Origin of the sequence: Mycolicibacter sp. MU0102 (assembly GCF_963378105.1) — a bacterium.
GTDB lineage: Bacteria > Actinomycetota > Actinomycetes > Mycobacteriales > Mycobacteriaceae > Mycobacterium > Mycobacterium holstebronense.
The window spans coordinates 342,992-456,319 of sequence record NZ_OY726398.1; the positions used below are offsets into that span (position 1 = coordinate 342,992).

General features: G+C 67.6%; 111 protein-coding genes, 1 tRNA gene and 1 riboswitch (2 of these 113 only partly in view). Of the genes, 65 read left to right on the top strand and 47 right to left on the bottom strand.

The window, feature by feature from the left end; translation table 11 throughout:
• Positions 1-413: the end of a PE-PPE domain-containing protein gene (locus RCP37_RS01610; protein ID WP_308485314.1), read on the top strand. The gene continues 1,132 nt to the left of window position 1, outside the view; 413 of the gene's 1,545 nt are visible here — the last part of the coding sequence; its start codon lies off the left edge, out of view; its stop codon occupies positions 411-413.
• Between the two features lie 121 nt (positions 414-534).
• Positions 535-1,002 carry an MTB12 C-terminal domain-containing protein gene (locus tag RCP37_RS01615; RefSeq protein ID WP_308485315.1) on the top strand — a complete coding sequence of 156 codons (468 nt, stop codon included), beginning with the start codon at positions 535-537 and terminating at the stop codon, positions 1,000-1,002.
• A 34-nt stretch (positions 1,003-1,036) separates the two neighbouring features.
• Here RCP37_RS01615 and RCP37_RS01620 read toward each other — a convergent pair.
• Positions 1,037-1,110: transfer RNA gene (locus tag RCP37_RS01620), tRNA-Gly, on the bottom strand.
• A 160-nt stretch (positions 1,111-1,270) separates the two neighbouring features.
• On the opposite strand from RCP37_RS01620, the gene dcd reads away from it, so the two are divergent.
• From dcd to rfbA, 6 genes are all read left to right on the top strand, one after another.
• On the top strand, positions 1,271-1,843 hold the full coding sequence (gene dcd / locus RCP37_RS01625) for a dCTP deaminase (RefSeq protein ID WP_308485316.1): 573 nt from the start codon (positions 1,271-1,273) through the stop codon (positions 1,841-1,843).
• 109 nt (positions 1,844-1,952) lie between these two features.
• Positions 1,953-3,401, top strand: a complete 1,449-nt coding sequence (locus RCP37_RS01630) for a DUF7159 family protein (protein ID WP_308485317.1) — start codon at positions 1,953-1,955, stop codon at positions 3,399-3,401.
• Positions 3,402-3,468: 67 nt separating this feature from the next.
• A complete protein-coding gene (locus tag RCP37_RS01635; RefSeq protein ID WP_308485318.1) occupies positions 3,469-5,226 on the top strand; it encodes a DUF7159 family protein in 1,758 nt (585 codons plus the stop codon).
• Positions 5,227-5,255: 29 nt separating this feature from the next.
• The gene (locus RCP37_RS01640) at positions 5,256-6,017 is read left to right on the top strand and encodes a maleylpyruvate isomerase family mycothiol-dependent enzyme (RefSeq protein ID WP_308485319.1); all 762 of its coding nucleotides are present in this window, start codon (positions 5,256-5,258) and stop codon (positions 6,015-6,017) included.
• Between the two features lie 22 nt (positions 6,018-6,039).
• Positions 6,040-6,402, top strand: a complete 363-nt coding sequence (locus RCP37_RS01645; protein WP_308485320.1) for a nuclear transport factor 2 family protein — start codon at positions 6,040-6,042, stop codon at positions 6,400-6,402.
• Between the two features lie 73 nt (positions 6,403-6,475).
• On the top strand, positions 6,476-7,342 hold the full coding sequence (gene rfbA / locus RCP37_RS01650; protein WP_308485321.1) for a glucose-1-phosphate thymidylyltransferase RfbA: 867 nt from the start codon (positions 6,476-6,478) through the stop codon (positions 7,340-7,342).
• Between the two features lie 8 nt (positions 7,343-7,350).
• Here rfbA and RCP37_RS01655 read toward each other — a convergent pair whose 3' ends face one another.
• Positions 7,351-7,977, bottom strand: coding sequence for a TetR/AcrR family transcriptional regulator (locus RCP37_RS01655; protein WP_373693091.1), 627 nt, complete (start codon positions 7,975-7,977; stop codon positions 7,351-7,353).
• Between the two features lie 66 nt (positions 7,978-8,043).
• On the opposite strand from RCP37_RS01655, the gene RCP37_RS01660 reads away from it, so the two are divergent.
• The gene (locus tag RCP37_RS01660; protein WP_308485323.1) at positions 8,044-9,489 is read left to right on the top strand and encodes a carotenoid oxygenase family protein; all 1,446 of its coding nucleotides are present in this window, start codon (positions 8,044-8,046) and stop codon (positions 9,487-9,489) included.
• A 9-nt stretch (positions 9,490-9,498) separates the two neighbouring features.
• On the top strand, positions 9,499-9,948 hold the full coding sequence (locus tag RCP37_RS01665) for a DUF1707 domain-containing protein (RefSeq protein WP_308485324.1): 450 nt from the start codon (positions 9,499-9,501) through the stop codon (positions 9,946-9,948).
• On the opposite strand, the gene RCP37_RS01670 is transcribed toward RCP37_RS01665, so the two are convergent.
• From RCP37_RS01670 to RCP37_RS01705, 8 genes are all read right to left on the bottom strand, one after another.
• On the bottom strand, positions 9,932-11,182 hold the full coding sequence (locus RCP37_RS01670) for a pyridoxal phosphate-dependent aminotransferase (RefSeq protein WP_373693213.1): 1,251 nt from the start codon (positions 11,180-11,182) through the stop codon (positions 9,932-9,934). The genes RCP37_RS01665 and RCP37_RS01670 overlap by 17 nt on opposite strands.
• 118 nt (positions 11,183-11,300) lie before the next feature.
• Positions 11,301-14,144: a (Fe-S)-binding protein gene (locus RCP37_RS01675; protein ID WP_308485325.1), complete on the bottom strand. Its 2,844-nt coding sequence runs from the start codon at positions 14,142-14,144 to the stop codon at positions 11,301-11,303.
• Between the two features lie 233 nt (positions 14,145-14,377).
• On the bottom strand, positions 14,378-14,944 hold the full coding sequence (locus RCP37_RS01680) for a hypothetical protein (RefSeq protein WP_308485326.1): 567 nt from the start codon (positions 14,942-14,944) through the stop codon (positions 14,378-14,380).
• 60 nt (positions 14,945-15,004) lie between these two features.
• Entirely contained in the window at positions 15,005-15,376 is a 372-nt protein-coding gene (locus tag RCP37_RS01685) for a DUF3054 domain-containing protein (protein WP_308485327.1), read from the bottom strand.
• Between the two features lie 24 nt (positions 15,377-15,400).
• Positions 15,401-15,955 (bottom strand): hypothetical protein, encoded by a 555-nt coding sequence (locus RCP37_RS01690; RefSeq protein WP_308485328.1) that lies wholly within the window; start codon positions 15,953-15,955, stop codon positions 15,401-15,403.
• A gap of 107 nt (positions 15,956-16,062) precedes the next feature.
• Positions 16,063-16,623, bottom strand: coding sequence for a hypothetical protein (locus RCP37_RS01695; protein ID WP_373693092.1), 561 nt, complete (start codon positions 16,621-16,623; stop codon positions 16,063-16,065).
• A 115-nt stretch (positions 16,624-16,738) separates the two neighbouring features.
• Positions 16,739-16,921: a hypothetical protein gene (locus tag RCP37_RS01700; RefSeq protein ID WP_308485329.1), complete on the bottom strand. Its 183-nt coding sequence runs from the start codon at positions 16,919-16,921 to the stop codon at positions 16,739-16,741.
• Positions 16,922-16,936: 15 nt separating this feature from the next.
• Entirely contained in the window at positions 16,937-18,418 is a 1,482-nt protein-coding gene (locus RCP37_RS01705; RefSeq protein ID WP_308485330.1) for an amino acid permease, read from the bottom strand.
• Between the two features lie 592 nt (positions 18,419-19,010).
• Here RCP37_RS01705 and RCP37_RS01710 point away from each other — a divergent pair.
• The 3 genes from RCP37_RS01710 to RCP37_RS01720 are packed head-to-tail and all read left to right on the top strand — an operon-like array spanning position 19,011 to position 21,870.
• Entirely contained in the window at positions 19,011-19,439 is a 429-nt protein-coding gene (locus tag RCP37_RS01710) for an MmcQ/YjbR family DNA-binding protein (RefSeq protein WP_308485331.1), read from the top strand.
• Positions 19,436-20,599 carry an FAD-dependent oxidoreductase gene (locus RCP37_RS01715; protein ID WP_308485332.1) on the top strand — a complete coding sequence of 388 codons (1,164 nt, stop codon included), beginning with the start codon at positions 19,436-19,438 and terminating at the stop codon, positions 20,597-20,599. Before RCP37_RS01710 ends, RCP37_RS01715 begins: the two co-directional genes overlap by 4 nt.
• Entirely contained in the window at positions 20,596-21,870 is a 1,275-nt protein-coding gene (locus RCP37_RS01720) for a cytochrome P450 (protein ID WP_308485333.1), read from the top strand. Before RCP37_RS01715 ends, RCP37_RS01720 begins: the two co-directional genes overlap by 4 nt.
• Positions 21,871-21,887: 17 nt before the next feature.
• Here RCP37_RS01720 and RCP37_RS01725 read toward each other — a convergent pair whose 3' ends face one another.
• On the bottom strand, positions 21,888-22,376 hold the full coding sequence (locus RCP37_RS01725; RefSeq protein WP_308485334.1) for a winged helix-turn-helix transcriptional regulator: 489 nt from the start codon (positions 22,374-22,376) through the stop codon (positions 21,888-21,890).
• 92 nt (positions 22,377-22,468) lie between these two features.
• On the opposite strand from RCP37_RS01725, the gene RCP37_RS01730 reads away from it, so the two are divergent.
• From RCP37_RS01730 to RCP37_RS01765, 8 genes are all read left to right on the top strand, one after another.
• The gene (locus RCP37_RS01730; RefSeq protein ID WP_308485335.1) at positions 22,469-23,659 is read left to right on the top strand and encodes a thiolase family protein; all 1,191 of its coding nucleotides are present in this window, start codon (positions 22,469-22,471) and stop codon (positions 23,657-23,659) included.
• A 5-nt stretch (positions 23,660-23,664) separates the two neighbouring features.
• Positions 23,665-24,642, top strand: coding sequence for a nitrilase-related carbon-nitrogen hydrolase (locus RCP37_RS01735; protein ID WP_308485336.1), 978 nt, complete (start codon positions 23,665-23,667; stop codon positions 24,640-24,642).
• Complete coding sequence (locus RCP37_RS01740; RefSeq protein ID WP_308485337.1) at positions 24,629-25,132, top strand: DUF302 domain-containing protein; 504 nt, start codon at positions 24,629-24,631, stop codon at positions 25,130-25,132. Before RCP37_RS01735 ends, RCP37_RS01740 begins: the two co-directional genes overlap by 14 nt.
• A 2-nt stretch (positions 25,133-25,134) precedes the next feature.
• Positions 25,135-25,719: an NAD-dependent epimerase/dehydratase family protein gene (locus RCP37_RS01745; RefSeq protein WP_308487234.1), complete on the top strand. Its 585-nt coding sequence runs from the start codon at positions 25,135-25,137 to the stop codon at positions 25,717-25,719.
• A 207-nt stretch (positions 25,720-25,926) separates the two neighbouring features.
• Positions 25,927-27,777, top strand: coding sequence for a molecular chaperone DnaK (gene dnaK / locus RCP37_RS01750; protein ID WP_308485338.1), 1,851 nt, complete (start codon positions 25,927-25,929; stop codon positions 27,775-27,777).
• Positions 27,774-28,412, top strand: a complete 639-nt coding sequence (grpE, locus tag RCP37_RS01755; protein ID WP_308485339.1) for a nucleotide exchange factor GrpE — start codon at positions 27,774-27,776, stop codon at positions 28,410-28,412. Before dnaK ends, grpE begins: the two co-directional genes overlap by 4 nt.
• 21 nt (positions 28,413-28,433) lie before the next feature.
• Positions 28,434-29,630 (top strand): molecular chaperone DnaJ, encoded by a 1,197-nt coding sequence (gene dnaJ / locus RCP37_RS01760; protein ID WP_046284504.1) that lies wholly within the window; start codon positions 28,434-28,436, stop codon positions 29,628-29,630.
• The gene (locus RCP37_RS01765; RefSeq protein WP_308485340.1) at positions 29,627-30,001 is read left to right on the top strand and encodes a heat shock protein transcriptional repressor HspR; all 375 of its coding nucleotides are present in this window, start codon (positions 29,627-29,629) and stop codon (positions 29,999-30,001) included. Before dnaJ ends, RCP37_RS01765 begins: the two co-directional genes overlap by 4 nt.
• 7 nt (positions 30,002-30,008) lie before the next feature.
• On the opposite strand, the gene RCP37_RS01770 is transcribed toward RCP37_RS01765, so the two are convergent.
• The 3 genes from RCP37_RS01770 to RCP37_RS01780 are packed head-to-tail and all read right to left on the bottom strand — an operon-like array spanning position 30,009 to position 32,789.
• The gene (locus RCP37_RS01770; protein ID WP_308485341.1) at positions 30,009-30,911 is read right to left on the bottom strand and encodes an aldose 1-epimerase; all 903 of its coding nucleotides are present in this window, start codon (positions 30,909-30,911) and stop codon (positions 30,009-30,011) included.
• A gap of 3 nt (positions 30,912-30,914) precedes the next feature.
• On the bottom strand, positions 30,915-32,081 hold the full coding sequence (locus RCP37_RS01775) for an FAD-binding oxidoreductase (protein ID WP_308485342.1): 1,167 nt from the start codon (positions 32,079-32,081) through the stop codon (positions 30,915-30,917).
• 36 nt (positions 32,082-32,117) lie between these two features.
• A complete protein-coding gene (locus tag RCP37_RS01780; protein WP_308485343.1) occupies positions 32,118-32,789 on the bottom strand; it encodes a GAP family protein in 672 nt (223 codons plus the stop codon).
• Between the two features lie 102 nt (positions 32,790-32,891).
• Between RCP37_RS01780 and RCP37_RS01785 the strand changes: the two genes are divergently transcribed.
• On the top strand, positions 32,892-33,368 hold the full coding sequence (locus RCP37_RS01785; protein ID WP_308485344.1) for a hypothetical protein: 477 nt from the start codon (positions 32,892-32,894) through the stop codon (positions 33,366-33,368).
• Here RCP37_RS01785 and RCP37_RS01790 read toward each other — a convergent pair.
• Positions 33,357-33,977 (bottom strand): TetR/AcrR family transcriptional regulator, encoded by a 621-nt coding sequence (locus RCP37_RS01790; RefSeq protein WP_308485345.1) that lies wholly within the window; start codon positions 33,975-33,977, stop codon positions 33,357-33,359. The two genes, RCP37_RS01785 and RCP37_RS01790, sit on opposite strands and share 12 nt — an antisense overlap.
• A gap of 95 nt (positions 33,978-34,072) precedes the next feature.
• Between RCP37_RS01790 and RCP37_RS01795 the strand changes: the two genes are divergently transcribed.
• The 11 genes from RCP37_RS01795 (at position 34,073) to RCP37_RS01845 (ending at position 46,341) form a co-directional block, all read left to right on the top strand.
• Positions 34,073-34,696: a nuclear transport factor 2 family protein gene (locus RCP37_RS01795; protein WP_308485346.1), complete on the top strand. Its 624-nt coding sequence runs from the start codon at positions 34,073-34,075 to the stop codon at positions 34,694-34,696.
• Between the two features lie 127 nt (positions 34,697-34,823).
• Positions 34,824-37,370 carry an ATP-dependent chaperone ClpB gene (gene clpB, locus RCP37_RS01800; RefSeq protein ID WP_308485347.1) on the top strand — a complete coding sequence of 849 codons (2,547 nt, stop codon included), beginning with the start codon at positions 34,824-34,826 and terminating at the stop codon, positions 37,368-37,370.
• A 159-nt stretch (positions 37,371-37,529) separates the two neighbouring features.
• Positions 37,530-38,750 carry a PecA family PE domain-processing aspartic protease gene (locus tag RCP37_RS01805; protein ID WP_308485348.1) on the top strand — a complete coding sequence of 407 codons (1,221 nt, stop codon included), beginning with the start codon at positions 37,530-37,532 and terminating at the stop codon, positions 38,748-38,750.
• Positions 38,751-38,912: 162 nt separating this feature from the next.
• The gene (locus RCP37_RS01810; RefSeq protein WP_308485349.1) at positions 38,913-40,124 is read left to right on the top strand and encodes a PecA family PE domain-processing aspartic protease; all 1,212 of its coding nucleotides are present in this window, start codon (positions 38,913-38,915) and stop codon (positions 40,122-40,124) included.
• Between the two features lie 72 nt (positions 40,125-40,196).
• Positions 40,197-41,081 carry a trehalose monomycolate transport factor TtfA gene (gene ttfA / locus RCP37_RS01815; RefSeq protein WP_308485350.1) on the top strand — a complete coding sequence of 295 codons (885 nt, stop codon included), beginning with the start codon at positions 40,197-40,199 and terminating at the stop codon, positions 41,079-41,081.
• 45 nt (positions 41,082-41,126) lie between these two features.
• A complete protein-coding gene (locus tag RCP37_RS01820; protein WP_308485352.1) occupies positions 41,127-41,903 on the top strand; it encodes an SDR family NAD(P)-dependent oxidoreductase in 777 nt (258 codons plus the stop codon).
• A complete protein-coding gene (gene pyrE, locus RCP37_RS01825) occupies positions 41,890-42,438 on the top strand; it encodes an orotate phosphoribosyltransferase (RefSeq protein WP_046284515.1) in 549 nt (182 codons plus the stop codon). The genes RCP37_RS01820 and pyrE overlap by 14 nt, the downstream gene beginning before the upstream one ends.
• Before the next feature lie 17 nt (positions 42,439-42,455).
• A complete protein-coding gene (locus RCP37_RS01830) occupies positions 42,456-43,349 on the top strand; it encodes a hypothetical protein (RefSeq protein ID WP_308485353.1) in 894 nt (297 codons plus the stop codon).
• Positions 43,346-44,002 (top strand): TrmH family RNA methyltransferase, encoded by a 657-nt coding sequence (locus tag RCP37_RS01835; protein ID WP_308485354.1) that lies wholly within the window; start codon positions 43,346-43,348, stop codon positions 44,000-44,002. Before RCP37_RS01830 ends, RCP37_RS01835 begins: the two co-directional genes overlap by 4 nt.
• Positions 44,003-44,278: 276 nt before the next feature.
• Entirely contained in the window at positions 44,279-45,124 is an 846-nt protein-coding gene (locus tag RCP37_RS01840) for a hypothetical protein (protein ID WP_308485355.1), read from the top strand.
• 98 nt (positions 45,125-45,222) lie between these two features.
• On the top strand, positions 45,223-46,341 hold the full coding sequence (locus RCP37_RS01845) for a glycoside hydrolase family 76 protein (RefSeq protein WP_308485356.1): 1,119 nt from the start codon (positions 45,223-45,225) through the stop codon (positions 46,339-46,341).
• A 20-nt stretch (positions 46,342-46,361) separates the two neighbouring features.
• Here RCP37_RS01845 and RCP37_RS01850 read toward each other — a convergent pair whose 3' ends face one another.
• The gene (locus tag RCP37_RS01850; protein WP_308485357.1) at positions 46,362-47,060 is read right to left on the bottom strand and encodes a DedA family protein; all 699 of its coding nucleotides are present in this window, start codon (positions 47,058-47,060) and stop codon (positions 46,362-46,364) included.
• 87 nt (positions 47,061-47,147) lie between these two features.
• Here RCP37_RS01850 and fbaA point away from each other — a divergent pair, with 87 nt between their 5' ends.
• Complete coding sequence (gene fbaA, locus RCP37_RS01855; RefSeq protein WP_308485358.1) at positions 47,148-48,179, top strand: class II fructose-bisphosphate aldolase; 1,032 nt, start codon at positions 47,148-47,150, stop codon at positions 48,177-48,179.
• A gap of 128 nt (positions 48,180-48,307) precedes the next feature.
• On the opposite strand, the gene RCP37_RS01860 is transcribed toward fbaA, so the two are convergent.
• Entirely contained in the window at positions 48,308-49,141 is an 834-nt protein-coding gene (locus RCP37_RS01860; RefSeq protein WP_308485359.1) for an Rv0361 family membrane protein, read from the bottom strand.
• 117 nt (positions 49,142-49,258) lie between these two features.
• Between RCP37_RS01860 and RCP37_RS01865 the strand changes: the two genes are divergently transcribed.
• Positions 49,259-49,675, top strand: coding sequence for a DUF3151 domain-containing protein (locus RCP37_RS01865; protein WP_308485360.1), 417 nt, complete (start codon positions 49,259-49,261; stop codon positions 49,673-49,675).
• A gap of 12 nt (positions 49,676-49,687) precedes the next feature.
• Here the strand turns inward: RCP37_RS01865 and RCP37_RS01870 are convergent, their stop codons facing one another.
• The 3 genes from RCP37_RS01870 to RCP37_RS01880 all read right to left on the bottom strand — a co-directional run bounded on the left by RCP37_RS01870 (position 49,688) and on the right by RCP37_RS01880 (position 52,104).
• Positions 49,688-50,575, bottom strand: a complete 888-nt coding sequence (locus RCP37_RS01870) for a cation diffusion facilitator family transporter (RefSeq protein ID WP_308485361.1) — start codon at positions 50,573-50,575, stop codon at positions 49,688-49,690.
• 67 nt (positions 50,576-50,642) lie between these two features.
• A complete protein-coding gene (locus tag RCP37_RS01875; protein WP_308485362.1) occupies positions 50,643-51,428 on the bottom strand; it encodes a site-2 protease family protein in 786 nt (261 codons plus the stop codon).
• Between the two features lie 10 nt (positions 51,429-51,438).
• Positions 51,439-52,104 carry a peptidase M50 gene (locus RCP37_RS01880; protein WP_308485363.1) on the bottom strand — a complete coding sequence of 222 codons (666 nt, stop codon included), beginning with the start codon at positions 52,102-52,104 and terminating at the stop codon, positions 51,439-51,441.
• Between the two features lie 112 nt (positions 52,105-52,216).
• Between RCP37_RS01880 and RCP37_RS01885 the strand changes: the two genes are divergently transcribed.
• Entirely contained in the window at positions 52,217-53,518 is a 1,302-nt protein-coding gene (locus tag RCP37_RS01885; protein ID WP_308485364.1) for an adenylosuccinate synthase, read from the top strand.
• Positions 53,515-54,171 (top strand): PaaI family thioesterase, encoded by a 657-nt coding sequence (locus tag RCP37_RS01890; protein ID WP_308485365.1) that lies wholly within the window; start codon positions 53,515-53,517, stop codon positions 54,169-54,171. Before RCP37_RS01885 ends, RCP37_RS01890 begins: the two co-directional genes overlap by 4 nt.
• On the opposite strand, the gene RCP37_RS01895 is transcribed toward RCP37_RS01890, so the two are convergent.
• Both RCP37_RS01895 and RCP37_RS01900 read right to left on the bottom strand, forming a co-directional pair.
• A complete protein-coding gene (locus RCP37_RS01895; RefSeq protein ID WP_308485366.1) occupies positions 54,168-54,521 on the bottom strand; it encodes a DoxX family protein in 354 nt (117 codons plus the stop codon). The two genes, RCP37_RS01890 and RCP37_RS01895, sit on opposite strands and share 4 nt — an antisense overlap.
• A gap of 104 nt (positions 54,522-54,625) precedes the next feature.
• A complete protein-coding gene (locus RCP37_RS01900; RefSeq protein WP_308485367.1) occupies positions 54,626-56,224 on the bottom strand; it encodes a Na+/H+ antiporter in 1,599 nt (532 codons plus the stop codon).
• Positions 56,225-56,302: 78 nt separating this feature from the next.
• Here RCP37_RS01900 and purT point away from each other — a divergent pair, with 78 nt between their 5' ends.
• The 3 genes from purT to RCP37_RS01915 are packed head-to-tail and all read left to right on the top strand — an operon-like array spanning position 56,303 to position 59,230.
• A complete protein-coding gene (gene purT / locus RCP37_RS01905) occupies positions 56,303-57,556 on the top strand; it encodes a formate-dependent phosphoribosylglycinamide formyltransferase (protein WP_308485368.1) in 1,254 nt (417 codons plus the stop codon).
• Positions 57,557-57,599: 43 nt separating this feature from the next.
• Positions 57,600-58,004 (top strand): rhodanese-like domain-containing protein, encoded by a 405-nt coding sequence (locus tag RCP37_RS01910; protein ID WP_308485369.1) that lies wholly within the window; start codon positions 57,600-57,602, stop codon positions 58,002-58,004.
• Complete coding sequence (locus RCP37_RS01915) at positions 58,001-59,230, top strand: O-succinylhomoserine sulfhydrylase (RefSeq protein ID WP_308485370.1); 1,230 nt, start codon at positions 58,001-58,003, stop codon at positions 59,228-59,230. The genes RCP37_RS01910 and RCP37_RS01915 overlap by 4 nt, the downstream gene beginning before the upstream one ends.
• A 40-nt stretch (positions 59,231-59,270) precedes the next feature.
• Here the strand turns inward: RCP37_RS01915 and RCP37_RS01920 are convergent, their stop codons facing one another.
• On the bottom strand, positions 59,271-60,125 hold the full coding sequence (locus tag RCP37_RS01920) for an SDR family oxidoreductase (protein ID WP_308485371.1): 855 nt from the start codon (positions 60,123-60,125) through the stop codon (positions 59,271-59,273).
• A 55-nt stretch (positions 60,126-60,180) separates the two neighbouring features.
• Positions 60,181-60,942: an isocitrate lyase/PEP mutase family protein gene (locus tag RCP37_RS01925; protein WP_308485372.1), complete on the bottom strand. Its 762-nt coding sequence runs from the start codon at positions 60,940-60,942 to the stop codon at positions 60,181-60,183.
• A gap of 358 nt (positions 60,943-61,300) precedes the next feature.
• Here RCP37_RS01925 and RCP37_RS01930 point away from each other — a divergent pair, with 358 nt between their 5' ends.
• A complete protein-coding gene (locus tag RCP37_RS01930; protein ID WP_308485373.1) occupies positions 61,301-62,752 on the top strand; it encodes a PGRS repeat-containing protein in 1,452 nt (483 codons plus the stop codon).
• On the opposite strand, the gene RCP37_RS01935 is transcribed toward RCP37_RS01930, so the two are convergent.
• The 3 genes from RCP37_RS01935 to RCP37_RS01945 all read right to left on the bottom strand — a co-directional run bounded on the left by RCP37_RS01935 (position 62,749) and on the right by RCP37_RS01945 (position 68,631).
• Positions 62,749-63,933 (bottom strand): acyl-CoA dehydrogenase family protein, encoded by a 1,185-nt coding sequence (locus RCP37_RS01935; RefSeq protein WP_308485374.1) that lies wholly within the window; start codon positions 63,931-63,933, stop codon positions 62,749-62,751. The two genes, RCP37_RS01930 and RCP37_RS01935, sit on opposite strands and share 4 nt — an antisense overlap.
• A 38-nt stretch (positions 63,934-63,971) precedes the next feature.
• Entirely contained in the window at positions 63,972-66,950 is a 2,979-nt protein-coding gene (locus RCP37_RS01940; protein ID WP_308485375.1) for a PGRS repeat-containing protein, read from the bottom strand.
• Between the two features lie 139 nt (positions 66,951-67,089).
• Positions 67,090-68,631 (bottom strand): acyl-CoA synthetase, encoded by a 1,542-nt coding sequence (locus RCP37_RS01945; RefSeq protein ID WP_308485376.1) that lies wholly within the window; start codon positions 68,629-68,631, stop codon positions 67,090-67,092.
• 458 nt (positions 68,632-69,089) lie between these two features.
• Between RCP37_RS01945 and RCP37_RS01950 the strand changes: the two genes are divergently transcribed.
• Positions 69,090-69,638, top strand: a complete 549-nt coding sequence (locus RCP37_RS01950) for a hypothetical protein (protein WP_308485377.1) — start codon at positions 69,090-69,092, stop codon at positions 69,636-69,638.
• Positions 69,639-69,682: 44 nt separating this feature from the next.
• Positions 69,683-70,798, top strand: a complete 1,116-nt coding sequence (locus RCP37_RS01955; protein ID WP_308485378.1) for an alkaline phosphatase family protein — start codon at positions 69,683-69,685, stop codon at positions 70,796-70,798.
• Between the two features lie 65 nt (positions 70,799-70,863).
• Here RCP37_RS01955 and RCP37_RS01960 read toward each other — a convergent pair whose 3' ends face one another.
• Positions 70,864-72,360: a potassium/proton antiporter gene (locus RCP37_RS01960; protein WP_308485379.1), complete on the bottom strand. Its 1,497-nt coding sequence runs from the start codon at positions 72,358-72,360 to the stop codon at positions 70,864-70,866.
• A 145-nt stretch (positions 72,361-72,505) separates the two neighbouring features.
• On the opposite strand from RCP37_RS01960, the gene RCP37_RS01965 reads away from it, so the two are divergent.
• Positions 72,506-73,186 carry a potassium channel family protein gene (locus tag RCP37_RS01965; protein ID WP_308485380.1) on the top strand — a complete coding sequence of 227 codons (681 nt, stop codon included), beginning with the start codon at positions 72,506-72,508 and terminating at the stop codon, positions 73,184-73,186.
• Between the two features lie 25 nt (positions 73,187-73,211).
• Positions 73,212-74,126 (top strand): SAM-dependent methyltransferase, encoded by a 915-nt coding sequence (locus RCP37_RS01970; protein WP_308485381.1) that lies wholly within the window; start codon positions 73,212-73,214, stop codon positions 74,124-74,126.
• Positions 74,127-74,136: 10 nt separating this feature from the next.
• Here the strand turns inward: RCP37_RS01970 and RCP37_RS01975 are convergent, their stop codons facing one another.
• Positions 74,137-74,532, bottom strand: a complete 396-nt coding sequence (locus RCP37_RS01975) for a heme-binding protein (protein WP_308485382.1) — start codon at positions 74,530-74,532, stop codon at positions 74,137-74,139.
• A 218-nt stretch (positions 74,533-74,750) separates the two neighbouring features.
• Positions 74,751-75,506, bottom strand: a complete 756-nt coding sequence (locus tag RCP37_RS01980) for an MBL fold metallo-hydrolase (RefSeq protein ID WP_308485383.1) — start codon at positions 75,504-75,506, stop codon at positions 74,751-74,753.
• 43 nt (positions 75,507-75,549) lie between these two features.
• On the opposite strand from RCP37_RS01980, the gene fgd reads away from it, so the two are divergent.
• The gene (gene fgd / locus RCP37_RS01985) at positions 75,550-76,560 is read left to right on the top strand and encodes a glucose-6-phosphate dehydrogenase (coenzyme-F420) (RefSeq protein ID WP_308485384.1); all 1,011 of its coding nucleotides are present in this window, start codon (positions 75,550-75,552) and stop codon (positions 76,558-76,560) included.
• A 16-nt stretch (positions 76,561-76,576) separates the two neighbouring features.
• Here fgd and RCP37_RS01990 read toward each other — a convergent pair whose 3' ends face one another.
• From RCP37_RS01990 to glnX, 4 genes are read right to left on the bottom strand one after another with little or no spacing between them, the layout of a single operon-like run.
• A complete protein-coding gene (locus RCP37_RS01990; RefSeq protein ID WP_308485385.1) occupies positions 76,577-76,975 on the bottom strand; it encodes a cupin domain-containing protein in 399 nt (132 codons plus the stop codon).
• Between the two features lie 47 nt (positions 76,976-77,022).
• On the bottom strand, positions 77,023-79,359 hold the full coding sequence (locus tag RCP37_RS01995; protein WP_465270683.1) for a serine/threonine-protein kinase PknG: 2,337 nt from the start codon (positions 79,357-79,359) through the stop codon (positions 77,023-77,025).
• Positions 79,302-80,288, bottom strand: a complete 987-nt coding sequence (locus RCP37_RS02000; protein WP_373693093.1) for a glutamate ABC transporter substrate-binding protein — start codon at positions 80,286-80,288, stop codon at positions 79,302-79,304. The genes RCP37_RS01995 and RCP37_RS02000 overlap by 58 nt, the downstream gene beginning before the upstream one ends.
• Positions 80,285-81,604: a protein kinase G-activating protein GlnX gene (gene glnX / locus RCP37_RS02005; RefSeq protein ID WP_308485386.1), complete on the bottom strand. Its 1,320-nt coding sequence runs from the start codon at positions 81,602-81,604 to the stop codon at positions 80,285-80,287. Before glnX ends, RCP37_RS02000 begins: the two co-directional genes overlap by 4 nt.
• Before the next feature lie 164 nt (positions 81,605-81,768).
• Here glnX and RCP37_RS02010 point away from each other — a divergent pair, with 164 nt between their 5' ends.
• A complete protein-coding gene (locus tag RCP37_RS02010) occupies positions 81,769-82,230 on the top strand; it encodes an NUDIX hydrolase (protein ID WP_308485387.1) in 462 nt (153 codons plus the stop codon).
• A gap of 48 nt (positions 82,231-82,278) precedes the next feature.
• On the opposite strand, the gene thiE is transcribed toward RCP37_RS02010, so the two are convergent.
• Positions 82,279-82,947, bottom strand: coding sequence for a thiamine phosphate synthase (gene thiE / locus RCP37_RS02015; protein WP_308485388.1), 669 nt, complete (start codon positions 82,945-82,947; stop codon positions 82,279-82,281).
• Between the two features lie 61 nt (positions 82,948-83,008).
• Between thiE and thiO the strand changes: the two genes are divergently transcribed.
• From thiO to RCP37_RS02050, 7 genes are all read left to right on the top strand, one after another.
• The gene (gene thiO / locus RCP37_RS02020) at positions 83,009-84,025 is read left to right on the top strand and encodes a glycine oxidase ThiO (protein WP_308485389.1); all 1,017 of its coding nucleotides are present in this window, start codon (positions 83,009-83,011) and stop codon (positions 84,023-84,025) included.
• A complete protein-coding gene (thiS, locus tag RCP37_RS02025) occupies positions 84,022-84,219 on the top strand; it encodes a sulfur carrier protein ThiS (protein WP_046286680.1) in 198 nt (65 codons plus the stop codon). Before thiO ends, thiS begins: the two co-directional genes overlap by 4 nt.
• On the top strand, positions 84,212-84,973 hold the full coding sequence (thiG, locus tag RCP37_RS02030; protein ID WP_308485390.1) for a thiazole synthase: 762 nt from the start codon (positions 84,212-84,214) through the stop codon (positions 84,971-84,973). The genes thiS and thiG overlap by 8 nt, the downstream gene beginning before the upstream one ends.
• Before the next feature lie 79 nt (positions 84,974-85,052).
• Complete coding sequence (locus RCP37_RS02035) at positions 85,053-85,811, top strand: SGNH/GDSL hydrolase family protein (RefSeq protein WP_308485391.1); 759 nt, start codon at positions 85,053-85,055, stop codon at positions 85,809-85,811.
• 36 nt (positions 85,812-85,847) lie between these two features.
• Positions 85,848-87,347 (top strand): M28 family metallopeptidase, encoded by a 1,500-nt coding sequence (locus RCP37_RS02040; RefSeq protein WP_308485392.1) that lies wholly within the window; start codon positions 85,848-85,850, stop codon positions 87,345-87,347.
• The gene (locus RCP37_RS02045) at positions 87,344-88,801 is read left to right on the top strand and encodes a M28 family peptidase (RefSeq protein ID WP_308485393.1); all 1,458 of its coding nucleotides are present in this window, start codon (positions 87,344-87,346) and stop codon (positions 88,799-88,801) included. Before RCP37_RS02040 ends, RCP37_RS02045 begins: the two co-directional genes overlap by 4 nt.
• 127 nt (positions 88,802-88,928) lie before the next feature.
• Positions 88,929-90,215: a TetR/AcrR family transcriptional regulator gene (locus RCP37_RS02050; protein ID WP_308485394.1), complete on the top strand. Its 1,287-nt coding sequence runs from the start codon at positions 88,929-88,931 to the stop codon at positions 90,213-90,215.
• A gap of 70 nt (positions 90,216-90,285) precedes the next feature.
• Here RCP37_RS02050 and RCP37_RS02055 read toward each other — a convergent pair whose 3' ends face one another.
• Positions 90,286-91,770: a flavin-containing monooxygenase gene (locus RCP37_RS02055; protein WP_308485395.1), complete on the bottom strand. Its 1,485-nt coding sequence runs from the start codon at positions 91,768-91,770 to the stop codon at positions 90,286-90,288.
• Positions 91,771-91,876: 106 nt separating this feature from the next.
• Between RCP37_RS02055 and RCP37_RS02060 the strand changes: the two genes are divergently transcribed.
• Entirely contained in the window at positions 91,877-92,056 is a 180-nt protein-coding gene (locus tag RCP37_RS02060) for a hypothetical protein (protein ID WP_308485396.1), read from the top strand.
• A gap of 94 nt (positions 92,057-92,150) precedes the next feature.
• On the top strand, positions 92,151-93,152 hold the full coding sequence (locus RCP37_RS02065; protein ID WP_308485397.1) for a beta-ketoacyl-ACP synthase III: 1,002 nt from the start codon (positions 92,151-92,153) through the stop codon (positions 93,150-93,152).
• Positions 93,153-93,154: 2 nt separating this feature from the next.
• Here RCP37_RS02065 and RCP37_RS02070 read toward each other — a convergent pair whose 3' ends face one another.
• The 3 genes from RCP37_RS02070 to thiC are packed head-to-tail and all read right to left on the bottom strand — an operon-like array spanning position 93,155 to position 96,317.
• Entirely contained in the window at positions 93,155-93,766 is a 612-nt protein-coding gene (locus RCP37_RS02070) for an alpha/beta hydrolase family protein (protein ID WP_373693214.1), read from the bottom strand.
• Positions 93,767-93,777: 11 nt separating this feature from the next.
• Complete coding sequence (gene thiD, locus RCP37_RS02075) at positions 93,778-94,617, bottom strand: bifunctional hydroxymethylpyrimidine kinase/phosphomethylpyrimidine kinase (protein WP_308487237.1); 840 nt, start codon at positions 94,615-94,617, stop codon at positions 93,778-93,780.
• A gap of 56 nt (positions 94,618-94,673) precedes the next feature.
• Positions 94,674-96,317: a phosphomethylpyrimidine synthase ThiC gene (thiC, locus tag RCP37_RS02080; protein WP_308485399.1), complete on the bottom strand. Its 1,644-nt coding sequence runs from the start codon at positions 96,315-96,317 to the stop codon at positions 94,674-94,676.
• A gap of 246 nt (positions 96,318-96,563) precedes the next feature.
• On the opposite strand from thiC, the gene RCP37_RS02085 reads away from it, so the two are divergent.
• The 3 genes from RCP37_RS02085 (at position 96,564) to RCP37_RS02095 (ending at position 99,793) form a co-directional block, all read left to right on the top strand.
• The gene (locus RCP37_RS02085) at positions 96,564-98,321 is read left to right on the top strand and encodes an MFS transporter (RefSeq protein WP_308485400.1); all 1,758 of its coding nucleotides are present in this window, start codon (positions 96,564-96,566) and stop codon (positions 98,319-98,321) included.
• A gap of 248 nt (positions 98,322-98,569) precedes the next feature.
• Positions 98,570-98,995, top strand: a complete 426-nt coding sequence (locus tag RCP37_RS02090) for a DoxX family protein (RefSeq protein ID WP_308485401.1) — start codon at positions 98,570-98,572, stop codon at positions 98,993-98,995.
• A gap of 205 nt (positions 98,996-99,200) precedes the next feature.
• Positions 99,201-99,369: riboswitch (M-box (ykoK) riboswitch) on the top strand.
• A 229-nt stretch (positions 99,370-99,598) separates the two neighbouring features.
• Positions 99,599-99,793: an Rv1535 family protein gene (locus tag RCP37_RS02095; protein ID WP_308485402.1), complete on the top strand. Its 195-nt coding sequence runs from the start codon at positions 99,599-99,601 to the stop codon at positions 99,791-99,793.
• 35 nt (positions 99,794-99,828) lie between these two features.
• Here the strand turns inward: RCP37_RS02095 and RCP37_RS02100 are convergent, their stop codons facing one another.
• The 6 genes from RCP37_RS02100 to RCP37_RS02125 all read right to left on the bottom strand — a co-directional run bounded on the left by RCP37_RS02100 (position 99,829) and on the right by RCP37_RS02125 (position 107,574).
• Positions 99,829-100,104 (bottom strand): hypothetical protein, encoded by a 276-nt coding sequence (locus RCP37_RS02100; RefSeq protein WP_024440124.1) that lies wholly within the window; start codon positions 100,102-100,104, stop codon positions 99,829-99,831.
• Positions 100,101-104,606 (bottom strand): cation-translocating P-type ATPase, encoded by a 4,506-nt coding sequence (locus RCP37_RS02105; protein WP_308485403.1) that lies wholly within the window; start codon positions 104,604-104,606, stop codon positions 100,101-100,103. Before RCP37_RS02105 ends, RCP37_RS02100 begins: the two co-directional genes overlap by 4 nt.
• 10 nt (positions 104,607-104,616) lie before the next feature.
• Positions 104,617-105,105 (bottom strand): hypothetical protein, encoded by a 489-nt coding sequence (locus RCP37_RS02110; RefSeq protein WP_308485404.1) that lies wholly within the window; start codon positions 105,103-105,105, stop codon positions 104,617-104,619.
• A 107-nt stretch (positions 105,106-105,212) separates the two neighbouring features.
• Positions 105,213-106,016 carry an exodeoxyribonuclease III gene (locus RCP37_RS02115; protein WP_308486900.1) on the bottom strand — a complete coding sequence of 268 codons (804 nt, stop codon included), beginning with the start codon at positions 106,014-106,016 and terminating at the stop codon, positions 105,213-105,215.
• Between the two features lie 31 nt (positions 106,017-106,047).
• Complete coding sequence (locus tag RCP37_RS02120; RefSeq protein ID WP_308485405.1) at positions 106,048-106,971, bottom strand: N-acetylglutamate synthase, CG3035 family; 924 nt, start codon at positions 106,969-106,971, stop codon at positions 106,048-106,050.
• A 9-nt stretch (positions 106,972-106,980) separates the two neighbouring features.
• Positions 106,981-107,574: a peptide deformylase gene (locus tag RCP37_RS02125; RefSeq protein ID WP_308485406.1), complete on the bottom strand. Its 594-nt coding sequence runs from the start codon at positions 107,572-107,574 to the stop codon at positions 106,981-106,983.
• Between the two features lie 175 nt (positions 107,575-107,749).
• Here RCP37_RS02125 and RCP37_RS02130 point away from each other — a divergent pair, with 175 nt between their 5' ends.
• From RCP37_RS02130 to RCP37_RS02150, 5 genes are all read left to right on the top strand, one after another.
• Positions 107,750-108,058 (top strand): nucleoid-associated protein NapA, encoded by a 309-nt coding sequence (locus RCP37_RS02130; RefSeq protein ID WP_065041516.1) that lies wholly within the window; start codon positions 107,750-107,752, stop codon positions 108,056-108,058.
• Positions 108,059-108,123: 65 nt separating this feature from the next.
• Positions 108,124-108,594 carry a LytR C-terminal domain-containing protein gene (locus tag RCP37_RS02135; RefSeq protein WP_308485407.1) on the top strand — a complete coding sequence of 157 codons (471 nt, stop codon included), beginning with the start codon at positions 108,124-108,126 and terminating at the stop codon, positions 108,592-108,594.
• Positions 108,595-108,603: 9 nt separating this feature from the next.
• A complete protein-coding gene (sodC, locus tag RCP37_RS02140) occupies positions 108,604-109,311 on the top strand; it encodes a superoxide dismutase[Cu-Zn] (protein WP_373693094.1) in 708 nt (235 codons plus the stop codon).
• Positions 109,268-110,455, top strand: coding sequence for a glutamate--cysteine ligase (locus RCP37_RS02145; protein ID WP_308485408.1), 1,188 nt, complete (start codon positions 109,268-109,270; stop codon positions 110,453-110,455). The genes sodC and RCP37_RS02145 overlap by 44 nt, the downstream gene beginning before the upstream one ends.
• A complete protein-coding gene (locus RCP37_RS02150) occupies positions 110,455-111,093 on the top strand; it encodes an LON peptidase substrate-binding domain-containing protein (protein ID WP_308485409.1) in 639 nt (212 codons plus the stop codon). Before RCP37_RS02145 ends, RCP37_RS02150 begins: the two co-directional genes overlap by 1 nt.
• 64 nt (positions 111,094-111,157) lie before the next feature.
• On the opposite strand, the gene RCP37_RS02155 is transcribed toward RCP37_RS02150, so the two are convergent.
• Positions 111,158-111,997, bottom strand: coding sequence for a mycofactocin-coupled SDR family oxidoreductase (locus RCP37_RS02155; protein ID WP_308485410.1), 840 nt, complete (start codon positions 111,995-111,997; stop codon positions 111,158-111,160).
• Between the two features lie 96 nt (positions 111,998-112,093).
• Positions 112,094-112,687, bottom strand: coding sequence for a TetR/AcrR family transcriptional regulator (locus RCP37_RS02160; RefSeq protein WP_308485411.1), 594 nt, complete (start codon positions 112,685-112,687; stop codon positions 112,094-112,096).
• A gap of 129 nt (positions 112,688-112,816) precedes the next feature.
• On the opposite strand from RCP37_RS02160, the gene RCP37_RS02165 reads away from it, so the two are divergent.
• On the top strand, positions 112,817-113,328 hold the beginning of the coding sequence (locus RCP37_RS02165; protein WP_308486902.1) for a cytochrome P450. It continues 769 nt past the right edge of the window; only the first 512 of its 1,281 coding nucleotides appear in the window; the start codon lies at positions 112,817-112,819; its stop codon lies beyond the right edge, outside the window.

Consider the following 113,328-nt stretch of genomic DNA (forward strand, 5'->3'; position numbering starts at 1 on the left):
TCCTCGACGCACTGTGGTCCGGCGCAAAGCAGGGCTTCAACGCGTTCGTGGACGACCTGTTGCACCCTGCGGCTGCCGCCGGCGGGCTGTCGGGGCTGTTGGATGCCGCGGACGCCTCCAGCGGGCCGCACTCGCTCATCGACATCGCCAGCACACTTAGCAGCCTGTGGTCGACTGTGTCGTCGCTGGGGATGCCGGCGTCGGACATCATCAACGCGCTGACTGTCGAGCTGCCGGCTCACGCCCTGACCGTGTTGACGAACTCCTTGCAAGACGGGCAGAGCCTAGGGGACGCGCTGTCGCTGACGTCGGCGTTCGCCACCGGGCTGGAATCACTGGCCGGGGGTTTCGCGGTGATCGTTGGGCTACAGGCCGTCCAGCAGATTCAGGCTGACTTGGCCCAGCTTTTCTAGAGCGCAGCGGCGGCCCTGGCCTTCGGCAGCGTGCCGAGGGCCGGGGCGCGGGTCCATGAGATTTCCTTGGCTGTTGCAGAGGCAAAACATCGTTGACACATAGCGAAGTTAGCTTTGCGCCATGAGAATCGTCGCCTCCGTTGTGCTTGCTGCTGCGCTCGCGGGCGCGGCTGTCCCCTACACGGCCGCTGCTGCCGATCCTGTCCCGACACCCGACGAGGTGCTCGCCGCGATGGCCGAGCTGACCAACCCGGACATCCCTGCGGTGAACAAGGGCAACGTCGTCACCCCCGGCTTCAGTCCCGAGGAAGCCCAGCTGATCGATCAGCGTCTGCGGGAAACCCAAGAGGCCGGACTGCTGCCCTACAACTTCGTGGTGAGCGACATTGCGCCCGCGCCGGACAACTCCGCCGGAGCAACCGTCACCTCGGTGGGGGGCTTTCATGAGGAGAGCGCGCCCGAGCCCATCGTGCTGTCCGAGCAGGGTGGGCGCTGGCTGATCACGCACGACACCGCCTTGACTGCCCTGGATCACTTCTGGCACAACGCCAACCGGCCGTTTGTGCCCATCGTGCCGTGGGTGAAGTAAGCGGGTCTCCCCAGAGGATTGGGATGCTCAAACGTGGAGCCGATGACGGGAATCGAACCCGCGTATTCAGCTTGGGAAGCTGATGTTCTGCCATTGAACTACATCGGCACTGGTGCGCTAGCAGGCTAGCATCCGGGAGCCCAGCCGCTCCGCGAGTGTGCGGAATCGTTGGCCGATCGGCCGAAAACCGAATCAAACCGCACACTCGATGGCCACCACGGGCTTGGTCATCCGGCCCAGCCTGCGGGCCGAGCGATACGCTCGTGCCGTGCTGCTCTCCGATCGCGATCTGCGGGCCGAAATCGCTGCTGGCCGGCTGGGCATCGACCCGTATGACGACGCGCTGGTCCAGCCGTCCAGCGTGGACGTCCGCCTCGACAGCCTGTTCCGGGTGTTCAACAACACCCGCTACACCCACATCGACCCGGCTCAACAGCAAGACGAGCTGACCACGCTGGTCGAACCCAAAGCCGGCGAGCCGTTTGTGCTGCACCCCGGTGAGTTCGTGCTGGGCTCCACGCTGGAGTGCTGCACCCTGCCGGAGGATCTAGCCGGCCGACTGGAGGGCAAGTCGAGCCTGGGCCGACTGGGCCTGCTGACCCACTCCACCGCGGGCTTCATCGATCCCGGCTTCTCCGGGCACATCACGTTGGAGCTGTCCAACGTGGCGAATCTGCCGATCACGTTGTGGCCGGGGATGAAGATTGGCCAGCTGTGTCTGCTGCGATTGACCAGTCCGGCGGAACACCCTTACGGCAGTACGCGCGTAGGGTCGAAATATCAGGGCCAGCGCGGGCCGACGCCGTCCCGCTCGTACCAGAACTTCATCAAGTCCGGTTAGCCCTCGGACCTGACGGTCGCCCCGCGGCTGCGATGAAGCCGGTATCGGCCAGCCCTGGTGGGGGTTCGGCCCACATGCCTGGCCGATAAGCAGTAACAGGGGAGGTTTCGTGGAGATCGTTCTCGGGGTGTCGGTGGCACCCTCGGCGGTCCGCATGGTGTTGGTGGAAGGTGAAAACGCCGACGGGGTCACCGTGGAACACGACGACTTCGACGTCGTAGACGGTGCCCAAACCGCGCCAGAGCGGGTGGTATCGGCCATCCTGGGGACCCGCGAGGGCGCCCGGGAAGGCGGTTATGAGCTCAGCTCCACCGGCGTGACCTGGAGTAGCCCGGCCGAGGCGAACGCGCTGCGTGAGGCGCTGGCCGGGCGCAAGGTCGAGAACGTGATGCTGGTGTCGGCGTTTTTGGCCGCCGCGGCGCTGGCCCAGTCGGTGGGTAGTGCGACGCGTTACGCCCGGACTGCCCTGCTGTTCGTCGAGCCGGAAGCCGCCACGTTGGCCGTCGTGAACTCTGATGACGGCTCGATCACCGAGATTCACCGCCAGCCACTGTCGAACGATGACGAGAGCGCGGTCGGTGAGATCACCGAACTGGCGGCCGGCGCGCAACGGCTGGAGTCGAACCCCGACGGTCTGTTTGTGGTGGGCTCCGGGGTCAACGTCGCGATGATCAAACCGGAGTTGGACAAGGCCACCCCGCTGCCGGTCAGCGTGCCGGAGGAACCGGACATGGCGTTGGCCCGCGGCGCGGCGCTGGCCAGCGCGCATGCCCCGCTGTTTTCGTCCTCCACCCGGGCGGTGGCCTGGGCGCAGGACCCGGGCACCGGTGAGCTGGACCCGGCACTGGCCAGTGCCGGATACGCCTACATCGCGCCCGACGGCGTCAACTACGACGACGAGGTGGACTACAACGCCACCAGCGACAACGAGCCACTGGCCTACAGCGCGCTTCCGGACAGCGGCGTGGTTCTCGGTGGCGCGTTGCCGGATCTCGTCGATGATCCCGAGCTCGTCGACTCCCGGATGCTGGACTTCAGCACCGGGATCCAGCCGCGGGAACGCAAGCCGATGCTGGTCACCGGCGGGGTCGCGGCGCTGTTCGTGATCGGGGTGCTGGGGTTGGCGGTCGCGTTGGCCGTCGGAATGCGGGCGGCCAATCAGCACCGTCCCGACGTGCGGGCCAATGTCGTCAGCCATCCGCCGGCGGCCGTCGTCACCCCGGCGCCCGCGCCGCCGGCGGCCCCGCCCGCCCCGGCCGGCGAGCCGGCTCCGCGGGCTCCCGCTCCGGTCCCGGAGGCACCAGCCCCGCGGGCACCGGCACCGGCACCGGCACCCCTGCCGGTGGCACCGCCTCCACCGCCGCCGGCGCTACCGCCGCCCCCGCTGCCCAACCTGGGGATTCCGGGTCTGCCCGGAGGTCCGCCGCTGTTCGGCCCGCCTCGCGGCGGCGACGACTGGGGGCCCGGCGGTGGACATGGTCGAGGGGGTGGTCACGGTGGCGGTCACGGCCGCGGTGGTGGCGGGTTCCCGTTCAAGATCCCCGGCCTTCATTTCTGAGTGGGCACGCGCATCCAACAGTCGTAAGATGGGCTAATAATTCGCCGGCCCTAGTGGAGGAGGTGCGGTGGACATCGTTCTGGGGGTCTCGATGGCACCGCCATCGGTACGCATGGTGCTCGTCGAGGGAGAGCGCGCCGGTGGCGTGACCGTCGATGAAGACGGATTCGAGGTGGACGCCGACGAGATGGCGTTCCCCGACCAGGTCGTGTCGGCCATCCTGGGCACCCAGGAAAGTGCACGCGAGAGTGGCTACCGACTGGCCTCGACCGGGGTGACTGTCGCCAACCAGCTGCAAGCGGGCCAGCTGCGCGACGCGCTGGCCGGTCACCGGGTCGAGAACGTGATGCTGGTGTCGGCGTTCTTGGCCGCAGCCGCACTGGCACAGACGGTGGGCGGATCGGTCGGCTACGAGCGGACCGCGCTGATGTTCGTCGAGCCGGACGGGGCGACCCTGGCCGTCGTCGACTCGTCGGATGGCTCGATCGCTGAGGTGCAACGGGTGGCCCTGCCTTCCGACGACGCCGGCGCGGTGGGCGCGCTGACCCGGCTGGCCGCCCAGGCCGGCCGCCTGTCGTCGCGACCCGACGGTTTGTTCGTGGTCGGTTCCGGAGTCAACGTCGGCATGGTCAAGCCCGAGCTGGACGCGGTCAGTGCCATCCCGGTCAGCGTGCCCGAGGAGCCCGAGACCGCGCTGGCGCGAGGCGCGGCGCTCGCCAGTGCGCACGCGCCGCTGTTCGACTCCTCAACGTCGGCGTTGGCGTGGGCCCGCGACCCGGGCACCGGCGTGATCGACCCGGACCTGGTCGCGCTCGGCTATGCCTCTCCGGCCTATCGAACCGACTATGACGCCACCGGGGACGAGTACGCGCTGGCCTACAGCGCCGTTCCCGACGACGTCGCCGACAGCGGCTACCTGAACCGGATCGACGCCGACGGCTTTGACGGCACCGTCATCGAGGACGACGACGATCACCCGCCGAGTTCCGGGGTGGATCAGTTCGACGACAGCAAGCACCAGCAGCGCCGCAGGCCCTTCCTGCTGGCCGGCAGCGGGCTGGCGGCGTTCTTCGTCGTCGGGGTCTCCAGTCTGGTGGTGGCGCTGGCGGTCAGCATCCGGCCTACCGCCGCAGATCACCCGCCACCCACCGGGCACATAGTGGTCCCCACCCAGCAGGCGCCGGCCCCGGCGCCCGCCCCCGAAGCGGCGCCGCCAACTGCGCCCGCGCCGCCACCGGCGGCTCCGCCCGTCACTGAGGTCCCGGTCGCGCGGCCAGCGCCGGCGGCGCCTGCCCCTGCCCCGGCGGCTCCGGCTCCCGCCCCGGCGGCTCCGGCTCCTGCTCCCGCGGCTCCGGCCCCCGCGCCAGTGGCTCCGGTGCCGATTCCGATCCCGGTGCCCATCCATGTGCCCGCGCCGGTCGAGGCCCCGGCCCCGGCTGCACCGATCCCCGCGCCATCTCCGATCCAGCAACCCGAGCTGCCGCCGATCTTCCGGCCGCCGTCCAACAACGGCGGAAACCCGTCCTGGCTGCCGGGTAACAACAACGGTGGTGGCAACAAGGGGGGCAACCCGTCCTGGCTGCCCGACAACGATGGCGGCGGCAAGAAGGGCGGCAACCCCTCACCATGGCTGCCCGGCATCGGCGGCAACGGCGGCGGCGGGAACCCATGGTTTCCGGGCCTCGGCGGCGGTGGCGGGGGCAACGGTGGCGGCCGCGGTGGCGGCGGTGGCGGCGGTGGCGGCGGCTCCTGGTTCCCGGGCTTCGGCGGTGGCGGAGGCGGCGGCCATGGCGGTGGTGGCGGTAAAGGTGGTTGGCCCTTCTGAGCCCGTCCAGAATCCACTAGCCTGACGGCGTGGACTACGCCGCAGCATTACTCGATGAGACGCGCGCGTTCGGGGAGCTGATCCGCACCGGTGATCCGCAGCTGGCGATCCCCACCTGCCCGGAGTGGAATCTCACCCAACTGTTCCGGCACTTCGGGCGCGGAAACCGTTGGGCCGCACAAATCATCGCCGACCGCATGGACGGTCCCCTGGACCCGCGTGACGTCGTCGACGGCAAGCCGCCCGCCGACCCGGACGCAGCGATCGACTGGCTGCACGCCGGCGCGCAGCGGGTGTTGGACGCCGTCGCCCACAGTGGACCGGACACGCCGGCGTGGACGTTCATGGGACCCCGCCCGGCCTCCTGGTGGGTACGCCGCCGGCTGCACGAGGCGACCGTGCACCGCGCCGATGCCGCGCTGGCACTCGGGAGTGACTTCGCCCTGTCTCCGGAGTTGGCCGCCGACGGGATCGGTGAATTGCTGGACCTGATCCCCGCACTCATCGCGCGCAACGGACAAGCGTTGCCGTTGGCCGACGGCCACAGCGTGCACCTGCACGCCACCGATGACGGCCTCGGGTCGGCGGGGGAGTGGACCATCAGCCGGCCGACCGGGACCGACACGGTGAGCTGGTCGCATGAGCACGGCAAAGGCTCGGTGGCACTACGGGGCTCGGCCCGCGACCTGTTTTTAGCGGTGATGCGCCGGGTACCGGTGGCCGATACCGACATCGCGATCTTCGGCGACGCCACGGTGTGGCAGAACTGGGTCGACCACACCGCCTTCTGATCGGGCGGTAGTTTTGGCGAGCATGAGCACATCGGAGATCGCAACGGTCCTCGCCTGGCACGACGCCTTGGCCGCCGGTGACCTGGACACCCTGGAAAAGCTGTCCAGTGACGACATCGAAGTGGCCGACGCCGACGGCGCCGGACAGGGCCATCAGGCATTGCGCGGGTGGGCCGCTTCGGCACAGGTGAGCGCCGGAATCGGCCGGATGTATGTGCACCACGGTGTGGTGGTGGCCGAACTGATCCCCGCAGGAGGAGCAGACGCAGCCCAGGCGGTCGCCTTCCGGGTGGTACACGACCGCGTCACCGCGGTGTTCCGCCACCAGGACCTGGACAGCGCCCTGGCCGCCACGGACCTCAACGAAGCCGATCGGGTCGACTAGCCCGCTGTGTTGATGACGTCGACCCGCTGCGCCCGGCTCCGCCGCGCTTGCGATCGCCGTTAGGCTAAGCGGCATGCGCGGGATCATCCTGGCCGGTGGCTCCGGCACCCGCCTGCATCCGATCACCATGGGCGTGAGCAAGCAGCTGCTGCCGGTGTACGACAAGCCGCTGGTCTACTACCCCCTGTGCACGCTGATGCTGGCGGGCATTCGGGACATTCAGTTGATCACCACCGGTCATGACGCGCCTGCCTTCCAGCGACTGCTGGGTGATGGCAGCGCATTCGGAGTCGACATCAGCTACGCCATCCAGGAGCAGCCCGATGGTTTGGCGCGCGCTTTCATGATCGGCGCTGACCACATCGGCACCGACTCCGTCGCGCTGGTGTTGGGGGACAACATCTTCTACGGCGCCGGTCTGGGGACCAGCTTGCGCCGTCATCAATCCCTTTCCGGTGCGGTTATTTTCGCGTACTGGATGGCCGACCCCTCGGCCTACGGTGTGGTCGAGTTCGACGCGAACGGGTCGGCAGTGTCGGTCGTGGAGAAGCCGAGCGCACCCAGCTCGCACTATGCGATACCGGGGCTGTATTTCTATGACAACGACGTCGTCGAGATCGCCAGGGGCCTCAAGCCTTCCGCGCGCGGCGAGTACGAGATCACTGACATCAACCAGACCTACCTCGATCAGGGCCGGCTCACGGTCGAGACACTGGCTCGGGGCACCGCATGGCTGGACACCGGGACCTTTGACTCGCTGCTTGATGCCGGTGATTACGTCCGCACCGTCGAGCGCCGCCAGGGCCTCAAGATCGGCGTTCCCGAAGAGGTGGCCTGGCGGATGGGTTTCATCGACGACGCTGCGCTCGCCGACCGTGCTGCGGGGCTGTGCAAGTCCGGCTACGGCGACTACCTGATGGGGTTGTTGGATCGTCGGTGACGGGTGGCTCACTGACGAATCGCGTCGGCCGCCCGCCGCAGCGACAACTCGGCGCTTTCCCGACTGTCGCCCATCCCGACGAACATGTCGATGGTCATCGGGCTGAGGATGTGGGTCAGAGCCCGGCCATCCTGCTCGAACGTGCCGACAAGTTCCAGCAGCACCACACCGTGGATCATGCTCCAGATCCGCCCGGCCAGTTCGACGGTGTCATCCGCGCGGATCCGGCCGGTGGCGATGATCCGCTCAACCGCGGTGACGAGTTGGTCGAAGGTCGCCGTCGCCACCGGCATCTCGGGGGCGTGAAACTTCTGCGGTGCGGCGAGCCCGAACATCAGCCGATACCGCTGCGGACTGGCTAGCGCGAACTGCCGATAGGCGTGGCCCATGACGAAGAAGTCGGCCATCGGATCGTCGGTCTTGGGGGCGGACGCCAGGGCGGCACCGAAACGCTCGAACGCGGCGGAGACGATCGCCTCCAGCAGGCCGTTCATCCCGCCGAAGTGGGTGTAGACCGCCATCGTGGAGGCCCCGATCTCGGCGGCGACCTTCCGGGCCTGCAATGACTCGGGGCCGGCACTGTCCAGCAGGCGAGTACCGGCCTCGATCAGACGGTCTCGCGGGCTCAGATCCACCCTTGCCATGATGCCATAACAGTGTTATACATAGTCCATAACATCGTTATGGACCGGAGGTGTCCGATGACTAATCCCTACCTGCAGGGCGGGTTCGCGCCGATCGCACAGGAGTACACCCTCACCGAGCTGGCGGTCACCGGGACCATCCCGGATTACCTGGATGGGCGCTACCTGCGTAACGGGCCCAACCCGGTCGGCGAAATCGATCCGGCCTTCTATCACTGGTTCATCGGTGACGGCATGGTCCACGGCGTGCGCCTTCGCGACGGCAAGGCCGAGTGGTACCGCAACCGCTACGTGCGGGGCCCGCAGACCGCGGCCGCGCTCGGCGAACCGCCGCGCCCCGGCCGGCACGGCGGGGCCTCCGGGATCGGCGCCAACACCAACGTGATCGGCCATGCCGGGCGAACTCTCGCGCTGATCGAGGGTGGCATCTCCTGCTACGAACTGACTGACGAGCTGGACACCGTCGGCACCTGCGACTTCGACGGCACCCTGTCGGGCGGGTACACTGCGCATCCCAAGCGCGACCCCAATACCGGCGAGCTGCATGCTGTTTCGTACGCGTTCAACCGCGGAAACAGCGTCCAGTACTCAGTGATCGGCACCGACGGTCGAGCGCGGCGCACCGTGGATGTTGAGGTCACCGGATCGCCGATGATGCACGACTTCTCGCTGACCGAGAACCACGTCGTCTTCTATGACCTGCCGGTCACCTTCGACACCCGCCAGGTCGCCCAGGGTGCGGCGCCGCCGGGTCTGCGGTTACCGGTGCGGCTGATCATGTCGGCTCTGATCGGGCGGGTGCGCATCCCGGACCCGATCATGGCCCGGCTGCCGATGCCCAAGGGCAGCGTGCGCACCATGCCGTATCGGTGGAACCCGAAATACCCTGCGCGGGTGGGGGTAATGCCGCGTGAGGGGGGCAATGCAGATGTTCGATGGTTCGAGGTAGAGCCCTGCTATGTGTTCCATCCGATGAATGCCTACGACGATGGTGACACCGTCGTACTCGACGTAGTCCGGCATCCGAAGATGTTCGACACCGAGATGCGTGGCCCCGCCGAGGGGCTACCCACGCTGGAGCGGTGGACCGTCGACCTGGCCGACGGCAAGGTTCGCGAATCCCGGGTGGACGACCGTGGTCAGGAGTTCCCGCGCGTTGACGAACGACTGGTCGGCAAGCGGCACCGGTTCGGCTACGCGGTCAGTATCGGCAACGGCGTGGTGCCCGACGCGACGCTGCTCAAGCATGACCTGGTCGGCGGGTCGACGGCGACACGGTCATTCGGCGAGGGAAAACAGTTAGGCGAGTTCGTCTTTCATCCGAAGACAACGGGAGCGGCCGAAGATGACGGCGTCCTGATGGGCTTCGTCTATGACAGCGGGACCGACACCACCGAACTGGCGATCCTGGACGCGGCCACGTTGCAGGACGTCGCGAGCATCCACCTGCCGCACCGTGTTCCCGCCGGATTCCATGGCAACTGGGTGCCTACCGGTCAATAGGGGGCCGACATGACCACGAGATTCGTTACACCATCGGATTCTGCGGTACGAGTAGGTGACGCGGAACGGGGACATGCCGCCGATCATCTCGGTCAGGCATTCACTCAGGGATATCTGTCGATGGAGGAATACGAGACGCGACTGGCCCGGGCTTTTGAGGCTCAAACCGCCGGCGCGCTCAGGGATCTGCTCACCGATCTGCCTGTCGCGCAGATCATCAGGCGTGACCCGCGCCGTCGTGCGCAACGTCGTGCCGCCGCGCGACGGGGCGTGCGGATGCACTTGGGCGCTTACCTGGCGGTGTCGGTGTTGATGATCGCCATCTGGTTGGTGACTGCGGTGTTCGCCGGCGCGTGGTACTTCTGGCCGGTCTGGCCGATCCTCGGGTGGGGCATCGGCATCGTTTCGCACGCGATTCCCGTCGGGGCGTGTGCGCGAAGAACTACGGCCGGTAGCTGACCAGGAAGTTGCCCAGGCGCTCGATCGCGCTGGACAGGTCGCGGGCCCACGGCAGGGTCACGATGCGCAGGTGGTCGGGCGCCGGCCAGTTGAACCCGGTGCCCTGGGTGACCAGGATCTTCTCCTGCAACAACAGGTCCAGTACCAACTGCTCGTCGTTGTCGATCGGGTAGACCTCGGGGTCCAGGCGCGGGAACGCGTAGAGCGCGCCGCGGGGCTTGACGCAGGAGACGCCGGGGATCTCGTTGAGCTTGCTCCAGGCGACGTCACGCTGTTCGAGCAGCCGGCCGCCCGGCAGCACCAGATCATCAATGCTCTGGTGGCCGCCCAGCGCCACCTGAATGGCGTGCTGGGCCGGCACATTCGGGCACAGTCGCATGTTGGCCAGCAGATTGATGCCCTCCAGGAAGCTGGTCGCATGCTCCTTGGGGCCGGTGATCGCCAGCCAGCCGGAGCGGTAGCCGGCTACCCGGTAGGCCTTCGACAGGCCATTGAAGGTCAGACACAACAGATCTGGCGCCAGGGTGGCCAGGCTGGTGTGCTCGGCGTCGTCGTAGAGGATCTTGTCGTAGATCTCGTCGGCCAGCAGCAACAGCTGGTGCTTGCGGGCCAACTCGGCGATCTGGCTGAGCACCTCGCGGCTGTAGACCGCACCGGTCGGGTTGTTGGGGTTGATCACCACCAACGCCTTGGTGCGTTCGGTGATCTTCGATTCCATGTCGGCGATGTCGGGCTGCCAACCCTGGGTCTCGTCGCACAGATAGTGCACCGGCGTACCACCGGCCAGCGAGGTCGATGCCGTCCACAACGGGTAATCCGGTGCGGGGATCAGCACCTGGTCGCCGTTGTCCAACAGCGCCTGCAGTACCAGCGAAATCAGCTCGGATACGCCGTTCCCGAGGTAGACATCGTCGACGTCGAAGCGGGGGAATCCCTCAACCAGCTCGTAGCGGGTGACCACCGCGCGCCGGGCCGGCAGGATGCCCTGGGAGTCCGAGTAACCCTGCGCATACGGCAGCGCCTGGATCATGTCCCGCATGATCACGTCGGGCGCGTCGAACCCGAACGGTGCCGGGTTGCCGATGTTGAGCTTGAGGATGCGGTGCCCTTCGGCCTCCATCCGGGCGGCCTGGGCATGGATCGGACCGCGGATCTCGTAGAGGACATCCTGCAGTTTGGTCGACTGCGCGAACGTACGCTGCCGTGGCTGGCTGCCGGTGGCAGGCCAGGGCATCTGGTGCGGTAACGAATGAGCGGTCACGTTGGCAATAATCCCATAGCTGTCCAATTAAAATTTGCTCGAGAAACAAGTTGGGGCCGTATGTGCACCCATACGGCCCCAACCTGTTATCTCAGCGTTTGCCCGGCGGGCGTGCCCCGCGCTGGATGCCCAGCCCCTTCACCGGCGGCTGTTCCTTGGGCGCCTCCGCTGCCGGAGCGGCCTCGGGAGCGGCCTCGGGAGCGGCCGCGGGCTCGGTGGCGGTCGAGGTGGGCTCGGCGGCGGCCGATACCGGTTCAGCGGCCGCAGCTGCCGGTTCCGCGGCGGCCGGAGCCGCCTTCTTAGCGCCCGGCTTGCGGGCGCCCGCGGCCATGCCCAGGCCCTTGACCGGAGCAGCCGGAGCCGCCGCGGGTGCGGCCGGCTCGGCCGGTGCCGCGGGTGCGGCAGCGCTGGCCTCGGCGGCGGGGGCAGCGGCCGGGGCCGCCTTCTTGGCGCCCGGGCGCTTGGCGCCACCGGCCATGCCCAGCCCCTTCACCGGGGCTGCCGGTGCCGCGGGGGCGGCAGCGCTGGCCTCGGCGGCGGGGGCAGCGGCCGGGGCCGCCTTCTTGGCGCCCGGGCGCTTGGCGCCACCGGCCATCCCCAGGCCCGTCACCGGGGCCGCGGCCTTGGCCTCGGCAGCCGGCTTCTCCGCCGTCGCGGTGGCCACCGCGGCCGGTGCCGGTGCCTTTTCCTCGACCTTCTTCGGCCCGGCCTTAGCGGCGGCCTCGGCGGCAGTGCCCTTGGCCGGCAACGTCACCGCGTCCATGTCGAGGGACTCCAGCAGCAGCTGGGCGATGTCACGCACGTCCACATCGGAACGCCCGGAGGCTTCGATGCGGTCGTCGATGCCGTCACTGACCATCACCCGGCAGAACGGGCAGCCGGTGGCGATGGTGGTGGCACCGGTGGCCAGCGCCTCATCCACGCGGTCGTGGTTCACCCGCTTGCCGATGTGCTCTTCCATCCACATCCGGGCACCGCCGGCGCCGCAGCAGAACGAGCGGTCGCGGTTACGCGGCATCTCGACCAGGTTGGCACCTGAGGCCTCGACCAGCTCACGCGGCGGCTCGTAGACCTTGTTGTGGCGGCCCAGGAAGCACGGGTCGTGGTAGGTGACCTCCCGCGACACCGGAGCGACCGGAATCAGTCGCTTGTCGCGGACCAGCCGGTTGAGCACCTGGGTGTGGTGCAGCACCGTGTATTCGCTGCCCAGCTGCGGGTATTCGCGGGAGATCGTGTTGAAGCAGTGCGGGCAGCTGGCGATGATCTTGCGGTCGGGCTTGTCCAGGCCGTCGAACACCTCGTTGAGCATCTCGACGTTCTGCGAGGCCAACTGCTGGAACAGGAACTCGTTGCCGGCACGCCGGGCGGGGTCACCGGTACAGGTCTCCCCGGTGCCCAGCACCAGGAATTTCACGCCGGCAGCGGCCAGCAGTTCCGCGGTCGCCTTGGTGGTCTTCTTGGCGCGGTCCTCATAGGCGCCCGCGCAGCCCACCCAGAACAGGTACTCGAACCCGTCGAAGCTGTCGACGTCCTGGCCGTAGACCGGAATGTCGAAGTTGAGCTCGTCGATCCAGGAGGTGCGCTCCTTGGCGTTCTGCCCCCACGGGTTGCCCTTGTTCTCCAGGTTCTTGAACAGCACACCCAACTCGGAGGGGAACTCCGACTCCACCAGCACCTGGTAGCGGCGCATGTCGACAATGTGGTCGATGTGCTCGATGTCCACCGGGCACTGCTCGACGCAGGCGCCACAGTTGGTGCACGACCACAGCACGTCGGGGTCGATGACGCCGCCTTCTTCGGCGGTGCCCACCAGCGGGCGGACGGCCTGCTCCGGGCCGGAGCCGCCGATGCGCTCGAAGCCCTTCTCCGGCACGTGGTGGCCGGGCAGCGGCTTAGCGTCGGCCAGGTCGACCTCACCGGTCGGCATCGGCTTGTCGCCGAGCAGGTAGGGAGCCTTGGCCATCCAGTGGTCACGCAGGTCCATGATGAGCAGCTTGGGGCTCAGCGGCTTGCCGGTGTTCCAGGCGGGACACTGCGACTGGCAGCGGCCACACTCGGTACAGGTGGCGAAGTCGAGCATGCCCTTCCAGGTGAAGTCGTCGATCTTGCCTCGGCCGAACACCGCGTCTTCCGGCGGGTTGTCGAAGTCCAGGGGCTCGCCCTGGTACTCGATCGGCAGCAGCGGGCCCAGGGCGTTCGGCAGTCGCTTGAAGGTGACGTTGATCGGGGCCAAGAAGATGTGCAGGTGCTTGGAGTTCAGCACGATCAGCAGGAAGCCCAGCGCCACGGCAACGTGCAGCAGCAGTGCGGCGGTCTCGATGTTCTCGTTGGCAGCGAGCCCCAGCGGCGCCATGACCTTGCCCATGAGGTGCGACAGGTAGGCGCCCTTGCCGTAGGGCAGGGTGCCGGTGTTGGCCGCGGCCCCGCGCAGCAGCAGGAACGTCCAGACCACGTTGAGGATCATCACGAGGATCAGCCATGCACCGCCGTTGTGCGAGCCGTAGAACCGGGACGACCGGCCGTGCTCGGTCGGGTTGCGCAGGACCCGGATGACCATGAACACGAAGATCGACAAGGTGACCGCGGTGATGAAGAAGTCCTGCATGAAGCCCAGGAAGTCCCAGTGCCCGACGAGCGGGATGGCGAAGTGTGGGTTGAACATCTGGCCGTAGGCCTCGATGTAGACCGTGATCAGGACGAAGAACGCCCACATGGTGAAGAAGTGGGCGATCCCGGGGATATTCCACTTCAGCAGTTTGGCCTGGCCGGCGACCTCGCGGAGCTGGGTCTCGATCCGGGACTTGATGTCGTTCGTCCGCTCGGCGCCGACCTTCTGACCGGACATGACCAGTCGGAAGAGCCAGAACACCCGGCGCGCGGCCAGTAGGCCAACGAGTCCCGTCATGGACAGGCCGACCACCAGCCTGATCAGCATCTGGGTATTTTCGGTCACGGAGAGCCTCTCCCATCCACAAGTTACCGGACAGTAACTTAGCTATGGTTACTGACGGGTAACTTACCGCCAATCTTGCGCAGCACCAGTTCAAGCCCTGATCGGTGCTCGCTCATAGTGCCACTCCAAGGTCGTCCAGCGCGACAAAGGCTGGCCTAACTGTATCGGCGGGCGACCGTTCGGACGGGCTTTCGCGCGCCGTGAGTAACCGGAATTCAGAGCCCGGGCAGTGGGATGACGATCGCCGGTGGCTGTCGCGTCAGCGTAGGCGTGGCGGGGGCTGCCGTGGTGCTCGGTGCTGTCGTAGTCGGGGCCTCGGTCGTGGTCGGCGGCGCCGTGGTGGTGGGTGGCTCGGTGGTCGTGGTGGTGCTCGGTGCCTCGGTAGTGGAAGTGGGCGGCTCGGATTCCGTCGCCGGCGGCGGGTTTTCGTCGGTGGCGGCGTGGGACGGGGCCGGGGCGATGGGCTCTTCGACGGGTGCGGTGGACGTCACCGAACTGGTCGCCGGTGCGGTGGGGATCGGTTCCTTGTTCACCAGCCGGACCATGCCCCACACCAACAGGGCGATCAGGATTGCGGTGAGCACTCCCAGGCCGACCAGCGCGACCGGTCGCAGATACCAGGGGGTTGGTGGTGGCGGCGGTTCGGTCCACTCGGGCTGGCGGCCGGTGGGCTCGCAATGCTCGCTGTAGTAAGCGGGTTCGCCGTAGTTACCGTTGCCGCCGTAGTCGTAGCCGGCCATCTGGGTCGGCTCGTTGTTGGGGTCGTCCGCCGAACGGTTCACACGCACCGAGGGTACGTATCGCGCCTGACGAAACCCCGCGATGACGCTGGCTGAAACCCGTCAGCTGTCCAAACGCCGGCGGGCGACAAGCTCGACGACCGCTCGCCAGCCCAGCAGAAACGCGGCGGTGACCGTCGAGGCGACCAGGATGAAGCTCGTCGCCACGCCGGCGGAGGTCGCCTCGCGCAAAAGCATGCCGACCAGCACTGTCGAGATCCAGACCGTCACCCCGGTGGGCCAAAGGGCGGTGGGCCTGCGCCAGCCGCGCGACAACAGCCAGCCCAGCACCGTGCCGCTCAGAAACGGCCAGGCCGTGGTGGCCAAGCCGCTGAGAGTGAGGCCCTCATCGTGGCTGCGCCGGCCGAGAGCGCAGAAGATCAACACGGCCACCACGTCAATGCCGAGCCAACCCGGCTTGCGCGGTGATTGCATGCGGCGAGAGTACCGGGCCGGGATCTACCGCCTGGGCGGCAGTGTGATCACCGTCGGCAGCTCGGGAACCTTGGGGATCGGCGGGATGGTGATCACCGACGGCAGATGCGGTAGGTGGCGATGCGGCGGCTCGCTCGCGGGCGGTGCCTGCTGTGCCGGCGGCTGTTGCGGCGGAGCCTGCCGGGGCGGGGCCGCCGTCGGTGCGGTGGTGCTGGGCGCACTCGAGGAGCTGGTCGTGCTGCTGCTGGTGCTGCTGCTTGACGAGCTGGTTGCCGGTGTGGTGCCGCCGCCGGGTCCGCGGCTGGTCAGCTGGATGATCCCCCAGACCACCACCGCGAGCATCACCGCGATAAGCCCGAACCACGCGATCAGCACCGATCGGCGGCGAAACCACGGAGTGGACGACAACGCAGCGAAATCGGTGCCCTGCGGGTCGGTCGGCTCGTCGAAAGTGTTGTACGGGGCGTATTGGGTCGGGGCGTTGCCGGCTTCGTAGCCGGGATTGCGCCCCGGATTGGCGGGGCCGAACGGAGCCGGAGGCGGCCCGGGCGGCTGTGGGCCGCGCTGGGCGGAGGGCATGGACCGAGTGTGGTCCTCGCTGGGTTTGCCGGAACCGTCCGAAGATCCGAAGCGCGCCATTTCACCGATCGTATCGGAAAGTACTGGCCGGCGACTGGGGCGAAAAATCAGAAGGTATCGACGTTGTCGACGCTGACCAGCATGCCGTGACCGGAGCGGTCGTTGGTGAACCGTGTGCCGTTGATATCGGCGTTGATCGTCCAGCCTTGCGCCTGGTAGGTGAGGTAGTCGATGGTGACGACCGGGATATCGCCCAGGTTGCCCAACACCCATTGCACGGTGCCCTCGGCGCTGACACTGACGCCGTTGGCGTGCTGTCCGTCCTTGAGAGGCGTGTTAGTGAACTGCGCTTCACAGTCGACCTGTGATGACGAGATCTGGCAGCGGGTCCGGCCGGATTTCGTCTCGATGAAGACGTAGCCGTTGTCGTCGGGCGGCAGGGGGATGGCGTCGGCCGGCCGGTTCGGGGTGGCCGACTTGGTAGGGCTCGGCGGGCTCGGCGGTGCGGTGCTGGTGCGCGGCGGCCGGAACGACGGCTCCGGTGGCCCCCCGCCCGGTGCTGCGGTCGGGTGGCCGTCGACGGTGGTGCTGCAACCCGTCAGCAGCAGCCCGGCCGCCAGCGTCAGCTTTCCGGCCGTCCTGCGCTTCGACTGGTCTGGTACCCGCACTGATTCCCCCGCTGACATATGTTGCGGCCCAGCGTACGCATTCAGTGACATCAGTGGCTGCAGTGACGCGCGGTACTACCGGTGCGACGCCCGCGGGCCGGGGAGGGGCCTGCGGTCAGGACAGATCACGGAAGGCCAGCGCCGTACCGGCGACCGCCGTCACCGCGGCGAGTGCATAACCCACCAGCGACCACCAGCCGGCGTGCAGGTAGGCGGTGACGGCCACGATCGCGATGGCGCAGAAGACCAGCACCATTCCATACAGCGGGGGTCTGGCTGCGTAACGGTTGCGGGCCATATGTTTTCGGGCCTTCTACTCGTCCGGATCCGGCTGCGCGGCCACAGCCGATGTCTGTTCGGGAGTCGTCTCGGCGAGGGCGGCCGCGGCCTGCACCCGTCCGCGCACCAGATACCAGCCGATGATCAGTGCCGGTGTACCGATGAGCAGCACTCCCCGCACGAACGGGCCGCTGCGGTGATCGAACAGCATCAGGACCAGCACGCAGGCCAGGAACGCCAAGGTCACGTACCCGCTGTAGGGCGCCAGCGGCATCCGGAACGACGGCCGTTTCAGCACCCCGGCATTGGCCAGCCGGAGCAACCGCAGCTGGCAGGCCACGATGGTCGCCCATGCCGCCATGACTCCGACCGCGGCGATGTTGAGCACGATCTCGAAGGCCTGGCCGGGGCGCAGCGCGTTGAGGACGACGCCCAGCAGGCCGACGCCACTGGTCAGCAGGATGCCGCCGTAGGGCACCCCGTTCTTCGAGATCTTGGCGGTGAACGCCGGGCCGCTGCCGTTGACCGCCATCGAGCGCAGGATCCGCCCGGTGGAGTACAGCCCCGCGTTGAGGCTGGAGAACGCGGCGGTCAGCACCACCAGGTTCATCAGGCTGCCTGCGCCGGTGAAACCGACTTTGGAGAAGAACGTGACGAAGGGGCTCTGGTGCTCCTTGAAAGCGGTGTACGGCAGCAGCAGCGCCAGCAGGACTACCGAGCCAACGTAGAAGATCGCGATGCGGGCCACTACCGAGTTGATCGCCCGCGGCATGACCTTCTCGGGGTTCGGGGTTTCGCCGGCGGCGGTGCCGACCAGTTCGACCCCGGCATAGGAGAACACCACTCCGGAGGTCACCAATACCAGCGGGAGCAGGCCGGTCGGCAGGAGTCCACCGTTCTGGGTCAAGAGGTGCAGGCCGGTCTCCTGGCCGTCGACCTGGTATCGGCCGCCCAAGAAGATGGTGCCGACCACCAGGAACGTCAGCAGCGCGAGAACCTTGATCAGCGCGGCCCAGAACTCCAGCTCGCCGAAGAGCTTCACCGAGATCAGGTTCATCGACAGCACCGCCAACAGGGCGATCAGGGCCAGCGTCCACTGTGGGATCACCTCGAACAGGTGCCAGTAGTGGAAGTAGCTGGCGATCGCGGTGGTGTCGACGATGCCGGTCATCGACCAGTTCAGGAAGTACAGCCACCCCGCGACGTAGGCGGTTTTCTCGCCGAAGAATTCACGCGCGTACGAGACGAACGATCCCGGCGACGGTCGGTGCAGCACCAGCTCGCCGAGTGCGCGCAGGATGAGGAAGGCAAAGGCGCCGCAGATCGCGTAGACGATGAACAGGGCCGGCCCGGCCGAGGCGAGCCGGCCGCCGGCGCCGAGGAACAGTCCCGTCCCGATGGCTCCGCCCAGGGCAATCATCTGCAGCTGCCGCGGGGCTAGGTCCTTGTGGTAGCCCTCATTCTCACGGGTTAGTGCAGCGGAGGGAGCAAGGTGGGAGTTGGGGGCGTGTGCCATCGCGCTATTTACCGTGCCTGTCGTCGTGAGGTTCGTGCCATGGTGTCAGAGGCTGGCACGCGTAGGCCAGCTTTGATGCTCGCGTCGCTCAGACGTCTCACAGCTTATTTCCTAAAGTGGCGCGCTGTCCCCGAGTGGCGATATTGGCGAAATGTCCGGTCTAATTCCGGATAGCACGGGCAATTTCCGCGATGATCCGCCAACTGCCGAGGCGTTATGCCGTTGTTCCGCAACGCTAGTCGCCGCGGGGCCAAATTTCCGTGCAAGCAACCATCGCTTCAAGTATGGCGACCACGTATGCCCTTTTGAGCAGCTGTTGATCTCCTGTGTGATACCTAATTCGTCCGTCGGTATGTGAGTCAGATCAACATTGCTCCCCGCCGCAAGAGGTGCGTCGGTCACCGTCGTCGGTCGCGGATCCGGACGTCCAGTCAGGCCGGTGCAGGCGCCGGCGGGTGTGGCGGCGCCGATGGCACGCCAGGCACCCCGGCCTCCTAGCGCAGGCCGGTTCGTCGACGCCGCTCGCCGATCCGATGGACACGGTGGAGCGGATCGCGCGCCTGCTCCGTGACGGGTGACTACGGTTGCGGTTATGGCCGATCGACCCGCGCGAGTCGCAGACGTGCACGAGGTTGCTGCGTCGATGCCGCATGTCACTAGAATCGAAGGGCCGAAAGGCAATTCGATCTATCAGGTGGGCGGCAAGTCGTTCGTGTTCTTCCGTACCCCCCGGCCCGACGCCAAGGACCCCGTTACGGGTGAGGCCTACCCGGATGTCATCGTGATCTGGGTCGAATCCGACGCGGACAAACAGGCCCTCATTCAAGACCCCGCAACACCGTTCTTCAGCACTGATCATTTCAACGGCCATCTGTCCGTTCTGGTTCGGGAGGCAGACCTGCACGCGATCAGCAAGAGTGAACTGGCCGAAGTAGTCCAGGACGCCTGGCTTTCTCGAGCCTCGAATCGACGGAGGGCGGCCTGGCTGGCTACCCACGGCACCGACGGTCCGGCCCGATGAGCAACCGAATCGGCGTAGTTGGGGCTGGCATCGCCGGGCTGGCGACTGCGATCGCGCTGCAGCATCGCGGTCACGGTGTCACCGTTGTCGAACAACGGACCGATACCTCATCGGGCGCCGGCATCAGCATCTGGCCCAATGCCCTGGCCGCCCTGGATAGCCTCGGTCTAGGCGATGAGGTCCGTGCGGCGGGCGGCCGGATCACCGCGGGCGCGGCGCGCTGGTACGACGGGTCGTGGCTGCGCCGCCCGGCGGCCGAACGGATGGTCCGGGCACTTGGTGAACCGCTCGTGGTGGTGCAGCGCTCGGTGCTTCGCGACATCCTCGCCGAAGCGCTGGCGGCAGGCAGCCTCCACTACGGCCTTGCCGCCACGGACGTGACGATGCTGGGAGACGTTGTAGGGCTGCAGCTTTCGGATGGCACGGTCAGTACGTTCGATGCTGTCATCGGCGCCGACGGCATCCATTCGGTGCTGGCTCGCCACCTCAACGGCCCGCTGCGCCGGCGCTACGTCGGTTACACCGCATGGCGGGGAATCGCTGCCTATGCCCTGAATCCCGACCTGGCGGGCGAAACCATGGGGCCCGGAATCGAAGTCGGGCATGTGCCGATGGGGCCGGACCTGACCTATTGGTTCGCTACCGAACGTGTCCCCGAGGGGCAACGAGCGCCCGAGGGGGAACTGGCCTACCTGCGAACCAAGTTCGCCCAGTGGTGTGAGCCCATCCCGAGCATTCTGGCCGCAACGTCGCCTGCCGACGTGTTGCGCGATGACCTCTACGACCGCGGACCCGCCCGTCACTGGGCGCGCGGCCCGATAGTGCTGGTCGGCGATGCGGCCCATCCCATGCGTCCGCATCTGGGGCAGGGCGGCTGCCAGGGCCTGGAAGACGCCGCCATCCTGGCTGAATTCGTTGACCAGGCACCCGATCTGACCACCGCGTTCGCCAGGTTCGTCGCCTTCCGTCGGCCGCGGGTCGCCCCGCTGGTCCGGGAGTCGGCATGGTTCGGGAAAGTCGTCAACGCGCGGCCCGGCTTCCTCAGCGCCGCCGCCAGCCGCGCCACCGGTCTGATTCCCGAAACGCTGCTGATGCGGCACCTGGCAAGCGTTGCCGCAGGATCGGCATTTGTGCTGCCGGCGGCGGGGGCGCCGCGATGAGGCCAGGGTTGTGGCTTAGATGGGCAGTGTTGCAGGGGTTTCCGCGCGCGTTTCTTGCCGTGCAGGCGCGGCGCGGCGACCCGATGGCACGTTTGCTCATCGGCCCAGTGCGTGGCGGCGACCCGGAACCGCTGACCGAACAGATCCGTGCGCGTGGCCGATTGACGCGCACGCCGTTCGTCTCGGTGACGGCCGACCATGAGCTGTGCCGGGCAATCCTGCGCGACGACAGGTTCGGAGCGAGCAACCCGGCCAATATCAATCTGCCCAAAGCGACTCGCTGGTTGATCGACCGAACGGACCCGGGGCTGCCGAATCCGGCTGAGCCGCCCTCGATGCTGGTGGTCGATCCGCCCGACCACACGCGTTACCGACGTGCGGTGGTGCGCGCGTTCACTCCTCGTGCGATCGACAAGTTGCGGACCCGGATCGTCGAGATCACTCATGAGTTGCTGGATCGGATGGAATCGTCAGCGCGTCCGGATCTGATCGCCGACTTCGCGGGGCCCTTACCGGCGTTGATCATCGCCGAGATTCTCGGCATCCCCGACGAACAGCGGTCGCAGATGCTCGACCGGGGTGATCGTGGCGCACCGTTGCTCGATATCGGGGTGTCGTGGAGCACCTTTCGATGTGCCATGCAGTCCCTGCGGGAAAACGATCACGAGTTCAGCGACCACATCGAGCGGTTGCGCAACAACCCCGGTGACGACATCTACAGCCAGATCATCCGCGACGGGGACCTCGACCGACGCGAACTGGGTGTGACCGCACTGCTGCTCGCCGGCGCGGGTTTTGAGACCACCATCAACCTGATCGGCAACGCGATCGTGCTGTTGCTGCGCCACCGCGAACAGTTGGCGAAAGTGCGCGAGGACCCCCAATTGTGGCCGGGCGCGGTCGAGGAAGTCCTGCGCTTCGACAGCCCGGTGCAGATGACGTCGCGCAACGCCCTCTGCGACCTCGAGCTTGCCGGATACGACCTCACCGCCGGCGAAACGGTGGCGCTACTGCTGGGCGGCGCCAACCGCGACCCCGGCGTGTTCGAGGAGCCCCGCCGTTTCGACGTCACCCGGGCCAACGCCAAAGAGCATCTGTCGTTCAGCAGCGGGATCCACGCCTGCCTCGGCGCCAACCTGGCCCGGATGGAAGCCACCATCGCGTTGCAAGCGTTGTTCGAACGGTTCCCCGACCTGCAGCTCGACGGACCTCCGACGCCACGCGGGCTGGCCACCCTGCACGGCTTCCGGCGCATTCCGGCGACCACCTGATCTGGCGCGCCCGGGTGTCATTCAGGACGTGACACCTTTGACGTGACCAGCCGTGCGCCCAGTTCGCCGGGCTCGACGCGGTGACCTTCGGTGCAGCGGATCTCGACCTGCGCGTCCGCGCCGCAGTCCAGATGCGTCAGACGTAGCCGCCCCCGGTTGGGCAGGTGACGTTGTCCCCACTGGAACATGGCCCAGACCACCGGCATGAAATCAGTGCCGGCGTCGGTCAGGACGTATTCGTCGCGGCTGCGCTGGCCGGGCTCACGGTAGGGCCGGCGGGCCAGCAACCCGAGTTCGACGAGTTCCGCGAGCCGTGTCGCGGTCGCTGCTTTGGTGATGCCGACCCGGATCGCGAAGTCATCGAATCGGGTAGTGCCGTAGTAGGCCTCGCGCATGATCAGCATCGCGGATTTGGTTCCGACGACCGCCATGGTCTTTTCGACGGGGCACTCACCGATCGCTGACCAGGAACCACGGTCAGCGAGTGGCCCCTGCAGAAAAGTCATCTCCATCCACCTCACTCCTGAGTTGACTCTACTATACCCAGAGTGTATAGCTGAGTATAGAAAACAATACTCAGATGTCAGGAGGTTGAGCGATGTCCGGATACCAGGGCCGCGACGCGGTCATCGTCGGGGCCGTCCGCACTCCCATCGGCAAAGGCAAGCCCGGCGGAGCCTTGCACGATGTTCTCCCCTCGGACCTGCTGGCGCACAGCCTGCGCGAGGTGGTGCGGCGAGCGGGTATCGATCCGACCCGAATCGACGACGTCATCGTCGGTGCTGTTACACAGGTAGGCGATCAGGCTGTCAATATCGGCCGCAATGCCCTATTGGGCGCGGGTTTCCCGGAGTCGGTGCCCGGCACCACGATTGACCGGCAGTGTGGCAGCAGTCAACAGGCAATCAGCTTCGCGGCCCAAGGTGTATTGGCAGGCGCCTACGACGTGGTCGTCGCCGCGGGCGTGGAGTCGATGAGCCGCGTCCCGATGGGAGCATCGCTACTTCCGGGCAGCAATCCCTTCGGCGAGGAAATGACGCGCCGTTATCCCGAAGGCCTGGTGGCGCAGGGCATCAGCGCCGAGCTGATCGCGGCGCGATGGGGTTTCTCCCGGACCGAACTCGACGAGTTCTCCGCCAACAGTCACGAAAAGGCGGCACTTGCCACGAAAGAGGGACTCTTCGACGACGAACTCATGCCGGTTGCCGGCCTGGCGACAGACGAGATCATCCGACCTGGCACCACCGTGGAGACCTTGGCAAAGCTTCGCCCGGCCTTCTACAGCGAGTCGATGAAAGCGCGTTTTCCCCAGATCAATTGGGATATCACTGCCGGAAACTCATCGCCGTTGTCCGATGGCAGCGCAGCTGTGGTCGTCACCAGCGGGGAGGTCGCCAAGAAACTGGGCCTGCGGCCGCTGGCGCGGATCCACACCACCACCGTTGTCGGATCGGATCCGTTGTACATGCTGACCGGGGTAATCCCGGCCACCCAGAAGGTGCTGCAGCGGGCCGGCCTGAGGCTGTCCGACATCGACCTGTTCGAGGTTAATGAGGCGTTCGCTCCGGTGGTGTTGGCCTGGGCGAAAGAAACCGGGGCAGACCTGGCGAAGACGAACGTCAATGGCGGCGCGATCGCGCTAGGGCATCCGTTGGGCGCCAGTGGCGCGCGCCTGATGACAACCTTGGTTCACGCGTTGCTGCACAGCGGAAAACGATTCGGCCTGCAGACCATGTGTGAGGGCGGCGGCATGGCAAACGCCACCATCGTCGAGCGGATCGAGGGCTGACGACAATGAACACGATTCGAGCAGCAGCCGTGCAGATCAGCCCGGTGCTCTACAGCCGAGAAGGAACCGTCGAACGGGTGGTGGCCAAGATCGAGCAGCTGGGCCGCCAGGGAGTGCAGTTCGCGGCCTTTCCGGAGACGGTGATCCCCTACTATCCCTATTTCTCTTTCGTCCAACGTCCGTTCGAGATGCGCGCGGAGCACCTCAAACTGATGGAGCAGGCCGTGGCCATCCCGTCTCCGGAAGTCGATGCGATCGGAGTGGCGGCCCGCCAGGCGGACATGGTCGTCTCGATCGGCGTCACCGAACGTGAAGGCGGCTCGCTGTACAACACGCAGCTGCTCTTCGACGCCGACGGAAGACTGCTGCAGCGCCGACGCAAAATCATGCCCACCTATCACGAGCGGATGCTCTGGGGGCAGGGTGACGGCAGCGGACTGCGTGCAGTCGACAGCACGGTCGGGCGGGTCGGGCAACTGGCCTGTTGGGAGCACTACATGCCGCTGGCCCGCTACGCCCTGATCGCCGACGGGGAGCAGATCCACTCGGGCATGTGGCCGGGATCGTTCGCCGGCGACCTGTTTGCCCAGCAGATCGAGACCAGCGTGCGCAATCACGCGCTCGAGTCGGCCGCATTCGTCGTCAACGCCACCGCATGGCTGGACCCTGACCAACAGGCGCGGATCATGTCCGACACCGGATGTCCGATCGGGCCAATCTCGGGTGGGTGCTTCACTGCGATCATCACCCCGCATGGTGGATTGCTCGGCGAGCCGTTGCGCTCAGGCGAGGGCGAGGTAATCGCTGATCTGGACTTCTCGCTGATCGATGCTCGCAAGTCGCAGATGGACTCCCGCGGCCACTACAGCCGGCCGGACGTGCTGACCCTCGTGGTGGATCGCACCCCGCGCGTACATGTCCAAGACCGCACCGGCGAGATTGCCGGCGCCGAGATCGAGGAAGTGGATCGTGTCGCAATGTGATCCGCAGGAGCGCCACTTCTCCGGCGTCCAAGTGCGATACCAGAGCACTAAGAGCTACGAAGAGCTGGTTGCTGCGTTGCTTGCCGATGTCGGCAAGCAGCCGGTTCCCATCGATGATGTTGCGAAGGATTGCAGCAGCTGGGAATCCTACCGAGACGAGGTCGAATCTCATGTCGGTGCAAGCGGATTCATGTTGTTCGCGACGTTCGACCATGGCGGCTGGATCACGAAGGCGGGCATCGACCGGAAAGTGCTGCGCGTGATCATCGGCAACCCGCTGATCGCGATCACGATGTTGCGCCACGATGTGACCGCGGGGCTGTTTGCCCCGGTGGAGCTGCTGCTCGTCGGCGAGGAAAGCGGTGGCAGCAGCCTGATCTACGTCAAACCGTCCTCGTTGATGGTCGTCGAACCCAACCCTGCCCTGCTGGCGGCTGCTGAAGAACTGGACGTCAAGTTGGCCGTGCTGGCGAGCAAGGTCGCGGGATGAGCATGCGCGTCTTCTTTGCGGGTGCTTCCGGTGTGATCGGGAGCCGGCTGGTTCCGATGCTCGTCGAAGCGGGCCATAGCGTCGGCGCTATGACGAGGTCGGCCGAGAAGGCCGACCGGCTGGCCGCAATGGGGGCGCAGCCGGTCGTCTGCGACGTATTCGACCGTCCGGCTCTGACCCGGGCCGTCCGTTGCTTTGCGCCTGACGTATTGCTGCATGAGCTGACCGATCTACCCGACGATCTGGTGGACCTGCCCGAGGAATCGTTGCTCAACGCCCGGATACGGGCCGAGGGCACCCGCAATCTCATCGACGCGTTGGACGGACTGAGTCCGACGAAGATCATCGCCCAAAGCGTCGCGTGGAGGATGCGTCCGGGCCCGGAAGCCGACGCGGTCGCACTGCTTGAAAAAGCGGTGCTGGCGGCGAATGGCGTAGTCCTACGCTACGGACTGTTCTACGGGCGCGGTACCTACTACCAGGGTGAATTGCCTTCGAAACCACGGGTGAACATCGACACCGCCGCCGCGCGCACGTTCGATGCCCTCGGTGCTCCCGCGGGCATCCTGACGGTCGTCGACGACTGAGTGGACGGCGCCGCGCCGGGCGACCCTTCGGGCTTGTTTCGCTGCCACGGTCCCATTTGGGAACAAACCCGGGACCCCTCCCGTTGACCACTTCGACAAGTTGAGTCACAAGCACTCAAGTCTGGGTTGACAGCCAAGCCGCTGAAGGAGCATCCTTGAGCGCAGTCCGCTCAGACTAGGGATATCGTCTACCAGGGAGGAACCACAATGGCTCGTGCGGTCGGAATCGACCTCGGGACCACCAACTCGTGCGTCGCAGTGCTGGAGGGCGGCGACCCCGTCGTCGTAGCCAACTCGGAGGGTTCGCGCACCACCCCATCGGTCGTCGCGTTCGCCCGCAACGGCGAAGTGCTGGTCGGCCAGCCCGCCAAGAACCAAGCGGTCACCAACGTCGACCGCACCATTCGCTCGGTCAAGCGCCACATCGGCACCGACTGGAAAGTCGAGATCGACGGCAAGGACTACACCTCGCAGGAGATCAGCGCCCGCGTGCTGATGAAGCTCAAGCGCGACGCGGAGGCCTACCTCGGTGAGGACATCACCGACGCCGTGATCACCGTGCCGGCCTACTTCAACGACGCCCAGCGCCAGGCCACCAAGGAAGCCGGCCAGATCGCCGGCCTCAACGTGCTGCGCATCGTCAACGAGCCGACCGCTGCCGCACTGGCCTACGGCCTGGACAAGGGCCACAAAGAGCAGACCATCCTGGTGTTCGACCTCGGTGGCGGCACCTTCGACGTCTCCCTGCTGGAGATCGGCGAGGGCGTGGTCGAGGTGCGGGCCACCTCCGGTGACAACCACCTCGGTGGCGACGACTGGGACGACCGGGTCGTCGACTGGCTGGTCGACAAGTTCAAGGGCACGTCGGGCATCGACCTGACCAAGGACAAGATGGCTATGCAACGGCTGCGTGAAGCCGCCGAGAAGGCCAAGATCGAGCTGTCCAGCTCGCAGAGCACCTCGATCAACCTGCCCTACATCACCGTCGACGCCGACAAGAACCCGCTGTTCCTCGACGAGCAGCTGACCCGTTCGGAGTTCCAGAAGATCACTCAGGATCTGCTGGACCGCACCCGCAAGCCGTTCCAGTCGGTGATCAAGGACGCCGGTATCTCGGTGTCGGAGATCGACCACGTGGTGCTCGTCGGTGGTTCCACCCGGATGCCCGCGGTCACCGAGCTGGTCAAGGAGCTGACCGGTGGCCAGGAGCCCAACAAGGGCGTCAACCCGGACGAGGTCGTCGCCGTGGGCGCCGCGCTGCAGGCCGGCGTGCTCAAGGGTGAGGTGAAAGACGTTCTGCTGCTTGACGTCACCCCGCTGAGCCTTGGTATCGAGACCAAGGGCGGCGTGATGACCAAGCTGATCGAGCGCAACACCACCATCCCGACCAAGCGCAGCGAGACCTTCACCACCGCCGACGACAACCAGCCGTCAGTGCAGATCCAGGTCTTCCAGGGTGAGCGCGAGATCGCCTCGCACAACAAGCTGCTCGGCTCCTTTGAGCTCACCGGCATCCCGCCGGCCCCGCGCGGTGTCCCGCAGATCGAGGTCACCTTCGACATCGACGCCAACGGCATCGTGCACGTCACCGCCAAGGACAAGGGCACCGGCAAGGAGAACACGATCAAGATCCAGGAGGGCTCCGGCCTGTCCCAGGAGGAGATCGACCGGATGATCAAGGACGCCGAGGCGCACGCCGAGGAGGACCGCAAGCGTCGCGAAGAGGCCGACGTGCGCAACCAGGCCGAGTCGCTGGTCTACCAGACGGAGAAGTTCGTCAAGGAGCAGCGCGAAGCCGAAGGTGGCTCGAAGGTTCCCGAGGACACCCTCACCAAGGTCGACGCAGCCATCGGCGACGCCAAGAAGGCGTTGGAGGGCACCGACATCGGCGCCATCAAGTCCGCGATGGAGAAGCTCGGCGTCGAGTCGCAAGCGTTGGGCCAGGCGATCTACGAGGCCACTCAGGCTGAGCAGGCCGCTGGTGACGCCGGCGGACCGTCCGGTGGCGACGACGACGTCGTGGACGCAGAGGTGGTCGAAGACGGAGACACCAAGTGAGCGAAGAGAACTCACGCGAACAGTCTCCGGAAACCATCACCGTCACCGACAAGCGGCGCATCGACCCGCAAACCGGTGAAGTGCGGGAGAGTTCCTCCGGGCCGGCCCCTAGTGGGCCGGCGCCGGAGGAGCCGGCCGCCAACGACGCTCAAGCCGCTGAGGCCGGCCAGGCCGACCAGGTCGCCGAGCTGACCGCCGACCTGCAGCGAGTACAGGCGGACTTCGCCAACTACCGCAAGCGGGCGCTGCGCGATCAGCAGGGTGTCGCGGACCGGGCCAAGGCCGCAGTGGTGACCGAATTGCTCGGAATCCTCGACGACCTGGACCGCGCTCGCAGCCACGGTGACTTGGAAGCGGGTCCGCTGAAAGCAGTGGCGGACAAGCTGACCGGTGTGCTCACCGGAATGGGACTGACATCGTTCGGCGCCGAGGGCGACGAGTTCGACCCGTCGCTGCACGAGGCGGTTCAACATGAGGGCGACGGGACACACTCTGTGATCGGCACCGTCCTGCGGCAGGGCTACAAGCTCGGTGAGCAGGTTCTGCGGCACGCGATGGTCGGGGTGGTCGACACCGTCCCGGACGCCGGTGCCAACGGAGCGGTTGTCGAAGGCGACATTGCTGAAGAGAATTGACAGGTAAGGAGGTGACGCGGCATGGCTCAGCGTGAATGGGTCGAAAAGGACTTCTACAAGGAGTTGGGCGTCTCCTCCGACGCCAGCGAGAAAGAGATCAAGAGCGCCTACCGCAAGTTGGCCTCCGAACTGCATCCGGACCGCAACCCCAACAACCCGGCCGCCGCCGACCGCTTCAAGGCGGTCTCCGAGGCCTACAGCGTGTTGTCCGATGAGGCCAAGCGCAAGGAGTACGACGAGACCCGTCGGCTGTTCGCCGGTGGTGGGTTCGGGCGGCGCTTCAATGGTGGTGGTGGATTCGGCGGCGGTAACTTCGATCGGTTCTCCACCGGCGGCGACGGCAGCGAATTCAACCTCAACGACCTGTTCGGCGCTGCCGGGCAGACCGGTGGGGCCAACATCGGTGATCTCTTCGGCGGCCTGTTCGGGCGCGGCGCGCAGCAACGGCCCAGCCGGCCGCGGCGCGGCAACGACCTGGAGACCGACTCCGAGCTGAGCTTCCTGGAAGCCACCAAGGGCGTCGAGATGCCGCTGCGGCTGACCAGTGCCGCGCCGTGCACCAACTGTCACGGCAGCGGTGCCCGGCCAGGTACCAGCCCCCGAGTCTGCGTCTCTTGCAATGGATCCGGAGTGATCAGCAGCAATCAGGGCGCTTTTGGATTCTCGGAGCCGTGTACCGACTGCCGTGGCAGTGGGTCGATCATCGAGCACCCGTGTTCGGAGTGCAAGGGAACCGGGCGGGCAGCTCGAACCCGCACCATCAATGTGCGGATTCCCCCCGGTGTCGAAGACGGCCAACGGATTCGGCTGGCGGGCCAGGGTGAGGCCGGACTGCGCGGTGCACCCTCGGGCGACCTGTATGTGACGGTGCGGGTGCGTCCGGACAAGGTCTTCGGGCGTGACGGTGACGACCTGACGGTCACCATCCCGGTGAGCTTCTCCGAGCTTGCCCTGGGCACCACACTCTCGGTCCCGACACTGGACGGCAAAGTCGGTGTGCGGGTGCCGAAGGGAACCGCCGACGGCCGGATACTGCGGGTACGCGGGCGCGGGGTACCCAAGCGCGGCGGCGGAAGTGGTGACCTGCTGGTCACCGTCAAGGTCGCGGTCCCACCGAATCTGGAGGGCCAGGCGCAAGAGGCGCTCGAGGCGTACGCGGCAGCCGAGCAAGCCAGCGGGTTCGACCCGCGGGCCGGATGGGCGGGTAATCGCTCATGAGCAAGTCGGAGAACTCCCGCACCTTCCTGATCTCGGTAGCGGCCGAGCTGGCCGGGATGCACGCCCAGACGCTGCGGACCTATGACCGGATCGGGCTGGTGACTCCAAGCCGCAGTTCCGGCGGCGGACGTCGCTACTCCGAACGGGACGTCGACATGCTGCGCGAGGTGCAGCGGCTTTCGCACGACGAAGGCGTCAACCTCGCCGGCATCAAGCGGATCATCGAACTGACGAACCAGGTCGAGGCGCTGCAGTCGCGGGTCAAGGAGATGACGGCGGAGTTGGAGATGTTGCGCGGCAACCAGCGTCGGGAGATCGCGGTGGTGCCCAAGAGCACCGCTGTGGTGGTCTGGCAACCGCGCCGCCCATAGCGCCGCTCTAGGCGACCTGCAGCGAGAATTGGGCCACGCCGGGCTGTCCCAGACGGGCCACCGCGTAGCCGCCGCGGCGCAGCGCGTCGGTAGGGGCGGCCATGGGCTCGAAACAGACCACGGATTCGGTGGCCGGCGCATAGATCTGCGCCGCCGGATAGCCCCGGTCGAACCGGACCTCGATGCGTCGACCGCCGCCGGAGACTGCGAACACCGCACCAGGGGCCAACTCGTCGAAACCGTGGTCGAACACCGTGTCGCCCAACAACTCTGCCGATGCCGGGTGCGGCGCGAGCGCACCGGTGGGGATGTTGTGTGCGTCGACGATCCGGGACCGCATCGTCGGGGTCTCGATGAGCCACTGCGCCCTGGGCACGTCGGGAACGTGAAGGTAGGGGTGGAAGCCGAAGCACAGCGGCACCGCCGACTCGCTGGTGGCGGTGACCGTGGTACGTACCGTCAAGGTGCGGTCCGCCAACGTGATGGCCAGCTCCAACAGGTGCGGGAACGGAAATGTTGCCAGCAGATCCGGGCGGGCCCCGAAGTCGAGTTCCGCGGTCAACGCCGATTCCGATCGGGTGCGCACCTGCCAACCGGTATCCCCGGCCAGGGTGCCGTGGATCGGGGCGCCGTACTCGTCGGCGTGCACCCCGCCGATCCCAGGAGTAAGCGTTACCTCCGTGGCGTCTACCTGGTAGCCGTTGCCGCTCAGGCGATTCGCCCACGGATATAGCAGCGGAATGCCCATGGTCTTCTGCTCGGCAACGTAGGCGGCCACGCCCCGACGCTGACCGAGCAGTTCCACGCCGTCGTCGCACAGCGACGTCCCGATCATCCCCGCGCCAGGAACAAACGTCGCCGTCAGCGACGATGACGGATCAACCAACACGCAGGGCTCGAGATCAGTCACTTCTCACTCCGACAAGGGGTCGTGTTGAATGCGTTGTGGGGGAGCTCCTTTAGCGACGAGCGCAGCCACGGTAGCCCGCGTCATCTCCGGTCCTCCGCAGACCAGAATCTGGCGGTCGCCCCAGCTTCCGTAGCTGGTCACCACCTCCGCCAACCGCCCGGTCTGCCGCACATGCAAGCCGCGCGGCGGGGTGACGTCGGGATAGTCGGCGGCCCATTCCGGGTCGCCCGCGTACTCCGACACCGGTGTCACCGACAGCCACGGGTTGTGTGCGGCGATCTGCCACAGCGTGGGCAGGTCGTAGAGCTCGCAGGGATAGCGGCCACCGAAGAACAGGTGCACACGGGGATTCACGCCCCACCGGGTCAGGTCCATGACGATCGCCCGTAGCGGTGCCAGGCCGGTACTTCCGGCGACCATCAGCACGTCACCAGCATCGCGATCGACGTGCAGGCCGCCGTGCGGGCTGGACAGTCGCCATCGGTCACCGGGCCGGGTTTCGTTGACGATCGCGGTGCTGACCAGGCCGGCAGGGACCGCCCGGACGTGAAACTCGATGGCCCCGGTCTCGTCGGCGGGCATGCTCGGGCTCAAGTAGCGCCATGACCGCGGGCACTGCGGTACCTCGACTTTGACGTACTGGCCGGGGTGATACGGCAGCGGTTGGTCCAACTGGATCCGGACGACGGCGAGGTCGCGGGAGACCCGCAGGTGCTCGACGACGGTGCCGTCCCACCAGGCGGGTCCCTCTTCGGCATCGGCCGCCCCGCCCATCACGCCGATGATCAGATTCAGCGCCTCGCGGGCGGCGTCGTCGACGGCTGCGGTCCAGCTGTCGGCCAACTCGTCACGCAGGGTGACTAGCAGCACTTGGCCTATGACGTGGTAATGGCGTTGCGTCACACCGTACTTGCGGTGGTCACGGCCCAGTTGGGCCAGAAGCGTTACGGGTTCCTGCGCCCGTTGGGCGATGAATTCGCCGAGCACCCAGCTCATGGCATGGGCGAAAGCGGCCCGCTGGGTGGTCAGGTCAGCGGGGAACAGATCACGCACCGACGGGTCGGTGCCGAACCATCGGGTGAAGAACTGGGCGACTAGGCCGGAACCGTCGGACGGCACGGCAAACGCCTCATGCAGCACGCGCAGCGCGTCGCGATCATCCAGTCCCACGGCCGCGATCTTAATGCTGGCCGGCGGCGATGCCGGCTATAGCGCGTGAATCCCGTTGTAGACCACCATCGCACCAATGAGTACCAGGATGACGGCGACCAGCGCGGCGTGCTGCTGCTCCATCCACTTCTTGAGCCGGTTCAGTGCCGGATCGAGTCGGTCGCTGGCCGCCAGGTAGCCCAGAATCGGGATCAGGACCGAGGATGCGGCCAGGGCGACGAAAAATATGGCCGCCGGCCAACTGTCCTCTCTGCGCAGTCCGGCACTACCGATGGCCAGCCCGGCCGCCGCACACATGAACAGCACTTCCGGTCGGATCACCGCCAGCGCCGCGGCCGTTAAGCCAGCGCGCAGCGGGGACATCGAGGTGAATGAGCGCATCCAGCGCGGCATCTCGCCGTGGCCGTGGCGGGTCGCCCACCGGTAGAGGCCGAACGCGATCAGCGCCGCACCGACGACAATCCGCAACCACGACGCCCAGGTCGGCGGCGTCGTGTGTAAGCCGCCCAGCAGCCCGGATACCGCGATGAAGGCGGCGGTCAGTGCCGCCAGGCCCACCAACCAACCGAGGAGGAAGGACAGTCCGGTCTCGCGTGGGCGCGCGGTGTGCAGCACCAGCACGGCCGGGATGACGGTGATCGGAGAGAGGGCCACCACCAGTGCGAGCGGGATCAAGGCGGTCCACACCGAAGCCAGGCTGGTCGTCATAGCAGCACCGTAGCCGACTAGATGGCACGGACCGAGTTACGCAGACCTTGCTAGATACCCATACGGGGTATAGGTTCGCAGAAATACCTACGAAGGGCGGACATGTCACCCACGTCAGAATGTCGCGACCGGCCCCGCTGGCGCAGGCCTACCGGACGCCGGTTCGGGGCGGCGGGAGTTGTTGCCGCGCTGACCTGCACGCTGGCCTGTTGCCTGCCGGCGATTCTGGTGGCGCTTGGCGCCGGCGCGTCGGCCGCGGCCGGTGCGGGACACGCCGGTCACGGCGCCGGCGGATCTTCGGGGTGGCTCGCCACGTTGCTCGACACGCTGCACCGGATCAGTCCTGTACTGCTGATCGTGTCGATCGTGCTCGTCACGGTGGCGTTCGCGCTGCGGCGTCGAGCGGCAGTGCTGCCGGCGCTGCTTGCCGGCGTGGTGCTCTACCTCAGCGTGCACGGGCAGGGCGATCCCGCTGTCATGTACGCGGGGATGGCGCTGGGCTACGGCGCCTGGATCGTGCTGTATCTGTGGACGCGTCCACGGCCCGGCGCAAGCTCATGTCAGAAGTCAACGCTGTGACGGGATTGCCAAGCTCAGCTCGGCGCGCACCAGGTCGGCCGCGAACTTCACCAGTTCGGCACGGCTGACGCGCAGACGGCCATCGGCCCAGTCGAGAACCAGTGTGGTGAGCGCTCCGGACAGCGCGCTGGCACCCATGGCTTGTGCAGCGGTGATGGGCGACGAATTGCCGATGCCGGATGAGCCGATCAGCGCGCCCAGTAGGCCGGGCAGGATATCGGCGCGATGATCGGCCAACAGGCTGCTGGACTGCGGTTCGCGCAGCAGGATTCGCAGCCGACGTGGATCTTCCTCGAAATAGGCTGTCGCCCTGTCGAGTGCCACGCTGATCGGCGCCGCTTTGCCGGCGACACCGGCCATGGTGGCAAGCAGCTCTGCGTTGCACCGGTCGTATACGGCCAGGATCAGCTCGTCTGTGTCACTGAAGCTTTCGTAGAAGTAGCGAAGACTGAGCCCGGCGTCGCGGCACGCCGCGCGCATGGTGACGCCGGCCGTGCCCCCGGTGCCCAGCAGCTCCACCCCCGCCTCGATCAGCTGAGTCCGACGTGCCTGGGACCGGGCATCGTGGGTCTGACCGCGCCACACCCGCGGCTCCCGCTCGCCACCCATGTGCACCTCCGAATCGTGGGGAAGCTTGAGGATACGTTCCCGCGCCTGCTTACATAGAGGAATCAGACGATTCCAGTTGGCCGGAGGGTTGGGATATGTTCGACGAAGCCCGATTTCGGCAAGCCATCGCCAAGCCGAGGCTGCGCCAGCCGTTGCCGGACTATCTTCCCGGCAACCGGGCGGGTGGGAAGGTCGACGAGCGGGCGGGTGGGAAAGTCAAGGTGCTCAACGAGTTTGAGCTCAACGCCATGACGCAGCAGTGGTTCGTTGACCTGGACCGCAAGATCGCTCACTATGCCGACCGTGGGATCGGCGTGGCCTTCGCGGCCGAATGGGCCAAAAAGTATTGGTGGAGTTGGCTGATGAGGGATATGTCACTCAACCACGAGCTCTATACCCCGGACCTGCGCTACAAGGTCATCGTTCGCTACATCGGCAGCGGGCACTTCAGTGGCACCCTGCGGTTCTATCCCTACGACGAGTCGACCCCGGCGATCCACGGTGTCGGTACGTTCGCGCAGTGCACTGCGGTGGACCGCTATCACTTCAACGCCGACGGGCTGATGTATGAAGGGGAGACGCTGTTCGACCTGCTCGATGCCACCCAATCGGCCGGCGTCCTGCCGTCGGACGACAGTTGGCTGTTCCGGGCGCCGATGGGCGCCTCGCGGCTGCCCCGGTTGGTGCAGAACGCCCGTCGCACGCTGCGCCTGGGCTGAGCCGACCATCTGCTCGGCAGAAAAATAGACTTGAGCGGAACAGACTCAACCTTGACGGCGTTGGACAACACGACAAGCATTTTCGGCGGGACCTTCTCGGCCCGCTCTGACCCCGAATGGAGGTGTCGTGGACTCGTTCAACCCGACCACCAAGACGCAGGCAGCTTTGACCGCGGCTCTGCAGACGGCCACCGCCGCCGGTAACCCCGAAATCCGGCCCGCGCATCTGCTGCAGGCCCTGCTGACCCAGAACGACGGGATCGCCGCGCCGCTGCTGGAGGCGGTCGGTGTGAACCCGGCGGCGATCCGCAACGAAGCCCAGCACCTGATTGATCTGGCACCGCAGGTCGCCAGCTCCAACGCGCAACCGCAGTTGTCGCGCGACTCCCTGGCCGCGATCACCGTGGCCCAGCAGCTGGCCACCGAACTCGACGACGAGTACGTCTCCACCGAGCACCTGATGGTGGGCCTGGCCACCGGCGACTCCGATGTCGCCAAGCTGCTGAGCGGCCACGGCGCGTCCCCGCAGGCGTTGCGGGAGGCGTTCGTCAAGGTGCGCGGCAGCGCCCGGGTCACCAGCCCCGATCCGGAGGCCAGCTACCAGGCGTTGGAGAAGTACTCCACTGATCTGACCGCGCGAGCCCGTGAGGGCAAGCTGGACCCGGTTATCGGCCGTGACACCGAGATTCGCCGAGTGGTACAGGTTTTGAGCCGGCGCACCAAGAACAACCCGGTGCTCATCGGTGAGCCCGGCGTCGGCAAGACCGCGATCGTCGAGGGCCTGGCTCAGCGCATCGTCGCCGGGGACGTCCCCGACAGCCTGCGCGACAAGACCGTCGTCAGCCTGGACCTGGGCTCGATGGTGGCCGGCGCCAAGTACCGCGGCGAGTTCGAGGAACGCCTTAAGGCCGTGCTGGACGAGATCAAGGACTCCGCCGGGCAGATCATCACGTTCATCGACGAGCTGCACACCATCGTCGGCGCCGGTGCCACCGGCGAGGGCGCGATGGATGCCGGCAACATGATCAAGCCGATGCTGGCGCGCGGCGAGCTGCGGTTGGTCGGCGCCACCACGCTGGAGGAGTACCGCAAGTACATCGAGAAGGACGCCGCCCTGGAGCGTCGTTTCCAGCAGGTCTACGTCGGTGAACCGTCGGCCGAGGACACCATCGGCATCCTGCGTGGACTCAAGGATCGCTACGAGGTGCACCACGGTGTGCGCATCACCGACTCCGCGCTGGTGGCTGCCGCCACGCTTTCCGACCGCTACATCACTGCAAGGTTCTTGCCGGACAAGGCCATTGACCTGGTGGATGAGGCCGCGTCGCGGCTGCGGATGGAGATCGACTCGCGGCCTGTGGAGATCGACGAGGTCGAGCGACTCGTGCGCCGGCTGGAAATCGAAGAGATGGCGCTGAGCAAGGAATCCGATGACGCGTCCAAAGACCGGTTGGCGAAGCTGCGCAGCGAGCTGGCCGATTACAAGGAGAAGCTGGCGCAGCTGACGACCCGGTGGCAGAACGAGAAGGGTGCCATCGACATCGTCCGTGAGCTCAAGGAGCAGCTGGAGACGCTGCGTGGCGAGTCCGACCGGGCCGAGCGCGACGGCGACCTGGCCAAGGCGGCCGAGCTGCGCTACGGGCGCATTCCCGAGGTGGAGAAGAAACTCGAAGCCGCGCTGCCCAATGCGCAGGCCCGCGAGGATGTCATGCTCAAGGAAGAGGTCGGCCCGGACGACATCGCCGATGTGGTGAGCGCCTGGACCGGCATCCCGGCCGGGCGGCTGCTGGAAGGCGAAACCGCCAAGCTGCTGCGTATGGAAGAGGAACTCGGCAAGCGTGTCGTCGGGCAGCGCAAGCCGGTGCAGGCCGTGTCGGATGCGGTGCGGCGCAGCCGGGCCGGGGTCGCCGACCCCAACCGGCCCACGGGCTCGTTCCTGTTCCTGGGGCCCACCGGCGTCGGCAAGACCGAGCTGGCCAAGGCACTGGCCGACTTCCTGTTCGACGACGAACGGGCCATGGTCCGCATCGACATGAGCGAGTACGGCGAGAAGCACTCGGTGGCTCGCCTGGTCGGTGCGCCTCCGGGCTACGTCGGCTACGACCAGGGCGGTCAGCTGACCGAGGCGGTGCGCCGCCGGCCCTACACCGTGGTGCTGTTCGACGAGGTGGAAAAGGCCCACCCGGACGTGTTCGACGTGCTGCTGCAGGTCCTCGACGAGGGCAGGCTCACCGACGGACAGGGCCGCACGGTGGACTTCCGCAACACGATCCTGATCCTGACCTCCAACCTGGGGTCCGGTGGCACCGAGGAGCAGGTCATGGCTGCGGTGCGGGCGGCGTTCAAGCCGGAGTTCATCAACCGGCTTGACGATGTGCTGATCTTCGAGGGCCTCAACCCCGAGGAGCTGGTGCGGATCGTCGACATTCAGCTGCAGCAGTTGGCCAAGCGGCTGGCGCAGCGACGGCTGACCATTGAGGTGTCGTTGGAGGCCAAGAAGTGGCTGGCTCAGCGCGGATTCGACCCGGTCTACGGGGCGCGTCCACTGCGCCGGTTGATCCAACAGGCCATCGGCGACCAGCTGGCCAAGATGTTGCTGGCCGGCGAGGTGCACGACGGTGACATCGTGCCGATCAACATCAGCGCGGACGGCGATTCGCTGGTCCTGGGCTGAGACTTCCCTCACGGCAAGGCCCCTCGGAAGCAGTTCCGGGGGGCCTTGTCGTCTGTCGGCGCTCCTTTGCGGATGCGGTGTTGAAGCTGATCGGTTAGCCTAACCATTACTGAGAAATTCCGGTGTATTCCTGCACCGTTATTCATCCGGAGGGTAGCCATGTCAGCTCGTCGCCATCGCCTGGTGGGCGCCGTCGGCGCCGTGGGCGCGGTCATGGCGCTGGGCGCGCCCGCCCCGGCCGCTCAGGCTGACTGGGACGACCTGTTCCAGCCCATCATCGACGCCATCAGCTGGGTCGACCCGGGCATCGCTGCCGACACCGACCCGGGTTCCGCGCTGTCCTCGTTGGACACCCTGTTCAACGGCTGGTACCAGGACCTCATTTACACCCCGCTCCACAGCATCGCGCCGTGGGCGTTCGCTGACACCCTGCCCGGCAGTGCTGTCGCGTACGACTCGGACAGTGCCAACCTCCCTGACAGCTTCACCGTCCCGCTGGAGGTCAATCTCAACACCCAACCGGTGATCAACGTGTCCGTGGGCGGCGGCGCGCAGACCGAGGTGCTGGTCGACACCGGCGCCGCGGGGCTGGTCATCCCGATCTGGAACATCAACCCGTTCGGCATCACCGGCCTGCCCACCGGGTTCAACATCGGCCAATTCGGCGGTGCATTGAACTACTTCTATCTGGAACTGCCCACCACGGTCACCTTCACCGGTGAGAACGGTGACACCGTCACCGCGGACACCACGGTGGATGCGGTGCTGTTCGCGTTCCCGGCGAACTTCAGCCTCGACGGCTCGTGGTCCATCGAGAGCTACCTGGCCGGCTCGTCCACCGGGATCTTGGGCATCGGACCTAACGCGCTCGGACCCACTCCCGATCACATTCCGACCGCCGACCTGCCGGGCAGTCTCGGTCACGGCGTGCTGATCGACCAGGCGGGCGGCAAATTGATCTTCGGGGACAACCCCTACGAGGGTGGCACCGTGATTCAGGGGGCGCCGTGGGCGGACTTGAAGGTGCAGCTCAACGACGGGCCGCTTACGCCGGTCAAGGGCGTGATCGACTCCGGCGGGGTGTACGGAACCATGCCGTCGTCGGTGCTCAACGCTGCGGGCGTAACTCCGACCTCCGACGGAAAGCTGCCCTTAGGGACGGAGATCTCCGTCTACGCCAAGGACGGCACGCTGCTGTACGAGTACAAGGTCAACTCACTGCTCCCGGCACCAACGGATGAAGCCACTCGCAGCCCGATCGTGGTCGGCGGAAACAACATGAACACCGGTAACTGGCTCTTCGGCCAACAGCCGGTCTACATCAACTACGGCGTACCCGGCGGGCAGACCATCATCGGCGGCACCCTCATCCAGCTGTGATGAGGTAGGGGCCGGGAGCCTCGGTAAGAACGTCCCCCAAGCGATTTTTGGTGCTTTCTTGGCTAAATCCCCTGGTGTTCTGCGCCCCTGGCTGGGTTAGCTGACCGCGGTTGGTTACGGCCCAGCGGATGTCCGTGACCTCGTGCGGGGAGGTTTCGGAAGATGGCAGCTCGTCGTCGCATGATCGGCGCGACCGCGGTGGTCGGGGCGTTTGTCTCGCTGGGCACACCCGCACCGACGGCACACGCCGACATCGATGATCTGTTCCAGCCCATCATCGACGCCCTCAGCGCGTTCGATCCCGGCATCGCTGCCGACACCGATCCGGGCTTCGCGCTGGCCTCGCTGGACACCATGTTCGACGGTTGGTATCAGAACCTCGTCTACGCCCCGATCAACGATCTCGAGCAGTGGATCTTCGGTGGGGCCGCCGACGCGAGCGTGGCCGGCAGCGCCGCCGCTTCCGGCTCAGACGCCACCATCCCGGACAGCTTCACCATTCCGCTGCAGGTCAACAGCGGCACCGAACCGGTGGTGAACGTCTCGGTGGGTGGCGGCCCGGAGTCGCCGGTGCTGGTCGACACCGGCTCGGCAGGTCTGGTGATGCCGATCTGGGACATCAACCCCTTCGGGATCACCGGCCTGCCCACCGGCATCAACATCGGTCAGTTCGGCAATTCGGTGGACTACGTCTACGCCGAACTGCCCACCACCGTCACCTTTACCGACGCCGCCGGGGCCACCGTCACCAGCGGCACAACCGATGTCGATGCCGTGTTGTTCTCATTCCCGGTCAGTCTCTCGGCGCTGTTCACCGGGTGGAATATCAGCTCCTACCTCGGCGCCAACGCCGACGGTGTCTTAGGAATCGGGGCGAACGCCGTTGGTCCCACGCCCGATGCCATCCCGACCACTGCGCTGCCGGGAGCACTCGGCGATGGCGTCCTGATCGACCAGAAGGGCGGCGCCCTGACATTCGGCGCCGACCCGCTGACCGGCGGAGTCACGGTCGACGGCTCGCCGAACTCGACGCTGTACGTGTCGTTCGACGGCGGCCAAACGGCCAGCCCGGTCAGTTCAATCATGGATTCCGGTGGGGTGAACGGGACGATCCCGGCCAGCCTGACGAACGGAAGCGCGGGGGACGTTCTGGCCGCCGGCCAGCCGGTCAGCGTGTACGCGGGCGACCCCACCAAGGGCGGTACGCTGCTGTACGACTACACGGTCAATTCGAACTCTTCCAACAGTCCGACGATCGTGTCCGGCGCCTCGATGAACACCGGCAATTGGCTGTTCCAGCAGAACCAGGTGTATGTCTCAACGGCCGGCGACGGGTCTATGCACATCGTTCCGAACAACGTCGTGACGCCCTAGCGTCGCGGTGATACAGGGTTGTGACCTGAGGACATTCGTCGAAGCCGCCGGAGAACAGATACGCTAGGCCCAATGGTCCCGCTCTGGTTCACGCTGTCCGCGCTGTGTTTCGTCGGCGCGGCGGTATTGCTGTACGTGGACCTCGACCAGCGGCGCGGCCGCAGCCGGCGCCGTAAGTCTTGGGCCCGTTCACACGGCTTCGACTTCGAACCGGAATCCGCCGAGATCCTGCACCGCTGGAAACGCGGCGTGATGTCGACGGTGGGCGAGGCACCGGTGCGCAACGTCGTCCTCGGCCAGATCCGCGGCGAGGCCGTCTACATCTTCGACCTGGACGAAGTGGCGACGGTGATCGCCCTGCACCGCAAGGTCAGCACCAACGTCGTCGTCGATGTGCGGCTCAAGGGGCTCAAGGAGCCGCGCGAGAACGACATCTGGTTGCTCGGGGCGATCGGCCCGCGGATGGTGTACTCCACCAACCTGGATGCGGCACGTCGGGCCTGCGACCGGCGGATGGTCACGTTCGCCCACACCGCCCCGGACTGCGCCGAGATCATGTGGAACGAGGCGAACTGGACCCTGGTGAGCATGCCCATCACCAGCACCCGCGCCCAGTGGGATGAGGGCCTGCGCAGCGTTCGCCAATTCAACGACCTGCTTCGGGTGCTGCCGCCGAACCCACGGCGTCAACCCGCCGAGGCCGCGGCCGCCGCCACGGGCCGCCGCAACGGGCAACCCAGTCGTCCGCTGGGCTCGTCGGGCGCCGCTGAGGCCGCGGAAGAGAGCGAGGCCGAGCAGCTTCCGTCGGCGTCGCGAGCAGTCGCGCCGGCACCGGGCAACGCGACCTCGGCTGCCGAACCGCAGCAGCGCCGCCGCAGCAGCCGGGAGAGCTCCTCCGACGTGCTGCACGCTCCCGGCGGGCGCAACGGTCGGCAGACCGCGCACTATCAGCGCTGACATCCGACGACGGTCGACACCAGCGGCTTCGTTACGCTGACGGGCATGTCTCGCCCCGTTGCCGTGGTCACCGGGCCCACCTCGGGGTTGGGCGCCGGCTATGCCCGCCGCTACGCCGCCGATGGCTATGACCTGGTCCTGGTCTCCCGCGACGTCGAACGCCTGGAGGCGCTGGCAACCGAACTGCGGGGCAGCCACGGCGGTGCCGTCGAGGTGCTGCCCGCCGACCTGGCCGACGCCGCCGGCCGCGCCAAAGTCGCCGAGCGGCTGCGCGCCGGGGTACGGGTGCTGGTCAACAATGCCGGGTTCGGCACGTCGGGGGAGTTCTGGACCGCCGACCCCGCCCTGCTGCAGTCGCAGCTGGACGTCAATGTCACCGCGGTGATGCAGCTGACCCGCGCCGCGCTGCCCGCGATGGTCGAGGCGGGTGCCGGCACCGTCATCAATATCGCCAGTGTCGCCGGGCTGCTGTCCGGACGCGGTTCGACCTACTCGGCCTCCAAGGCCTGGGTGGTGTCGTTCACCGAAGGACTGGCCGGCGGCCTGCACGGCACCGGCGTCGGCATCCACGTGGTCTGCCCGGGATACGTCCACACCGAGTTCCACGAGCGCGCCGGAATCGATATGGCCACATTGCCGTCCTTCATGTGGATGGAGGTCGACGACGTGGTCGCGGCCAGCCTGGCCGACATCGCCCGCGGCGACGTGGTCAGCGTTCCGGGCTTGCAGTACAAGGCATTGACCACCGTCAGTCGACTGATTCCGCGCGGGTTGTCGCGCACGCTGACCAACACATTCGGGAGAGGCCGTGGCCGCACTTAACAACGACGAACGCGATGAGCTCGCCGCGCTGGTGCGCGAGCTGTCGGTGGTGCACGGCCGCGTGACGCTGTCTTCCGGGGCCGAAGCCGACTACTACGTCGACCTTCGCCGTTCCACATTGCACCATCGGGCTGGTGCGCTGATCGGACGGTTGGTCCGTCAACTCACCGACGACTGGGACTACGTGGCCGTGGGCGGCCTGACCCTGGGTGCAGACCCGGTGGCGACCGCCGTCATGCACGCTCCGGGACGCCCGATCGACGCATTCGTGGTGCGCAAGTCAGTGAAAGCCCATGGCATGCAGCGCCTTATCGAAGGATTCGACGTGGCCGGCCAACCGGTTCTGGTGGTGGAGGACACCAGCACCACCGGTGGGTCGGCGCTGACCGCGGTGCGCGCCGTGCGTGAGGCGGGCGGCAAGGTGGTCGGAGTGGTGACTGTGGTCGACCGTGCCACCGGCGCGGCCGAGGCCATCGAGGCCGAGGGCGTGCCGTATCGCAGTGTGCTCGGCCTGGCCGAGCTGGGCCTGGACTGAACTCCCCGAGGACGGTTGTGCGGAGTCTGATCACGCTGATATCGGCGTTGGCCGTCGCCTGCGCCGCGGCCTGCTCGGGTTCCGGCGCGGCCGGACCCTACGGCGCCCAGGGCGCCCCGATTGGTTCGGCGCTCACCATCTTGGGTTGGGAGATGACCCTGTCCAACCTGCGGTGGGAAGTCGACTACGCGCTGGTCGACGTCAAGGCCCAGGTCGCCGATGCAGATGCTCCGCACGCCGCCGCCGGTGATCTACGGTTTGGGGTGTACGGAACCCCGGCGCACCCGATCGAGGCCACCGGACTGGGTAGCTGCCAGTTGCTGGGGGAATTGGTGCCGACGCCGCTGTCGGCCAAGGAAGCCGACCGGTTGAACGGGACCGTGTGCTTGGGTCCGCTCAAGGAGCGCAGCGCGCTGCGCGGGCTCTATGTCTACTCGCCCGCCGACCGGATCAAAGACACCATGGTGGCCTACGCCGCGGCGTTCCCGGTAGGGCTGGCGCCGGTCAACCCGGGCGACACCGGTCTGCAGCTCACCACCCAGGGTGTGGCGGCCTACCGCGGCAACGGCGTGCCGCTGGCGCCGGCGGCGCTCGGTGACCCGAAAGCGTTCACCGGCACCGGCTACATGATGCTCAACCTGTCGGTCGACGCGGTCGCTACGCAGTACCGCGACGACGCGAAGGCCCGTGGCGGACCGCTGATGTTGATCGCCGGACCGTCGACGCCGATGCCCGGGTTGGGTGCGGACTGCGTTGCGGCGGGGTCGTCGGTGTTGATCCTGCCGGAGGCGTCGCTGAACTCGGTGCACGTGCCGACCTCGCTGTGCACGCACGGGGAGATCAACGCCGCGCTGCTGTATCCCTCGGTGTCGGTGGTGGGCACGCACGCCGCCGTGTGGACCACCTCGTGACCGATTCGTCGGACCATCCCGGACCCACCGAGTGGTTCTCGCCGGCCAACGGCGTCGGCCCCTGGCAAGGCCCCCTGCCGAGCGACTCCCATTACGACCCGGAGCTGCTTCGGGAGGGCGACCGTCGCAACGTCGTCGACGCGTACCGCTACTGGACCCGCGAGGCGATCGTCGCCGACATCGACCGCCGGCGGCACCGGCTGCACATCGCGATCGAGAACTTCGGGCACGACGCCAATATCGGCTCGGTGGTGCGCACCGCCAACGCGTTCGCCGTGCACACGGTGCATATTGTTGGTCGGCGGCGCTGGAATCGGCGCGGCGCCATGGTCACCGACCGCTACCAGCGACTGCTGCATCACGAAACCGCCTCGGAACTCCTGGAATTCGCCGCCCAGCAGGGGCTCACGGTCGTCGCGGTCGACAACGTGGCCGAAGCGGCGCGCCTGGAGCAGACCGCGCTGCCGGTCGACTGCCTGCTGGTGTTCGGCAGCGAAGGCCTCGGTATCAGCGACGAAGCCCGTGCCGGCGCGGGCCTGACGGTGTCCATCGCCCAGTTCGGTTCGACCCGCAGCATCAATGTCGGGGTGGCCGCCGGAATCGTGATGCACGCCTGGATCGCCCAACACGGAGACCTCAGCCGCGCTTGGTGACGGTGACCCGTCACCCCGCAGGCATTTCAATCCTGAGCTTTTCTAGGCATCTGTTCCGTCTATACACGGCTGATGCTTATCGCCATTCGGCTGAGTTCACGAGCGGCCAAGCTGCGGAGCACGCTTCGGCGACCGTTTCCGGCCGGTGTCCCGTCGGCGAATTTCGCACTTGGTGGGCTGGTTCAGGGAGAAATCAAGGGATTTCCCTGTATCGCCGCCGCGCGGTCGACCCGTAACGTACCGGCTCTCAGCTTCTCGTAAGAAATGAGGTTTGCTATGCAAATACATAAGAATTTGTGCGCCTACGCGACTATGGGTGTTGCGCTGGTGGGTGCCGGCGCGATCATGACCGCTCCCGGGGCGGTCCCCGGCGCGGCCGTGAATACCGTCGCCGCCAAGGTCGCCCTGACCAGTCTGGGTTGGCAGGATGTCGAATTCGCGACTCCCGACGGTTGGACCACCTTCGACACCGCCGCGCTGGCGCAGGCCTATGCCGACGAAACGATCGCGACCACCTTGTCCACAGGCCAAACCGCGGTCGAGTGGGCCGGCTGGCTCGACCCGTTCTTCTCCATGGCCGGGATCTCCGGACTTGGGGACTGGGTGTCCGACCGGTATGACCTGTTCACCGAGATCGTCGCTCCCGGTTGGGATCCCCTGGACTGGTTCGCGGGATTCTTTGAGTCCGTCGCCAATGACCCCAACGTTCTTTTCGGCCCCATGGCGGACATCGACCTCGGCTGGATGTACGGCCTACTGGGGATCTCGGGCGAGGATGGCGATCAGCTCAACGCCCTGATGGAGCTCGCGTCGGGCTACGCCGGCGGCATGCTCACGTGGGAACTGATGGGGCTCTACGCGGTCGTACCGGGAGCGATCAACGCCGTTGTCGACGGCATCGTCACCCTCGACGAACTCTTCCCTGAGGAGGGCAGCCAGCTGGATCTGCTCAGTAACCTCGCCGGGGAGTCGATGATGAACTGGATGACGTCGACCGAGGAGACGCTGAGCAACTCGATGGAGAACGCGGTCAGCATCCTTGAGAATGCGCCGGGCGTTCAGTGGATTCTGGACATCATTGACCAGCTCAGTGGTGGGGCCGGTGTCGAGCTGCCCTTCTGACGCCTGACGTCCCGGTAGCGGGCATCTTTCCCGCGGCACGACTGCCTTGGGAAAGATGCCCGCCCTGGAACTCGCCCCATAGGGCAGGATCTGAGGCTATGGATCTCCTCTGGGCAAATCGGGCCGAGAGCGCCGAGGCTGCCGTCACAGCGAGACACCTCAAGTCACTCTGGCATCTGCCGGGCACCCAGCTGGGGGTGGTGGCGTGGCCGCCGATCCGGCGCGCTCCGCACTGGCACTACTGGTGGCAGGCGCATCTGCTGGACTGCTTGGTCGACGCCCAGTTGCGTGACCCCCAGCCCGCGCGGGCGACGGCGATCAAGCGGCAGATCCGCACCCACCGGCTGCGCAACGTGGGTCGCTGGACCAACGCCTACTACGACGACATGGCGTGGCTGGCGTTGGCGATTCAGCGGGCCTGCCTGGTCACCGGCCTCGACCGGCACCGCGCGCTGGGAACTCTGACCCGACAGCTGACCGATTCCTGGATGCCCGAGGCCGGTGGTGGCATTCCGTGGCGCAAGGACGAGCAGTTCACCGCCCCGTTCTTCAACACCCCCGCCAACGGTCCGGCCGGGATCTTTCTGGCCCGCGAACCCGGGTGGCTTCAGCGTGCCCAGGAAATGGGCGACTGGATCGACGCCACCCTGATCGACCCGGACACCGACTTGGTGTTCGACGGCATCAGGGAGGGTTCGCTGGTACGCGCTGAGTACACCTACTGCCAGGGCGTGGTGCTCGGATTGGAGACCGAGCTGGCGGTGCGCACCGGGGCGGCGCGCCACGGTGCTCGGGTGCACCGGCTGGTGGCCGCGGTGAGCAAGCGGATGGCCCCGGGCGGGGTGATCAAGGGCGCCGGCGGCGGCGACGGCGGACTGTTCGCCGGGATCACCGCCCGCTACCTGGCGCTGGTCGCCACCGCGTTGCCGGGGGAGTCGGCGGCCGACGCCGAAGCGCGCGATACCGCCGCCAAGCTGGTGCTGTCGTCGGCGAAATCGGCGTGGGATTACCGGCAATCGGTCGACGGGCTGCCGTTGTTCGGGGCGTTCTGGGACCAGGCCGCCGAGGTGCCCCGGGCCGACGGCGCGGTGGCCATGTCCATCGCGGGCGCGGTGCGTGAGTCCGAGATCCCCGAACGGGATCTGTCGGTGCAGTTGGGCGGCTGGATGCTGATGGAGGCCGCGCACAACGTCGCGACCGCCGTGCCGGCCCGTTGACTCTGCGCTGAGGGCGCGGCCTACTCGGGATTCTGCGCCGTGAGCGCAGAGTCAGTGCTGACGTTGGCGGGTGCTGCGCCACCGCGGCGGCTGCGGTAGGCCTTCGCCGTGGCGATGAACGCCGGGATCATCGACACGAACAGGATCACCAGGATGATCTTTTCCAGGTTCTCGTGGACGAACGGCACGTTGCCCAGGAAGTAGCCCAGCGTCGTCACTCCGGCGCCCCACAGGATGCCGCCGACGATGTCGAACGCCAGATACACCGGGTAGCGCATGTAGGACACGCCGGCCACCACCGGCACAAACGTCCGGACGAAGGGTGCGAACCGGGCCAGGATGATCGCCCACGGCCCGTACTTCTCGAAGAACGCGTGCGACTCGGTGACGTAGTGCTTCTTGAAGAAGCGGGAATCTTCCTTCTTGAACAGCGCCGGCCCGATCCGCCGGCCGATGAAGTAGCCGCACTGATCGCCCAACACCGCCACGACAGCGACCGCGGGCGCCAAAATCCAGATGTCGGGCGCCAGTCCCTTGGCGGCCAGCAGACCGCCGGTGAACAGCAGGGATTCCCCCGGCAGCAGGGGGAACAGCAGGCCGGTCTCGATGAAGACCACCACCAGGATGGCCGGCAGCACGGCGCCGTGGAAGATGCCCCCGGCGCCCAGCCAGTACATCGGGTCCAACAGGCCGGGCATCGCGACCACGGTGGTGCTCATGACGCACCAACATACCGGGGGGCACCGGTGAAACCGCCCCTGCGATACTCGATGGCAGTTTCGGTCAGCTCAGAGGAGAGATTTCCCATGCCCATCGCCACCCCCGAGATCTATGCCGAGATGCTGGGCCGCGCCAAGGAGAACGCCTACGCGTTCCCCGCGATCAACTGCACGTCGTCGGAGACCATCAACGCGGCGATCAAGGGATTCGCGGACGCCGGCAGTGACGGCATCATCCAGTTCTCCACCGGCGGCGCCGAATTCGGCTCCGGACTGGGCGTCAAGGACATGGTGACCGGCGCAGTGGCGCTGGCCGAGTTCACCCACGTGATCGCCGCCAAGTACCCGATCAACGTTGCCCTGCACACCGACCACTGCCCGAAGGACAAGCTGGACGGGTTCGTGCGGCCGCTGCTGGCGATCTCGGCCGAACGAGTCAAGGCCGGCGAGAACCCGCTGTTCCAGTCGCACATGTGGGACGGCTCGGCGGTGCCGATCGACGAGAACCTCGAGATCGCCCAGGAGCTGCTGGCCCAGGCCGTGGCCGCCAAGATCATCCTCGAGGTCGAGATCGGCGTGGTCGGCGGCGAAGAGGACGGCGTCGAAGCCGAGATCAACGAGAAGCTCTACACCTCGCCCGAAGACTTCGAGAAGACCGTCGCCGCCCTGGGCGCCGGCGAGAAGGGCCAGTATCTGCTGGCCGCCACCTTCGGCAACGTGCACGGCGTCTACAAGCCGGGCAACGTCAAGCTGCGCCCGGACATCCTGGCCGAGGGCCAGAAGGTGGCCTCAGCCAAGCTGGGTCTGGCAGAGGGCTCCAAGCCTTTCGACTTCGTCTTCCACGGCGGCTCGGGTTCGCTGAAGTCCGAGATCGAAGAGGCGCTGCGCTACGGGGTGGTGAAGATGAACGTCGACACCGACACCCAGTACGCGTTCACCCGCCCGGTCGCCGCGCACATGTTCACCAACTACGACGGTGTGCTCAAGGTTGACGGCGAGGTCGGCAACAAGAAGACCTACGACCCGCGCAGCTACCTCAAGAAGGCCGAGGCCGCCATGACCGAGCGGGTCATCGAGGCCTGCAACGACCTGCACAGCGCCGGTAAGACCCTGGCCTGAGTCGTTGACTCTGCGTCCACGGCGGGGAAGTTCGAGTAACCCTCGCCGTAGGCGCAGAGTCAACGAACCTTGCTAGCTGCCGTGCCTGATTCGGCAGCCCAGCTTCGCCTCTCCTTCGTCGAGGATCGCTAGCTGCCGTGCGACTGGCAGATCTTCCACTGGTCGTCACGGAACTGTAGGTCGAAGCTGCGGGTCGAGCGGACCCGCGGCTCGTAGGCCATGAACGCGGTGACGTTGGCTTCGGCCTGCCCTTCGTTGACCACCACCTCGTCGATGCTGGCGACCACCGGGTACTGCTTTGCCGCCGAAATGCGCTGATAGGTGTCGTCCCAAGCCTTTTGGTCATAGTTGACGTAGCGGTCGCGGATATCGCCGCAGGTAAGGCTGCGCAGTGCGGCCAGATCACCGTTCTGCATGGCGATGTCGAAGTTTTGGATCGTGGCCCGCACATGCTCTTCCTGCGAGGCGGCCTGCCGCGTGTCGCGGGTCAGCCACAGCGTGCCCAGCACCGCGATGGCCGCGAGCGCCAAGATGATCAGGATCACCGCCATCACCCAGCCCCAGCTGCGGGACACGGTAGATGGCAGTTTGCCTCCCACTCGTGCCGGGATCTGTTGCGGTATCGCCTTTCCCGTCTCATCGCTCTGCTGAGCGATCAGTTCGGTGTCCGCATCGCCCACCGACGGGATGACCTCGGTGTGCCCGGCGTCGAATCCGGGTGCGGTGAAGCGGCGTTCCGGTGATCCGTCGGGTCCGGGTTCCTTCGGCGTGGCCTCAGTGGTGATCACCTCGGTGACGGCGTCGGCTTCGGCGGGTGTTTCCGCGAGGATGGCCGTCGCGGTCTCGTCGTCCGCTGAGGTGACAGGCTGGATCTCGGTGACCTGATCGTCGCCGTCGGGCTGCTCCGTGGGAGCGCCGCTGTCGGTCGACTCGGTGTTATCCGGTTCCGGTGGGTTAGGCATGGGTGGCTGATCCTCCAATGTCCGCCGGCTGTTTCGGATCGGCTGCCGTTAGCTTACTGAGCGAGGCGCCGGCTTGCGGGAGTGGCTGGCCAAGGACGGCACGGCAGAATAGACGATGTGACTATCACCGGTGATCTCCTCAGGCCCGATCCGATCTTGCTGCCCGGCGACCCCGACGCCGAGGCCGCCTTGCGGGCCGACCAGAACCCCGAGATTGTCGCGGCCGCGCATCCGGCGGCCTCGGTGGCGTGGGCGGCGCTGGCCGAAGCGGCATTGGCCGAGGACAGGGCCGTCACCGCCTACGCCTACGCGCGCACCGGCTACCACCGGGGCTTAGACCAGCTGCGCCGCAACGGGTGGAAGGGCTATGGCCCGGTGCCCTACGCGCATGAACCCAACCGGGGCTTTTTGCGGTGTGTGGCCGCGCTGGCGCGTGCCGCCGACAGCATCGGGGAGACCGACGAGGTGACGCGTTGTCTGGCTCTGCTCGATGACTGCGACCACACCGCCCGCTCGCCGCTGGGCCTGAGCTGACCCGCTAGGGCATCAGCAGCCGAGTGGGCAGCGGCCACCCTGCCCGGCAGGTTCCACCTGCACGGTGGCGTGGGTCAACCCGCGAGCGGCCAGCACGGCCCGAGCCTCGGCCAGTACGCGCCCGGTGTCGGCGCTGGTGCCCAGGTGGGCGGTGGCCATGTCCTGGCCCGGAACCAACGTCCAGACGTGTAGGTCGTGCACGTCGGTGACGCCGTCGACGGCGGCGAGCGCGGTACGGAGCTCGGCGACGTCGATGTGGCTGGGGGAGGCCTCCGACAGGATCCGCAGGGCCGCGCCGGCCAGCGCGAACGCCCGCGGCAGTACCCACAGCGCGACGAAGACCGCGACCACCACGTCGGCGTAGGGCCATTCGGTGGTGATGGTGACCACGCCGGCGATCAGCACCCCCACGCTGCCGACGGTATCGGCGACCACCTCCATATACGCGCCGCGCACCGCGAGACTCTCGGTCGAGTGCGATCGCAACAGCAGAGCGACGCCGATGTTGACGGTCAGTCCGGCGAGGGCGACCACGATCATCGGCACCCCGGGCACGTCCGGTGCGGTGCCGATGCGGCGGATCGCTTCGGTGAGGATGAACGTCGCCACCCCGATCAGCAGCACCGCATTGGCGACTGCGGTGAACACCTCGGCGCGGTGCCAGCCGTAGGTGCGCGACGGTGACGTGCTGCCGCGCCGGGCCAACATCACCGCCGCCACTCCCATGAACAGGGCGGCCAGGTCGGTGAGCAGATGGCCTGCGTCGGCCAGCAGCGCCATCGAGTTGATGGTGATCGCGGTGGTCAGCTCGATGACGAAGAACGCGCTCAGGATCGCGGCGCCGACGACCATGCGCGAGAGCCGGGAGTCGGTGTGACGGTGATCGTGACCGGCGCCCATGGGAGGTGAATATAGGCGGACCGGACCGCTGTCGGGCGTGAAGTTGGGTTCACGCCGGTGGGCAACGTTAGAACCAGGAGTTCCAGAACTGCGTCAGGCTCAAACCCCACGACACCAGCAGGCGCGGCACGTCGAACAGGTCGAAGAACCACAACACCAGTGAGAAGAACTTCTGGTTCAGCACCGGCGACGCAAGCAGCAACACCAGCAGCACCAGCAGGCCCCACTGCTGGAAGGGCGCCACGGCGCGGCGGGTCGCCGGACTCAGGTGCGGCTCCAGCGCGCCATAGCCGTCCAGCCCCGGTATCGGCAGCAGGTTCAACACCACCGCGGTCAGCTCCAGGAAACCCAGGAACGCCACCCCCGACCAGAACACCGGGTGTGCGGGATCGTAGAAGGCTCGCGTGGCGCCCAGCAGCAGCACGGCCAGCATCAGGTTGGCCGCCGGACCCGCCAGGCTGACCAGGGTGCGCCGTCGCGGTGTCATGAACGATGTCTGTACATAGACCGCCCCGCCCGGCAGCCCGATGCCGCCCAGCATGATGAACAGCATCGGCAGCACCAGCGACAGCCCCGGATGGGTGTAGCGCAGCGGGTTGAGGGTCAGATAACCGCGCATCTGCGCGCCGTGGTCACCGAACCGCCAGGCGGTGTAGGCGTGGCCGAACTCGTGCAGGCACAGCGAGACCAGCCAGCCGGCGATGACGAACACGAACACCCCGGCGTAGGCGAGCGGCCGGATCTCTTCACCGGCGTGCCACGCCAATGCACCGCCTAGGGCAGTCACCGCCACCAGCGCCAGGAACACCGGGCTGGGCCGTACCGCCTGGCCGCGTAGGGGATGCACGTTCACGCCCGTGAACCTATCGGACGACCAGCCAGTCCTCGATGTGTCGATAAAAGGTGGACCGCTTCACCGTTCGGCTGCTGTAGATGCCGTCGCGCACCACCAGCGCGCCGGTAGTGCCGAGCTGGGCAGCGCGCCCCGCCACCCAGCGTCGTACCCGGCCACGCCGATCCGGGACACCGGCGCGCACGCCCGGTGCGATGCCCATCGGCTCGATCAGCACCTCGGTCACCTCGCCGTCGAACAGGGCGGCGTCATCGACGATTCCCTCACCGTGCAGCACCGCGGCGCCGTCCACCGGCAGCCACCGGCCGACACCCACCAGTGCGGTGCCGGCGTCGTCGCGGACCAGCGGCACTGGTGCAGCGGAGCCCCGCCGGGCCCGTCGCGCGGCCCGCCACCCGGTCGTCAGCCGGTAGGCCGCAGTGGCCGGTGTGCGCCGTCGTGGTGCGTACCCGAGCTCGACATCGAGGCGGTCGGTGCGCAGCAGCCGGGTCAACGTCTGTGCCAGGTGCGCGTCGGCGCCTACCACCACCAACCTGCGATAACGGGCGATGGCGGCATCTAAAGCGTTCAAGTCATCGGTGCCCGGATCGTCGCCGACCTGCACCGTTGGCAGGCCACGCAAGGGGCGCGGCAGCGGCCGTCCGGCAAACAGCAAGACGACGGTTTCGGGCGGCATCTTCAGGCTCCTGGTGCCGTTAGTGGCGTTCAACACGCTCCTTGTGAATCTCTTCAGATAGGCTCAGTCACCGGCTGGACCACAGTAAGCCAAGACAGTTAGCGAGAATTCCATGCCGGCAATCGTCGTCATCGGCGCCCAGTGGGGCGACGAGGGCAAAGGTAAAGCGACCGACCTACTCGGTGAACGAGTGCAATGGGTGGTGCGCTACCAGGGCGGCAACAACGCCGGCCACACGGTGGTCCTACCCACCGGGGAGAACTTCGCGCTGCACCTGATCCCGTCCGGGGTCTTGTCGCCGCACGTCACCAACGTCATCGGCAACGGTGTGGTGGTCGATCCCGGAGTGCTGCTCGACGAGCTGGCGGGCCTGGAACGCCGTGACGTGGACACCTCGCGGTTGCTGATCTCCGCCGATGCGCATCTGCTGATGCCCTATCACGTGGCCATCGACAAGGTCACCGAGCGCTACATGGGCAGCAAGAAGATCGGCACCACCGGTCGCGGCATCGGCCCCTGCTACCAGGACAAGATCGCCCGTATCGGGATCCGGGTCGCCGACGTGCTCGACCACGAGTCGCTGGCCCAGAAGATCGAGGCCGCCCTGGATTTCAAGAACCAGGTGCTGGTCAAGATCTACAACCGCAAGGCGCTGGAGCCGCAGCAGGTTCTCGAAGATCTGCTGGAGCAGGCCGAGGGCTTCAAGCACCGCATCGCCGACACCGGCCTGCTGCTGGGTGCCGCGCTGGACCGTGGTGAGAACGTGCTGCTGGAAGGCTCGCAGGGCACTCTGCTCGACGTCGATCACGGCACCTACCCGTACGTGACGTCGAGCAACCCGACCGCGGGCGGCGCCGCCGTGGGCTCCGGTGTCGGTCCGACCCGCATCACCACGGTGCTGGGCATCCTCAAGGCCTACACCACCCGGGTCGGTTCGGGACCGTTCCCCACCGAACTGTTCGACTCCTACGGCGAGTACCTGTCCAAGACCGGCGGCGAGGTAGGGGTGACCACCGGGCGCCAGCGGCGCTGCGGCTGGTTCGACGCGGTGATCGCCCGCTACGCCACCCGGGTCAACGGCATCACCGACTACTTCCTGACCAAGCTCGACGTGCTCTCCAGCCTGGAGACCGTGCCGGTCTGCGTCGGCTACACCGTCGACGGCAAACGCACCGACGAGCTGCCGATGACTCAGGAAGAGTTTGCGCGTGCCGAGCCGGTCTACGAGGAACTGCCGGGCTGGTGGGAGGACATCTCCGGTGCTCGCACGTTCGAGGACCTGCCCGCCAACGCGCGCGACTACGTGTCGCGGATCGAGGAGATCGCCGGCGCGCAGGTCTCGTGCATCGGGGTCGGTCCCGGACGGGAGCAGACCATTGTGCGACGCGACGTGGTGAGGGGCACCGGCGCGTGAGCGAGGGACAGTCCCCGCAGGACGCTGACGACACGACCGTCGATCCCGACTACGCCAGCCACGGCGGATTCCCGGACTATGCGGTCGTCGACCCGAGTCCGGGCTTCGCACGGTTCCTCACCACGATGCGGCGTCTGCAGGACCTGGCGGTGTCGACCGACCCCGACGACGCCACCTGGGACGACGCCGCGGACCGCGTCGAAGCGCTGGTGGGGTTGTTGGAGAAGTTCCCGGCGTCGCAGGCTGTCGCCCCGGCTGGGCGCGCGCCGTCACTGCCGGGAATGGGCAGCCTCCTGCTACCGCCGTGGCGGGTCAGCCGGTTCGAGCCCGACGGCGTCTCGATGACGGGGTCGTTCAGCCGGTTCCATGTGGGCGGCAACTTCGCGGTGCACGGCGGCGTACTGCCACTGCTGTTCGACTGGATGTTCGGGATGGTGGTGCACGCGGCCAATCGACCGATCAGCCGCACGGCGTTCCTGCACGTCGACTACCGCAAGGTCACCCCGATCGACACCCCGCTGCTGGTGCACGCCCGGATCGAGAGGGCTGAGGGGCGTAAGGCGTTCATCGGCGCCGAATTGACCGACACCGACGGCACCGTGTTGGCCGAGGCGCAGGGCCTGATGGTGCGGCTGCTGCCGGGGCAGCCCTAGCGGCGCGGTCCGCGCAGCGTCATCGACGCGAACAGGGCCAGAAACGACGCAGCCGGCACGGTGTTGGCGATGCTGTCGCGCACCCGGATGTGCGCGCCGACCGCCAGGACGAAGTACAACGTCAACGCCGCCGTGGTCAGCCGTGCCAGTCCCGGAAACCGGTGGACCGACAGCAGGCCGACCGCCGAAGCGGCTTTGACGATCGGCAGGACTGGCCGGATCTCTTGCGGGCATCCGACGGTGTCGAGTGCGGTGGTGATGAACGGCGCGGGGATGGCACACAGCACCGCGTCGGCGGCCTGGAAGGCGGCCAAGCCGGTATAGGTCTTCGGTGACGTCAGCACACTCATGGGATCGACAGTAGCGGCGGGGTAGCGCCCGTCGCGAGTGGGAATCTCACGACGCGACACGCCAACTCAGGCGTCGTGGAATTCCCGCTCGGCGAGGGGCCCCGCTAGTCCAGATTCAGCGTCGCCTCTTCCAGATCCAGCCGGTGCAGGACGTTGCGCAGCACCTGGTCGTCGATGCGGCCAATGTCGCGCTCATGGATCAGCGCCATCCGTTCGGCCGCCAGCATCTCCAGCCGGAGCCGGCGAAATGCCGCAGCGGCGGTCTCGTCGCTGTCGTCGTGGGCAGGGTCGAAGCGCCGCAGCCGTTCCCGCGCCGCGTTGCGCCGCCGGGTGTTCAGGCCGCGCAACGCGTCGGCGGCGCGCTCGCTGGCCGGTGACGGCTCGGTCGAGGCGAGTACTTCGTCGAGCCGTTGGGCAGCGGCCAGGGCCGCCTTGTCCTGCGCGGCGGCCGCGGCGACCGCATCGGCGTGGTCCTGGTTGGTGGGTACGCCCAGCCGGCGGATCACCCAGGGCAGCGTGAGCCCGTGCAGCAGCAGGGTGCCCACCACCACCACGAAGGTCAAGAACACCAACTGCGGACGCCCCGGGAACGGTGCCCCGGACAGTGTCGTCAGCGGCACACCGAATGCGGCCGCCAGCGACACCACACCGCGCATGCCGGCCCAAGCCAGCACGAACACCTGACCCGGGGTCGGCGCGGCATCGCGTTGCCGGACCTTCTCCGACAGGATTCGTGGCGCGTAGGCGAAGGTCACCACCCACACCGCTCGCACAGCCAGCAACGTCCCGAACACCGCCAGCGATGCCACGATCAGCGTCGAGAAACGCACGCCATGCAGGTTCGCCACCACGGCGGGTAGCTGCAGCCCGATCAGCAGAAATGCCAGTGACTCCAGGACCAGTTGCACGGCGCGCCAGACGGCCTGGTCCTGCAGTCGGGTGGCGTAGTGGGCGCGGGTGAAGCGCTGCCCGAGGATCAGCGCGGCGACCACCACCGCGAGCACCCCGGAACCGTGGATCTCCTCGGCCGCCAGGTAGATGACGAACGGGGCCAGCAACCCGACCGCGCTCTCCACCACCGGATCGGTCAGCCGGGCCCGGATCACCACGATGATGGCGCCGAACGCCACCCCGACCGCGACGCCGCCGACGGCGGCCAGCGCGAAAGTCAGCAGGCCCATGCCCCAGCTGGTGGCCACGCCGATCGCCGCGGCCAGGGACACTTTGTAGACGGTCAGCGCGGTCGCGTCGTTGAGCAGGCTCTCGCCGCCCAGCAGCGTCATGATCGGACGCGGCAACCCGATGCGGCGGCCGACGGCAGTCGCCGACACCGCGTCCGGCGGCGCCACGATCGCGCCTAGGGTCAACGCCGCGGCCAGGGTCAGCTCCGGCACGGTGTAGTAGGCGACCACGCCGACGGCGACGGTGGTGGCCAGCGGCAGGCCGACGGCCAGCAGGATGATGGGGCGCCGGTTGCGGCGCATGCTGATCACGGAGCTTTCCAAACCGGCCGACCACAGCAATGGCGGCAGGATCACGAACAACACAAGTTCGGGCCGCAGGATGATCTCCGGTACCGCGGGGATCAGTCCGACCAGCAGGCCGGTAATCACCAACACCAGCGGCGCGGACAGTCCGCGATGCCGCGCGATGGCCGCGACCAGCACCGCGGCCACCAGGGGCCCTAACAGTGCGGCGTTCACCGTCGCTGCACCTCCATCCGCTTTCCCCCTATCCTGGAGCAGCATGCAACATTGCCGTGGCACGGGGAGGGTGGGGCGGTGAACGGCGAGGCGGGTGAATTGGCGACCGAGCGGTTGTCCGTCGACGGTCCCAGCCGTACCCGGGTCGCGTTGCTCGGGTCCGGTGATCTCAGCCGTGAGCTGGTGACGGCGCTGCAGCGCCTGGGCGCCGAGGTGATCGCCGTCGATCGCTACGCCGACGGCGCGCTGCACGGCATCGTTGATCGCTCGGTGGTGGTCGATCTCGGTGACAACGACGAATTGGCGGCGGCCATCCGGTGGTTGCAGCCGAAGTTCGTGGTGGTTGCCTCCGAGGTGGTGGCAACCGACGCGTTGACCGCCGCCGCCGACACCGGCTTCACCCAATTGGTGCCCGGCATCCGCGGGGCCCGGTTGGCGGCAGACCCCGAGGGCATGCGGCGGCTGGCCTCCGAGGAGCTGGGGCTGCCCAGCGCACCGTATTGGTTCGCCGGCTCGGTTGAGGAACTGCGCGAGGTGGCCCAGCGGGCCGGTTACCCGATGTCGGTCAAACCGGTGGGCGGCTCGCTCGGCGAGGGCCGTTCGGTGATGGTCCGCGACAGCGACATCGAGCCCGCCTGGCAGCGCGCGGTGGCGGCCAGCGCATCGGAGACACCGCCGCGGGTGCTGGCCGAGACCGTGGTGGAGTTCGACAGCGAGGTCACCCTGCTTGCCGTCCACCGTGACGGCCTGGACGGGCCGGCGTTGGACTTCTGCGCGCCCATCGGCCACCGCAGCGTGGAGGAACCGAACGGGCAACTGACAGTGGAGTTTTGGCAGCCGCACCCGATGAGCGCGGTGGCGCTGGATGCGGCCAAGTCGATCGCCGCGCGGGTCGCCCGCGCTCTCGGTGGACGCGGCCTGTTCGGGGTGGAGCTACTGGTATATGGCGATGAGGTGTATTTCGCCGGGGTCAATGTGCGCCCGTATGACGCCACGCTGCTGACGTTGCGCACCCAGCGACTCTCGGGGTTCGAGCTGCAGGCGCGCGGGATTCTGGGGCTGGCGACCGACGCCATCATGGTCTCGCCCGGGGCGGCCCGGCTGATCTATTCGCGCCGCCGCGTCGGCACCGCCGTCGAGACCACGCCCGACAGTGTTGCGGTGGTCGCCGATGCACTCAGCGTGACTGAAAGTGATGTGGTGGTGTTCTCCCACCACGAGGGGCACCCCCGCCGGCGGCTCGGCTTGGCGCTGGCCACCGGGCCAGACGTCGCGGTCTCCCGGGACCGTGCGGCGCAGGTGGCGACCGTTCTGGGCAAGCTCTGGCCGTGACCCACCGTGGCGTGAATCTGGTTCAGGTGCGAGACTTCCGCAGGTGAGCTACGCAGGAGATATCACACCTGAGCAGGCCTGGGCGATACTGCGCGATGACTCGGCGGCGACGCTCATCGACGTGCGCACCGACGCCGAATGGCGCTTCGTCGGACTGCCCGACGTGTCGGGGCTGGGCCGCGAACTGGTCTGCATCGAGTGGGTTCATTCCGACGGAACTCCGAACCGCGACTTCTCCCGTGAACTGGCGGCGCGCGTCGCCGGTGGGCCGGCGATCTTCCTGTGCCGCTCGGGCAACCGCTCCATCGGGGCAGCCGAAGCCGGTACCGCGCTGGGTCTGACCCCGTCCTACAACGTGCTGGACGGCTTCGAGGGCAATCTCGACGAGCACGCCCACCGGGGTGGCACCGGCTGGCGGGCCGTCGGCCTGCCCTGGACGCAGTCATGAGCGACTCGCAACCGACCCGCTCCGTCCGCATCCCCAAACCGCTGCCGGACGGTGTCAGCGCGGCCACCATCGGGGTGCGCGGCGGTCTGCTGCGCACCCAGTTCGAGGAGACCGCCGAGGGGCTGTTCCTGACCTCGGGATACGTATACGACTCGGCGGCCGCCGCGGAGCAGGCGTTTACCGGCGAGGTCGACCGGTTCGTCTACTCGCGCTACGGCAACCCGACGGTGTCGATGTTCGAGGAACGGTTGCGCCTGATCGAAGGGGCCCCGGCGGCGTTCGCCACGGCCAGCGGCATGGCGGCGGTGTTCGTAGCGCTCGGCGCGCTGTTGAAGGCCGGCGATCGTCTGGTGGCCGCGCGCAGTCTGTTCGGATCCTGCTTCGTGATCTGCAATGAGATCCTGCCCCGCTGGGGCGTGGAAACCGTGTTCGTCGACGGCGAGGACCTGGCGCAGTGGGAACAGGCCCTGTCGGTACCCACCAACGCGGTGTTCTTCGAGACTCCGTCCAACCCGATGCAGTCGCTGGTGGACATCGCCGCGGTCACCGAACTGGCGCACGCCGCCGGTGCGAAAGTGGTGCTGGACAACGTGTTCGCCACCCCGCTGCTGCAGCAGGGTCTACCGCTGGGCGTGGACGTGGTGGTGTACTCCGGCACCAAGCACCTCGACGGGCAGGGACGCGTCCTGGGTGGGGCGATCCTGGGCGACCAGGACTACATCGACGGCCCGGTGCAAACCCTGATGCGGCACACCGGACCTGCGCTGAGCGCCTTCAATGCGTGGATCTTGTTGAAAGGTCTTGAAACGCTGGCGATTCGGGTTGACTATGCAAATTCCGCGGCGCTGCGGATCGCGGAGTTCCTGGAGCAGCATCCGGCGGTGAGCTGGGTCCGCTACCCCTTCTTGGCGTCGCACCCGCAATACGATTTGGCGCGCAAGCAGATGTCCGGCGGCGGCACTGTCATCACCTTCGAACTCGACGGGCCCCAAAGTGGTGCCAAGCAGCGGGCATTCGAGCTGCTGGACAAACTGAACCTGATCGACATCTCCAACAACCTCGGGGATGCGAAGTCGTTGATCACCCACCCGGCCACCACCACCCACCGGGCGATGGGGCCCGACGGGCGTGCCGCGATCGGACTCGGCGACGGGGTGGTGCGGATCTCCGTCGGGCTGGAGGGCACCGACGACCTCATCGCCGACCTGGATCAGGCGCTGGGATAGGCAGACGCCCGGGATCACTCTGAGAGTGATCCCGTGGCCCTCAGTCGTCTTCGACGACGCCGGTGGCGTGCTGCGCGCGGTCCTCGTAAGCCTTGCGGGCCGCGGTGTCGAACTGCAAGAACACCGTGTCGTTGTGAGTCTTCTTGTTCAGCCAGCGACGGCCCCCATCGGGGAGCAGAGTCGCCAGGATCGAGACGCGACGCCCAAAGCTGGGCACCGAAACCAGCGTCTTGGGCTTGTCGAGCACCTTGACCACCCCGGCGGCGATGTCTTCGGGCTCAACCGGCTTCTGGGCACCCGACGGCGTTGTTCCCGAGATCAATTCGGTGTTGGTGAAGGTGGGCAACACGGCAGAGACTTTGACGCCCTGCGGTGCGAACTCGTCGGACATCGCGGTGCTCAGACCGACGACGGCGAATTTCGTTCCGGCGTAGAGCACCTGACCGGGTACCGCCACGACGCCGGCCAGCGAGGCGATGTTGATGATGTGGCCGCTGCGGCGCTTGATCATCTCCGGGAGCACCAGCTGGCAGCCGTTGAGCACGCCGTAGAAGTTGACCTCGGTCGCCGAGCGAATGGATTCGGGTGACTGGGCGAGGAACGGCCCGACCGGCATGACGCCGGCATTGTTGATCAGCACGTCGATGTGACCGTCGCCGTCGGCGCGGGCCTTGTCCAGGAAGGTCGCGAACGATTCGCGGTCGGTGACGTCCAGCGGGTGGCCGCTGACCTGACCGCCCGAGCTCAGCTGCTTTACGGCTTTGTCGAGAACCGCGACGTCACGGTCGCCGATGACGACTCGAGCTCCACGCGCCAGCAGGGCGGTGGCAGTGGCCAGCCCGATACCACGGGCGGCGCCGGTGATGGCGATGGTCTTACCGCGAATGTTGTCCACGACGACGAACTTAACAGGTGTCAAATTCGGTGTCGACGGTACGGGACGGCTGCGTCTAGGCCCAGCGGGCCAGGACCTCCCCGGCGTGCTTGCCCAGGGCGGCCTGCAGCAGTGGTCCGAAGCTGATCCGTGCGATGCCGAGTGGTCCGAACGAGGCGGGGTCGGCGGTATCGGGCGCGGCGAGCGCGTTGACCGGCTTCGGCAAGGCTTCGGCCAGGATGCGCAGGGTCTCTGCGTCATGGAAACCGACCGGGTAGAGCACGTCGGCTCCCGCGTGCGCGCATTCGGTCAGCCGTGCGATGGCGCGGTCGATGCGGTCGGTGTCGTCACCGTCTTTACGTAGGAACAGATCGGTGCGGGCGTTGATCACCAGGCGTGGGCCTGCGGCGTCGGCGGCTGCCCGCAGCGCGGCCACGTACTCGGCATGCTCGGGCGAGGACCGCAGCCGCTTGTCTTCGCTGTGCACCGAATCCTCGATGTTGCACCCGACCACACCGGCATCCAGCAAGCCTTCGACCAGCCGGAGGGGCGACTCGGCGTACCCGGACTCGATGTCGAGCGACACCGGCACGTCGACGGCGGCGGTGATCTGGCGGGCTCGGTCCAGGACTTCGGCGAACGACATACCTTCGCCATCGGTCTTGCCCAGCGATTCGGCGACCGGCTTGCTGCCGATGGTCAGCGCGGCGAATCCGGCGCCGACGGCCAGCTTCGCCGACCACACGTCCCACACGGTTGGCAGGATCACCGGATTGCCCGGTTGGTGCAGCGCCAGGAATGCCGCCGCCTGTTGCCCAAGAACCTCGCGACTCGTCATTTTCACAACCCTGCCATGTGAGAATTCCTCGGTCGTCATCGGGCCTCGGTCGTGGCCCGTCGTCGATGAATTCACGCCAACGGTCTTGCTTTGGCGAAGTAGGTGGCGCTTGCCGGTGTCCGGGCGATTCGATATGGACTCCACTCCGCTGTAGAAGATCGAATTGCATTGCGGGCCTGAGGGTTACGGGTTCCTATCCATGCGGTAGTGGGATAGTCTGGCCACATTCCGGGCGGGGGGTATGACAGTCCCGTGAGTCACCAAAAGACCTGCAGTGCCGCAGGCCGCCGATTCCGACACAACATTGCGTGTTCGGTCAGCAGTAGGGGGAAGTGCGCAGATGTCTGGTCAAGTTTTCGTGAGAAGCCTCAGCGCCGGAGCCGCCACGGCGGCGTTCGCGGCGTTCAGCCTCGGCTCGCTTTCCTCAGCACCCACGGCGCAGGCCGACGAGCTGGACTGGCTGATGGACTTATTCAACCCGGCCGACTGGGCGGCGCCGGCCGCCGACAGCGGGGCGACCACCTTCGACTGGGATGCGCTTGCCGGCCCGATGAACTCGCTGGCGGGCTCGGCTGACGCCAGTACGTCCGGCGCCGAGGGGTCGCTTCAGGCCACCGCCGACAGCCTGTTCGGCATCTTCCCGGTCGACGCGAGCACCTACGACATGATCCACAGCTTTGAACAGGCCTGGATCACCAGTGATTTCGGTCAATTCATCGACAACTCGATCAACACCCTGTCCGGTCAGTTCCTGATCGGCAACGGTACTGACGGCGTCGACGGCGGCACCTTGGCCGAGGCGGCCGGCGGCAACGGCGGGTTGTGGTTCGGTGACGGCGGCGTCGGTGGCACCTCTGCGGACGGCATCGGCGGTGTCGGGGGAGACGCCGGAATGATCGGCAACGGCGGCATGGGAGGTGCCGGCGCCGACGGTGGGATCGGTGGGGACGGTGGCGCCGGTGGGACCCTGATGGGCATTGGCGGCGCCGGCGGTACCGGTGGTACCGGCCTGGACGGCGAGCTTGGTGGTGACGGCGGCGCCGGCGGTGTCGGTCTGGGCTCGGTGTTCGGTGAGGGCGGCGTCGGCGGGACCGGTGGCACCGGTGGCGTGGGCGTCGCGAACGGCACCGGCGGCGACGTCACCGCGGGCAACGGGGGCAACGGCGGCCTCGGTGGCGTGGGTTCGGACATCGGTGGCAACGGTGGAGTCGGCGGGGCCGGCGGTGCGGCCACGTCCAACGGCTCAGGCGGAACCGCGGTCGGCGGCAATGGTGGCGAAGGCGGCACCGGCGGCGTCGGTGGCCAGACGATGGGCGACGGCGGCGTCGGCGGGGCCGGCGGTGCGGCTACCGCTAACGGCTCCGGTGGAAACACCACCGGTGGTGACGGTGGCCAGGGCGGCATGGGCGCCGGCACCGCCGCGGGGGCGGCCGGCCCGGTCGGTGGTGCCGGCGGTGACGGTGGAGCCGGCGGAGACGCGACCTCACACGGCGAGGGCGGCGCCGCTACCGGCGGGACGGGCGGCACGGGCGGAACAGGTGGGGAAGGCGGCACCGGCAACAACGGCGGTGCCGGCGGCAACGGCGGCGTCGGTGGGGGCGCAAAGACCACGGGCGCAGACGGTCAGCCGACCGGCGGGAACGGCGGCGACGGCGGGACCGGCGGAGTCGGCGGCACGGGCGCCAAGGGCGGCGCGGGTGGCGAAGCCGGCCAGCCCGGCCCGACCAGCGCCAACGGTGGCAGCACGGGCACACCCGGCACACCTGGTCAGCCGGGACAGCCCGGCGATGACGGGCCGCCCGCGTCTTAGCGGAAGGCGCCGAGGCCGGTGAACGCCTGGCCGAGCACCAGTTGATGCATTTCGGGGGTGCCCTCGTAGGTCAACACCGACTCCAGGTTCACCATGTGCCGAATCACCGGGTATTCCAGTGATATCCCGTTGCCGCCCAAGATGGTTCGGGCGGTGCGGCAAATCTCCAATGCGGTGCGGGTGTTGTTGAGCTTGCCGAAGCTGACCTGCTCGGGGCGCAGCCCGGCGCTGTCTTTGAGCCGGCCCAGGTGCAGGGACAGCAACTGTCCCTTGTGCAGTTCCAGAGCCATGTCGACGAGCTTGGCCTGGGTGAGCTGAAAACCCGCGATCGGCTTGCCGAACTGAGTGCGCGCCATGGCGTAGTCGCGGGCCGCCTGCCAGGCTGAGCGGGCTGCACCCATTGCGCCCCAAATGATTCCGTAACGCGCCTCGGACAAGCTCGCTAATGCGCCCTTGACGCCGCGAGCCTTGGGCAGCATGGCCTCGGCAGGCAGACGTACGTCGTCGAGCACCAGTTCACTGGTGATCGAGGCGCGCAGTGACAGTTTGTGGTGGATGGTGTTGGCGCTGAATCCCGGGGTGTTGGTGGGCACGATGAAACCGCGGACGCCCTCGTCGGTGGCCGCCCACACCACCGCGACGTCGGCGATGGAGCCGTTGGTGATCCACATCTTGCGGCCGTTGAGAACCCAATCGGATCCGTCGCGCTTGGCCCGGGTGGTCATGGCGGCCGGATCGGAGCCGACGTCGGGTTCGGTCAGCCCGAAGCAGCCGATCAGCTCACCGGCGGCCATGCCCGGCAGCCACTGCTGCTTCTGCTCTTCGGAACCGTTGTTGTAAATCGAATACATCGCCAGCGAGCCCTGCACCGACACCAGGGAGCGCAGGCCAGAGTCGGCCGCCTCCAACTCCACGCAGGCCAATCCGTAATGCACCGCCGACGCCCCGCCGCAGCCGTAGCCGTCCAGGTGCATGCCCAGCAGCCCGAGTTTGCCGAATTCCCGGGCCAGCTCGCGGGCCGGTAGGTCGCCGATCTCGAACCACTCGGCGATGTGCGGCATGACGTGTTCGGCGCAGAACTTGGCGACGGTGTCGCGCAGCGCGATTTCGTCGTCGGAGAGCAAGGTGTCCAGGCTCAGCGGATCGATCGGGTCGAAGGGCGCGGTGCTACCGGTTGCCATTCGTTCATCCTGCCACCCGGCGGGCGGCTTGGATCAGGTCAGCTTGCGCTGTCGGAACTCGCGCTGGGCGTCCCGGGCGCACCCGGGGTTCCGTCGGCGCTGCCGTTGCCGCCGGTTCCGCCGGCCTCGCCAGCCACGCCGTCCGCACCTCCATCGGCGCCGTTGCCCCCGACACCGCCGCGGCCGTTGCCGTTCGGCCCGATCTGGCCGCCGGTGCCACCGGCGCCGCCCGCGCCGCCGGCACCGCCGGGGCCGGTCTCGGTGGCGTCTCCGCCCTTGCCGCCGTTGCCGCCGGCACCGCCGTCGCCGCCGTTGGCCGCCGCAGTACCGGTGCCGCCGTCGCCGCCCCGGCCGCCGGCACCACCGGTACCGCCGGGGTAGGTGGTGGAGTCGGTCGTGTCGTCACCCCGCGTGGTGTGGCTGGTACCGCTGGCGCCGGCGTTGCCGCCGGTGCCGCCGTTGCCGCCCTTCCCGCCGTCCAGTCCGGTACCGCCGTTGCCGCCGGTGCCGCCCTGCACCGTGGTGCTTCCTCCGCCGGTGCCGCCGTTGCCGCCGGTGCTGCCTGCACCGATGCCGGCACCGCCGTTGCCGCCGGTACCGCCGGCAGCACCGCCGTTCAATGAAGCCGCGGAGCCGCCCTGGGCGCCGGCACCCCCGGTGCCTCCGGTCCCGCCGTCGACACCGGCACCGCCGGTGCCGCCCTGACCACCGGTGGACTGGAGACCCCCACCGCCGGTACCACCGTTGCCGCCGGTGCCGGCGTCTCCAGCACCGCCACCGCCGCCACCGCCGCCGCCGCCCGCACCGGTTTCCGGCCGGACGCCGCCATTGACCATGTTGCCTATGGCGCCGAAGAGGCCGCCGAGCCCGATGGCACCAGTACCACCGGCACCACCTTGACCGGCGACGCCGCCGCCGCTGGTGCCCCCGGCACCGCCCGTTCCGCCGGCGCCGCTGCCGCTGCCGAGAAGAGAACCAGTTCCTCCGTTACCGCCGCTGCCGCCATACCCGGCGGATCCGCCGTTGCTGCCGTTTCCGCCGTTTCCGCCGTCGCCTCCGTTGCCGCCACCGCCAGAGAATGGATTGCTCGAGGCACCCTCGCCGCCCGTTCCGCCATTGCCGGCGAGGGCGTCAGTTCCGCTGGCGTCGCCGCCGTTGCCGCCGGTGCCACCATTACCGGGCGTACCTGAGCCGCCCAGCATGCCGCCACCGCTGCCGCCGCCACCATTGCCGCCGTCACCGGCTAGGCCGCCGGCCCCGCTGGCGGTTCCGCCGGTTCCGCCGGCTCCGCCGTCCGCCCCGGTTCCGCCGAAAATCGACGTCGTCGAGCCGAAGAGTGGATTTCCGAGAGTTCCAGTCAGTACGGCGAGCCTGTCGATCTGAGCTTGGACTTCCTCGGGCGTTTTGCCGCTCAGCGCCGCGAGCTGGGTGAGGGTAGCTCCGAACTGCTCGGGCGAACCGAAGAGCCTGCCCAGGGAACCCGCATTGCCGCCGTCGCCGCCGCTACCCGCACTGCTGCCGGTGCCGGTGCTGGCGCCGCCCGTTCCACCGGCACCGCCCGCGCCCGCAGCGCCGCCGCTGATCATGCCGCCCAGGCCGCCGCTACCGCCGTTGCCGCCCGTACCGGCGACGCTGTCGACACCGGTGACAGCTCCGCCGGTCCCGCCGGTCCCGCCTGCCCCGCCCTGCCCGCCGAACAGGAATCCGCCGAGACCACCGGTACCGCCGTTACCGCCGGCGCCTGCGCTGCTGCCGTCGCCGTCCGCAGCTCCACCGGCGCCGCCGCTTCCGCCGGAACCGCCCGTGCTGCCGAAGATTGCCAGGGCGGTGCCGCCTTGACCGCCGATACCGCCCGCTCCTGCGGCGGCTTCATCGCCATCAACGGCGCCGCCTGCGCCGCCCTGGCCCCCGGCGCCGCCGGTGCCGCCGAACAGCGAGAAGGTGCCGCCGCCCATTCCGCCATTGCCGCCCGCGCCGGCCACCTCGGTGGCGTCGCCGCCGGTGCCACCGTCACCGGCCGCCCCGCCGACGACCCCGCCGGCTCGCGTCCACGACAGCCCGCCGTCGCCGCCGTTGCCGCCGGTGCCGCCGGTCAGTCCGCTACCACCGGCTCCGCCGGTGCCGCCGGACCCGCCGATTTTGAACAGCTGGGCCCCGAGAGCCGGTTTCTCGCCGTCGGCGGTCGGGCCGTTGGCGACTGTGGTGCCACCGTTGCCACCGTGGCCGCCGTTACCGCCGACGCCGTCCAGGACATCGCCGCCGGCCCCGCCGTTTCCGCCGACGCCGCCGAAGGAGAACCACTTTCCGGCCGCGCCGCCACCGTCGCCGCCATCGCCACCGTTACCGCCGAAAAGGCCCGCGCCACCTTCGCCGCCAGCACCGCCGATACCGATCAGCGTTCCGCTGGTGCCACCGTCACCACCGTCGGCTCCGGCGCCGCCGATTCCGCCGGCACCACCATTGCCGAACAACCCGGCCGCGCCGCCGGTGCCGCCGGCCAGGCCCGCGACATCGGAGTCATAGCCCGCGCCGCCGTCGCCGAACAGCCAGCCACCGCCGCCGCCGGTCGGGTCGTCCTCGGTGCCGGCCAGGCCGTTGCAGATCAGCCCGCACACGGAGTCGGAGGCGAACAGCGGATTGATCAGGTCGCCGAGCTGCTGCCCGAACGAGCTGGACATCCAGTCCTGCATGCCGGAGTGCAGATCCAGGTAGATGCCCTGCGCGAAGTCATCGAAACTGAACGCCGAGAAGCTGAAGTCGGCCGCGCCCACACCGTCGAACCAGGTCGACAGGTCCCCGAGACCCAGGGCATCGGGGTCGAAAACGGCGCTGCCGACATCGCTCGGGTCGAACCAGCTGGTCGGGTCCAACCAGAAGCTCGGGTCAAGCAGATCTTCCAGATCGGCACTGGCGGTCGGCGCGAAACCCAGCGGGCTCAGCCCCAATGCCAGCACGGCACCCGCTGCCAGGGTGCGGTGACGGCGCTGGGATACAACGGATTTGCGCTGGCGCGACATAGGTACCTCTCGGTGCAGCGGTCGCGGCCATAACGCCGAACCAGATTCAGGGGTCTGCGATCCGGAATTTACCGTAACTTAACAATGTCTGCAGTCCACTGGAAGTTCGCTGCCCACTGCCTGCGCAGATCCTGTGAGTTCACTGTCCGTCTGGTCGGGCGGACAGCACGTCGCGGAGCTGGTACTTCACCACTTTCCCGGACTGTGTGCGGGGCAAGGCGTCGACGAACTCCAGCCGGATCGGCAGTTTGAACGCCGCCAGCTTGTCCCTGGCGTGGGCACGCAGCTCATCGAGTTCTAACGTCGCGCCGGGCCGCAGCACCACCACGGCCGTCACCGCCTCGCCCCACTTCTCGTGCGGGGTGCCCAGCACCGCCACTTCGGCGACGGCCGGGTGTCCGTAGAGCACGTCTTCGACCTCGGCCGGATAGACGTTCTCGCCGCCGGAGATCACCATGTCCTTCACCCGGTCGAGCACCCACACGTAGCCCTCGTCGTCGGCCTGGCCGATGTCGCCGGTGTGAAACCACCCCTCGGCGTCGATCACCGTCGCGGTCGCCTCGGGATTGCGCCAGTAGCCGGCCATCACCTGCGGTCCTCGCACGCAGATCTCCCCACGCGTGCCCGCAGGCACCGGCTGGTTCTCGAGATCGACAAGCCGCACATCCGACAGCGGCAGTACCTGGTTGCCCGCGGCGCCGATCTTTACGCCGACCTCGTCGGTGCGCAGCACCAAGGCCAGCGGTGCGGTCTCAGTGAGCCCGTAGCCCTGCGCGAACGGGATGCCGCGCTCGGCGTAGCGGTGGATCAGGGGCTCGGGTACCGGTGCGCCACCGCAGACGAAGCTGCGCACGCTGGACAGGTCGGTGTCGGCGAACTCCGGGCGCTGACTCATGAACAAGAACATCGCCGGCACCCCAAACATGGTGGTGATCCGTTCTTCGGCCAGCAGTCGCAGCGCTTCGGCTGGATCGAAGGCGGGCATCAGCACGATCCGGCCGCCCTTCTGCAGGGTCAGCAGCGTCGTGACGTTGAGCCCACCGATGTGAAACAGCGGCGCGCAGACCAGTGACACGTCGTTCTGGCTGGTGTCGAAAGTCAGCAGGGCATTGATGTTGTTCCAGAACAGGTTTGCGTGAGTGAGCATGGCCCCCTTGGGGTGCCCGGTGGTGCCGGAGGTGTACATGATCACGGCGATGTCATCGGGCTCGGCGAAGACAGGGTTGGTCAGTGGTGCTCGCGTGGCCAGCAGTTCCTCGAGCACCTCCCAGCCCGGGACTGGAGCCAGCGCGATCACCCGGCGCAGCCCGGCCTGCCCCCGCACCGGATCGATCACCGCCGCGCGCTCGGCGTCGGCGATCAGGGTGTGTACCTGCGCATTGCCCAGGATGTAGCCGAGCTCGTCGGCCGTCAGTCGCCAGTTCAGCGGCACGAATGAGGCACCGATGCGCGCGGCGGCGAACAGGGTGACCAAAAAGTCCGGGTGGTTCAGGCCTGCGTAGCCGACTCGATCCCCGCGCTGCATACCCCCGGCGGCCAGTTCAGCTGCCAGCCTGTCGATCCGATTCGCGAAATCTCGGTAGGTCCAAGTGATTTCGCCGTAGGTGATGGCGGGGAGGTTCGGCGTCGCTGCGGCCCGCCGGGAGATCCAGGAGCCGAGATCGATGGGGGGTGTGTCCACGTCACGAACGCTAACCCGATGACTGTCGACGCAGGGGTGGTTCGACGCCTGGACGCTGTGAGCGCCGCCGACGAGTTTTATCGATCGCGCTGATTTTTTTATCCCGAAGGTGGCCGATCTTCAATAAAGGATAGGAACCGTGGGCGCTTTTATGTGGATAGCCGAATTATTCGCCGTGTGTTCGGTCCGAACCTTTGTGACACCGGTCTCAATTGCGGGCTCGACCAGGGGAAATGCTGTGTTTCCTGGGGCTGGTGACTGGAGCGGTGACGGAAAGTGAACGGTCTTTGAACATTGTTATTCACAGGGCTTTGGGGTCGCTTAATTGAGCCAGAAACAGCTACGTTCGTCTTCGCCCGAGCGGAGCATCGCCGGGCGAGGTTTATTGAGGAAGGTCTGGGCGGATGAGCGGTCCCCGAGGTGGCGCTGTAGGCCGAGGGCAGCGGGCGGCTGCCCGTGTGACGGCCACGATTGTGTCTGCCGGATTCTGCCTGCTGGTCGCACCGTCGGCGCATGCCGACTTCGAGGACTTACTCGACACCGTGATCGGCGCGGCGAGCGCCGGCCCCGACCCAGTCGATATTGCCGACCTTCCCGCGGGCTCACTGGATCTGGACGCCTCCGGAGTTCTGCAGGACCCGCTGGCGCAGCTCGATCAGGTACTGCACGGCGAGCCAGCACAACTCAGTCCGGAGCCGGCTACCGCGGGCACGCCTGCCGAGGCCAATCCGGGCGGTCCCTCCGACACCAACCCGGGCGCCCCCGGCGACACCACCCCGACGCCCGCGAACGGCGAGCATCAGACCGAAAACTCCCAGAACTCCAACAATCCCACCAGTTTCCCGAAGTTCAGCATGCCCAGTGGCGGCAACGGCGGCGGCGGTTCCGGCGGTGGTGGTAACGGCTCAGGTGCCCAGGGTGGCAATAACGCCAAGACCAAGTCGAACACCAGCGCCGCCAAGCCCGGCGCCGACCTACCGAAAGCCGAGGGCGACGGCGTCAACTAGCGCCTGGACTGAAGCGCTGCGCCGATCGATGGCAGGCTGAACCGGTGCCCGGTTCGATCTGCGACATCCTGCCGTCCGCCGCCGCGCTCCTGGGAGTTCCGGGCGCCATCGACACGCTCGGTCTGCGCGAGCGCGTCGGTGACGTGCAGCGGGTGGCGGTGGTGCTGGTTGATGGGCTGGGCTATCAGCTGTTGCCGCAACTGACGCAGGACGCACCCCTGCTGGCCTCGGTGCTGGCCGGCAGCACCGGTCAACTGAGCGAACTGTCTTGTACGTTCCCCTCCACCACGCCAACCAGCTTGGTCTCGTTGGGCACCGGCGTGCCGCCGGGCGTGCACGGCGTGCTGGGTTTCACCGTCAATGTCCCCGGAACCGATCAGGTGCTCACGCACATCTTCTGGGGTGACCAGCCGCCACCGGAGGTCTGGCAGCCGGTGCCCACTTGGTTCGAGCGCCTGCACGCCGCCGGCGTCGCTGCCCGCGCCGTGCTGCCGGAGATGTTCGTCGGCAGCGGGTTGACCGAGTCCGCCTATCGAGGCGCGGAGTTTTGCCCGGTAGCCAAGGGAGAGCCATACGCCCAGCGGGTCGTCGCGGAGCTGGCCTCCCCGGGCTTGGTCTACGGCTACACCGCGGCACTCGACCACGCCGCGCACGTGTCGGGGATCGGCTCGGCGCACTGGCACGCCGCCGCCGCCAAAGTCGATGCGCTGCTGCGTCATCTCCTGGAAGAACTGCCGGACGACACGGCGCTGCTGGTCACCGCGGACCACGGCGGGCTCAATGTGCCCGAGGAGTCCCGCATCGACCTCGACGCCGACCCGGCGCTGCGCGCCGGAATCCGGGTGGTTGCCGGCGAGCCGCGGGTGCGCTACCTGCACACCGAACCCGGTGCCACGGCCGACGTGCTGGCGGCCTGGACGGAATTCCTGGCCGGGCGGGCCGTGGTGCAAAGCCGCGAGCAGGCCGTCGCCTCCGGCGTATTCGGACCCGTGCGGGACGGGCATCTGGCACGCATCGGCGACATCGTGGTGACCTGCACCGGGGACACCGCGATCCTGGCGACCGAACACGAACCGCCGCAGACGGCGCAACTGGTGGGCTTCCACGGCGGGCGCACCCCGGCCGAAATGGCGATCCCGCTGATCACCTTTTCTCGTTGACTCTGCGCTGAGGGCGTTGGCTACTCGCACTTTTGCACCCTGGACGCAGAGTCCACGCAGACGGGTTACTCCTTGTCGCCGTACTCGTCGAACCAGTGGGCCAGCTTGCCGCGCCGGCTGACCGCCCGCAGTCGACGTTCGGCCGACAGTCGGGTCTTGCTGGTGGTGACGATCAGCAGCTCGTCGCCGACGGTGATCCGGGTGTCGGGCTGGGGCACGAAGGTGTCGCCCTTGCGGATGATCAACGTGATCACACTCGGGTCGGGCAGCCGCAGCTCGAGCACCGAGACGTTGTGCAGCTTCGACCCCGGCTGCACGGTCATCGTCAGCAGCTCGGCCTCCAAGACGTCCAGCGGCGCCGCCTCGACCTGGATCTCGCGCGTGGCGTCGCGCGGGATCAGCCGCAGCCAGTGCGCGAACAGCCCCAGGCTGGGGCCCTGCACCACGGTGTAGACCACCACCAGGATGAACACGATGTTGAGCAGGCGGTAGCTGTCCGGTACGCCCTCGACGATCGGGAAGGTCGCGAGCACGATCGGAACCGCGCCACGCAGCCCCGCCCAGGACAGGAAGATCTGTTCCCGCCAGGGCACTTTGAACCAGATCAGCGACGCCACCACCGACAGCGGCCGGCTCAACAGCAGCAGCACCGCCCCGATGATCAGCGCCGGGATCAGTTCTCCAGACAGCTGGCTCGGGCTCACCAACAGGCCCAGCAACACGAACAGCCCGATCTGCGCCAGCCAGCCCAGTCCCTCGGCGAACGAGCGGATGGCTGCGCGGTGCGGCAGGCCGGAGTTCGCCAGCACCACACCCGACAGGTAGGCGGCGATGAATCCGCTGGAGTGCAACGACGCCGCCGCCGCGAACGCCACCATCGCCAGCCCGAACGTCGCCAAGGGATAGAGCCCGGACGCCGGCAAGGCCGCCCGGCGCAGCATCATCGCGCCGACTAGCCCGACGACCAGGCCGATCGCCGAGCCCGCTATCAACTCATAGAACACCCCGCCGATGGCGTGGACCGGGTCGATCACCAGCGGCGTGGTGCTCAGCATCAGCACCACGATCGCCGCCGGCGCGTCGTTGAAACCGGACTCCGCCTCCAACAGACCGGCCACCCGTCGCGGCAGCGGCAGCACCCGCAGGATGGAGAACACCGCCGCGGCGTCGGTCGGCGAGACGATCGCCCCCAGCAGGAACGCCAGTTGCCAACTGATGCCCAGCAACAGATGCGCGGCCACCGCGATCACCGCCATGCTGACCACGACACCGACGGTGGCCAGCACCGCCGCCGGTGCCAGCAATCGGCGAATGTTGGCGAAACGGGTGGTCAAACCACCTTCGACCAGGATCACCGCCAGCGCGGTGGTGCCCAGATCGCTGGCCAGTTGCACATCGGAGAAATCCAGGCCCAGCCCGTCGTTGCCGATCACCACCCCGACCAGCAGGAACAGCAACAGGCTGGGCAGCCCGACTCGATCCGCCGCGCGGGTGGCGATGATGCTGGCCAGCAGAACCAAGCCCCCGATCAACAGAGCCAGGTAGAGCTGTTCCAGGCTCATCTGATCCCCGTTCGGGCTGTTGGTGGCGGTCGGACCCGCCCATGTGATTCGCTCAAAGTCGGCGGGTTCGTGTTATCTGTCAGTAAATCAGTAGCGCTGTCACGACCGTGTTACGCCCGGAGCGGCAGGGACGAGGGGAGCCATCATGCGCATCGGGATCGCCGGCGCCGGCGCGGTGGGGCGATCCGTCGCACGAGAACTGATCGGCGACGGCCACCGGGTGCTGCTGATTGAGCGCAATCCGGCGCACTACCAGCCCCATACCGTCCCGGAAGCCGAGTGGCTGCTGGCCGACGCCTGCGAGCTGAGCGCGCTGCGGGAATGCGGCATCGAGATCTGTGATGTGGTGATCGCTGCCACCGGTGACGACAAGGCCAACCTGGCTACCGCGTTGCTGGCGAAAGCGGAGTTCGGAGTGGCCCGCGTAGTGGCCCGGGTCAACAACGCCCGCAACGAGCCGCTGTTCACCGAAGAGTGGGGCATCGACGTGGCGGTCTCCACCCCGCGGGCGATGGTCGCCGCGGTGGAGGGTGCCATCGATGTCGGCCACCTGGTGCCGTTGATGGGCCTGCGGCGCGGTCAGGCCAGCCTGACGAAACTGACCCTGCCCGACGACAACCCGCTGATCGGTAGGCAGGTCTGTGACATTGTGCTGCCCGAGGGCGCCGCGTTGGTCGCGGTGCAGCGCGGTGACCGGGTGATCCTGCCCCGGGCGACCGAGGCGCTGCAGGCCGGCGACGAGATGCTCTTCGCCGCGGCCAGCGGGATCGACGACGAGGTCCGGGCGGTGGTGCACGGCGCACCCGCCGGCAGAAGGGCACATTGACGTCGTGCCGCCGCGGTGGGGACCCATGAGTACGGCGCCGAACGAGCAGGGTGACGCCGGGAGCTTGGCCAGCGGCGCCGGCGTCATGGCCACTGTGCTGGCGGCCGCACGGGCCGCGGCGGTGTCGCGCGAGCTGATCAACGACCCGTTCGCGGCGCCATTGGTGCACAAGGTCGGCCTGGAGTTCTGCATTCGGGTCGCCGACGGAGACCTCGACATCAGCCGGCTCGGCAACGATGGGGGATTTCCCCGCTTCGCGGAGTTCTCCGCGGCGCGAACTCTGTTCTTCGACGCGTTCTTCACCGATGCCGCCCGCGTGGGCATCCGCCAGGCGGTGATCCTGGGCTCGGGGCTGGACACCCGCGCCTACCGACTGTGGTGGCCGCCGGAGACCATCGTCTACGAGGTCGACCATCCGCACGTCATGGACTTCAAGACCAGCACCATGCGGGCCTGGGACGCCATGCCGAGCGTCAATCGTCGCGCGATCGGTGTCGACTTACGCGGCGACTGGCCGGCTGCCCTGCGCCGGGTGGGTTTTGACGCCGCCGCGCCCACTGTGTGGGTCATCGAGGGGCTGCTGGTCTGGTACGTCCCCTCGGACGCGCAGAATCGCCTGCTCGACGGTGTCACCGGACTCAGTGCGCCGGGCAGCCGGCTTGCCGCCGATCATGCGGTGCCGCCGAGCCGACCGCAGGCCGTACATCACGAGTCACTCGTCGAGCGGTGGCGCCGGCGTGGCCTGAGCCTGACCGGTCCCGGCCCGTTCTATTCCGGCGAGCACACCGACGTCGTGCGGCATCTCACCGAAAGTGGCTGGGCCACCACTCAATCCGGTATCGCTGACCTGTTCGCGGCGGCTCGGCTGCCCCGGCTGTCCGACCGTGAGCTCGATGGCGCTCCGGCGGCTATCCGCTATGTTGCGGCCACCCGGCGCTGACCGGCCGACGTTATCCCGCCATGAATTCGGCGTAGGCAGAAGCCAACTCGGGCGGCAGGCCCGTGGTTTGGCATTGCCGTTGCGTCTCGCCGATGGGAGCCAGGATTCCACGCAGCTCGTAGTACTCCTGGGGGTGAGCAGTGAAGTAGCTGCGCACGTCGGCGGCGGCTTGCGGTCGCGGCGAGCTGATGGCCTGACTCACCACGGCGTTGGCGCCGGGGTGTGCTGCCAGGTACTGCTGCGCTGAACCCGTCACCGAGTTCACGGTGCCCGATACCCCGGCCGGACTGCAGTCCGGTGCAGCAGACGCCGACGGGGCGACAACCAGGGCAGCGGCGGTGGCGCCCAGCAGTCCGGCACCGAGGCCGAACCGACGAATCATGATGAAGCCGTGGTCTTTCGACATGGATATTCCTTCCGGGTGGGTGAGTGCAATTCCCGTCCGGAGCCCAAGGTACGCGCGGCTGGAGTGCACGCCGTGTGTCCTGGGGCACAGCCATTGACGCTCGTGGCCATCGTTTCTGCACCCGTCGCACCTTTTGGCGGCAATTGCTCCACCAGTGCGGAGCGATTCGGTAAGACCCGCTCTTAATCTGCGGGATCAGCGCTTATCCGATCGTGACCTTAATGTTTGCTCGCACGGTCGATGGCGGCCTCAGCGGCTTCCTTGATCGGTCCATGCCAGACATCGCCGTGACCGGGCGCCAAGATCTCGGTCTCCAGCAGCGCCAGCGCATTGAGGCTGCGGAGACAGTCGTCCTGGCTGTAGCTGAAGAGCTCGGGCAATAGCTGCGGACCGGAGTGTGACAACACCGGATGACCGGTGATCAACGCGTCCCCACTGGCCAAAACGCCATCGACCAGATACGAGCAGTGCCCGCGGGTGTGGCCGGGGGTGGGGATGGCGACCGGCTGACCGGGCAGCCCCGCGGCGATCTCGCCGGTCAGCGCCTGCGCGGACGGAATGCCCTCCCGGTTCAGGCCGCCGCTGCGCACCACGTGCGCGCTCCACAGCGCCCAGCTCGGCCGCCATAGCCGCGGAGCCAATGCCAGTGGCGAAACCTGCTCCAGATACTCGCGTTTCGCGTGGCCGACTTCCTCAGCGTGGCAGTACACCGGGGTGCCGTGCGCCTTGGCGAGCCAGATCGCCGCCCCGAAATGGTCGACGTGGGCATGGGTGAGCAACACCGCGCGCACGTCGGCCGGGCGATAGCCCAGGGCGCCCAGCGACGCCAACACGTCGGTGCGATCGCCGGGATAGCCGGCGTCGATCAACATGACTCCGCTGTCATCGGTGACCAGCAGCCAGTTGACGGCTTCGCCGCGGGCCAAGTACACCCGCTCGGTCACCGGAACGAGCTCCACGAGCTTCTCACCCATGCCCGTGAGTTTAGAAAGGCGGCGGGAGAGTAGAAAAGGTGGAATGGCGGAATTAAAACTCGGGTACAAGGCATCGGCGGAGCAGTTCGGACCGCGGGAGTTGGTGGAGCTCGGCGTTGCCGCCGAAGCGCATGGCATGGACAGCGCCACCGTCAGCGACCACTTCCAGCCCTGGCGCCATGAAGGTGGGCACGCCCCGTTCTCGCTGGCCTGGATGACCGCGGTCGGTGAGCGGACGAGCAAGATCCAGTTGGGCACCTCCGTGCTGACCCCGACATTCCGGTACAACCCGGCCGTCATCGCGCAGGCCTTCGCGACGATGAGCTGCCTGTATCCAGAACGGATCTTCCTGGGCGTCGGCACCGGGGAGGCCCTGAACGAGATCGCCACCGGCTTCACCGGCGAGTGGCCCGAGTTCAAGGAGCGGTTCGGTCGCCTGCGCGAGTCGGTGCGGCTGATGCGCGAACTGTGGCGTGGTGACCGGGTGGACTTTGACGGCGACTACTACAAGCTCAAGGGGGCCTCGATCTACGACGTGCCGGAGTCGGGCGTGCCGGTCTATATCGCGGCCGGCGGGCCGGCGGTGGCGAAGTACGCCGGGCGCGTCGGTGACGGCTTCATCTGCACCTCCGGCAAGGGCGAGGAGCTCTACACCGAGAAGCTGATGCCGGCGGTGTTGGAAGGTGCGGCCGCCGCCGAGCGCGACGCCGCCGCGATCGACAAGATGATCGAGATCAAGATCTCCTATGACCCGGATCCCGACCTGGCGCTGAACAACACCCGCTTCTGGGCGCCGTTGTCATTGACTGCCGAGCAGAAGCACTCCATCGACGACCCGATCGAGATGGAGAAAGCGGCCGACGCGCTGCCGATCGAGCAGATCGCCAAACGCTGGATCGTCGCCTCGGACCCGGACGAGGCGGTGGAGAAGGTCGGTGAGTACGTGCAGTGGGGGCTAAACCACCTGGTGTTCCATGCACCCGGCCACGACCAGCGCCGTTTCCTGGAGCTGTTCAAGACCGACCTGGAGCCGCGGCTGCGTCGGTTGGGCTGAGCCGCCGCAGGACCGGTCAGGCGTAGCCGCAACCGGGGTCGGGCGCATCCTCGAAGAGCGGTGCGCCGACCGGCAACAGGTACACGGCCTGCAGCACCACCGGGGTCGAACCCAGATTGCGGCCGATGTGCGCGTGTTCGGCGCCGCCGGGTTCGGTCATCGGATCGCCGGGTCCGTAGATGCCGTCGAGACTGCAGTCGGCGCGATTGTGGGTCAAGGTGCCTTGGCGCACGACGCCGAACACGGTGCCGTCGTGCCAATGCCAGCCGGTGCTGCCGCCGGGTTCGATGGTGATCTCCCGCAGGAAGTAGTCGCGGCCCTCGACTGCGGTCTGCGACAGGGTCACCCCGTTGGTCTGGTCGCTCGGCGTCGCGTTCGCCGGTGGCGCCCATACCAGTGCCAGTGTCAGTGCCACCGATATCGCCGAAGTACACCGAAGCCAGCTGGTCACGGTCACCGAATCTAGAAGGTACTCATCGGTCGCACCGCGTTGGCCGTGTCGACCAGCCGGTAGCGATGCTCCTGAGTGGGCGCCAGCCGGGCCAGTGCGCGCAGTGCCATCTCCACACCGAGCCGCAGCCCGTGTTCGGTGAACGGGAAACCCAGGATGTGGTTCGTGCTGGCCTCGTGTTCGGTCAGCCAGTCCATCGCCGCGCCCAGCACCAGCGCCCGGATCTGCAACACTCGCGGTTCGGTGTCCGGCAGCGCCTCTACCCGGCGAGCGGCATCACGGATCTGAGCCTCGGTGATATCGCTGGACGAGCGTCCCGACAGCAGCGTCACCGCACTGGTCAACCGCGCGGTGGTGAAATGCCTTGAGGTAGCAGGGACTTCGTCGAGGGTGCGAACCGCCGCGGTCCGGTCGCCTTCCACCGAGAGGGCGCGAGCCAGACCGAAGGCGGCCGAGATCACGCTGTCGTCGGTGTGCCACACCGATTCGTAGAAGCTGCGCTCGTCGTCGGTTCCGGCCAGCTCGGCGGTGGCGGCCAGCGCCATCTTCGGCGCCAGCTCGCCGGGGAACATGTCGAGCACCTCGGTGAAATCTTTGCGGGCAGCCTCGTAGTCGCCGGTGAGTAATTCGGCCACGCCGCGGAACCACACCAACCGCCATCGCCAACCCACCTGCTCGGCCAGCTCGTCGAGCTTGCTGGTGGCCTTGGTGACGTTGCCGAGGTCGAGCAGTGCCCGCACCTCCATCAGCGGCAGGCCGATGGACTCCGACAAGTCGATGCCATCGGACTCCAGCGAGCTGTTGCGCACCGCGCGCAGCGAATCCAGGGTCTGCACCGGTTCGCTGAGCTCCATCGACGACAACAGCGGGGCGGCAACATCAGACGGGTCGATCAGCGGCACCTGCAAGGCGGTCACGATCTCACGGGCCGTCAGGTTCTGGGAGTGCACATGCCCGTCCAGGTAGACGTCGGTGTGCGCGACCAGGAGGTGCTCGCCGAAGGTGGACCGCGAACGGGTGAACACCGTCGACAGGCCGGGTCGCGGCGTCCCGGTGTCGCGGGCGACCACTTCGCGCAGCACGCCCATCAGCTGCGCGGACATCTCCTCGGCAGAGCTGAACCGCCGGCGCGGGTCGGGATCGATCGCCCGGCGCAGCAGCCGGCGGTAGGAGTCGTACTTCTTCAGCACCGGGTCGTCGTCGGGCAGCCCGTCGACGTAGCGGCCGTCACGGGTGCGCAGCTTGAGCGTCAGCGCGGCCAGGGTCCGGCCCACGGTGTAGATGTCGGTGGCCACGGTCGGACCGGTGCGAACGATGTCGGGCGCCTGAAATCCCGGTGTGCCGTAGAGGTATCCGAACGAGTTGATGCGTGCCACCGCGCCGAGGTCGATCAGCTTCAGCTGCTCCTCGGTGAGCACGATGTTCTCCGGCTTGAGGTCGTTGTAGACCAGGCCCAGTGAATGCAGATAGCCCAGGGCGGGAAGGATTTCCAGCATGTAGGCGATGGCCTGGGCGACCGGCAGCCGGGTGCCGCGGCGCTGTTTGAGCGACTGTCCGCCGACGTACTCCATCACGATGTAGCCGACCGGGTCGCCGTGGGAGTCCGGATGCTGGACGAAGTTGAAGATCTTGACGATCGACGGGTGGGTCACCTCGGCGAGGAACTGCCGCTCGGCCATGGCGATGGCCTGCGCTTCGGCATCACCGGAATGCACCAGGCCCTTGAGCACCACCGGGCGCTCGTTGACGTTGTGGTCGACCGCCAGATACACCCAGCCCAGACCGCCGTGGGCCACGCAGCCCTTGATCTCGTACTGGCCGGCCACCATATCGCCGGGTTTCAGCTGCGGCAGAAAGGAATACGGACTGCCGCAGTGCGGACACCAGCCTTCGGAGGCGCCCTTGGCGTCCCCGGTGGACCGGCCCACCGGCCGGCCGCAGTTCCAGCAGAAGCGCTTGGACTCGGCGACCTCCGGATTGTCCATGAGCGCGGCGAGGGGGTCGATCGGGGGAACCCGGGGAATCTCCACCAGGCCACCGCCCAACCGCCGCCGCGGAGCGACGGGGCGCACCACTGCCGTCTCATGGGATTCGGCCGAGCTCGCGGAGTTCGAGCCCTCCCGGGGGCGGAAGATCGCTTGGGTCGACATCGGCCGGCGTACCGACGACGACTCGGCCAACACGTCCGCGCGCTGGGTGACCGGACCGTCGTCGTCCAACTCGGTGGCGGGCTGTTCTGCGTCGCTGCGCTCTTCAGCGTCGCTGCGCTCCGCATCGTCCTCGCGCGCCATCAGTCCGAATACCTCGGTGTCGGTGGCACCGGCGCCGGCCCCAGCACCGTCAACCACTTGCGGTACAAAGTGTTCCACGTGCCGTCGCGGCGGATGCGCTCCAGCGTTCCGTTGACGAAACGCACCAGCCCGGTGTTGTTCAGGTTGATCCCAATCCCGTACGGCTCTTCGTCCATGCTCGGTCCGACGATGTGCAGATACGGGTCCTGCGACATCAGGCCGGCCAAGATCGAGTCGTCGGTGCTGACGGCGTCGACCTGACGCTGTTGCAGCGCCACCAGGCAGTCGGCCCAGTTCACCACCGAAACGATGATCGGGGCCGGGGTGATGTTGCGGATCCGCCGCAGCGAGGTGGTGCCCTGCGCTACACAGACCCGCTTGCCGGACAGGTCCGCGGCTTGGCGGATCGCAGAGTCGCGCGGGACCAGCAGTCGCTGATTGGCCACCAGGTACACCGTCGAAAAATTCACCAGCTCACGTCGGCCGCAGGTGATGCTCATGGTCTTGACCACGATATCGACTTCGGACTTCTGCAGGGCCGCGATCCGTTCGGCCGACGCCAGGATTCGGTACTCGACCTGCGACGGGGTGCCGAAGATGTCGCGGGCCACCTCGCCGGCGATGTCGACGTCGAAACCAGTGATCTCACCGGTGATCGGGTCGCGGAAGCTGAACAGGTTGCTGCCGATGTCCAGTCCGACGATCAGTCGGCCCCGATGGCGGATCTTGGCCACCGCCGCATCAGCCTCGGCCTTGTTGTGGAAGGGGCGCAGGCTGGCGGTGGCGTCGCAATCCGCGGTGCGCGGTTCGGGCGGTCGCGGTGCCTCCGGCGCCAACTCCTCCATACCGGCCGGGGTGGGTGGTGGCAGCGTCGGCATCGCGGTCGCGGTCACGAATTCGGTTCGCCCGCAGCCGGTCAGGCCGGACAGCACTAATGCGGCGCTCAGTGCGCACAGCAGCAACCTGGGCCGACGGTGGATCATCATCTGTACTCGTTCAGTCGAGGCCACAACCCGAGCGCGACGGCGATTGCGGCACCCATGCTGAGTACCGCGCCCCCGACCGGGGCCACCGACAGTACCCGGCGGGCGTTGAGGACATCGCCGCGCAGCTGATTGCGACTGTGCTGCAGCGCCTTGTCCAGGGCCGCGTCGAGTTGGTCGAACGCCGGCGTCGAGTCGTCGCCGCTGCCGCCCAGCGCGACCTGGGTGGCGGCCCGGTAGTTGCCGACGCTGATGTAGGCGTTCATCCGGTCATTGGCCTGCCGCCACCGGGCCAGCAGCTGCCCGGCGTTGGCCAGGTCTGCCTTGTCCACCGCGTCGCCACGCTCCAGATACCCCTGCAGCTGCTCCTGCATGGTGTCGATGCGCTGGTAGAAGGTCTGCTTGCGGGTCTCCTCGTCGCCGCGCCGGATCAGCGACAGGGTCTCGTCGGCACGTGCCTGCTGCGCGGTGATCGCCAGATTGGTGATCTCCTTGAGCGACTCGGCGCCGGTGTCCTTGGCGGTGCGGCTGCCCGCGGTGGAGATCACCAGCACCGTTCCGACCCAGATAATCATCAGCAGAATCGCCAGACCACCGGCGACCAACCCGGGGTTGATCCGGCGCCGGGTGTGCCGGGCCAGCCAACGGTGAGCAAACGCGCCGAACAGCACAGTGGTCGCCACCACCAGGATCACCGGGGCCGGCACCCTCGTTGACGCCGTGGTCTGCACGTCCACGGTCGCCGAAGTGGCCTGGTAGAGGCGCTGGGCGTCGGGAAGGATCGTGTGCTGCATCAGCTCGGAGGCTTCCGACAGGTATGACGAGCCGACCGGATCACCCGAGCGGTTATTGGTTCGCGCGGTCTCGATCAGCCCGGTGTAGACGGCCAGCTGCGCATTGATTCGCCCCAGTAGTTGCAGCAGTGGCTCGTCGTCCAGACCGCCGGAGGCCCTGGTCACCGCCACCGCGGCGGCGGTGATGGCCTGTTCGTAGCGTTCCCGCACCGCCCGCGGTTCGCCTTGGGCGATGAATGCGGTAGCTGCTGCGGCGTCGGCGACCGACAGCGTGGTGTAGAGCTGCCCGGCGGCATACGCCAACGGCTCGGTGTGGTCGAGCACCGTGGTCAGGGTGTTCTGCCGATTGTTGATCGTGGTGGCGGTGGCGAAGGCGCTGATGCCGCCGAGGGCGGCGAGGATCAGTCCGATGGCCAGAATCCGGCCGGGGGTGGTGGTGAAGAACCACCAGCGGGGTCTGGCCGGTTCGGTCGGCGACCGTAACCCCGCCGGCTCGGTTGACGGGTGCGCCAACTCAACGGTCACGTCTGTTCAGGCTCCATCCCTGCGGCTGATCGCGGCACCAACGATAATAAAGGGATTCTAAGAGCGTGGGTGGTGTCTGCGTGGCCTCTCGCGCCGGTTGGTGTCGAAACCGTCGCGTGATCTCGCCAGAACCGAGACCTTGCTCGTCCCGATACGCTTCCAGCGTGCGTGGTGACGGCGATGGGTGGGCGTTTTCTGATACCGGCGTCCGCTTCTGGGGCCGGCACGGTGCGGCGGGGCTGCTTCTGCGGGCTCCTCGCCCCGATGGCGCGCGCACCGTGCTGCTGCAACATCGCGCTTGGTGGAGTCATCAGGGCGGCACTTGGGCGCTGCCCGGCGGTGCCCGCGACAGCCATGAGACCGCTGAAGAGGCCGCGATCCGCGAGGCGCAGGAGGAGGCCGGTCTGCCCGCCGATCGGATCGTCGTGCGCGCGGCCGTGGTGACCGCGTCGGCCAGCGGCACCAGCTGGACCTACACCACCGTGGTCGCCGACGCCGACGAGCTGCTTCCGGTGGTGCCCAACGGGGAGAGCACCGAACTGCGGTGGGTCGACGAACACGAGGTCGCCGGGCTGCCGCTGCACCCGGGTTTCGCCGCCAGCTGGGAGTTGCTCCGCGGCTTTTGACGCCGGCGGTGATGTCACTGCCTCGGCGCGGTCCGGCTCAGACCACCGCTAAAGCCCAGCCCGCAACGCCGCCGCCGCGGCCCGCGGATCCTCGGCAGCGGTGATCGCCCGCACCACCACCACTCGGCTGGCGCCGGCCTGCACCACCTGCGGCAACCGCTCGATATCGATGCCGCCGATGGCGAACCACGGCTTGGCCTGACGCGTGTCGGCGGCGAATCGCACCAGCTCCAGCCCCGGTGCAGTCCGGCCCGGCTTGGTCGGGGTGGGCCAGCACGGCCCGGTGCAGAAGTAGTCGACCGGCTCGGCCAGGGCCGCGGCAACCTGATCGCGGTCATGGGTCGACCGGCCGATCAGTACCTCGGGCCCGATGATCTCGCGCGCCGCCGGCAGCGGCAGGTCGTCTTGGCCCAGATGCAGCACGTCGGCACCGGCGGCGCGGGCGATGTCGGCGCGGTCATTGACCGCCAGCAGTGCCCCGTGCCGTCGCGCGGCGTCGGCCAGGATCTCCAACGCCGCCAGTTCGCCGCGCGCCTCCAGCGGACCGAACCGCTTTTCGCCCGCAGAACCCTTGTCGCGCAGTTGGATGATGTCGACGCCACCGGCCAGCGCGGCGTCGGCGAACTCGGCCAAGTCGCCGCGTTCCCGGCGGGCATCGGTGCACAGGTAGAGCCGGGCATCAGCGAGTCGGGCGAGACGGTCGGAGCGTTTGTGCACACCGAGACGCTAGCGGCTAGCTTGGTGTGTTGACACGCGAGCAGGTGGAAGGGAGCAGCACATGCCCGGACCCTCGCTCGGTTCGCTGGCCGTGATCGGCGGCGGCGTCATCGGGCTGTCGGTGGCCCGGCAGGCAGCCCGGGCCGGCTGGACGGTGCGGGTGCACCGCACCACCGAATACGGCGCCTCCTGGGTGGCCGGCGGCATGCTCGCCCCACACAGTGAGGGATGGCCAGGCGAAGACCAGCACTTGCGGCTGGGATTGCGCTCCCTTGAGTTGTGGCACGACTTCCTCGACGGGCTGCCGGCCCAGGTTGTCACCGCGCGCGAATCGCTGGTGGTGGCCGCCGACCGGGCCGACGTCGCCGACTTGCGCACCGTCGCCGACTGGCTGTCCGCGCAGGGCCACCCGGTGATCTGGGAGTCCGCCGCCCGTGACATCGAACCCCTGCTGGCCGGCAACATTCGGCACGGTTTCCGGGCCCCCACCGAATTGGCGGTGGACAACCGCGCGGTGGTCACTGCCCTCGTCGAGTCCTGCGAGGAACTCGGCGTCAGCTGGGCCCCGCCGGTGCGGGATCTCGCCGAGGTGGCCACCGACGATGCCGTGGTGATCGCCAACGGCATCGACGCCCCTGCGTTGTGGCCCGGCTTGGCGATCCGGCCGGTCAAGGGGGAGGTGTTGCGGCTGCGCTGGCGCAAAGGCTGCCTGCCGCCCCCGCAGCGGGTGATCCGGGCCCGGGTGCACGGTCGCGCGGTCTACTTGGTGCCGCGTCCCGACGGTGTGGTGGTGGGGGCGACCCAGTACGAGCACGGCCGGGACACTGCGCCGGCGGTCTCCGGGGTGCGTGACCTGCTCGACGACGCCTGCGCGCTGGTTCCGGCGCTGGGGGAGTATGAGCTGGCCGAATGCGCCGCGGGCCTGCGGCCGATGACGCCAGACAACCTGCCGCTGGTGCATCGCCTCGATGAACGGACCTATGTCGCTGCCGGGCATGGCCGCAATGGGTTCCTGCTGGCGCCGTGGACTGCCGAACACGTTGTGTCCGAATTACTTCCGGTTGGAGTGCAGCAATGATCATAAATGTCAACCAGAAGCAGGTGGAAGTGGCTGAGGCGACTACAGTCGCAACGCTGCTGGCCTCTATGGGTTATCCCGACCGCGGTATTGCGGTGGCGGTGGACCAAGCGGTGCTGCCGAAATCGCGTTGGGCCACTGCGTTGTCCGACGGTGCCTGTCTCGATGTGGTGACGGCGGTGCAAGGTGGTTGATGACGCGAAGCTGACCATCGCCGGGCGAGAGTTCAGCTCCCGGCTCATCATGGGAACCGGTGGTGCGCAAAGCCTGACATCGCTGGAAGAGGCCTTGGTGGCATCCGGGACCGAGTTGACCACGGTCGCGATGCGCCGCGTCGACGCCGAAGGTGGAACCGGGATGCTGGATCTGCTGAGTCGGCTCGGCATCACGCCGCTGCCCAACACCGCCGGCTGCCGCAGTGCCGCGGAAGCGGTGCTGACCGCCCAGCTCGCGCGCGAGGCGCTCGGAACCGAATGGGTCAAGCTGGAGGTGATCGGCGACGAGCGCACCCTGCTGCCCGACGGCATCGAATTGGTGCGCGCCGCAGAACAATTGGTCGACGATGGGTTTGTGGTGTTGCCCTACACCAATGACGACCCGGTGCTGGCCCGCCGGCTCGAGGACGTCGGATGTGCGGCCGTCATGCCGCTGGGCTCGCCGATCGGCACCGGGCTGGGCATCGCCAACCCGCACAGCATCGAGATGATCGTCGCCGCCGCCGGGGTTCCGGTGGTGCTCGACGCCGGCATCGGCACCGCCAGCGATGCTGCGCTGGCAATGGAACTGGGCTGCGATGCGGTGCTGCTGGCCACCGCGGTAACGCGGGCGGCCGACCCGCCGGCGATGGCCACGGCCATGGCGGCTGCTGTCACCGCTGGGTATCTGGCTCGGCGCGCCGGGCGAATCCCGAAGCGGTTCTGGGCGCAGGCGTCGAGCCCGGCCCTGTGATGCCCGCCGAGTGTGAACATCGCGACGCCTTGGCGGCGTGTCGCGTCGCCAGATTCACACTCGGCGGAAGTAGTCGAGCGTGAATCGCTATGTCGCCCTCGGGAGTTCGATGGCGGCGGGGCCCGGAATCCGGCCTCGCGTGGCAGGCGCTCCGCGGGCGTCGGGCCGCTCGGCACGCAACTACCCGCACTTGGTCGCCCACGCGCTGAACCTCGATCTGGTTGACGTCACGTTCTCCGGAGCCACGACCGCCCATCTGCTGAGCGAACGCCAACTCGGCGTGCCGCTGCAGATCGACGCCCTCGACGGCTCGGAGTCCCTGGTGACCATCACCATCGGCGGCAACGACGTCGGCTACGTGCCGCTGTTGATGGCCGCGACGCTGCCGGGTGTCTTGCAGCGGCTGCCCGCCGTCGCCGCGCTGCTGGACCCTGGGCAGCGCGAGCGGGCACTCGGTGAGGTCGACGCAGCGCTGCGGGCCGTCGGCGCCGCGGTGCGGGGCCGCGCACCGCAGGCTCGGGTGTTCTTCGTCGACTATCTGACCCTGCTGCCGCCGGCCGGGGTCCGAGCCGGGCGGTTGCCGCAGGACGTCGTGACCCTGGCCCGTCACGTCGCCGACGAGCTGGAGCGCCACACCGCCGCGGCGGCCGCCGCCACCGGCTGTGAGCTCGTCCGCGCCGGCGATGCCAGCAGGGAGCACCATCCATGGTCAGCGCGGCCCTGGACGGTGGGAGCGGGCCTGCCGCTGCCGTGGCGGCCATGGCCCTTTCACCCCAACGCCGCCGGTATGGCCGCGGTCGCCGAGTTGGTCGCTGTGCAGTGGGGCGGCCGGGCCTGACTTCGCATCGGCTGCCCACCCACTAACGTGGGGTCGGTGGACTACAAGTCGAAGTTGATCCCTGCCCTCGGCGCCGTGTTGGTCGGTGCGCTGTTCAGCGCCGGCTGCAGCCGCACCCCGGAAAACACCGAGCAGGGAGCAGATCCCGCCGCGGCCGCTGAATTCGCCAGCAGCCTGCGCGACAAGGTCACCGTCGACGCCATGATGGCCCACCTGCAGAAGCTGCAGGACATTGCCGACGCCAACAACGGCACTCGTGCCATCGGCACGCCGGGCTACGACGCCAGCGTCGAGTACGTGGCCAGCACCCTGCGCGACCACGGCTTCGACGTCCAGACCCCGGAGTTCACCGCGCGGGTGTTCAAGTCCGAGCCGGGCTCGGTGCACCTCGGCGACAAGACAGTCGAAGCTCGCGCGCTGATGTACAGCCTCGGCACCCCGCCCGAGGGAGTCACGGGCCCGCTGGTCGCGGCGCCGGCCGACGACAGCCCCGGCTGCAGCGCCGAAGACTACGAGGGGCTGACGGTCAAAGACGCCGTCGTACTGGTCGACCGCGGCACCTGCCCGTTCAAGGAGAAGATGGCCGTCGCCGTCGAGCTGGGCGCGGTGGCACTGGTGGTGGCCGACAGCGTCGACGAACCGAAAATGGGCGGCACCCTCGGTGAGCAGACCGAGGTCAAGGTTCCGGTCGTGAGCGTGACCAAGGCTGACGGCGCGATGCTGCGCGACGGACACGGGGCGATGACGGTCAAGCTCGACGCGCACACCGACGACATCCCGTCGCGCAATGTGATCGCACAGACTAAGAGCGGATCGACCGAGAACGTGGTCATGCTCGGAGCCCACCTGGACAGCGTTCCGGAAGGCCCGGGTATCAACGACAACGGGTCCGGTGTTGCCGCGGTGCTGGAAACCGCTTTGCAGCTGGGAGATTCGCCCCAGGTGCGTAACTCGGTGCGGTTCGGTTTCTGGGGCGCCGAGGAGCTCGGCCTGATCGGTTCGCGGAAGTACGTCGAGTCGCTCGACGAGGAGCAACTCAAGAACATCGCGCTGTACCTGAACTTCGACATGCTGGGTTCGCCGAATCCCGGCTACTTCACCTACGACGGCGACCAGTCGCTGCCGGCGGACAAGCGCGGCCAGCCGGTGGTGCCGGAAGGTTCGGCCGGCATCGAACGGACCATGGTCGGCTACCTCAAGTCGGCCGGCAAGGAACCGCGCGACACCTCGTTCGACGGCCGCTCCGACTACGACGGGTTCACCCAGGCCGGTATCCCGTCCGGCGGGTTGTTCTCCGGTGCGGAGGTGAAGAAGTCGCCCGAGGAGGCCAAGCTGTGGGGCGGCGCCGCCGATGAGCCCTTCGACCCGAACTATCACCAAAAGGGCGACACCGTACAGAACATCGACCGCGACGAACTGGCCATCAACGGCGGAGGAGTGCCCTATTCCGTCGGGCTGTATGCCCAGGATCTCAGCGGCCGCAACGGGGTCCCGGTGCGCGACGACCGCACCCGCCACATCCTGACCCAGCCATGATCCGTCCGGCGGGAGCCCTGCTGGCCGCTGTCGGCGTACTGGCGGGCTGCTCGCCGGAGCCCGTGCAGCCGCCGCTGTCGAATAGGCTGGCGACCCAGGTCACCGTCGCGGGGATGCTCACGCATCTGCAGCGACTGCAGGAGATTGCCGACACTCACCAACGGAATCGGGCCGACGGCACGCCGGGGTTCGACGCCAGTGCCGACTATGTGGCCAACGCCCTGCGCGACAAGGGTTTCGAGGTGGAGACACCCGAACTCACCCGGTTGGACACCGTCTCGGCCGGCAAACCCACGCTGACCGTGGCCGGGGTTGGCTACCCAGTCGATCAGGCCTCGCTGCTGGTGCGCACCCCGACCGGCGGGGTCAGCGGCCCGGTGGTCCGTCCGACGCGGTCCTCGGGCTGCGCAGCGGCCGACTACCCGCCGAAGGTGCCCCGTGGGGGGATCGCCGTGGTCAGCGACGCAGGCTGCTCGGTCGTGGTGAAGCAGAACGTGGCTGCCGAGCGTGGCGCCGCCGCGCTGGTCGTAGTGAGCCTGCCGAGCCGCAACGGAGCGCCCGCCGGGCTGTTCCCTCCGGAGTACTACGACCAACTCACCATGCCGGTAGCGGTGGCCGGACGCGACGGCGACCAGGCGTTGCGGCGCGCCACCGGGACGGTGCGTCTGGTCCTGGACGGTCACACCGAGAAGGTCACCTCGCGGAATATCTTGGCGCAGACGAAAACCGGTTCGCCGCATGAGGTCGTGATGGTCGGCGCACACCTCGACAGTGCGCGCGGCGGCCCCGGCATCAACGACAACGGCTCGGGGGTGGCGGCGGTGTTGGAGACCGCGCTGCAGCTCGGTCCGGAGCCGGCGGTGGCCAATGCGGTCCGGTTCGCTTTCTGGGGTGCCGAGGAACAACAGCTCGGTGGTTCCAGCGACTACGTCTTCGGACTCGACCGCGACCAACTCAACGACATCGCGCTGTACCTGAACTTCGACATGCTCGCCTCTCCCAACCCCGGTTTCTTCACCTATGACGGAGATCAGTCCGCGCTGCCGAGCCGGGACATCACCCCCGCCGACGTCCCGGTGGGATCGGGCGGTATCGAGCGCACCCTGGCCGGCTACCTCAACCTGGTGGGCGTGCGGCCGGCCGATATGCCGCTCAGCAGCGACACCGACTACAGCCCGTTCGTGGTGGCCGGGGTGCCTATCGGGGGCATCACCACCGGTGCTTCCCAACTCAAGACCACTGCTCAGGCCCGACTGTGGGGTGGCAAGCCCGGAGCGGCGTTCGACCCGAACTACCACGGCCCCGGTGACACGGTCGAACAGATCAATCAGCACGCATTAGCGCTAACCGGTGCGGCGGTGGCGTTCGCAGTGGCAAACTATGCGCAGTCCATCGGCGGTCCCAATGGAGTCCCAGCGCGCGACAAGCGTCACCGGGCTCCGCTGGGGCCGTAGTCCCGCATTGGGCGGACATCCGTACAAGTACAGGCGGGCTCTATATTGAATCCGCTGTAGCCCGTTTACCCAGCTGTGTTAGTAATGCTGTGCACGTGACAGAGCTGGCCTGAGTTGATCGGGGGTGGTGACCTCGCTTGGTGCCACGAACGACCCTGTCGGACGCACCGGTGCCCGCATAAAGCGGCGCCCCAAGGACCGCAAGGCGCAGATCACGCGTGCTGCCGCGGAAACCTTCAGTGCACAGGGCTACCACGCGACCAGCATGGAGGCGATCGCTTCCAAGGTCGGGATCTCCGCGCCGGCGCTGTACCGGCACTATCCCAGCAAGTACGAGATGTTCTCAGTTGTCGTCGGCTCGCTCGGTCAGCAGTTGGTCGACTCGACTGCTTTTGTCGACGAGTTGTCCGATGCTGACCTTGACAGCAACGCGCCGGTGGTGTTGGACCAGGTCGTCGACGGGCTCATCACGTCGTCGATCCTCAACCGCGAGGCCAGCGGGCTGTTCCGGTGGCAGGCTCGCTACCTGCAGTCGGAAGACCAGGCCAAGCTCATGACGCAGATGCACACCGTCGGTGCACGTCTGAAACGGCCGATCAGCGTCATGCGTCCCGAACTGAACTCCTTGGAGCAGTGGACGCTGACGGTAGCGCTGGTCAGTGTCGCCGGCAGCATCATCGGACACCGGCTGCAGCTCCCGGACGACGAGATCAAGCCGTTGCTCATCGACGCGTCACGATCTGTGGTCACCGCGCAGCTGCCCGGAACCGACGACATCGGCGTCAATAGGCCCTCGGTGTGGCGAATCTTCACCCCGGACGCCGGACCCTATGAGGCGCTGTTGAATTCGGCGGTCCTGCTGTTCGGCAAGAAGGGATATGCCGAGACCGGCGTCACCGAGATCGCCGACGCCGTGGGTGTACCGGCGTCCGGCGTGTACCGCTATTTCTCGAGCAAGAGCGACATCTTGACGACGGGTTTGCAGCGCGCCGTGGACCGGATAGCCGGGGAGATGGCGGCTATCGCCGGTGTCTTCGCCGAGCCGGAGGAAGCGCTGCGCCGGTTGATCGAGGCGTATGTGGCCACGGTGTTCGCCAATCCCGAGTTGGCGTCGGTCTATGACACCGAGCGGGTGAACCTGGCACCGGCGGAACGCGAACTGCTGCGTGATTCCGAGCGTGCGTTCATCGAAACCTGGGCCCGACCGCTGATGGCGATCAGGCCGGACCTGGATTCGATGCACGCCAAGTTCTTGGTGCACGCCTTGGCGGCACTTGTGGACGACTTGGGGCGGGTTGCTCGCGGCGGCGAGATTCCGGGTGCTGGGTTTCTGGCCGGGGGACCCGGCTACGCGCAGGCCTGCTTGCGCCGGCTGATGGAGTCCATCGTGTTCGCCGGGGTCAAAGAGAACTGAGGAGACAACGGAACCGCCTGGCTTGCCAGGCGGTTCCAGCTTCGGCTCTCCCGCGTCGAGCCTCGGTTTATCAGGCGATTTCGTAGTCCTCCAGCGGGAAATGTGAGCCGTCGCGCACCGCATTGCGCACCGTGGTGGGCCGCAGCAGGGTCGCTTCGCCGCTGGGGTTGTAGTAGTAGGACCGCGAGGTCGTGCAGTCCCCGGCGTAGAACACCGTGTGATCCAGCCGTTTGGTCATGGCGTCCAGGAACCGGGTGTTGGCGGCCTCGGTGACCTCGAACGTCGTCGCGTTACGCCGCCGCATCTCGCCGAACAGCCGGCCCATGTGCCGCATCTGGTATTCCATGGTGTTGAAGAACGACAGGCCGGAGAACCCGTACGGGCTGGCCAGGCTCAGGAAGTTCGGGAAATACGGCATCGACAGGCCCTGGTAGGCCTGGAACCGGGTCTCCCGCCACCACTTACCCAGGTTGCGCCCGTCCCGCCCGACGATCTCGATAGCCGGGAAGTTTGCCTCCCACAGGTCATAGCCGGTGGCCAGCACCAGGGTGTCGATGACAGTCTTGCGGCCGTCGACGGTGACGATGCCGTCCGGCTCGATCCGCTCGATGCCGGTGGTCTCCAGGTGTACATGCGGCTTGGTGAAGCTGCGGTAGTAGTCGTTGGACCAGCTGGGCCGCTTGCAGCCGATGTCGTAGGTCGGGGTCAGTTTGGCCCGCAGTTCCTTATCGCGGATCTGGGCGAACCGGTGCATCTTGCATGCGTCCATCCCGGCGATCGACAGTCGCCGGAATGCGGGGTAGTTCAACACCGCGGTCACCGTCATGAATTCCAGCAGGTAGTCGCTGATGAAGCGCATCACCCGCTGGGCGAACGGAACCCGGGCGAACACTTTCTGCAGCCACGCTGGGATCCGGAAGTCGATCTTGGGCGCCACCCAGATCGCGGTGCGCTGAAATACGGTCAGGTCGGCGACGGTCTTGGCCAGCTCCGGAATCAGCTGCACCGCGGTTGCGCCGGTGCCGATCTGCCCGACCCGACGGCCGGTGAAGTCGTAGTCGTGGTCCCAGGCAGCGGTGTGCACCACCTTCCCGGCGAAGCTGTCGATCCCGGCGATGTCCGGGTTGCGCGGCTGGGACAGGAAACCGGTGGCGGTGATCAGGAATCGGGCGCTTAGCGTCTTTCCGTCGCCCAGGGCTACCAGCCAGCGCTCGGCGTCCTCATCCCACTGGGCACCGGCGACCGTGGTGTTGAACCGCATGTGGCGGCGCACGTCGTACTTGTCGGCGACGTGCTCGGCGTAGCGCTTGATCTCCTCGCCGCGTGCGAACATCCGCGACCAGTACGGATTCGGCTCGAACCAGTACGCGTAGGTGGTCGACGGGATGTCGACGGCCAGGCCGGGATAGTGATTGACGTGCCACGTTCCGCCTAGATCGCTTTCACGGTCAAGCAGCACGATGTCGTCGTAGCCGAGCTTCTTCAGCTCGATGGCTGCGCCCATGCCACCGAAGCCCGCACCCACGATGACGACGTCGAACTGCTCCATACTCATGAAAATTAAGGTACCTGACCCTCCGGTAACCAGCGAAGCTCCCGAGGCCTCTGCGGATCGGAGACAATGGGGCTTGCACGCTGTTCACGATTGCGGGAGGGCAGCCATGACCAGGCGCGATATTGAAGCCAGCGACGCAGACTTGGCGGGCCAGGCGGTCCCGGCGCTGGAGGCTGACGACGAGACGCCGGGCCCCGAGATCTCCGCCGGTGACCACGCCGACATCGCCGATGTGGTCGAGCAGCATCGGGGTGTTCCTACCGGTGAGGACGACTACGACCGTTGAGGGCTCACCGGTGCGGGGCCGCTCTCCGGCGCCCAAGGAACGTTATGGTTAGGCGCTTTAGTTAGCTGTTGGCCTACCACCGAGAGACGTTTTCTTGAGCGAGATTCGCCATCCTGCGACAACCCGGCCGATCGGTCTGCTCGGGGTAGGCGCCTCTCGCCCGCCGCGGGTGGTTACCAACAACGAGATCTGCCTGCACATCGACTCCTCCGACGAATGGATCCAATCCCGCACCGGAATCAAGACGCGCCGGTTTGCCGAGGAGACCGACACCGTGGCGGGCTTGGCCATCGAGGCCGGCCGCAACGCGCTGTCCCAGGCCGGGCTCGACGGGGCTGCGGTGGATGCGGTGATCGTCGCGACCAGCACCAACTTCCGCCAAACCCCTTCGTGTGCGCCCGCCGTCGCGGTCGCCCTCGGCGCCCACGGCGTGCCTGCCTTCGACGTGGCCACCGGATGCGCGGGGTTCGGCTATGCGCTGGGGGTGGCGGCCGATCTGCTCCGCGGCCGGACTATCAACACCGCGTTGGTCATCGGTTCTGAAGTGCTCTCCCCGACGATCGACATGCAGGACCGCTCGAACTGCTTCATCTTCGGCGACGGAGCGGGCGCGGTCGTCGTCGGCGAGACCCCGGTGCACGGCATCGGCTCGACGGTCTGGGGCAGTGACGGTTCGAACTGTGACGCGATCCGCCAAGACATCGACTGGATCAGCTACACCGAACAGCCGGACGGCCAGCGTCCCTTCCTGAGGATGGACGGCAGCACGGTATTCCGTTGGGCGGCTTACGAAATGAGCGGCGTCGGGAAACGGGCCATCGCGGCAGCCGGGTTGGACGCCCACGACATCGACGTGTTCATTCCGCACCAGGCCAACAGCCGGATCAATGCGCTGATCGCCAAGAGCCTTGAGCTGCGATCCGACATCGTCGTCGCCAATGACATCGAGAACAGTGGCAACACCTCCGCGGCGTCCATCCCGCTGGCGATGGAGCAGCTGCTGTCGGCCGGCCTCGCCAAATCCGGTCAGCTGGCCCTGCTGCTGGGCTACGGTTCGGGCCTGAGTTACGCGGCCAGCGTCGTCGTCCTGCCCTGACCTCAGCCGAGCAGGCGTAGCGCCGCATCGACCGCCAGCACCGGCACGTCCAACATCTTGGATGCCAGATCATGGCGGGCGCCGGTGATCTCGACGACCTCGTGCGGAGCGGGAATCAGCGCGGCGGCAGCGCGAATCTCGGCGCCGGTGCCAAAGCTGTCCGAGCTGCCGTGGGTGAACACCGTCGGTACGCCGATCTGGGGCAGGTGCTCGGTGCGGGCACGCTCGGGCTTCCCCGGCGGGTGCAGCGGATAGGAGAACAGGGTTAGCAGGTCGACCGCAACGTCGCCGGCCGCCACCACCATCGAGGTCTGCCGGCCGCCGTAGGAATGTCCGCCGACGATCAGCGGACCTTCGGCCAGGCCGCGGGCATACTCGATCGCCTCGGTGATGCCCTCCCGGTCGCCGGTGCCCGACCCCGACGGCGGGCCCTTGGGGCGGCGCCGCCGGAACGGCAGGTTGTAGCGGATCGCCAGGAATCCGCGACGCGACCATTCGCCACAAAGACGTTGCAGCATCGGTGAATCGCGGTCGCCGCCGGCGCCGTGCGTCAGCAACACCACGCCGGCGGGGGTGCCGTCTGGGTGGTGCGCCAGCCCGTCCAAGCCGGCGATCTCCTGCAGGCTCACGAGGCGTCCAGCCCCAGCCGGAACAATGGTGAGACGGGGCCGTGGCCGTGGCCCAGCGGGTAGGCGGCACGTAGGCACTCGGTAACCCAGCGCTTGGCGAACGCCACCGCGTCCGGAACGGACAACCCGTGGGCCAGGGCGGCCGCCGAGGCCGCCGCGAGCGTGTCTCCGGCGCCGTGGTCGTCGCCGGTGGCCACCCGCGGCCCAGGGAACTCCAGAAAATCCTTGCCGTCGTAGAGCAGGTCCGGGCTGTGCTCCGCAGAGGGCAGATGCCCGCCCTTGACCAGTGCCCACTGTGGACCCAACGCATGCAGCGCACGTGCGGCCGCACGCTGGGACGCGGCGTCGACCACATCGATACCGACCAGCAACCGTACTTCGTGCAGGTTCGGGGTCACCAGGGTCGCGAGCGGAAAAAGACTGTCGCGCAACGCGTCCAGCGCCGATGACGCCAGCAGTGCGTCACCGTGCATGGACGCCGACACCGGATCGACCACCAACGGGATCGTCAGGCCGAGTTCTCGCCAGGTCGCGGCCACCGCGGTGATGATCTGCGTCGACGCCAGCATCCCGGTCTTGGCGGCCTGGATCCCTATATCGGGCACCACCGCCATGATCTGGGCGGCGACGGCTTCGGCGGGAATCTCATGAAAGCTCTTGACTCCCACGGTGTTCTGCACCGTCACAGCGGTAACCGCGACGCAGGCATGCACCCCGAGCAGCGCACACGTGCGCATGTCGGCCTGAATGCCCGCGCCTCCACCGGAGTCCGAACCGGCAACAGTGAGTACCCGTAGCGGCGTCGCCCCCGGCGGGGCCAGTGGCAGGAAACCCACTGTGCTGGATGAGTGGCGACCCGCTTCGCCCGGCTCCGCCGCGCTTGCGATCACCACTAGGTGGAGATGGGCAGGTACACCCGGTTGCCGTGGTCGGCGAACTCGGCTGACTTCTCCTCCATGCCCTTCTGGATCGCGGCGTCGATGTCGTCCTGGGTCTGCAGGCCGTTCTCGTTGGCGTAGTCGCGCACGTCGTGGCTGATCCGCATCGAGCAGAACTTCGGGCCGCACATCGAGCAGAAGTGCGCGGACTTCGCCGGCTCGGCGGGCAGCGTCTCGTCGTGGTACTCGCGCGCGGTGTCTGGGTCCAGCGACAACGCGAACTGGTCATACCAGCGGAACTCGAAGCGTGCCTTGGACAGTGCGTTGTCGCGATCCTGGGCTCCCGGGTGTCCCTTGGCCAGGTCGGCGGCGTGTGCGGCGATCTTGTAGGCGATCACCCCGTCCTTGACGTCCTTGCGGTCCGGCAGCCCCAGGTGCTCCTTGGGCGTCACGTAGCACAGCATCGCGGTGCCGGCCTGAGCGATGATCGCCGCGCCGATCGCCGAAGTGATGTGGTCGTAGGCCGGCGCGATGTCGGTGGCCAGCGGTCCCAGCGTGTAGAACGGCGCCTCGTCGCACCATTCCTCTTCCAGCCGCACGTTCTCGACGATCTTGTGCATCGGGACGTGGCCCGGGCCCTCGATCATCACCTGCGCGCCGCGGGATTTGGCGATCTTGGTCAGTTCGCCCAGGGTGCGCAGCTCGGCGAACTGGGCTTCGTCGTTGGCGTCGGCAATCGAACCGGGCCGCAGCCCGTCGCCGAGGGAGAACGTGACGTCGTAGCTGGCCAGGATGTCGGCCAGTTCTTCAAAGTTGGTGTACAGGAACGACTCCTGATGCCGTGACAGGCACCATGCCGCCATGATCGAACCGCCGCGCGACACGATGCCGGTGACCCGCTTGGCGGTCAACGGCACATACCGCAACAGCACCCCGGCGTGCACGGTCATGTAATCCACGCCCTGCTCGCACTGCTCGATCACGGTGTCGCGGTAGAGCTCCCAGGTCAGTTTGGTCGGGTCGCCGTTGACCTTCTCCAGTGCCTGATAGATCGGCACGGTCCCGATCGGCACCGGCGAGTTGCGCAGGATCCACTCCCGGGTCTCGTGGATGTCCTTGCCGGTGGACAGGTCCATGACGTTGTCGGCACCCCAGCGGGTGGCCCACACCAGCTTGTCCACCTCTTCGGCGATCGAGCTGGTGACCGCGGAGTTGCCGATGTTGGCGTTGATCTTCACCTTGAACGCCTTGCCGATGATCATCGGCTCGAGCTCGGGGTGGTTGTGGTTGGCCGGGATCACTGCCCGCCCGCGAGCGACCTCGTCGCGGACCAGCTGTGCGTCAACTCCCTCGCGGGCGGCGATGAAGGCCATCTCGGCGGTGATCTCACCGGCCTGGGCGCGCTGCAGTTGGGTGCCGCGATCGGTCACCACACCCGGCCGCGGCGGCAGGCCGCGGTGCAGATCGATCTCGGCATTGGCGTCGGTGTAGGGACCGGAGGTGTCGTAGACGTCGAAGTGCTCACCGGTGGTCAGGTTGATGCGCCGGAACGGCACCTTCATTGTGACGCCGCCGGGAGCTTCGATCTCGCGGTAGGCCTTCTCGCTGTAGGGGATGGGCCCGGTGGTGACCTGCGGCTCCACTGCAACGTCAGTCATAGTTCTTCCTCTCCCTTGCCGGCATGACCCGGTCAGGTTCGTACGGTCGACGGCCCCGGCCGTCCTCTCAGCGCACTGGTTGCGCTCCCGCGGTTTTTGCGATCTGTGCACTGGCGATTCGTGCACTGCCACGCTATCGCAGCGCAGCAGCCGGCGTAAGCCGCTGCGGATGCCGGAAATGAATTAGGTAACTGATCATTTGCTTAGCTAACATATGCGCCCGGGGCAGAGTTAGCTGGGAGAGTCATGACGGCGCAGATAGAGCAGGTGAGCACCGACGTCGCGGACCCGGGCGCGGTCGCCACCGCTCGCCGCCGGCTGCGCTACGACCGCGACCACCCGCGCTACAAGTGGGTCGCGCTGTCCAACACCACGCTGGGTGTCCTGCTGGCGACCATCAACGGCTCGATCGTGCTGATCTCGATGCCGGCGATCTTCCGGGGTATCGGACTGAACCCGTTGGAGCCCGCGAACGTCAGCTACCTGCTGTGGATGTTGATGGGTTATCTGCTGGTCTCGGCTGTGCTGGTGGTGTTCTTCGGCCGGCTCGGCGACATGTTCGGCAGGGTGCGCATCTACAACCTGGGCTTCGTGGTGTTCACCGTCGCGGCGATCGCGCTGTCGATCGATCCGTTCGATATGGGCCGCGGTGCCCAGTGGCTGATCGCGTGGCGGGTGGTGCAGGGTGTCGGCGGGGCGATGCTGATGGCCTCGTCCTCAGCGATCCTCACCGACGCGTTCCCGGCCAATCAGCGCGGCATGGCGCTGGGTGTCAACCAGGTGGCCGCGGTTGCCGGGTCCTTTGTGGGCCTGCTGATTGGCGGCGTGCTCTCGGAATGGGACTGGCGGGCGGTGTTCTGGGTCGGGGTGCCGATCGGAGTGTTGGGCACGATCTGGTCGGTGCGCTCGCTGCACGAACTCGGTGAACGGGCGCCGGCGAAGCTGGACTGGGCGGGCACCGCGACGCTCGGGCTGGGCCTGACCGTGGTGCTGACCGCCATCACATACAGCATTCAGCCGCATGGGTCGTCGCCGACCAGCTGGGCCAGCCCGGCCGTGCTGGGTTCGCTGGGGCTCGGGGTGGCGCTGTTGGTGCTGTTCTGCCTCATCGAGCTACGGGTTGCCTCGCCGCTGCTGGACGTGCGGCTCTTCACGATTCCGGCGTTCGGAATGGCCAACGCGGCAGGCCTGCTGTCGGCGATCGGGCGCGGCGGTATGCAGTTCATGCTGATCATCTGGCTGCAGGGCATCTGGCTGCCGCTGCACGGCTACAGCTACGAATCGACGCCGCTGTGGGCGGGTATCTATCTGCTGCCCATGACGGCCGGGTTCCTGTTGGCCGGTCCGGTGGCCGGTTCGTTGTCGGATCGCCGCGGTGCCCGTCCGTTCACGGTCGGCGGCATGGTGCTGATGGCGGCGACGTTCGTGGGACTGGTGCTGCTTCCGGTGAACTTCGACTACCGGGTGTTCGCGGCGCTGGTGTTCCTCAACGGCCTGGGGGGCGGGATCTTCACGGCGCCCAACAGTGCCGTGGTCATGTCCAGCGTCCCGGCCGACCAGCGTGGTGCGGCGTCGGGCGTGCGGGCCACGTTCTTCAATGCGGGCACGTCACTGTCGATCGGCATCTTCTTCTCGCTGATGGTGATCGGGCTGGCCAACACCTTGCCGGCGGCCCTGGGAGCCGGGTTGCAGCAGCAGGGCGTCTCTGCCGGTGTCGCCGAGCAGGTGGCCAACACCCCGCCGGTGGGCAGCCTGTTCGCGGCGTTTCTGGGCTACAACCCGATTGGTGAGCTGCTGGCACCGTCGGGTGCGTTGGCCGCGCCCGGTGTTGATGCCGAGGCGTTGACCGGACACAGCTTCTTCCCGCAGCTCATCTCCGGGCCGTTCCATAGCGGTCTCGCGGTGGTCTTTGCCGCTGCGGCGGTGATGATGCTGCTCGGGGCGCTCGCATCGTGGCGGACGCCGGGGCACTACGCCGTCGAGCCGGCGAATCTGCGGGACTGAACACGCCGCCACCGCGCCGCGAAGCCCACGCAACTGGTTTCGGTAGCAATCACCAGGTGTAATCGCCATTGTTGGTCGGGTGGCGCTGGATTCGGTGACCGATCGCCGAGCAGAGGCGATCCCGGTGACTGCAGGGTCTGCGCCTCCGTGCACACTTCCGCCAGAATGTAGTTGACAATGCAACTAGAATGCCCCTAACCTCTGGGGTAGTTGACTAAGCAACTACAAAATCTGGAAAGGGGTCCGTCGTGGACATCGTGATACTGATCGGCCGAATCCTGTTCGGTGCCGTGTTCGTCGGCGGGGCGCTGGGGCACTTCACCCAGACCGCCGCGATGGCCGCCTACACCGAAAGCAAGGGCATCAAGCCCGGCAAGCTCGCGGTGCTGGGCTCGGGCGCGTGGATGCTCACCGGCGCGGCCTTGGTCATCGCGGGTGCATGGGCGGATCTCGGCGCGCTGATGCTGGCGGCCTTCCTGCTGCCGACGGCGTTCGTCATGCATCCGTTCTGGAACGAGGGGGACCCGCAGGTCAAGGCCGGCGAGCAGATCCACTTCAACAAGGACGTGTCGCTGGCCGGCGCCGCCCTGGCGCTGTTCGGCTTCTTCGTCACCGCCGGTGCCGGCACCGGACTGCAGCTGACCGGACCGTTGTTCGCGTCGCTGGCAGGCTGAGTCGAACCGCCGCTAGGCCCCGCGGCCCGGCTCTGCGCGTTGGTCGCAGAACCGGGCCGTGACGGTCTCATTCTGGTACCAAAGTGACTGGTGTGACACCTCGTGCGCAGGGGGTTTGACGGTATCGCTGCACGTCAGAGACCCTCGACACACCTGAATGGGGTCGAGTTGACCGCACCCCATCGGTGAGGCACTATGGAGCGTGCAAGCACCTCGTTAGGTGAGGCGTCTGCACGGACATAGGCCACTGACCCCGAACGTCGAAAGACGCCCCGGGTCAGGACAGCTCCTCCCGGCTTAAGGGTTGAGCCCAAGTGGCTTCCTGAATAGGGACACGCCGTGCAGTGCCGAAGCTCTGACGAGAGGGGTGCGGTCTTCCGACAGTCGTCGGAGCTGCCCTCCTAAGCATGCGGTGAAACCGGCGCGCCTCTGCGCGCCCGCGACCGAGAGGAGGTGAGGGACGAATGAGTTCCGGTGATAGTCCGAGCCGATATCTGACATCTGTTCCGTCCCCATCCGAACGGTCGCATACCGCCTCCAGCTGAGCCACGACTCCGGCCTCCAGCTGAGCGCGTAGCACCGTTACGCGACTAGGAGGCCATCATGGTTGCAATCGCCTACACCGACATCACGGCTCCGGCCCCGCGTGCCATCAGCGCGCCGAAGACGCTGGACCGCCGTCCTGCCGCACCCACCTCGGACCCGCTGGTCGACATGACCAGCCGGTTGCTCAGTGGTCCGCTGCACCAGATGTACGCACTCCTGTGGCGCGTCGGAGTGCTGACCGTCAGCGACTGAGCTCAACCGACTGCTCGCGCTCTGATAGACGTCTCCTAGACGTCTTCGAGGGCTTCCCCGAGCTGTTCGAGCACCTCGCTGCGGTGGTTGCTGGCCAGAATGTGGCCGGCAGCCACCGCCACGGCCACCGGCCAGTCGATGATCTCGAAAGCCGCCAGCAGCGCCAACCCGCCGTAGTAGGCCAATTGCTCAGGCCGCGGCACCGTCACCTTGCCGAACAGCGGCAATTCAACGGCGAATCCCTCTGCCTCGCGAATGTGGGCTACTGCCTCGCGCTGGGATGCGCTGCGCCGCGGCTTGTCCGCCATCATGAGCCTCCTGGTGGCGACGGGTCGCCGGATGATCGAGCCGCGACTGTTCCGCGGCGAGAGCCAGTGTCCCCATTGTGCACAAGCCGCAGCCGCGGCGCCGGGTGACCGTTGGATGGTGCCTGCGGGCGGTCTGGTTGGCGCGGCCCGGGAACGATGAATTCTTTCGGCTTGGTCGTGTCGTCCTGCGACCCCGACAGCAGCCGCGGCACCACGGCTGCGCCAATAGTGGCCACCGTCGCCGTGCCCAGAGCCTGGGCCCAGCCCAGCGGCCCGATCGGCGTGCAGCCCAGCAGCTGGCTGATACCGGGGATGGTGATCAACGTCCCCATCACGCCCAGCGATCCGACAGCGGTCGCCACCACCAGCGGATCACGCGAATCCAGCAGCGTCTGCCCCAGCTGTGTGGCGACCAGCGACACCAACGCCACCGTCGAGGCCCGCTGCGGACGCCCGGTGACCGAAGCCAGCCCCCAGGCGCCCACCGCGGCCGACGCCGTAGTGACGCCGCGCACGGCCACCGTGCGCCACAGCGCGCGCTCGTCGGGTCCGTGCCCACCGGCGGCGGCCTGCTCGTTGAGCGAACTGACCGCCAGCGCGGTGGCCGGCAGCGCATCGGTCAGCATGTTGACCAGCAGCAGCTGGCGCGCGTTCAGCGGCGAGCGCCCCGTCAGCGCGCTCCCGATGATCGCGAATGCCACCTCGCCGGCGTTGCCGCCCAGCAGCACCGCCACCGCGGCCTGCACCCGCTGCCACAGCTCGCGGCCTTCGTCCAGTGCGTCGAGAAGGGTGTCGACCCGCTCGTCGAGCAGCACCACGTCGGCAGCGGTGCTGGCCGATTCGCTGCCGTGCGCCACCACCGCGATCCCGACCGTGGCGGCCCGGATCGCCGCGGCGTCGTTGGCTCCGTCGCCGACCATCGCCGACACCTTGCCGGTGCGCTCCAGGGTCTGGACGATCTGGACCTTGTTCTCCGGAGACATCCGGGCGAACACCACCCGCTCGGCTACCGCTTGTTCTTGGCCTTTGCGGGACAACGCATCCCACTGCGCACCACTGATCACCTGGTCGCTGTCGACCTCCAGGCCCAGCTCGCGAGCGATTGCGGTGGCCGTCAACGGGTGGTCGCCGGTGATGAGCCGCACCGGGATTTCGCGACGCTTGAGGTCGGCGAGCAGTTCGGCGGCCTCGTCGCGCGGGGTGTCGGACAACCCGAGCAGACCGACGAATGTCAGTCCCTCGCGGCAGAACTCGGCGATCTCCTCGGGTTCGGGGTCCTCGCCCAGTGCGGTGAGTTGCGCGGAAGTCAGTTCCCGGCGGGCCACTGCGATCACTCGTAGCCCGTTGCCGGCCAAGGCGGCCACCGACTGCTTGACGGCCGGGCCGGCCCCGGTGCACGCCAGCACCATTTCCGGGGCGCCCTTGAGGGTCAGTTCGGTTCCCCGTATCGACGCCGAGAACGGACGTCCAGAGCGGAACGGCAGGTGCGCGGCAAGCCCGGCCGGCGCCGACGCGCCGGCCGCGTCAGCGCCCTCCACGATGGCGGTGTCGGTGGCGTGCACCTGGCGGGTGCCATTGGACACCGGGGCCGCGCTTGCCGCCAGGCGCAGCACGTCATGGTCGGTGAAACCGGCCGCCGGGTGCACTTGCGACACCCGCAGCCGGTTCTTGCTCAGAGTGCCGGTCTTGTCGAAGCAGACGACGTCGACGCGCCCGAGCGCCTCCACCGAACGCGGCACCCGCACCAGCACACCGGCCTTGGTCAACCGCCGGGCCGAAGACTGCTGGGACAGGGTGGCCACCAGCGGCAGTCCCTCGGGGATGGCCGCGACGCTGACCGCGATCCCACTGGCCACCGCCTGGCGCAACCCGGTCCGGCGGGCCATGCCCAGGCCGGTCACCAGTGCACCACCGGCCAGGCTGATCCGCCAGGCCTTACTGGTGAGCAGGCTCAGCTGGTGCTGCAACCCGATCGCGGACTGATCGCCGGCAACCAGTTCGGCTGCCCGACGCCCGTGGGTGTCGCCGCCGGTGGCGGTCACCAGCGCCACCGCGGTCCCGGTCACCACGGTGGTCCCGGCGTAGACCATGCATTCCCGGTCGGCCAGATCGGCACCCGGAGTGGCCTCAACCTGCTTGACCACCGTCAGCGACTCACCGGTCAGTGACGACTCATCGACCTCCAGATCGATCGCGTCGATCAGCCGCCCGTCTGCGGGCACCACCTCATGGGCGTGCACCTCGATCACATCGCCGGGAAGCAGCTCCTCGGCCGGGATCTCGCAGTGACTGCCGTCGGGCAGGACCTTGCGCGCCGGTGGAATCTGTTCGTTCAGCAGCACGCTGAGCCGGCGCTCGGCGATGAGTCGCTGTGCGGCGGCCAGCATCGCATTGCCGCCCAACACCGAACCGACCAGGATCGCATCGACGGGTGAGCCCAGTACCGCGCTGGCCGCGGCCCCCAGTGCCAGCACCGGCGTGATCGGGTCGGACAGCTCACTGCGCACGGCCTGGGCGAACTGCCGCAGCAGTCGCGGCGGCGCGGTTGCCTGCGCCCCGCGGCGAGCCAGATCCACCGCCGCCAGCGCAGCCGCTGCGGCCGGCGCATGGTGGGTCGTGGTCGGCTCTTCCAGCTCCGGCGGCGGCAACACCGCCCGTACCTGATCGACCGACATCGCGTGCCACTCGTGCACCGCCGCCGGCCGAGGCACCGCGGCGTCCACGGCACGGCGCGCCAGCCAGTACCCCGACAGTGCGCCGGCCGCCGCTCCCGTGGTCACGGGGCCTGGCCCGCTGCCGCGTACCCCAGGCAGCATCAGCAGTGAGCCCAACGCGGTAGCGCCGGTGGCGATCTCGACCCCGCGGTGGCTGGCGGAGCGGGCGGCGGGCAAGGCATGCAGCACCCGCCACGCGGCAGCCAGGTCGGTTAGCAAGACATCGGCGCACCAGGGCGGGACGCCCTGTTTCGGTAGCACGCCCAGCGCGACGTCGGCCGCGGCCAGCGCGTCGACGGCAACCGCGGACAGCACCGCGACGTCATGGCCTTCGGCCTGATAGGCAATGACCGCGGCGGCCAGCGCCTGGTCTACCGAGGCGCCATCCAGGGGCCGGATCTCGTCGAAGACCGGCCGCAGCTCGCCGAGCGCATCGGCCTCCACCGAGACCACCTCGACGTCGGCGCGCCGCGCCTCGGTCACCACCGCGGCCGCCAACGGAAGCAACGCGGGCTGGAACGACGCCTGCACATCGGAGCGCGACCCGATGCGGTGCCATCCCGGTTTGAGGTCGGCGTCGGACAGTCGGGCCTGGGCCTTCGCCCACACGGCGCGCAGTTCGTCGTCGTCGGCGCCGCGCACCTGCATCACCCGCAAAGTCTCACCGCACAGCACGCGCGGATCGATGACCACGGTGTCGACGCGGTCGAGTTCACGCAGGCTGCCCGGCCGCAGCACCACCGTGCCGTGCTGATCGGCCAGACCGCGGCCAAAGGTGGCGGCGAACGACTCGCGTGCGGTGCGGGTGGCCTTCGGTGCGGTCACCGCGGCGGCCGTGCCGGCCAGATCTGGATTCCGGGTCGCGGCGCCGATCACCCCAGCACCTACGACTTGCGCCCAGGCGCTGCGGGTCAGGTGGCGCTCCACCGGACCCGGCGGCCGCGGCGCCGGTCGCTCGGGGACGGTCACCGGCGGATGATCGGCGTGGTGAGCGAGCTCCGGCTCTTGGCGCCGCCAGGCGCGTGCCTCGGCGCGTTCCTCCCCGGCGCGCATCGCCTCCACCGACAAGTCCACGGCCAGCGTGGTCGGCGCGGTGTTGAGGGTGTGCACGCCGGCGCTGGCCAGCGCCAACAGCGCATCGGTTGCCTGCTTGCCGATGCGGTCCTCGAGCAGTCGGCGCACTCGAGGCTGGTAGTCGATGACGACGACGCCGGCTTCCAGACCGAGCGGCAGGCCCGGCAGGCGCAGCAATCGGCCCACCGTCGCCGCGCCCAAGCCAGCGATGTTGGCGCCGACAGTCAAGGCGCGCAGCGTCTCGGTCATCCCGTCGCCGGGCAGGCTCACCGGGCCATGACCGCGAGATTCCGCCCGAATCCGATCCGTGCGGTACTCGCTTTCGGTGTCAGCCACCACCTGGCACAGTTCGCGCACTGAGACGACTTCACTGCCGGCGGTGGGGTCGAGCCCGACCACCAGGCGCGCCAACGGGTGGTTCAAGCGGACCGAGATCACCCCGGGCAGGGCGCGGGCGGCGTCCAAGACGGCGGTCGCCAGCTCGTCACCGGCGGGGCCGTCGAGGCCACGGATCTCCACCCAGGCCCGCCCGTCGCCGCGGAAACAGCGACGGGACAGCACCGGGCCCCTGTCGCCGTTCGGCAGAATCGCGCCGGCTACCCCGGCAGCGGTCTGAACCGAGGCATCGATCAGCGCTGAGGTCAGTTGGACACCGAAATTCGCCGCCCGAAGCGGCCATGAGCGCCGGACGGCACTCAGGGGAGCGTCTAAATTCACTCGTACCCGACTAGTGGCGCGTGCGCGTGCGGGTGCTGCTGGCGCCGCTGCGTGATTGCCGTGCCGCGGTCTTCTTCGGCTGCGGGCTGCGACGCGATGACGTCGACGAGCTCGCCGACTTCACCGGCTTGGTCGCCTTCGCCGCCGGCGCCGCCTTGAGCGGCCGTACCGACGCAGCGGGGGCCTTGGCCGGCGCCTTGCTGTCATCGGACCGGTTGGTCAGTTGCTTGAGCGCCAGTGCGGTGCCGCCCACCGCGACCAGCACCGGCCACTCGACCAGTCCAGTCACGCCGAGGGCGCCCAGGGTCAGCGCGGCCGCGGGAGTCGAGTGGCTGCCCGTGCGCAGCCCACGCTGCACGCCGCCGGCCGCCCCCTTGATGCCGCCGATTACCCCGTTGACTGCGGCCCCGCCGATCGCTCCGGCTGCCTCAGTGGTCATGGTGACCGCGCGGTTCGCCGCTCCGGCCACCTTTCTTACCGTCCCTGCGACGGCGTTCATGGGAATTCCCTGCCCTTCAAATGAGCAAATTGGATAATCCGCCTATCTTATGCGTGATTTCGCGATCGGTCCGAAATCCACACCGAATTCATAGAACTGCGGGTAAATCAGTCCCGCCGGATCTCGACGAGCACCGGAGCGTGGTCACTCGGTGACTTGCCTTTGCGTTCCTCGCGGACGATCTCGGCGTGCGCGACGCGAGTCGCCAGCGCGGGGGAGCCCAGGATGAAGTCGATGCGCATGCCCTGCTTCTTCGGGAACCGCAGCTGGGTGTAGTCCCAGTAGGTGTAGACGCCGGGGCCGGGTGTGAAGGGCCGAACCACGTCGAGGAACTGTGCGTCGGCCATCGCTTGGAAGGCCAAGCGCTCCGGTTGCGAGACGTGCGTTGCGCCCTCGAAGAACTCCATGCTCCATACGTCGTCGTCCTGGGGAGCGATGTTCCAGTCGCCCACCAGCGCGATCGGCGCCGACGGATCGTCACGCAGCCATCCTTCGGCGGTATCGCGCAGCGCCGCAAGCCAATCCAGCTTGTAGGTGTAGTGCGGGTCGTTCAGGGCGCGACCATTGGGCACGTAGAGGCTCCAGACCCGCACCCCGCCGCAGGTGGCGCCCAGCGCGCGCGCCTCCACCGCGGGATCGGCGTCGGCCTTGCCCCACGCCGGCTGGCCGGGAAACCCGACCTCGATGTCGTCCAGGCCGACCCGCGAAGCGATCGCCACGCCGTTCCACTGGTTCAGCCCGACATGGGCAACCTCGTAGCCCAATTCGTGAAACGGCAGCGCCGGAAACTGGGCGTCGGTGCACTTGGTCTCCTGCATGGCCAGCACGTCGACGTCGGCGCGGGCCAGCCAGTCGGTCACCCGGTCCACCCGAGTGCGAATGGAGTTGACGTTCCAGGTGGCCAGTCGCAGCGCAGTCACGCCAGCCACCCTAAGGCTCGTTCTACGGCGCCGACCCGCTGCCCAGCAGCCGGGCATCGATATAGCGGGTGCGGTGCTGGCCCGCGAAGCCGATGGTTTCGAAGAACTCGAATACCTCGCCGGTGGTCGGCACCTGGGCGTACCCGCGGGTGGCACCGCGCTCGGCCCCCCAGGCCTGCAACGCAGCGCAGATCGCGCGCCCGTAGCCCTGCCGGCTCCGGTCGGCGGCCGCCCGAACCGCCGTCACCCCCAGCCAGCGGGTCCCGTCCGGGCCCTCGGTGACCGCACCACGCCCGACCGCCACCCCAGGAATCGAGGCGAAGATCACCTCACCGTCGAGTACCGCGGTCAACACCTCCACCGGCGCGTCGTGACCGAACACCGCCAGCCAGTCGGTGTCGGGTTCGGCGGCCATCACCACGTCACCAGCGGCCGCGCCGGCCGCGCCGAGGTCGCACACCAGGGTGCGGGTCTCCTGTCGCGTCGGGATGTCCTCCGGCAGCCGCAGGAGGCGCTCCGGGACCGCCAGCGTCGGTGACAGGCCCCGCTGCGCATACCAGTCGATGATCGACGGGATGGCGTTCGCATGGGCAAACATGTCCAGGGGCACAGCCGAATTGGTCGCGATGTCGGCGCCGGGGCCCGCCCGGAGCAGCCAGCCGTCCAACCAGTGATGCTCACTGCCCGGCCAGGCCAGCGCGGCGGCATGTTCGACGGAACGGATCGCCGAGTTCTTCACCGGCCGGTCGGTCAGCCGGCGCACGTACAGCACGTCGGCGTGCCGGCACTCGTGCACCACCCCGTCGGCCGAGCGGACCCGCACCAGCGATCCGGCCTGCACCAGCTGCCCGATCACATCGCCCATCGGCGGCTCGGAACCCGGGGCGCGCAGGTAACGCAGACTCACCCGGACGCCGACCTCAGGGAGTGCGGGTGGTTGGGACATGAAAGCTCGTCAGTGACCGAACGGATCGGGCACGTCACCCGGCATCCAGGACAGGTCGGGCACACCCCACCCGTTGGCCTTCAACGTCCGTTTCGCGGCGCGGGCGTTCCGGCCCACCAGCATGTCCAGGTAGAGCAACCCGTCGAGGTGGCCGGTCTCGTGCTGCAGCATCCGGGCGAACAGCCCGGTGCCCTCCAGCGTGACTGGGTTGCCGTCGGCGTCCAGCCCGGTGACCCGCGCCCATTGCGCCCGGCCGGTCGGAAACGATTCGCCGGGCACCGACAGGCAGCCTTCGTCGTCGTCATCGGGGTCGGGCATGGTTTCGGGCCGTTCGGAGGTCTCGAGCACCGGGTTGACCACCACGCCGCGGCGCCGCGTGGTGGAGCGGCGGTCGTCGGCGCAGTCGTAGACGAAGACCCGCAGCCCCACGCCAATCTGATTGGCGGCCAAGCCGACGCCGTTGGCGGCGTCCATGGTCTCGTACATCGACGTGATCAGCTCACCGAGGTCAGCCGGCAACGAGCCGTCATCAGCGACGGGCACCGGGCTGGTCGGCGTGTGCAGGACGGGATCGCCCACAATGCGGATGGGTAGGACGGCCATGACCGCAAATCTTAAGGTGACCGTTGGGTGTCAAGTGCAGCGGCCACGGCGACGCGCGGGGCGGGCTCCCGGTTCAACGCAGCCTGCCGTGATTCAATATTCGCTCAGAACACTCCGCCGAAAACAACCGAACGTTTGCAGCGAGAGAACTTTCCGGAAGGGTCCAGGAATCGATATGGACGGCGCCATGGCGCAGGCGAATCGCTCAGGGGACGATTCGGAACCCGCAGACGGTCTGAGCCGTCGCGAACACGACATCCTGTCCTTCGAACGGGACTGGTGGAAGTACGCCGGCGCCAAGGAAGAGGCCATCAAGGAACGCTTCGCGCTGTCAGCGACCCGGTACTACCAGGTCCTCAACGCGCTCGTCGACCGGCCAGAGGCCCTGGCGGCCGACCCGATGCTGGTCAAGCGGCTGCGCAGGCTGCGGTCCAGTCGCCAGAAGGCGCGTGCCGCGCGCCGGCTCGGTTTCGACATCACCTGATTGCCTGACACCTTGATTGCTGGGCGTTTATAGGTCATGGCCCGCTCCTCGATACAGTGGGCGCAATGAACGACCACGTTCCTGACTCCTCTCGACTCCCGCTGCGGGCGATGGTGATGGTGCTGCTGTTCTTGGGCACCGTCTTCCTGCTGGTTGGGTTTCAGGCCCTCGGATCGTCGAGCACCGACGACGACGCCGACCACTCGACGACCGCGCAGCCTGTCTCCACGACCTCGGCGCCGGCCAAACCCGAACGCCCGGCACACAAGTCCGACGTGCGGGTATTCAACATCTCTGAACAGGCGGGGCTGGCCGGGCACACCGCCGACCGGCTGCGCGAAGCCGGCTGGAATGTGACCGAGATCGGGAACCTCGAACTGCCCGAGGTCGCCCAGACCACCGTCTACTTCAGTGACGCCGAGGGCGAGCAGGACGCAGCACATTCGGTGGGCCAGGTGCTGGGTGCCGCCGTCGAGCCGCGCATCCCAGAGGTGGCCGAGCAACCACCGGGCGTCATCGTGGTGGTCGCGGGTTAAGCTCCTCGCATGGTCACAGGTCACCGCAGAGCTCTCACCGCCGTCTTCTTCGCCACCCCGGCCATGTTGTTGGCGGCGTGTAGTCCCAACCAGCTGCCTTCCGACGCGCCCGGCACCACGCCGGCCATCTGGACCGGGTCGGCGGCGCCGTCGGCCACGGAGTCCGAATCGGGTGGCTCGGGCGGCTCGGACAATCTCGTCGCACACCTGACGACCCCGGACGGCGGCCAGGTCGCCACCGCCACGTTCGAGTTCAGCAAGGCCGGTGGCAAGGAGTTCGCTACCGTGACCGTGCGGACCACCAGCAGCGGGGTGCTGTCGCCCGGTTTCCACGGCCTGCACATCCACGCCGTCGGTAAGTGCGAAGCAGAGTCGGTGGCCCCCACCGGCGGCGCGCCCGGCAGCTTCCTGTCGGCCGGCGGACACTTCCAGGCACCTGGCCACAACGAGCACCCGCAGAGTGGCGACCTGACCTCACTGCAGGTGCGCTCCGACGGCACCGGGCTGTTGGTCACCACCACCGACGCGTTCACCAAAGCTGAACTGCTGGCCGGCGACGGGACCTCGCTCATCGTCCACGCCGACGACGACAACTTCGCCAACATCCCGGCGGACCGCTACACCCAGGTCAACGGCACGCCCGGCCCGGACCAGACCACGCTGACCACCGGAGATGCCGGAAAGCGGATTGCCTGTGGTGTCATCGGCGCCGGATAGCCCGCCGAACTGGGCTTCCTCGAGATCGGAAGCCCGAATCGAGTTCGCTCGCAGCGCCCGCCCCACGATCGGCGTGGAATGGGAGCTGGCCTTGGTCGACGCCCAGACCCGTGATCTGAGCAACGAAGCCAGCGCGGTCCTGTCCGAGCTTGGCGAAAACCCGCGCGTGCACAAGGAATTGCTGCGCAACACCGTCGAGCTCGTCACCGGTATCTGCGACAACACCGGCGAGGCCATCGAGGACCTGCGCCAGACGCTGACGACGACCCGGCCGATCGTGCACGCCCAGGGTATGGAACTGTTCGGCGCCGGCACCCACCCGTTCGCGCAGTGGTCGGCACAGAAGCTGACCGACGCGCCGCGCTACGCCGAGCTGATCAAACGCACCCAGTGGTGGGGCCGGCAGATGCTGATCTGGGGGGTGCACGTCCACGTCGGTGTCTCCTCGTCCTACAAGGTGATGCCGATCATCTCGTCGCTGCTGCAGCACTATCCGCACCTGCTGGCGTTGTCGGCGTCGTCGCCGTGGTGGGACGGCCACGACACGGGTTACGCCAGCAACCGCGCGATGATGTTCCAGCAGTTGCCCACGGCGGGGCTGCCGTTCCAATTCCAGACCTGGGAAGAGTTCGAGGGTTTCGTCTACGACCAGAAGAAGACCGGGATCATCGACCACACCAACGAAATCCGTTGGGACATCCGGCCATCACCACATCTGGGCACCATCGAGGTGCGGGTCTGCGACGGGGTGTCCAACCTGCGTGAGCTGGGCGCCCTGGTGGCGTTGACGCACTGCCTGATCGTCGATCTGGACCGGCGGCTGGAAGCCGACGAATCCCTGCCCACCATGCCGCCCTGGCATGTGCAGGAGAACAAGTGGCGCGCGGCCCGCTACGGGCTGGACGCCGAGATCATCCTGGATGCCGACAGCAACGAGCGGCTGGTCACCGAGGACCTCGATGAGCTGCTCAACCGGCTGGAGCCGGTCGCCGCGCGACTGCAGTGCGCCGACGAGCTGGCGGCCGTCGCCGACATCTACCGAACGGGCGCGTCGTACCAGCGCCAGCGCCGGGTCGCCGAGGAACACGACGGCGATCTGCGTGCCGTGGTCGATGCACTGGTGGGCGAGCTCGATATCTCGTGATGGAACTGCCGATGTTCCCGCTGGAATGGGTGTTGCTGCCCGGCGAGGAGCTATCGCTGCGGATCTTCGAGTTGCGCTACACCGTGCTGGTCGGCGAACTGATTCGCAGCGGCGATCCGCGCTTCGGGGTGGTGCTGATCGCTCGCGGCCGGGAGGTGGGCGGTGGTGAGCAGCGCAACGACGTCGGCGCGATGGCCCGCATCACCCAGTGCAGCGAACTCGGGTCAGGACGGTACGCATTGCGTTGCCTGACCGGGGAGCGAATCCGGGTGCGTGAATGGCTCGCCGACGATCCCTACCCGCGGGCGATCACCGAGGAGTGGCCTGACGAGCCGTCAGAACCGGTGACTGACAAGCAGTTCGGTGAGCTCGAGGATCGCATTGTCGCGCTGCACAAGCGGATGGCCCAAGCCCAGCGACGGTGGGTGATGTCGGGGCGCAACAGTCTGCTGGGTGGTCGACGGCTGCGCTCGCTGGATCCGGCGCAGCGGCTGTACTCGCTGGCCTGCCGGGTCCCGATGGGGGAGGCCGACCGCTACGCGGTGCTGGCGGCGCCGTCGCTGTCCGACCGCTTGGCTGCGTTGTACGAGGCGATTGAGACCGTCTCGGCGCGAGTCGAATTCGACATCCCTCGTTGACTCTGCGCCCACCGGGAAAAAGTGCGAGTGAGGTTTCTGGTGGACGCAGAGTCGGCGGGGTGGGTTACTTCAGGCAGCTTCCCGCGTCGACGGTGAGCGTAAGTCCGGTGACATACCGGGCCTCGTCGGAGGCCAGGAACAACACCGCGTTGCTGATGTCGACCGCGTCCACCCAGGGCACCGGCAGGGTGTGGAACATCTGGCAGATCGGGGCCATGTCCTCGGGGCCCGGGTTCTCCAGGTCCGGGCGGAACATCTTCCAGGTGCCCTCGTTCATGATCATTCCGGTGCTGACGTGGGTGGGGTGCACGGTGTTGACGCGAATGTTCTGGTGGCCCAACTCGACTGCGAAGGAGCGCATGATGCCCACCACGCCGTGCTTGGCCGCGACGTAGTTGCCGCAGTGTGGGTAGGCCTTCAATCCGCCGACGGAGCTGGTCAGCACGATCGAGCCGCCTTTGCCTCCGGAAATCAGGTGCGGTACGGCGGCTTTGACCGTCTTCCACACTCCGGAGAGGTTGACGTCGATCATCTCCTGCCAGTCGTGTTCGCTGGTCTGGTCCAGGGTGTCGCCGCCGTTGCCGATGCCGGCGTTGGCCACGACGATGTTCAGGCCGCCCAGTTCTTCCACGCCGGCGTCCACCGCGGCCTTGAGCCCGTCATAGTCGCGCACATCGACTTCGGCGGTGAAGATCCGACGGCCGCGGGCCTTGACCAGATCGACGGTCTCGGCCAGGTCCTCCGGGGTGGCCGGCGGAATGGGGGAATCCTTGACGATCCGCTTGCAGACGTCGATCGCGATGATGTCGGCGCCCTCCTCGGCCAGCCGCACCGCGTGGCTGCGGCCCTGACCGTGGGCCGCGCCGGTGATGAAGGCGACTTTACCTTCGACTCTTCCGCTCATATCCGCACCTCCAAATAATTGGTCGATCGATCAGCAACGGTGGCAACGGTGACACCAATCAGGTGGGGTTGTCAACAGTCGCCGCGGCCGCGCGGGTTAGGAAGTAGTGGGCGGCGGTCCCAATCGGCCCAGTTGTCGATCGATCAGTGCGCGCAGTTCGTCGTGCCCTTGGGTGACGCCGACAGCGCTCTCGTTACACAGGTTGCGCGCGGTTTGGGCGATCAGGATCGAGATCGCAATCGGCGGGTATTCCGCCAGATCGACACCGTTGGCGCGCAGCGCCACCGTGACGGCTGCGGTTTCGATGTCACGCACTCGCTCGGCATAGGCCTTGAGTTCGGTCCGGATGGCCTTGCGATGGTTGGCCAATGCCATGAACTCGGTGTTTAAGCTGGTCATGCGGGTATCGCTATTGATTTCCCACAGTGTGCGCAGTGGATCGTCGTCGGTCAGGGCGGCGCGCATCCGGTCCAGCGCGACATCGGCGCCGGCCCGCAGCACCTCGACGAACAGATCATCCATGGTGGGGAAGTAGTAGTAGACCAGGGCTTGGCGCACACCGGCCTCGGCCGCGACCCGCCGTGAGGTCGCCGAGGCATAGCCTTCGTCGCGCATCAATCGTGCCGTCGCCTCGATCAGGCGGCGTCGGGTGGCGTTGTCGGTCGATTTGGCTTTGCGCGGAGCCGCCATTCACGCCGGCCCGGGGTTGCGATTGCTTGACCGTCCGGCGCCGCGCGTGGTAGGCATGACGCATTCTAGCAATTTGATCGATCGATCAGCGCGACGAGGTCGCGGCGCGAGCGAAGGGCTTATCGGGTGATGGTGGATCTCGCGGCGGTGGACTACTTCTCCGATCAGGCCGTCACCCAAGATCCCTACGACTACTACGAATACCTGCGCGCAAACGGGCCGGTATTCGCCGAGCCGCATCACGGCGTCGTTGCCGTCACCGGCTACGACGAGGTGCTCGCCGCCTTCAAGGACCATGACTCATTCTCTGCGGTCAATGCCATCGGCGGGCCGTTTCCCCCGCTGCCGTTCGAGCCCGAGGGCGACGACATCACCGAACAGATCGAGGCGCACCGGCACGAATTCCCGATCTTCGAGCACGTCGTGGTGATGGATCCGCCGGCGCATACCCGGGCCCGCTCGCTGCTGAGCGGGCTGCTGACCCCTAAGCGGCTGAAGGAGAACGAGGAGTTCATCTGGAAGCTGACCGATACGCAGCTCGACGAGTTCATCGGGACGGGCCGCTGCGAATTCCTGTTCGACTACGCCAAACCCTATGCGACCCTGGCCATCACCGATCTACTCGGGGTTCCTGAGGAGGA

What these genes read in the sequence shown, in the direction of transcription:
- RCP37_RS01615 (WP_308485315.1), top strand. Translation starts at nt 535, where the DNA reads ATGAGAATCGTCGCCTCCGTTGTGCTTGCTGCTGCGCTCGCGGGCGCG.
- RCP37_RS01645 (WP_308485320.1), top strand. Translation starts at nt 6,040, where the DNA reads ATGAGCACATCGGAGATCGCAACGGTCCTCGCCTGGCACGACGCCTTG.
- rfbA (WP_308485321.1), top strand. Translation starts at nt 6,476, where the DNA reads ATGCGCGGGATCATCCTGGCCGGTGGCTCCGGCACCCGCCTGCATCCG.
- RCP37_RS01660 (WP_308485323.1), top strand. Translation starts at nt 8,044, where the DNA reads ATGACTAATCCCTACCTGCAGGGCGGGTTCGCGCCGATCGCACAGGAG.
- RCP37_RS01665 (WP_308485324.1), top strand. Translation starts at nt 9,499, where the DNA reads ATGACCACGAGATTCGTTACACCATCGGATTCTGCGGTACGAGTAGGT.
- RCP37_RS01670 (WP_373693213.1), bottom strand. Translation starts at nt 11,182, where the DNA reads ATGCCCTGGCCTGCCACCGGCAGCCAGCCACGGCAGCGTACGTTCGCG.
- RCP37_RS01675 (WP_308485325.1), bottom strand. Translation starts at nt 14,144, where the DNA reads ATGCTGATCAGGCTGGTGGTCGGCCTGTCCATGACGGGACTCGTTGGC.
- RCP37_RS01685 (WP_308485327.1), bottom strand. Translation starts at nt 15,376, where the DNA reads ATGCAATCACCGCGCAAGCCGGGTTGGCTCGGCATTGACGTGGTGGCC.
- RCP37_RS01690 (WP_308485328.1), bottom strand. Translation starts at nt 15,955, where the DNA reads ATGCCCTCCGCCCAGCGCGGCCCACAGCCGCCCGGGCCGCCTCCGGCT.
- RCP37_RS01700 (WP_308485329.1), bottom strand. Translation starts at nt 16,921, where the DNA reads ATGGCCCGCAACCGTTACGCAGCCAGACCCCCGCTGTATGGAATGGTG.
- RCP37_RS01705 (WP_308485330.1), bottom strand. Translation starts at nt 18,418, where the DNA reads ATGGCACACGCCCCCAACTCCCACCTTGCTCCCTCCGCTGCACTAACC.
- RCP37_RS01710 (WP_308485331.1), top strand. Translation starts at nt 19,011, where the DNA reads ATGGCCGATCGACCCGCGCGAGTCGCAGACGTGCACGAGGTTGCTGCG.
- RCP37_RS01715 (WP_308485332.1), top strand. Translation starts at nt 19,436, where the DNA reads ATGAGCAACCGAATCGGCGTAGTTGGGGCTGGCATCGCCGGGCTGGCG.
- RCP37_RS01720 (WP_308485333.1), top strand. Translation starts at nt 20,596, where the DNA reads ATGAGGCCAGGGTTGTGGCTTAGATGGGCAGTGTTGCAGGGGTTTCCG.
- RCP37_RS01725 (WP_308485334.1), bottom strand. Translation starts at nt 22,376, where the DNA reads ATGACTTTTCTGCAGGGGCCACTCGCTGACCGTGGTTCCTGGTCAGCG.
- RCP37_RS01730 (WP_308485335.1), top strand. Translation starts at nt 22,469, where the DNA reads ATGTCCGGATACCAGGGCCGCGACGCGGTCATCGTCGGGGCCGTCCGC.
- RCP37_RS01735 (WP_308485336.1), top strand. Translation starts at nt 23,665, where the DNA reads ATGAACACGATTCGAGCAGCAGCCGTGCAGATCAGCCCGGTGCTCTAC.
- RCP37_RS01745 (WP_308487234.1), top strand. Translation starts at nt 25,135, where the DNA reads ATGCGCGTCTTCTTTGCGGGTGCTTCCGGTGTGATCGGGAGCCGGCTG.
- dnaK (WP_308485338.1), top strand. Translation starts at nt 25,927, where the DNA reads ATGGCTCGTGCGGTCGGAATCGACCTCGGGACCACCAACTCGTGCGTC.
- dnaJ (WP_046284504.1), top strand. Translation starts at nt 28,434, where the DNA reads ATGGCTCAGCGTGAATGGGTCGAAAAGGACTTCTACAAGGAGTTGGGC.
- RCP37_RS01765 (WP_308485340.1), top strand. Translation starts at nt 29,627, where the DNA reads ATGAGCAAGTCGGAGAACTCCCGCACCTTCCTGATCTCGGTAGCGGCC.
- RCP37_RS01780 (WP_308485343.1), bottom strand. Translation starts at nt 32,789, where the DNA reads ATGACGACCAGCCTGGCTTCGGTGTGGACCGCCTTGATCCCGCTCGCA.
- RCP37_RS01785 (WP_308485344.1), top strand. Translation starts at nt 32,892, where the DNA reads ATGTCACCCACGTCAGAATGTCGCGACCGGCCCCGCTGGCGCAGGCCT.
- RCP37_RS01790 (WP_308485345.1), bottom strand. Translation starts at nt 33,977, where the DNA reads ATGGGTGGCGAGCGGGAGCCGCGGGTGTGGCGCGGTCAGACCCACGAT.
- RCP37_RS01795 (WP_308485346.1), top strand. Translation starts at nt 34,073, where the DNA reads ATGTTCGACGAAGCCCGATTTCGGCAAGCCATCGCCAAGCCGAGGCTG.
- RCP37_RS01805 (WP_308485348.1), top strand. Translation starts at nt 37,530, where the DNA reads ATGTCAGCTCGTCGCCATCGCCTGGTGGGCGCCGTCGGCGCCGTGGGC.
- RCP37_RS01810 (WP_308485349.1), top strand. Translation starts at nt 38,913, where the DNA reads ATGGCAGCTCGTCGTCGCATGATCGGCGCGACCGCGGTGGTCGGGGCG.
- ttfA (WP_308485350.1), top strand. Translation starts at nt 40,197, where the DNA reads ATGGTCCCGCTCTGGTTCACGCTGTCCGCGCTGTGTTTCGTCGGCGCG.
- RCP37_RS01820 (WP_308485352.1), top strand. Translation starts at nt 41,127, where the DNA reads ATGTCTCGCCCCGTTGCCGTGGTCACCGGGCCCACCTCGGGGTTGGGC.
- RCP37_RS01840 (WP_308485355.1), top strand. Translation starts at nt 44,279, where the DNA reads ATGCAAATACATAAGAATTTGTGCGCCTACGCGACTATGGGTGTTGCG.
- RCP37_RS01845 (WP_308485356.1), top strand. Translation starts at nt 45,223, where the DNA reads ATGGATCTCCTCTGGGCAAATCGGGCCGAGAGCGCCGAGGCTGCCGTC.
- RCP37_RS01850 (WP_308485357.1), bottom strand. Translation starts at nt 47,060, where the DNA reads ATGAGCACCACCGTGGTCGCGATGCCCGGCCTGTTGGACCCGATGTAC.
- fbaA (WP_308485358.1), top strand. Translation starts at nt 47,148, where the DNA reads ATGCCCATCGCCACCCCCGAGATCTATGCCGAGATGCTGGGCCGCGCC.
- RCP37_RS01860 (WP_308485359.1), bottom strand. Translation starts at nt 49,141, where the DNA reads ATGCCTAACCCACCGGAACCGGATAACACCGAGTCGACCGACAGCGGC.
- RCP37_RS01870 (WP_308485361.1), bottom strand. Translation starts at nt 50,575, where the DNA reads ATGGGCGCCGGTCACGATCACCGTCACACCGACTCCCGGCTCTCGCGC.
- RCP37_RS01880 (WP_308485363.1), bottom strand. Translation starts at nt 52,104, where the DNA reads ATGCCGCCCGAAACCGTCGTCTTGCTGTTTGCCGGACGGCCGCTGCCG.
- RCP37_RS01885 (WP_308485364.1), top strand. Translation starts at nt 52,217, where the DNA reads ATGCCGGCAATCGTCGTCATCGGCGCCCAGTGGGGCGACGAGGGCAAA.
- RCP37_RS01895 (WP_308485366.1), bottom strand. Translation starts at nt 54,521, where the DNA reads ATGAGTGTGCTGACGTCACCGAAGACCTATACCGGCTTGGCCGCCTTC.
- RCP37_RS01915 (WP_308485370.1), top strand. Translation starts at nt 58,001, where the DNA reads ATGAGCGACTCGCAACCGACCCGCTCCGTCCGCATCCCCAAACCGCTG.
- RCP37_RS01925 (WP_308485372.1), bottom strand. Translation starts at nt 60,942, where the DNA reads ATGACGAGTCGCGAGGTTCTTGGGCAACAGGCGGCGGCATTCCTGGCG.
- RCP37_RS01935 (WP_308485374.1), bottom strand. Translation starts at nt 63,933, where the DNA reads ATGGCAACCGGTAGCACCGCGCCCTTCGACCCGATCGATCCGCTGAGC.
- RCP37_RS01940 (WP_308485375.1), bottom strand. Translation starts at nt 66,950, where the DNA reads ATGTCGCGCCAGCGCAAATCCGTTGTATCCCAGCGCCGTCACCGCACC.
- RCP37_RS01960 (WP_308485379.1), bottom strand. Translation starts at nt 72,360, where the DNA reads ATGAGCCTGGAACAGCTCTACCTGGCTCTGTTGATCGGGGGCTTGGTT.
- RCP37_RS01965 (WP_308485380.1), top strand. Translation starts at nt 72,506, where the DNA reads ATGCGCATCGGGATCGCCGGCGCCGGCGCGGTGGGGCGATCCGTCGCA.
- RCP37_RS01970 (WP_308485381.1), top strand. Translation starts at nt 73,212, where the DNA reads ATGAGTACGGCGCCGAACGAGCAGGGTGACGCCGGGAGCTTGGCCAGC.
- RCP37_RS01975 (WP_308485382.1), bottom strand. Translation starts at nt 74,532, where the DNA reads ATGTCGAAAGACCACGGCTTCATCATGATTCGTCGGTTCGGCCTCGGT.
- RCP37_RS01980 (WP_308485383.1), bottom strand. Translation starts at nt 75,506, where the DNA reads ATGGGTGAGAAGCTCGTGGAGCTCGTTCCGGTGACCGAGCGGGTGTAC.
- fgd (WP_308485384.1), top strand. Translation starts at nt 75,550, where the DNA reads ATGGCGGAATTAAAACTCGGGTACAAGGCATCGGCGGAGCAGTTCGGA.
- RCP37_RS02000 (WP_373693093.1), bottom strand. Translation starts at nt 80,288, where the DNA reads ATGATGATCCACCGTCGGCCCAGGTTGCTGCTGTGCGCACTGAGCGCC.
- thiO (WP_308485389.1), top strand. Translation starts at nt 83,009, where the DNA reads ATGCCCGGACCCTCGCTCGGTTCGCTGGCCGTGATCGGCGGCGGCGTC.
- thiS (WP_046286680.1), top strand. Translation starts at nt 84,022, where the DNA reads ATGATCATAAATGTCAACCAGAAGCAGGTGGAAGTGGCTGAGGCGACT.
- RCP37_RS02045 (WP_308485393.1), top strand. Translation starts at nt 87,344, where the DNA reads ATGATCCGTCCGGCGGGAGCCCTGCTGGCCGCTGTCGGCGTACTGGCG.
- RCP37_RS02055 (WP_308485395.1), bottom strand. Translation starts at nt 91,770, where the DNA reads ATGAGTATGGAGCAGTTCGACGTCGTCATCGTGGGTGCGGGCTTCGGT.
- RCP37_RS02060 (WP_308485396.1), top strand. Translation starts at nt 91,877, where the DNA reads ATGACCAGGCGCGATATTGAAGCCAGCGACGCAGACTTGGCGGGCCAG.
- thiC (WP_308485399.1), bottom strand. Translation starts at nt 96,317, where the DNA reads ATGACTGACGTTGCAGTGGAGCCGCAGGTCACCACCGGGCCCATCCCC.
- RCP37_RS02085 (WP_308485400.1), top strand. Translation starts at nt 96,564, where the DNA reads ATGACGGCGCAGATAGAGCAGGTGAGCACCGACGTCGCGGACCCGGGC.
- RCP37_RS02095 (WP_308485402.1), top strand. Translation starts at nt 99,599, where the DNA reads ATGGTTGCAATCGCCTACACCGACATCACGGCTCCGGCCCCGCGTGCC.
- RCP37_RS02100 (WP_024440124.1), bottom strand. Translation starts at nt 100,104, where the DNA reads ATGATGGCGGACAAGCCGCGGCGCAGCGCATCCCAGCGCGAGGCAGTA.
- RCP37_RS02110 (WP_308485404.1), bottom strand. Translation starts at nt 105,105, where the DNA reads ATGAACGCCGTCGCAGGGACGGTAAGAAAGGTGGCCGGAGCGGCGAAC.
- RCP37_RS02120 (WP_308485405.1), bottom strand. Translation starts at nt 106,971, where the DNA reads ATGTCCCAACCACCCGCACTCCCTGAGGTCGGCGTCCGGGTGAGTCTG.
- RCP37_RS02125 (WP_308485406.1), bottom strand. Translation starts at nt 107,574, where the DNA reads ATGGCCGTCCTACCCATCCGCATTGTGGGCGATCCCGTCCTGCACACG.
- RCP37_RS02130 (WP_065041516.1), top strand. Translation starts at nt 107,750, where the DNA reads ATGGACGGCGCCATGGCGCAGGCGAATCGCTCAGGGGACGATTCGGAA.
- RCP37_RS02135 (WP_308485407.1), top strand. Translation starts at nt 108,124, where the DNA reads ATGAACGACCACGTTCCTGACTCCTCTCGACTCCCGCTGCGGGCGATG.
- sodC (WP_373693094.1), top strand. Translation starts at nt 108,604, where the DNA reads ATGGTCACAGGTCACCGCAGAGCTCTCACCGCCGTCTTCTTCGCCACC.
- RCP37_RS02145 (WP_308485408.1), top strand. Translation starts at nt 109,268, where the DNA reads ATGCCGGAAAGCGGATTGCCTGTGGTGTCATCGGCGCCGGATAGCCCG.
- RCP37_RS02150 (WP_308485409.1), top strand. Translation starts at nt 110,455, where the DNA reads ATGGAACTGCCGATGTTCCCGCTGGAATGGGTGTTGCTGCCCGGCGAG.
- RCP37_RS02155 (WP_308485410.1), bottom strand. Translation starts at nt 111,997, where the DNA reads ATGAGCGGAAGAGTCGAAGGTAAAGTCGCCTTCATCACCGGCGCGGCC.
- RCP37_RS02160 (WP_308485411.1), bottom strand. Translation starts at nt 112,687, where the DNA reads ATGGCGGCTCCGCGCAAAGCCAAATCGACCGACAACGCCACCCGACGC.